This is a genomic window from Dyadobacter soli (genome assembly GCF_900101885.1).
Lineage (GTDB): Bacteria > Bacteroidota > Bacteroidia > Cytophagales > Spirosomataceae > Dyadobacter > Dyadobacter soli.
In genome coordinates, this window is sequence record NZ_FNAN01000001.1 from 403,700 (window position 1) to 519,042 (window position 115,343).

A 115,343-nucleotide genomic window follows, 5' to 3' on the forward strand; every position below is an offset into this window, starting at 1 on the left:
CTTTCCGGGGATCAAACCGGAAAGCACCGTTGCTGTAACCGAAAACGATTTCGCCGTTTGCTAATCGGGCAGAAGCTCCCGGCGCAATCTCATTGCCGGGCAGGCCGTCTGCCAGCGTATGGTATTGCAGTGTTCGCTGCCCGGGGTGATACCGGGCAAGGCCCTTATCCAGGCTTATCCAGAGATAGCCCTGCTTATCGCCGACAATATTCCCGACATGCGCGCTGGAAATCCCGTGTGGCAGGGGACGGTCCATCAACGCGTTTTTTTGGGCATCATACCTTTTCAGGCCACGGTCGGAGGTTCCCACCCAGATATTCCCGGAAATGTCCTCGCAAATGGTCGTCGGTGTGCCTTCCCATGTCGTGAGCGAATCGATCTGCGTTGCCGGAAGCCATTCCGCAGCCGTTCTGCCGGGTTTGATAATCAATATTCCATTCCGCACACCCGCCCAGATATTACCGGACTTGTCCTTATATAAACACGAGAAGGCCCTGCTGGAAGCCGAACGGTGATTAACAGGTGGCGTAAAGCGTGTAAACCTGCCCTCCGCGGCGTCGAGCAGAAAGAGCCCGTCCTGCGAAGTCCCTATCCAGAATTCACCATTCCCGTCTTCAAGGATGGCGGTAATATGATGCAGGTATCCTTCCTGGGGAACGTCTCCCGGAATTTGGTAAGCTTTCGTATGCCCCGTTGCCGGATCGAAACAAACGACCTGATTGTAATTTTTGCCGATCCAGAGGCGGTTACCGCGATCGAGATAGAGGATCCGGCATTCTTCATTCTGCTCCTTATCGAATGTAATTTGCTTTGTGAATTTTCCCTGCCTGTCCATACGTACGACCTTGTTGCGGTAGAGGCTTAGCCAAAGGTGGTGGTCGTGATCTTCCAGCACTGCATTTACCACTCCCTTTTCTCTCAGCGGAAGTATTGTAAAGGGATGATTGTCCGGGTAAATGAAATTGGCCCCGCCGTAATGTGCACCAAACCACAGGAGTCCCTGGCGGTCCTCGTAAATGGAATAAATGCAATTGTCGCTCAACGAGCCGGACTGCATATCGTCGTGCCGGAAAACTTCGGCCGCATCCCGGCCCGCATTGATGCGATAAAGTCCGTTCGCGGCGCCGACCCACAAACGCCCGGACTGATCGCAGAAAATTTTGAGTATCGTATCGAACTTCTGGTTGCCGGGCAGGCCGGTCCAGACTTGCAGGGAATTGTCGGACGGGTTCAGCTTTAAGAGCGTGCCCCGGATGGTGCCAATCCAGATATTGCCGGTCTGGTCGCTGGAGACGGCCCTGACTTGCGTATCACCCGGTACGTTACGGATCATTTGGATGTTGTGGCTACCCTCCCGAATGCTGGCGAGCCCATCGGACGTGGCCGCCCAGAGCGTCCCGGAGCGGTCGACATGAAGATCATGGACAATCGTGCCCACAGGAAGTCCGCTGGCCGGCGATTCAAGAAATCGGTTGAAGCGGAAGCCGCCCTTTGCCTTCACCAGCTGATTGACCCCATTGGCTGTCCCGATCCAGAGTGTCCCTGCACGGTCTTCTGAAAATGACCGGATCGAATTGTTGCTTATCGATCCCGGGTCGCCGGGTACATTCACGAACCGGGTGAACGAATCGCTGGCCGGATCGTAGCGGTTCAGGCCGCTTTGGGTACCGACCCACAGGTTACCCCGGGAGTCGCAGTAAACTGACCGGATATTGTCCGATGAAATGCTTCGCGGGTTATCCGACGCGTGCTTGTAAATTTTGATTTCGCGGGAGTCATATCTGGCAAGCCCGTTGGGGGTAGCGAACCATAAAAATCCCGTGTGGTCCTGTGCAATTTGACGAACCGTGTTTCGCGCCAGACCGTCGAATGGAACAACATGGTGGAAAATCGGCGGCTGTGCCCATAGTGTGCAGGAAAGAAAAATTGTACACAATAGTACAATTGCAATGCGTGTCATGATAGGTGGGGTTTAGAATAAGTTCTACTTAACGTAAAACTGTTTCATATACAGAGGCTCTTGACCCGTGTAAGTAATAATGCCGTAAATCTATTAATAAACGACATTATTGATATGTAACCGATTGGAGAAAAATCAAAATTCTACCTTTTTAAAATCAATTGTCGCCCTTCGGATACCTTTAAAAAGCGAATATTTGCGAACGAGTGAGTATTAATTCTACATAACCAGCTGGCTTCTTTATTGGAGCGTCCGGCATAAGCTCATGCACGTGTAGCGTCAATCCCATCCATCCCTTCGTCGGGTCTCACAATGCTTAATTAGTTTCCACTTAAATAAATCAGCATGAAAACTTTCTATGGACGAAAGCCGGGCGTGCGGGGAGCAAAGCGCTGGATTGCGTTTGCTTCGCTCTTCGCCCTGGCTGGCTCTGCCTATTCCCTAACCCGACCGATCAACTGGCGGCCTCTGGTAACAGAGCTTAGCCGCACGCTTCCGGAACCTTTGCAGCAATTGCTGCCCCAGCAGAAAAAGACCATTGAACCGCAGGCAGCCCCTGATCCGACAAGGACCATGGCGCCGCAGGGCGCATTCCCGCTGCAACGCGGAATGGCGCTGGTAAGCCGGTTGTCCAATCCCAATGCCGGGGCACCTGGCCAGGGGTCTGACCGGAAAGGTTTTGTTCTCGGGGTTTACGATGCGCGTAATCCGGGTGGCAACAGCGCGCCTGCCGCATTAGGCAACTGGAATGATGTATCCAACACCATCTTCCGCCATCCCGACTGGACCAATGCTAAAATGGGGGAAGTATTCGGTATAGAGATCGATAACTCCGTGCCGGCAACGCCCCAGGTATTTGTGGGGAGTACCGGGACATTCGTAGGATATATCAACGGCTCCGCGGAATATGCCGGCCGTACCATTCCCGCCGCAGGTTCCGAAGGCGGTGATGTCTTCCGCGTCGATGGCAATACCGGGAATGTTTCCACGATCACGAATGCGATCCCGAGCACAGGTTACCATACTTCCGGGGGGCGCGGGGCTTCGGCCATGACCGTCCCGTTGAATACAACCGCGGGCCGGGTAAAAACGGTGGCGATCGTGAACGGAGGTACGGGCTACGCATTATTCGATCCGCTGGTGTTCACTGGCGGTACCGGAACGGGCGCTGCCGGTTATGTAACGGTGACAGCCGGCGTCATAACCGGTATTGTCGTCACCAACCAGGGTACCGGCTACGGTCCCGGGCCGCTGACGGTGAGCGTCACTTCTGCTGGCGGAGGCACGGGGTTCACCGGAACGGTTACGATGGGCTATCCCCTGCAAACAGGCATCATCGTTCCTACTTCCGGAGGGGCTGGATATCCATTTTTAGGGGCCACGATCATGGGTGACGGGGTCGGCGGCGGCGTATCGACTGCATTCACCACTGGTTCGCTTACCCAGTACAACATCACCGTGGCGGGTCTCGATTACACCTACGCACCGACCGTCACTATCAACAACCGTTACACCGGTGTGGGAAATATTGGTTATAACTATGCCAAAAAAGTAGTTTACACTGCATCGCTGGATAATGGTAATATCTACGCGATCGACGCGACTACCGGTACTTTCCTGGGCGTACCTTTCAATCATCAGCCTGGAATTGCCGATCCTTCACTTGCCGTTACGGACCTGCGCCGTCTCGCGGTGGGTATGGCGTGGAACCCGAGAGACAACCGCCTGTATTTTTCACGGCCTGACGCCGTCGGGTATACGACTTCGGGTACCAGCTACAATTACACCCACAATGAAGTGGTTTCTATCGGTTTGAATGCGGATGGTTCAATCAATACCTCGGATGTGATCAGGCAGGATGTCCGGCTGCCGGTTACGGCATTGCAGCTCGATCAACGTTCGCTGATTACCGACATCGAGTTCACCTCGGACGGTAACATTGCATTGCTGGGCGAAATGTCGACCGGAAACTCCGCTTTCCGCTTCACTACCTCGGAAAGCCGGTTTACCAAAGGTTCCCACAATGCGATTGCACGGGAATACCGGTTTGACGGCAGCGCCTGGTCTCTGAATGAGGAGTACCACGTCGGCAACACTTACAGCGGCTACAACAATACCGGGGGAGCGGATTTCGGTTATGGTAATTCCGAAAACCCCGAGGCCTATTATGATGCGGCAGTGCTGACGGGAGACTATATCGAAGGCTCCGGATTTGTGTACGGTATACAGGTGAGCCCGCTCTCGCAGGGAAATTATCCTACCAACACGCCCTATAACCACTACATAATCGATGATAACACGACGGTACTCGGATTATTTGTAGAGAAAACCGGTATCGGCGACGTCGACGTATTCAGCGGGGTGGATTATCCTGCGCAGGACATCGTACTCGCATTGGGCGTCATTACCCAGCCCACAGATTGCACCACGCCCGACGGGATCATCACCATCACCGGCGAAGGACTGCTGCCGAACACGCCTTATCCTGTTACTTATGTGAAGGATGGCGGCGCGCCGGTTTCTGCAAGCATTGTCAGCAACGCTTCGGGTATCATTGAAATCACGGGTCTACCGCCCGGGGCCTATACGGGTATCCAGATCAACGACCCGCCGACCTACACGAGTAACATCCTTTCGACGACGTTGACATGTTCCGTTTCATTAAGCGGCACGGTATTCAACGACGTCAATGGCTTGAACCCGACACCGACCAATACGGTAGACGGCACGCCTATCCAGTCGCCTTCGGGCACCGCGCTACACGCGAACCTGTTCACGGACGCAGGCGCATTCGTAGCGACTACGCCGATCGATGGTTCAGGTAATTACGTATTCAATAATGTAACGCCTTCGAGTACTTACATTGTCACGATCAGCACGACACCGGCAGCGGCCGGCTCTACGCCTGCGGGTTCGGTAGGGCTTCCTCCTACCTGGTTCAATACCGGGGAGAATGTAGGTTTGACTGCGGGAAGTGATGGAACTGTGGATGGTATTTTGCAAGCGGTAGTTGCTACTGTCGATCTGCCGAATGTGAATTTCGGCATCGAGCAGGGCCCTGAGACGGCTGTTAACCTGCAAGCGAGCCAGCCTAATCCGGGCGGCACGACCAGCGTAACGGTTCCAGCCAATGCATTTGTGACCAGCAATGTGGGCACTAACCCGAATACCGGCGATACGGCCCCGGGAGCGGTAACCGGCGTTATTATCACGGGTTTCCCGAGCAATGCTACCAGCATTACCATCGACGGAAATGTGTATACCGAACTGACCGGCATTACCGACGATTACCCGCAGGGAATCCCGACCGACGCGACAGGACAGCCGACGGTTACCATCCAGGTTGATCCGGCTGACGGGGCAGTGAGCGTTGTGATCCCGATCGCGGCAATCGACGCGGCAGGCGTTCAGGATGCCACACCGGGCAGCATTACATTACCTTTCACCGTAGTTGCGCCGATCTCATTAAGCGGAACAGTCTTTAACGACGTCAACGGTTTGAACCCGACGCCAACCAATACGGTAGACGGCGTGCCTATCCAGTCGCCATCGGGCACGGCGCTACACGCGAACCTGTTCACGGACGCAGGCGCGTTCGTAGCAACGACGCCGATCGACGGTTCGGGCAATTATGTTTTCAATAATGTAGCGCCTTCAAGCACTTACATTGTCACGATCAGCATCACACCGGCAGCGGCCGGCTCTACGCCTGCGGGTTCGGTAGGGCTTCCTGCAACCTGGTTCAATACCGGGGAGAATGTAGGTTTGACTGCGGGAAGCGATGGAACTGTGGATGGTATTTTGCAAGCGGTAGTTGCTACTGTTGATTTGCCGAATGTGAATTTCGGCATCGAGCAAGGCCCTGAGACGGCTGTCAACCTGCAAGCGAGCCAGCCTAATCCGGGCGGTGCCACCAGCGTGACGGTTCCAGCCAATGCATTCGTGACCAGCAATGTTGGAACTAACCCGAATACCGGCGATCCGGCCCCGGGCGCAGTAACCGGCATTATCATCACGGGTTTCCCAAGCAATGCAACCAGCATAACCATCGACGGAAATGTGTATACCGAACTGACCGGCATTACAGACGATTACCCGCAAGGAATCCCAACCGACGCAAGCGGACAGCCGACCGTTACGATCCAGGTTGATCCGGCCGATGGGGCTGTGAGTGTTGTGATCCCGATCACAGCGATCGACGCGGCAGGCGTTCAGGATGCCACACCGGGCAGCATTACTTTGCCTTTCACTGTCATTGCACCGATCTCACTAAGCGGAACGATCTTCAACGATGTCAACGGCTTGAACCCGACGCCAACCAATACGGTAGACGGCGTACCTATCCAGTCGCCTTCGGGCACGCCGCTACACGCGAACCTGTTCACGGAAGCAGGCGCATTCGTAGCGACGATACCGATCGACGGTTCGGGCAATTATGTATTCAATAATGTAACACCTTCGAGCACTTACATTGTCACGATCAGCACGACACCGGCAGCGGCCGGCTCTACGCCTGCGGGTTCGGTGGGGCTTCCTGCCAACTGGGTAAATACTGGTGAGAATGTAGGTCTGACCGCGGGAAGCGATGGCACTGTAAATGGTATTTTGCAGGCTGTGGTTGCCACTGTCGATCTGCCGAATGTCAATTTCGGTATCCAGCAACTTCCGGAATCGGAGGATCATTCCGCTGCATTGCCTGATCAGCCTGCGGCCGACGCAATGATCCCGCTGGACGGTGTACTGGCTCCTGCGCTCTCAGGCAGCGATCCTGAGGACCATAGCGGTGGAGGCTCGCTCGAAAACCGTACGATCCTGATTACCTCGCTGCCGACAAATGGTGAGCTATGGTACAATGGAACGCAGATCACGGTAGGTGACGATGGCGTGAATCCCGTTTCTGTGATCAATCCATTCACTATCACCAACCTGGTACTGTCTGATCTGGAAATCAAATTGACCGGTAGCGGCTATACGAGCACGTCGTTCACCTATGCACACGTGGACGGAGCCGGTTTCCCTGACCCGACACCTGCGACGTACACCCTGACGTGGGAAGATCCCCTGCCTGTAAAACTGGTGTCTTTTACCGCCAGCAAAGAAGGCGATGTCGTTCAGTTGGTATGGACTACTTCGGAGGAAAGCAACAGCGAATACTTCGAGATACAACGCAGCGCGGATGGTAAGGACTGGAAGCCGCTGAGCCGCGTCAACAGCGCCGGTGAGAGCAGTCAGATCCGCCATTATGATTACACCGACGCCAATCCGCAGCCGGGACAGAATTTGTACCGCCTGAAAATGGTCGATAAAGATGCGGACGGCCGCCCCAATAGTTTTGCATTCAGCGGCATCCGTTCGGTTAGTTTCGAGCAGGTATTCAGTGCGGTACTTTCTCCGAACCCGACTTCCGATGTCTTGAAAATCACCACAGCCAACTGGCAACTGGTGAAGGCGGTTAAAATCTACGACGCTGCCGGCAAGTTGGTTTACAACTCAGGAAACAAGCCTGAAAAACAGATCAATGTGCGTGGTTTAGTGAGTGGAATGCACGTGGTGATGATCGAGCAAATCGATGGCGCATCGCATGCACAGCGCATCGTTATTATTAAATAATTCTACAAACCTCCTGGATAAATTTCCAGGAGGTTTCAAATTAACTATACACACCCTATTTTTACCCCAACTCTATACAACTAGTTACTTGCAATGCCCGTTGATTACCGCAAAAGCGTCCTTTTATTGATCCTGTTGATCGGATCGGTAGCCGCGCTATACGGTTGGACTTCGGATGCGGAACACACACAAACAACTCAAAAGGAGCTGGATAGCCTTCGTTACATGCTCGGCGAATCACTCTTTTTTGACAAAAGACTTTCGGTGACGGGCACAAAGAGCTGCGCCACTTGCCATAATCCCGAACTGGCCTTTACCGACGGCTACCGGAAATCTCCGGGCGCATTGGCCGATCTGCATTTCCGCAATACGCCTACGCTCCTGAACGTTTCCCGGCAGAATTACCTGAATTGGGCCAATCCGGACGTAGTTTCCCTGACCGACCAGATGGACGGCCCGCTCTTTGGCACACAACCTATTGAAATGGGACTGGCCAAAAAGGATACGGCCATTCTCACCAAACTTTCATCCAATCCTTCCTACGCCAGCGCCTTGCAGGCTTTGTTTCCGCAACCGGGTGGTCACCGGTTGAACTGGGAAGAAGTGAAGGCTTTACTGGCTGTTTATGTACGCACACTCAATTCTTTTGCTTCGCCTTATGACCTGTACAAAACAGGGGATAGGAATGCGATTTCTTCATCGGCCAGGGCTGGTGAGCAATTGTTCTTTTCCGCCGCTTATGGTTGCTCGAACTGTCACCGGCCACCCACATTCGGAGCCGATTCGACCATGCCGATGCAGGAGCAGTTCGCCAATGTGGGGCTCTATAATCATGGTGATGGTAATTATCCTGCCGAAGATCAGGGTTTGTACCAGGTCACGAGGCGAGTTGAGGATAAGGGTAAATTCAAAATACCCACTTTGAGAAACCTGCAATACACGGTGCCCTATTTTCACGACGGCAGTGCGGCCGACCTTGGCGAGGCATTAGCCGTTTTCGAGCAGGGCGGGAGGAATGTTACTTACGGCCCCTGGCAGGGAGACGGCAGAAAAAACTCGTTCAAGCATGCATTGATCCGCCCTGTTAAAATGAATACGCAGGAAAAACAGGCGCTGCTTGATTTTTTACAAAGTCTCAACGATACCATTACATATTCCCCTAAACGCTTAGCTATACCTCATGAGGAGATTTCAGGCATGTTTTAATAGGTTAACCATTGGCATTACCCTTCTGATAGTAATCGCGCTTCTCAGTTGTTCCGACGGTAAAAAGCGGCTCGCTGCTACGGCAACGGACGAATACGAAAAGACCTCCGAACTGATCGAAAATGCCGATTCCTCAGCGATGGGAATCATTGAATTGGTTAAATATAAGAACCTGATCGATAGTGCATTGAAAGCCAGGACGCCGATTGTTCCATTACAGCGCGCATTGAGCGGAGAGGAGCAGTCGGCTCAGGATATCAGCATGGGCGATGCTACATTTTTGCAGTTTGTGAGGGATAGCACGGGGAGAGCTTACCGGAACGAGATCTTCGGAATTTACCCCGCACGCGAAAGTGACCTCACCACCGCCCACAAATCCATTTTGCAGCAAGGCCCGTGCTACCGGGTGGAGATGTATAATTTTGCCAAAAACATTACTTCCATCGCGCTCGTGTCGGTGAGGCAGGCGAGGGTGTTCCAGGCGGCGCATTATGTGGCCATGCAGCCCGAACTTCCCGCGCATTTGAGAAACCTGGCCGTCAAGCTGGCTGTCGCAAACGGCAATGTACAAAAGGCGCTCGGCGTCCGGCCGGATGAAAAAGATGCATTGATGGCCGACACCAAAACGGCATTGAACCAGAGCCGTTGCGAGCGTAGCAAGCACCTCTGCGTGGCGCCGACATTCGCGCGCGACAAAAAAGCATTATGGACGATTGTGGACCTCACCGATCTGCGGGTCGCCGGGCTAAGGTGGACCAACCTCGGTGATACGCCGGTAGTGACGACCACTTTCGCATCCGAGCGCCGTGTGCAGAACGAGGCGATTACGAATTGTTTTTGCAAAACCGAGGTTGGCCTTGAACGCAACAACTGGTCGCTGAACTACATGATCACCAGCAACGACGGCCTGCGGATTTCGGATGTGGTTTTTAAAGGAAAAAAAGTGCTGGATAATGCCAAACTGGTCGACTGGCACGTCAGTTACAGCAATACCGACGGTTTTGGTTACAGCGACGCGGTAGGCTGTCCCTATTTCAGCTCCGCTACCGTGGTGGCCGTCGAGGCACCGAAAATCGCCGACCTGATCCGGCAAGGCAAGCGCGTCGGATTTGTGATTGAACAATATTACCGGAGCGAAGGATGGCCGTCGCCCTGCAACTATGAATATTTCCAGCGGTACGAATTCTATGACGACGGGCGGTTCCGGGTCGCTGCGGCAAATATCGGCCGGGGATGCGGCAACGACGGGACTTACCGGCCGGTGTTCCGAATAGCGCTGGCTGGCAAAACCAATCCTGTTGCCGAATGGGACGGCGAGGCGTACCGTACCGTGGCGCAAGAAGGGTGGCGCCTGCAAGGACCGGCCACCCGCTATGCCGACGGTGCGATGTTCCGCATCGGGGGCGACAACTCGTCGTTCCGGCTGGTACCGGGCAACGGGCAGTTTGCCGACGGCGGCCGGGGAGACCATGCCTATATTTACTTTACCGTCAACAAACCCGGTGTCGACGAAGGCGCCAGCGACCTGCCTACGATCGGCCCGTGCTGCAACATCGATTACCGGCAAGGGCCGGAAAAGTTTATCGAGCCTGGCCCGGAAGCGCTTGCCAATCAGCGGGTGGTGATCTGGTACGTCCCGCAAATGAAAAATGACGATACAAAAGGGAAGGAATACTGCTGGGCGGAGGCGCGTCTGGTGAACGGCGTTTATCAAACTGAGGCCTATCCGTGCATTGCCGGCCCTATGTTCATCCCTGAATAGATTTTTATATAAAATGAAAGGATTTTTACTGGTAACTGCCTCGCTGCTCGTGCTGGCAGGCGCGGGATGCCGCAAAAATGAGACGGCGGTTAACGAGACCGGCATTACCGTCATCGCCGAATGCAAAGGAGCACCCGGGTACCTGACCCAGGCCGGTTTCATCCCGGGCAAGCCATTTGGATTCAGCGTGGCCGAGAAAGGCACCACGGGTTTATCGCTGGTTCAGTTCCCGGGGCCGGGCGTTCCTTACAAGCAGTTTCGGTTGCCCGGCTGGGACATTGCCGGCCACCTCGGCGCGGTGGTAACAGATAAAAGCGGCAACAGCTACCTCATTCCCCGGCCGTTTATCAATACATTAAAAAACGACCCGGTGAAACAAAATACGATCTACAAGGTCGACAGCGAAACCGGTAAAATGACTGCCTACATCGAGCTTCCTTCCGAAAAACAGCCGCATGCGGGAAACCCTTACGGCCTGCTGGGGTTGATGTTCGATTGTGAAAATGACCTGCTATATGCTTCCTCGGTGGCAGGTAGCGGCCTCGATGCGGAAACCGGGAGCATCTACGCCATCCGTACCTACGGGGAACCGAAGGTACTGGCGACGCTCGCCGGTGTGGAGGCGATGGGCATCGGACTCTGCTACCTGGACGGCAAGAAAGTGCTGTTCTTCGGAAAAGCGCGCGGCAGCGAAGTGTACGGCATTGCATTGAACGCAGACGGAAGTTTCGAAGGCGAACCGCTCAAAGTATTGTCTCTGGAAAAATTGGGCGACCGCGGCGATGACAAGCCCCGGAAGATACGCTTCGATGCCCGGGGTAATATGCATGTAAGCGGCATCGTCTTTAATTTTAACCTGGCCAATTCCGCCGACAAGCAGGAGAATATCTACACATTTCAATATGACCCGGCAAGCAAACAATGGCGGCTTTTGAATGTCAGGAAAGGGATTCTTTGAAAGTACGTTCGATTTTACAAGTTTATTTCCACCGAAATCACAGCGGTCCTTCCATCTGATGGCCAGATGCCGGGGAATATTGCCTCGGAGCGCAGGCCTGGCCAGGTGAAAATCTAAAATCAGACAGGAAAAGGGTCCACCTCGGGGTAAAATTGGCATTCAAAATGTCGGCTCGTCGGGGTTTAGATTTTTAATGTATTCTTTCCGGTAGTTGCCCGGACTCCGGCCCATGTGGGCCCTGAATGTCTTGTAAAAGAACGCCATATCGGTAAAACCCGAATCGAAGCAAATTTCGGCTACCGTTTTATTGGTGGACAGCAGCTGTTGCCTTGCGTATTTGAGCCGGTAGGCCATCACAGCCTCGGTAGCCGTTCTGCCGGTGGTTTTCTTGTAATATTTACAAAATGCGTTGGTCGACATCCGTGCCAGACCGGCGATTTCCTGTAAGGTTACCTTGGTGCGAAAATTATCGATGATGAATCCTTGCACCGCGTTTAGCCGGTGATAATGGTGCAATGCAGCGCTGGAAACCACCAATTCGTCGTTTAACAGCGTTCGGTTTTGTGACGCCGCGAGAATATCAAGCACTTCCAATAGCAGGATAAGCTTTTTATAGGGTGTGCCCGCCGACGCCATATCGAGCATATGGTCGATAACCTGCTGGTTTTCCGGGCCACTGAAATGGATGCCTTGCTGGCTCGTAAGCAGAAGGTGTACAATATGCCAGGCCTGATGCTTTTCAAAGAAACCGTCCCCGAAAAGGCTTTTGTCAAATTGCACGACGACGGACCGCGCATTGATGGTTTCGCCGCGGCTGGTGTTTTTCCAGCAATGGGGGAGGTTGGGACCAATGAGTACAAGGTCATTGGTCCCGTAGGCCGACATATTATTACCAACAAACCTGTTTCCTTCCCCTTTCAGGATCGCGGTAAGTTCGATTTCCGGGTGAAAATGGTACGGCGAGTGGAATTCATCCTGCTCAAATATCCTGACAAGCAGGGTGTTTTCACTTTGGCATGAGAGTGGTTCTAATGTCGGCTTTACCATTACCGGTTGCGTGTTTTCAAGTAAACGATTCAATGAGCATGCGTGTGCTCTTTTGTATAGGATTCTGTTTTTGATTGCTTAATCAGTTTTGTCAGCAGACTGATCTCATCGCTATCATAGGCTTTGAAGTCACCGTGATAAAGGTCGTGCTGCCATACCTTTTGCTCGGGATCGCCCGGCCGGTGGCCCCAGGGAAGTTCCGTCTGGGTTTTGCCGTTCACCAGTCCCCATAATGTGCACCCGATCTTGTTTTCGTAAAACACGTCGAGCACATCCGGTATGGTTGATTTGAACGGCCTGTTCATCCACTCGGTATTGATCAGCGGCCGTTTAAATTTTTTGTATTTATCAATCGTTTTCAGCAAAGTTTCGCGGTTGCCGTATTCGTGAAAAGTGATCACATCCGAATGCGCGGTAATAATATCATTTAATCTCTGGTTATTGTCAAACGCTCCGATCGACAGCGGCTGCGAAGGATTGATCTCACGTGCCCAGGAAATTACTTTTTTAAGTAGTGGCAGGGTAGTGGTACCCAGTCCGCCATTGGTAGGTTCGTTGTACAAATCCCACAATATTACGCGTTTATCATCCTTAAACCGACTGATGACGGCCTTTACATACTTTTCAAGCTTTGGATAGGTGGTCGTGTCCGTCACCATGCTGTGGCCCGGACTCGGCGACCATGCCCAGGCGTACCACCCCTTCAAAGGCTCTGGCTGCTTGCCCACTTTGGGATCGGGCGTGATACCGAAAGAGCAATCGTCAAACAATGCGGGCATAAACTTAATGTGATGCTTTTCGCAAATCTTCATAAAGCCATCCAGTGTCTTGAGAAAATATTGTGGATCGTCCTCATAAACGGCATATTGTAAAACCACGCGCAACGTGTTCATGCCGCTCTGCTCCGCCAGCGCAAGCTCCCGGTCGATAGCCGCCGGATCGTAAGTCGTTTTGTCCCACATCGCCGTGTAGTTAATCGCGTAGGCAGGAATGTAGTTAAATCCGCAAAGCCAGGGCTGCTTATTGTACCATTCCCAGATGCGCTCTTCCGTCCATTTATTGGCTGTATTTTGGCTGTAACCGAAAACAGAAGCCATTAGCAGCAGGGCAAGCAAAGCAAGTCGTATTCTTATCATGTCAGATTGAAATAATGTTTTTGTTTGATTCCTTATAATACCAGTGGGTTCAGGCGCGACGCGGCGATGCTGCCTGGTTCCAAACCATCCAGCCAGCGCTGGCGGTCATTGTGCTGATGCTTGTTTCTCGGCTCGGTTACACGGGCGCCGTCCGCAAAGAAAATCACGGTCATAACTTCACGGGTGACGGCGGAATTATTGCCGGGAGCCGCGTGCAATGTCCAGCCGTAATGCCAGGTTGCGTCCCCGGCTTTCATCGCGCTGGCCCGGGTTACGGGATACCCTTTTTCCCGGATGTACTTTTGCAAGGCAGTTTCTGATTCGTCGGAAATGGGAATGTCCCCGGCAAAACCGTCGTGGTGCGATCCGGATGCGAACGTCAGCATACCCATATCTTCGGTGATATCGATGAGCGGCATCCACATGGTAATGGTGTTATTGGTGTCCAGCGGCCAGTAGTACTGGTCCTGGTGCCAGGGGGTGAAGCCTCCGCCGGGCTCTTTAAACAAGGCCTGATCGTGGTAAATGCGTACATTATCGACGCCAAGCAGTTCGGCGGCGATACGGCCGAAACGTTCTGCCAGCGTAAAACACCGAACCTCCTCATCGTTTTCCCAAAGGTTCATGACTTGAAGAAAGGCTTTACCATAGGTATCACGGTCTTCGAGCTTGCGTTGCTCCGTATTGTAGCGGTAAGCAGCGTCGTTGATCACCTTCCGGAAGTGTTCGATTTCAATGGGGGACAGGACTCCTTCAATAAGCGTGTGCCCAAGATTTCTGAAACTGCTTGACTGTTCCAGGCTGACGCGCGGTGCGCTGTCGGGTTGCAGGATGTTTGATACAGACATAAACACGGGATTTGACAGATTTTTACTGGGTCAAAACAAGTCAATAAAAATGCGCCGTGTTTAGGGTTGCATTGGCTAAAACATAGTGTATTTTATCCATTTGAGGTAAACATCCATACTATTTCGCTCAATCGCGGGCATTTCAAGCTAAATTAGATCGAACGACAGGTATTTTTGTCAACGCCCGATGGCAGCGGGATACGCCTGCCATCAGGCGTTTGACGAAAAATGAAGTACAATTTGCTTAACTTGGTGTGTTCGTGAAGTATAATACTTGATTCGACCTTGAAATTTATGAAAGTCCAAAGTACGATCTATGCGATGATCATCACATTGATGTACGCGATCGGGCCGGCTTTTTCACAACCCTTTGGGACGACCGCCAAACATATTGATTTTCAAGTATTAAAATTCAAGCCAGCTATCGGGGACACTGTCGCATACGAGTATGGGTTTTTAAAGGTTCCGGAAAATCGCAATGCTCCTGAGACGCGTAGCATCGAGCTCGCTGTATTAAGGTTAAAGGCCAAAAGTCCAACCAGCCGCTCCCCAATCCTGTTCTTGTCTGGTGGACCGGGCCAGTCTGGGATCAGTTATATTCAGGAAGAATATTTTCAATCACTTATTTTCAACCTTCAGCAGGATCATGACATTATTCTGTTGGATCAGCGCGGCGCAGGCAGATCTACCCCCAGTTTGGAATTCCCGTTGCCGGCGGCTGATAACAAGCTTATTTTCCTGAATGAAAAACGGGCGATCAAGCTTCACAATGAGGCTGCTGCGGTCGGATTCGCTGATTTCAAAAAAAGGGGAATCGATATCAAAGGTTACAACACCGTTCAAAATGCCGAAGACCTGAATGACTTGCGGGTTGCATTGAAAATCGAGAAAGTAAACTTGCTTGCTTACAGTTACGGCACACATCTTGGACTTGCCCTTGCACGATTACACGCTTCCTCGATTGACCAGATGGTCCTCATCGGAACGTCGGGGCCTAATCATATGCATCACCTGCCGTTCAGTTACGATAAACAATTGATGCGTATTTCCGCTTTGGCGGCTCAGGATTCTGTAATCAAAGATCAAGTGCCCGATATGATCTTACTTTTGAAAAGTCAGTTGAAAAAACTTGCGGCAAATCCTGTTGTCCTTCCAGTTAAAGACCAGAGATTCAAAAGAGTTGTGCATGTTCCAATAGGGAAATTTGGGCTTCAGTTGATCCTTAGGTTAGACACTGGCGACAGCAATGACTTTGTTTATTTCCCGGCCATGTTGTATGGAATGGAGCACGGGGACTACCGGATACTGCAACGGTACGTCGAGAGGCGTTACAATCAGTTTAACGGAGGATACGGTTCAGGAATATCTGCAATGCGCCAGGCATCGGGAGCGACAGCCGACAGGTACGCCGAAATCATTGATCAGGGGAAGACTGCGATCCTGGGAAACAGCATTAATACTCCGGACATCTATGGCGGCTGGCAAAATATTGATCTTGGAGACCCTTTTCGAACATTATTCAAATGCAATCTGCCAACCTTGTTCATCAGCGGCACACTTGATAGCAATACTCCTGTTTCCAATGTTGAAGAGTTGCTCCCGTGGTTCTCACAGGCGCGTCAGCTAAGCGTGGAAAATGCGGGCCATGAAGACATGCTGTCCAATGCTGAGGTTCAAAATGAGATCATGCGATTTTTTAGAAAAATGGAGCCATTGAAAAGGTCTATCGCGCTTCCCAAGCCCCGTTTCGTTTCGTTCTTTTAATAGTTGACGAAGTTCGAGTAGAAAGGATTTCAACTAAGTCTTATTGAATAGCAGCATTTGGTAACCTGGAATAAGTATGGTGAAATATCTATCGAAAATCAGATTATTGACATTCTTATCGGTCATTTTGCTTTTGACAGCCAAGTGCAAAAAAGACGCGCCGATTCAAGAGATGGATGTGGTATGTGAAGTACAAGATCCAATCTGGAATTTAAAATGGCTTAATGCAGAATTTAAGCAGTTTATAGGTGGGCCGGAAGTTAATGGAATTGTTTTGTACGAATACAATGGTGACCAGGTGATTGAAGTCCAGAATAGCCTTTTCAGTTCCACAAACATGCACCAACATCTGTGTAACGGCGTAAAACTCGATTTGCAATCTCCTCAGGCAATTAGCGACTACTATGCCAAACGAAAGGAGGTCAAAATCCTGTACGGAACCAAGTTGTGGCAGTAAGAAATAAGTAAAGATGACCCGGAGGATAATTTTGAAGCGTTTTGGGAATTATTTCGTATAACTATCTGCGTAGCCAACCTTTTATATAACCGAATGGAAGCTCGAAGACTACGTTAAATTTCTCCCAGCACCGATTTGTCAATGCCTGAAATACAGCCAAATCCAGAGCACGCCGCTCAGAAACGCAAGCCCGCCGGTAAGCAATTTGTTTTTAGCTGGCCTGGGGATCTCCTGTACCGACCTGTTTTGACTATACGCTATCCAGCGCTGAGCCATAAAAGGCCACAAATGTGCCAGTAAAAGACAACAATAGACAATTATTATCAGTCCGTACATCGCTTTATCACTTAACATAAGCAAGGGTTTTTGATCTTCGTGAATATCTTAATAATTAGCAATATTATAAATATTTTTAGGACTAAAATTCAATTTAACTTTATGTAAACAAAAAAGCTCATGAACAAATTTACTCCTCTCCGCTCCACCCTTTTTCTGGTCGTAATGTTATTTGCTTTTGCATGCACAGACCATAGTATGCCAAGTCCCCCAACGCTGGAAACGCTTACTACCACGATGAATTGTCATGATCTCTTTACATACAGACTTAATGTTGTCGAAAGCGGGACTATGCCTGTTGTCGAATATGGGATTGTTTATAGCGCAAGTAATCCGCTCAATCCAACCCCGACGGTTGAAAGCAATACAAAAGTGATTTTCACCGATACCTTCACCGACGGCCAAAAAACCAAAGTAGGAAACCCAGATTGCGCTTCCCAAACCTATTACAGGGCCTACGCGATTTTGGACGGCGGGACTGTTGTGTACGGCAACATTATCCATTTCAGCAATGACTGATTGTCAACTCGCACGAGCCGCCGGTTATCGCAGTGACATTGTTACCTGATGCAGGCTCGTCACACACCTGCACACACTATTTTCTATAATTTGCATTTATGTCAAGCTAGGCCGGGTAAATCACTAAGCCTGTCAGTTTTATAAGACAATATCAAATGCATTTGCAACCCTGGCAAATGCCGGTTTTGATAGTGGATAATAAATTTGCCAGGAATATAGACTTTATCATCTTCAACCATGAATACAGCTGACCGCCGGACTAATTATCCTCATCTAACTCACGCCCAGGGAAAATGAGGGACAGAAAATCCAGGAAAATTCATGGTTGTATACTCATCGGCTTCGTCGTTTTATACCTGCTACCATACCTGAAATGTAGCGCGCAGGACGAGCCCGTCCTGTTGACAGATACCATCGCGTTGAAATCCGTGTGGCTTAACAAATCTCCCTGGAAGTTCCATTCCGGGGATAGCTTGCAATGGGCACAACCGGGGTTCAGTGATTCAAGTTGGGTTACACTGAGCGAAACCGGCTTCGGAAGGGATCGGTATAGCAGAGCCCAGGTGCCGCAGGGATGGCAGGGTTTCGGCTGGTTCAGGCTGTGGGTTAAAAAACAAGATGCTTCTTCGACGGGGACCTGGGGGTTGTATCTTAATCATGATGCCGCCTCGGAAGTGTATTTTGATGGAAAGAAAATAGCTTCGCTGGGAAAGGTAGGACATTCAAAACTGGAAATGACGGCAGTCAGGGAACCTTACCAATGCATTCCCCTTGCCATTACCGATACGCTCCCTCATTTGCTGGCGATACGGTACAGCAATTTCCGGGAGTACTACCCCAATTTCGTCGGTTTTGAAAGTAGTATTCAAGATCTGGACACGATGAACCGCTCCCAGAAAGCGGAACGGGAAATCATGGGGACCATGCTGATGAGCGTATCGGTGTCCGCGATCCTGGTGATATTACATCTGCTGATCTATATTTTTTATCCCCGTCAAAAAATCCACTTGTACTATGTGCTGTTTGTGTCGATAGTCGGCCTGGGTTTGTATGCGCGGTATCAGACGTTCGTCGCCACGGACCCGGCCGATCAGGTGCTGGCTACGCGTGTCTTCCTGGCTTTTGTGACATTGCATCTCAGCCTGGGCCTGTTAATGCTCTACCAGGCATGTTATAACCGGCTGCCTCGTCGGAAGACCCTCGTTATGCTCCTGTGCAGCTGGCCGGTGCCCATTATAGCATTTACGGACTGGTATGAATTCTGGAACAACCCCCTCATTGAGAAGCTGCACAACTGGTACCAGGTCATTTTCGTCCTGATTTTTTATACAGATGCATTTGTCGCGATGGTCCGCGCGATTCAAAAAGGTAATAAAAAGCTATGGGTGATCGCGGTTGGCATGGTACTTCTGGTGACGGTCGGCACGGTTGTGGGCAGCAATATGTTCGGCTGGTTCACCACGATCCAGGTGATGATCGCCTTCGCCTGGGGTAACTTGCTCATGCCGGTCATGTTTTCGATCTATCTGGCGATAGACGTGGCCGCCGCCAACCGTAACCTAGCCGTTCAGCTGGATTTAAATGAAAAACTGGCTTCCGAGAACCTTGCCAAAGAACAGGAAAAGAGCAGGCTGATCGCCGGGCAAGCGGACCGGTTGGAAAAAACGGTGCTGGAAAGAACCGCGCAGGTGCGCCAGCAGGCTGAAAAGCTGCGCGAAATGGACGCTGTCAAATCGCGGTTTTTCGTTAACCTGACCCATGAATTCAAAACACCGCTCAACCTGATCATCAATCCGGCTAAGGAATTGTTGCGCCAGAGCAAAGAGGCCGTCCCGCAACGATACGCCCAATTTATCCTGCAAAACAGCGAAAGGCTACTCCAACTCATCAATCAGTTGCTGGATTTGAGCAAGCTCGAAAGCGGGCAGCTCCGCGCGGACGTGCAGTCGGTGGAGCTGGTTCAGTGGCTGTCGGCCTACGTACAACAGCACAATTCCCTCGCCGAGCACAGAAATATAAGGCTGCATTTTTCTTGCGATCACGCCCGTATGTGGGTGCAGACCGATTTGGACAAAATCAAAAAGATGGTCCAAAACCTGTTGTCCAATGCGATCAAATTTTCTAATGACGACAGTGAAATAGTCATCGTTCTTGACAAGACAGGGACAAAGGAGTTCACGATTTCAGTCACAGATCACGGGATAGGTATCCCGGCAGGAAAGTTACCCTTCATTTTCGACCGGTTTTACCAGGTGGATGGATCGGACAGCCGTAGTCGCGAAGGCGCCGGGATCGGACTTGCACTCACCAAAGAATTGGCCGTACTGCTTAACGGGACAATTACAGTGAATTCCGTTAGCGGAGAGGGAAGTACCTTCATTTTGACGCTGCCCTACATTGAATCAACCGGGAAGATTGAAATACATAACAATGATATGGAGCAGATCGGCCCCGGGCGCGCCGATCAGGAAAGCGACACCCGTGGCCTTCTTCAACCGGAAGCAGCGGAAGACGACCTGCCCCTCATATTGTTGGTGGAAGACAATGCCGATCTGCGGGAGTTTATTACCTTATCCTTTTCCGAAGATTACCGGGTCATTACCGCATCGGACGGTGAAGAAGGCATACGCATGGCACTTGAAAAGATCCCGTCGCTGGTAATCACCGACCTGATGATGCCTAAAAAGGATGGCTACCAGGTGTGCGAAGCATTGAAGAGCGATGAAAGGACGAGCCATATTCCCATTGTAATGCTGACCGCCAAAACAGACACGGATAGCCGCATACAAGGTATCGTTACCGGCGCGGATGCCTATCTGGCCAAACCATTTGATAAACGTGAGCTTGTGGCTGTCATAGAAAACCTGGTGAAGGTCCGCAAGCAGCTCAGAGAGAAGTACGGGCAGCAAGAGGTGTGGCTTACCGGCTTCGAACAGCTTCCGTCGATAGAACAAAAGTTTCTGGACAAGGTCCGCAATGCCATTGCCGACAACATCGAAGACAGCTCGTTTGGCACGGATCAACTGGCCAGTGAAATGGCGCTCAGCCGTACCCAGCTGCACCGCAAATTGAAGCAGCTCATCAATCAAAGTCCCGGTGAAATGATCCGTGTTTTTCGAATGCTGCGGGCGAATGAACTCTTGCAGCAATCCGCGGGTACCGTTGCGGAAGTGGGCTACATGGTGGGCTACGGCAATCCCGCTAACTTCTCAACCAGTTTCACAAAGCATTTCGGCTACCCGCCCAGCGAAGCAGCGAAACGGTTTTAGCAGCCCACAAAGCCACTTCCAGGATCGCACGACGAATTCAAAGTTATTTGCAACACACCCAAATGTCATTGCATGTTGTAAAAGGTAGTTTTGATAAACTTAAAACTGCTCAAAACATGAAATTGACCATTAGACTTTTGGTGCTGCTAGTTGCTTCGTTCGCTTGCCGCAAGAATTCAGGGGAAACCAACCCATCCATTACCGGCGAATGGGATTTGCACTCCACCTACAACGGAAAACCATGGCTATTTACAGCCCGTTTCAAACCGGACGGCGTAATTGACGGCATTGGAAACGGCAAACTCGTTATCAGTATGAAGTACAAGGTGTCCGGTGATACCATTTATTTCTCCGGTGATCCTTCCTGCGTGCAGAATTCGGTAGGAATCTACAAGTTGCACTTTTTTCAGGATTCTGTCAGGTTCGATATCATCGATGACACATGCAGTGTGAGAATTGCCAACACCGATAAATTTCGGCTGGGGCGGGTGGCCTCGGATAGCCGGGCTGGTGAAAGCAGGTAGTAGTAAGGCAATGAAAACTAAACGATTGCTTCCACTTGCCCTATTGATTTTCATCCTTGCCGCGCAAGACGCCTGCCAGGATTCGCGTTCTCTGCCAGCCGATGAAATTGCATTGGGCAAGCAACTTTTTTTCGATCCCATACTATCGTCCACTCGTCAAATCAGCTGTTCAAGTTGCCACCGTCCGGAAAATGCCTTTGCGGACACAACTGCTGTAAGCCTTGGAGTGTTTAAAAGAAAAGGGAAACGCAATACTCCCTCGGTGATGAACCTGGGCGACGCCGCCTTCCTTTTCTGGGATGGGAGGGTAGAAACAATGCAGCAGCAGGCCCTTATTCCTATTGCCAACCGAGATGAAATGGCTTTGCCTGTCGACAGCGCGGTGGGCAGGCTCCGGGCAAATGCATTCTATCAGAGCGCATTTGTTCGGATATACAAGCAGCAGCCTTCCTCGCTATTACTCGCCAGGGCTTTGGCCGCATTTGAATTGTCTTTGGAAACGGGTGACACCCCCTTTGATGACTGGAAGACAAACGACGATTCATCGGCTGTCAGCGAATCCGTAAAGCGGGGCTTTTCGTTGTTTAATGGAAAGGCGAATTGCGTACGATGCCACTTCGGTCGCGACTTTGCCAACACCGAGTTTCGAAACATCGGACTCTTCAATGGCAAAAACCTGAGCGATAGCGGTAGGGCAGCCATCACCAGGAGAAGCGCCGACCTGGGCAAATTCAAGATCGGTCCACTGCGCAATGTGGCCCTGACGGCCCCGTATATGCATAACGGCATGTTTAAAACCCTCCGGGAAGTAATAGACTACTATGACAACCCGGACAAGTTTATACCAGACGCCATCAATCGCGATACCCTGTTGGCAAGACCGATTGGGCTTACCAATCAGGACAAGCAGGACCTGGAAAATTTTCTAAGGTCGCTGACAAGCCAAAGACTTGCTCTGGGAGGCTCACAAAGCAATCAGAAGTAACGGTGACTAACAAACAGGAAGAAAGCAGCAGGGGCGGCAAAAAGCACTTTTCGCCGCCCGCTACTTCAATTCTTCAATGTAATTATCAATTTCTCATAAAACGCTTCCGTAACACTTCCCACATAGTTATAGGGAACCGTGGTTCTGGGGAATTGCAATGTGGTAACGTCATTGTCCACAAAGAAAGATGTCGACGAGAAAACAGTGATAGGCACAACCCCAGACCCGGTGCTGGTGAGCTGGTAGGGAAATACCATTTCGAAATCGACATCCATACTTTCACCGATGGGCATGTTCAAGGCAAGCGGAGAGCCGATTTGGTCTCTTTCACCATACGTGCCGCCGCCGACACTTGTGTGCAGGATGCGTTTGCCGGAAGTATTGTGGGTAAGCCCGATCAGATACCCTTCATTGACTGGGAACGACGGTGACGCGATCCTTTTCAAGGTCATTTTAACACCAAACGTAGCCACACCTATTTGCCCTGCCACATTTCCTGTGTAGGTATCACCCTTAGCCGATGACCGCGGCAGTGAAAGCACCTGCTCCGATCCGGTGACTGTACCTGCGGGCACCCCGCCAGCGCCCAGAAAGGTTATTTTTTCAATGGAAAACTCGCAGGGATACATCCGGTCTGTGCCATCTACTGTCTTGCATTTGGATTCGGGCAGGTTGCCGGATGTCACTTCGTGGTCTGTACACGACAAAGCGAACATCAGGACGCCATAAACGATTGTCAGCGAGACGGAGGTTAAATTGAGTTTGAGCATAGTTGTGATCGAAAAAGTGAAACAGTATGAAAGGGATGTACTTATTGGCAAGGCCGTCAGACAATACCGAGCCTGACAGCAACTTTGGTCAGACCTACCGAATTTTTCACGCCCAATTTTTGGAACAAATTTCTCCGGTGTGTCTCCACAGTTTTTTCACTGATAAATAGCTGATCTGCGATGCGATTGGTGGAATATTCGCTGGCGACAAGCTGCATTACTTCGAGTTCTCTTTTGCTGAGGAAATTTTTTACGGCAGGCGGCGTCTCCTTCGGCGGTTGATCTGCAAATGGTTCGGCGAGTTGCTGCATTACCTGCTGCCCGTAATAGGTTTTCCCTTCCGAAAGCGATTTGATGGCCCATTCCCATTCATCGACCTCCGCGACCGGATCGATGTAGCCATGTACGCCCGAATGCACGGCTCCACGCACCGCATCCAGGCATGATGTGGGTGCTGCGAGCAGGAATTTGAGCCGGGGATGAATTTTTCTGGCAGCAAAGATTTCGCCGGCGATTTCGGCGGCGCAGTAGTGAAAGACAATGACCATTTCAACCGTCCCCGGTTGCATGTATTGCGCGAACCGGTCCAGACTACCGCTTGTGCCGGTCAATCGAACATAAGTACTTTTTAATAACCACTCAGCAACCGCGGCGCATTCCAGCGGGTGCGGGTGGACAAGATAAGTACGGATTACTGGACGGTCCATATCAGATTGGCTGCAAAAGTTAGCATAAGTGTCGGTATTGAAATGCGGACAAAACTATCGCCGGCAGCTCAGACCGGCATTTGCCATTGCTGCAAATGCTTTTGATTTTGTTTCTGCACGCCGATGAACGAAAGTACAATTCGCCTGGTCGCGCGTGTTGAAGGATCGATGAAAGAGCAGTACTAATCGCTGAATGGAATATTATTCGCCTCGTGACGATTTACTTATATCTCCGCGGGCTTGAAATTTGCAACTCTGGCCCGGCACCTACGACGGGCATGTTACGGGGGGGCAACATCAAGAACATTTACGTCAGAGGACGTTCGATTATAATAAAAGCCGGCAAGGTTATGTACGTACACACCTTGCCGGCTTCGCATTCAGCATCATAGCAAGCGATAGGGCCGCGTCTATTTAGCGAGCAGGCTTTCAATTGTGCCCTCAAAATGCGATTTATATTTCAAATGGTATTCCGGCGCACCCGGCCCGTAAAATCCGGAGGTGATATCGCGGACTTTATGGCTCCGGTCAAGCAAAATAGTAGTCGGAAATGCCTTTAATGGGGTTAGCGAAGGCAGGGTTTTGGCCGTGCGCTCGGGGTCACTGGCCGTCACCCCGGTGTAGAGCATAGGATAAGCTACCTGGAAACGCTGCTGAAACTTACGCATGCTGGCAACAGAGCGGCTTTCATTAGTGCTAAGCTCGTAAGCGAGTGCGATGATTTCGACATCTTTGCCATTGTTTTTCTGGTAAAAATCGGCCAGATACCGCGTCTCGTCCATGCAATTGGGGCACCACGAACCCATAATTTGCAGCACCACCACTTTATTCCTAAAACGTTCATCATCAAGCGACACCGTTCTACCGTCCAGATCTTTGAAGGCAAAATGCATTGTGCTGTCTTCGCCGCTCTTCACGGCAGCTTCCATTGCCGTAAGCTCAGGGCGCTCGCTTCTAACCGCGGTCCAGGTTTCCCTGGCTGTGAAACCTGCATAGAAATCTCCGGTGAGCTGGCCATCCTTCAAGTACGCGGTAAGCATCAGCGCATGTGAACCGTCAAAAGTCGACAGGCGCAGGGAATCCCCGGACATCGTGCCCGTCAGGTACCGGTAGTCGCCCGAAGGCGTAAGCACCGAACCGGTGACCTTGCCTCCCTGCTGCTCAAATTGTGCGATCGCCTTTCGTTTGGTTTGGTTGGGCCTGGTGAACTCGACCGCCCATTTACCCGAAACCGTGGAGACATTGCCGGATGCGGTTGCCGGGAACCTGGCTTTGCCGGCGATGGCGGTCATCGGTATGCGCACATCACCGTTTTCGCTACCGCTCACCCAAAAGCCGTCGAGTCTGGCATTACCATGGGCTTTCAGCTTAAACCAGGATTCAAAAACCGGCATTTTCCAGACAATCGAGTCTCCGCCGGCTACGCCTTTTTCCAGCAGAATACGCTCTGTCCCGTTGACGACGTAAACCTTCGGGTTTTCTGTCGTATCTGCCACTTCCAGGTCGAAGGGGATCTCTATACCGTCTTTTCGGATAATAGCCGCGCGCCAGTTTCCCTCACGCAAAGATGTCTGAGCGAAACCAGCCGTTGAGAGCAGTGTCCCGCAAATGAATAATGCTTTTGAAATGGCCATGATGGGTTTATTTATTGATATTGGGCCAACCCTGATTTGAGGTAGTCGGCATAGTTTTGAGCATTGTAGTCGGCACCCTGTGGCGTAACCATCGGCTGCTGGGTATCCGGATCGAGCAGGACGTAAAAGGGCTGCGAATTGGTATTGAACCGGCTGGCCTGGATATCGCTGTTCAACCCGCCAATAGTTTTGATCTTCCGGTCACTGAATGCGCTTACGTACTGTTCCGCAGCCGGCAGTTCCGTTTTATCGTCCACATAAAGCTGGATAAGCACATAGCTATCCCGGATCAGCGGGTAAACCTGGGGCTCGGGCCAAACGGCCGCCTCCATCTTCCGGCAGTTTACACAGGCATGTCCCGTGAAATCGATCAGCACCGGCTTATGCACTTTTCTGGCATAGGCCAGGCCTTCTTCATAGTCGAAGAACGGGTCGAGCTTTAATGGTTTATCAAACAAGTCGCCGTACTTATGCTTGCTTTCAGTCGCTACCGCCTCCGACTTTCCGGCAGAAGGTACCAGAGCGGACGTGTACAGATCGAAATCCTGACTGGTCTGCGGTGGAAGGAATGCCGAAATGGATTTTAACGGAGCTCCCCACAAGCCGGGTATCATGTAGGCCGTGAATGCGAAAACAATAACGGACATCACTAAACGCGGAAACGAGATATGGGCGAGCGGGCTGTCGTGAACGAATTTCAATTTACCCAACAGGTAGAACCCGGCCAGGGCGAAAATGGTGATCCAAAGCACGAGAAATACTTCCCGGTCGAGCAAATGCCAATGATAGGTCAGGTCGACATTACTGAGGAATTTCAATGCGAGGGCCAGTTCAAGAAACCCGAGACAAACCTTTACGCTGTTAAGCCAGCCGCCGGATTTGGGAAGGTTACCGAGCCACGAAGGAAAAATCGCGAAAAGTACAAATGGTAAGGCCAGCGCCAGAGAGAAGCCGAACATCCCCGTTGCAGGTCCCAGGCGTTCGCCGGAGGTAGCGGCCTGCACCAGCAAGGTGCCGATCACCGGTCCTGTACAGCTAAACGACACCAGCGCCAATACCGCAGCCATGAAAAATATTCCCGAAAAACCGCCTCTGGCCGTATTCTCTTCCGCCTTGTTAACCCATTTGCCGGGCAGTACGATTTCAAATGCGCCAAAAAACGAGGCAGCAAAAACAATCAGCAGTAAAAAGAACACAAAATTAAAGATACCGTTGGTGGACAGGGCGTTCAGGGCATCAGAGCCAAACAGCACCGTAATCAGCATCCCCAACCCGACATAGATCGCAATGATCGAGAATCCGTAGATCGCCGCGTCGCGGATCCCTTTGGCCCGGCTGCTGTGCCTCTTTGTAAAAAATCCGACAGTGAGCGGAAGCATTGGAAAAATGCAGGGTAATAAGAGGGCGGTAAGTCCGCCTGCAAATCCGGTGAGAAATATGCCGGACAATTGATCGATGAGTGTTTTCATGGCTGTTAATGGATGGGTATTTCAAATTCGGCGGTATCGGGAGGAAGGCATTGAAGGTTATTGCAAACCATATATTCGATGCTGCCCCGGATGGCTTTTGATTTGGGTGTTATCCGGAATTTTTGCTGGAAAGTCACCGATTTCTCGTAGTAGCTCACGGTTGTGTTGAAGGTCTCCTCGAAGTGGTTCAGCGGCTTGGGCGCTATGATTTTACCAACCGGAAAAGAAGCTTTATCGAAATCGAATGTGACTGTCGTTTTAACGGGGCCGTCATTGGGAACTGTCAGCCCGTAGATGTGCCAACCTTTATCAATGTTTGCGCTGATGGAAACGACAGCTTCCGTAGCGGACACTTTTTGGACGGTATATTTCCACTTAACAGGTTTCAGTATCTGGGCATTGGCGGCTGCGCCAAGCACGAGCGCGGCCAGGGCGATGATGAAAGTTTTCATAAATATTTGAAGGTGAAGGTGAAGGTGAAGTCCCGCAGGGGTATGCCCGCGGGCACGGGGTTATTTTCTGGCTTCGGCCAAGGCTTGCTCGTTGAGCCGGATATACTCGTCAAACTTTCGCTCCGTAGCTAATTTGATGCCTGCTTGTGCTGCTGCGATCGCGCCGGGCTTATCACCCTTGCGTAACAGCAAACGGGATTTGAACAGATCATAGGCAGGGTTCGTTGGCACGTCGGCTTTCGCCTTTACTACCCAGCCCAGCGCCTTGTCGGCATCCTTATTATGGTTGATAAAGTATTGAATGCAATTGAAATAGACGAGATTTTCGTTATGGTCAGCCTGCATGAGCTGCTCGATATTGGCGGTAATCCTGGCGTCGTCGTCCGCCAGCAGGTGCACCGATACCGTGGTGTGTTCCCAGGTAAGCTGCAAATCCGTCGATTCAGCCCCGGCATTGGCAAATGAAATGGTGAAAGTTTCTACCGGTGTTGCGATTTGGGCGGCTTTCACCTTAAAACGGACCAGGTCTTTTTGAGCATCGTAACTATACGCACCCCATTCCTTGCTGGCTTTATTAATAATGATGGTCCACTCCTCCTTGCCGGGAATAGTGAACAAGGAATAGTCTCCCGCCGGTACTTTCTGTCCTTCGAAGCTAACGTCCTGTGGAAGGCTTAATATTGTGGCTGTATTGGCACCCGTCCGCCAGACCTCATTGTACGGTACCAGGGCGCCAAAGACCTTTCTACCCTTTACATTCGGCCTGGAGTAGGTTACTTTCACCTGTCCCAGGCCCACGTCCTGAACGATCGTCTGGGCGCTGCTCGCATTGGGCAGGCCCGGCACCTGTGCCATTGCGGCGGAATTAATCAACAGAAAAAGGAAAAGGCCTACCAGAAGATCACGATTTGATTTCATAATTTGTTTCGTTTTGATTTCTGGTTCAAAAGTAGGCCGGGCCATCGGACGCGCATGGTGAAAACCCCCTCAAACGGACACAATCGCCGCCGGGTTAGACAATGGCTACCGGCAACCGGACTTGACAATGGACATGTTCCAGACGCCGCCGTGCTTCTACGAGAACTTACACCGACTTTGCAAATGTGTCCAGGAAGTGAAGATATTCATCGACACTGCTATCAATCCATTCTTTGGAGGAGTCGAGTTCGATGCCATAATACCCGAAGAATGGCCGGTAATCTGCTTTTACGTATTCGAAGCTGAGCTCAAAAGGGCGGGTTAGTTCTTCAACGGTGTACTTGTACCTTGCCGAGTGGTTGTACTCATGCTGGTCAATACCAAGGGAAATTGCCAGGGCCACTTTTTTACCGGCCATCTTGTACCCGCTCCGGCTTCCGTATGCCCAGCCGTACGTCATCACTTCATCCAGCCACTTTTTCAACAGTGGCGGGCAGTTGAACCAGTAAAAGGGGAATTGAAAGATGATGCGGTCGTGTTGCTCTATTAACCGCTGTTCCGCGGGAACGTCCAGTTTTTCGTCGGGATAGGCTTCGTGCAATGAATGAATAGTGAACTTTTCGGGAAACCTGTTTAATGCTTCGAGCCACTGCTTGTTTACTATTGAACTGTTGATGTCGGGATGGATGACGATTACCAATGTCTTCATTACTGCCTGTTTTGATTTTTTTTCAAAATTATGGCGGTAACCCTTAACATTGTAACTTGACTACCTAATGTAGGGTACTATAAAAAATGTAAGTAATGTCAAAAGTGAAGGTTAGTTCTACCAACTTCGCTAACAAGGCAGCGTTAAGCGATGAATGCTCCGAAGTTTATGCGGCCAATATCATTGGCGGTCAATGGTCGCTAGCCATTATAGCCTGGCTGATGAATGGCAAATTAAGATTCGGGCAATTGAAAAAGCTGCTGCCGGGCATCACTGAGCGCATGTTAACACTTCAATTGAGAAAGCTTGAAGACAACAAAATAGTCACCCGTGTTGTTCATGCGGAGGTCCCGCCAAGGGTCGATTACGAGCTCACAACAATCGGATACGAGCTTAAACCCATTATTGATCAACTTTCAATTTGGGGCGATAAGCACAAGGGGTTGTAAAATCGGCACCGGCAAAGTTTCAGCTGCCGAAGGTCTGTTTCAAATAAAGTCAATTTACATATCCTTCCGTTTACGTGCCAGCAATCGATTGATTAGCGGCTTTGCGATTGAATATGGATCTGCCAGTCCAACCGCATAACCTGTCCAGGCCTTTACAACTTTACCGTTTTGATCTACAATATATGTGGTTGGAAAGCCATCAAAATAGAATTTATCAGCCACGTCCCCAGAGTTGGATACTATGTTGAATAAAAACTTCGATGAGTTCAGGTAATCCGCTTTCAGCGCATGTTCAGCATCCGTTGAAAATCCAATAAACACGACATCCCTTCCTTTAAACTCGTTTCGCAATTTATTGAGTGCCGGCATTTCAGCCACACAAGGGGCGCAAGATTTAAACCAGAAGTTAATCACTAATACTTTGCCTCTTAAATTCGAGTCGTTGAACTTTTTGCAATCGATTGTGGTGAAGCTGAGGTTGGGAATCGATTTGTTTCGGACGCAATCAGACCAGTCATTTTCGAGTTTTCGCAAGCTGAGCAGTGAAGCACTAGTTAACGACTTCAAGCCTGACTTTCGGGCTACATCATTATCATAAACATTTTTTTTAGCCTTGTAAAGTGCCGTGCCGCAAGATTCCAGCGTAGTTTCTTGCCCATGAGCTATTTGGTTAAGTGTAATGATAACTAAGGCTAAGAGAAGTCTTCCCATTTGAATCATTATCGTTTTCAACGTCTAAAAGCTTTGACGGATAGCCACGATCTGTTTGTGCAGGCTTGCGGGGTTTTTTGTGCTACCAGAGATGCTACTGAGGTTTAACGTATCGCCATGGATTTTAAACTTGAATTTGCCCATGATGTCGTTCGTAAAAGACCAACTTTGGCCGTTTGCACTTCCTTGATCCTCACAAGCCTTATCACTGCTGGTAAAGAGGGTCGTCCCTTGAATTTCGTCAACGGAAATCGCACCTGCGCAGCCGCATTCTGGCCGGTTAAATTTGGCGCCGTCAATTTCAAAGTTTACAGCGTGCGTTTCGATCGGGTAGTCAGGGTTAACGTTGCCGTCATCATCAAGTGATACGTAAGTGATTTCGCCGCTGTAAACTCCGGAGAGGGGATTGTAAACGGGATCAAGTTCGGTGTTTTTCTTCTGGCATCCTGAAATTAATGCCACTGATACTCCAAGCAAAATAAAATGAATTTTCATGGCGGCTTGACGTTTTAAATGAACTTGGTTGATACTTATCACTCAAAAGGGTAAACGTGTTTGGAAAAGCTGCGGGTTCGCTACTTTAAGACGCAAAATTTTATTGTTTTGTTGCAAGGTTTTGGTCCATTGAGTATGATCAGTAAAATCATGAAGCCTGGCTCGCTGCGCGGGCATTATTCCCGGCACGCGAAACAGGCGCATGATCCTTATGGTGATGAATGGTTATTCAGGCTCGGCCTTACATCGTTACTTGGTCAGCCACTTTTCAACGGCTCGCGAGAAATCGGCGACGTCGATCGGGTGACGGCTGGTGATCAGGTTGCCGTCCGTCACCACCGGTTGTTCGAGAACGGTTCCACCGGCATTCTTCAAATCGACCTGGATGTTCCAGTAGCCGGTCAGCTTGCGGCCGTTGAGAATGTCGGCCGACGCCAATACCACCGGCGCATGGCATATCGCAGCGATCAGCTTTCCAGATGCATTGAAATCGCGGATGAATTTGATCACGTCCTTGTCCTGGCGGAGGTTATCCGGGTTCCAGGCACCGCCAGGGATGAATACCGCGTCATAATCAGCCACTTTGATCTGGTCGGCGGTCCGGTCGAACTTAATCCAGCCGACGGGCTGCAAGTATTGAATGGCCATGATATGGGTTTTGGCCATTTCGGGGAACATGAGTCCGTAGCGCTCAGGTGCAGGGACAAATTTCGGCGCGACAATGTCCACCTGTGCGCCCAGCTCGCGGAAATACCACACCGGCCCGAGCAACTCTATTTCTTCGAACCCATCCGCGGCCAGCACGGCAATGCGTTTGCCTTTCAGTAATGCTTTGTTTTGAACAGGTGTAAAGAAGAATGCGCGTAAAGCTTCATTTCCCGGTGCATTCAGCAGCTGCGACACCGGCATGTTGACAACCGCCGCCGGTGATCCGAGTTTGTTCAGAACCGACAGTTCGTAGTCGGCTGCTGCATTTGATTTGTCCTGGGCTTGCGCATTCGCTACCGCTGAGAGGCCCACAAGACTTGCTACTGTCAATTGTTTGATCGTTTTCATTGTTGGAATTGATTTAAAAGAGTTTTGATGTTAATTTTTTGAACTATGAATTCTAATCCGGCCACCCGTTGCCGGCAATGCTATGAGCCTGTGAAGCCCTTTCTGGAAAGGCTGTTCCAGAATGCTGGTATTGAGATAATCGATTACCGGCTGTATCGGCGGGAAATTCAGGTGGTACTGAAAACCATCTTCACTCCTGAATTTTTCGTAGGTGACAAAACGGGTGCTGTCACCGGCAAACTGCGAGAGCTTAACTTTTCAATGCTTGCTGAAACGCTTTCCGGTGGCTTTCTTTTACATCATACCTCGTCATTACACCGAATGAAAGCCATCGATAGGGTGAGAAATTCATTTTTGCTTTCATGGCCGTGCTACTGCGCGATTTTAATGAGCAGGTCCGAGATGGTGCGCGGCTGCGACAGGAAGGGCGAATGGCTGGTATTCACCGGGTATACCGCTTTGATACTAGCCGTGGCAATCATTTTGTCCTGCAAGCCCGGGCTGATCACCACATCCTGCGTCGTTTTGATATAGGCCTTTTCCACCGAGCCGAAGTTGGCATCGGTCAGAGTCACTTTATCGCCGAATGGGATCGACGGTTCTGCGCGGTAGTGGGCCAGTACCTGGTCCTTCGCGGCTTGTGAGCCATCGCCGATAAACAATGCGGTCAGCGCTTCACGCTTCACGTCGAGCGTAAGATGATCTGCGGAGAGGACAAGCTGCGCGCCGAGTTTGGAGTCCGGGTCACTCTGCGAGAGCTCGCCCAGGTTTTGTCCCGAAGCAGGAACAAATGCGCCGATGTACACCAGTTTGCTGATTTTCGCAGGAATCTTTTCCGCTGCGTTGGTCACCACCATACCGCCCATGCTATGGCCTGCCAGGATTACTTTACCATCGGTTTTTGAGATTGCTTCAACTACCTTATTAGTATATACGTCAAGGCTGAGCGTATGCGTCGGGGTATGGTCACTTCCGTGGCCGGGAAGCTCCACTACGATCACTTTGTTGCCCTTACTTTCCAGATCCGCCCTTACGGCGTCCCAGACGTAGGGAGCTTGCCATGCCCCGTGCACCAGCACGTAGGTATTGGCTTTTGAAATGGTGGGCTCATCGCTTTTTGCACAGGATGAGCACGCGAAAACTGCAAGCACTGCGGATAGCAGTGACGAAATCGTCTTTTTCATTTGACTAAAAATTTGATTGTTAAAAAATGAGTTTGCCTACTTTGTGTGACGGTGTTCGGCGGATTCCGTGTTTTCTTGAATTACTTGTACCGGCGCAGGAATATCGAACCCATTTAATATGGTGGCTATCAGGCAATATCCGCCTACGAGGAAGAAGAGCTCTGCTACGCCATCCTGACCAAACAGTTTTACGGCGAGCCTGTAAGTAGCGTCGGGAACAATGTGGCCGCTTACGAGTGTGCGGGCAATGTCGTGCGCAACGCTTTCCTGATCGCCCATCGCGAACGGGCTGCCGCCTGACGCCAGCGTGGAGATCACCGATTGAGGAACACCGAACGCTTCGGCCATAATTTCGTGGGCGTAGAGTTCAAAGCGGGCGCCGAGCTTGCCGCCGACGGTAAGGATGGCCACTTCCCGAACCCGTTTCGGCAGCGTAGCGTGATTGTCCAGCGAGCGCAGGAATGTCAATGCAGGTATTCCGAATTGCGGATAATGCAGCATCGGCGGAAATGGCCCCACCAGCGCGCCGTCGGCGTCCATCATATTTACCTGACCCTGGCTATGGCCGATCAGTTTGGCAATTTCGTCGTGCACGAAACGGACTTCCCCTTGAAGCGCTTCCGGTGCTAATGGTTTGATACGCATGATTTTAAGTTTTTGGAAATGAGAGGATCAATCAATGAACCGGCCGTCGATCAGCACAAAGGCAATGCGGCAAACTTTATCGGAACGGTTGGCCCATGCATGGTTGGTACCGGTCTGGATCACAATGTCTCCGGCTTTGATCAGCGTTTCCGCGCGGTCGAGGACGAGGGTAATTTCGCCTTCCAGCACAATGCCGTAATCGATCGTTTCGGTCTTATGCATGAGTGGGTGCGGCGCGCCTTCGTGCGAGGTCGAAGCTTTTTCATCGCCCATTGCTTTGAACTTCGCGGCGGCATCGGCGCCGGTCAGGTTTCGGATCGCATCGCCTTCCGGCGGGAAATCGATCACCCGGATGCGGGTACCATTTGCGGGAGGCGGCAATATCAGTCTGTCTTCGTCTACTTCGTCGGGCTGCGCGTGGATCAATGCCGGCGTTTCCACCGTATGCCAAACTTCGTAGAATGTAGGCCCCCCGGGGCCGCCTACGAGCTGGGTATGCACGGGCGCCGCGTCGGAAATAATGATGGCTTTGCCGTCTGCATCGTGGCCGGTGACAATGCGTCTGAATGTGTTTGGCTGCGTGTTCATGATTTGGATGTTTTGAAAGGTTGTGAATGGTTTAGTGTCTTTTTGCTTTTTTGAATACAAATACCCCCAGGTAATGGAAGATGATACCGATCGCCCAGGCGCCTGTTTGCCACAATGGCCAGATGTAGGTTTGGTTGGTAAGGGACCAGATGAGCCAGATGGCCGGTACGGTAAGCAAGAACACCAGCAGGTGAATGTTGAAACCCTTTTTGTGATCGACGGTTAAGATGTGCTTTTCCATTGCATTATCATGTTTAAATTGACAATACAAAGTTGCCACCCGTAAGGCAGGCGTACCTGACACAAATGCGTCAAAATTAATGATGTGGTAATTTGTGGTGGAGGTGCGTGAGCGTCTGAGGTTCAGTGCTTTGAAGTCTCAGTCAGCGCCTTCTCGATCTTGGAGGCCACACCCTGGCTAGGTCGGTCAGCAAAATTTTCGATAATGTTTCCATCAGCTCCGATCAGAACATAATGTGGGTACACGCTTACCATATAATTTTTAGCCAGCGTGGTTGCCCAGGAGCGGTTGGCGAATAAATCTATTGTTTTCAGGCCGAATCTTTCGGAGGTAGCCCTCCATTTGGCAATCTGCTGATCATCTGCCGCACCCGGCGTGCCGGTACATATACTGATTATCTTGACCGGCTTACCCTTGAAATGCTCCACAAGCTTATTTTCATAAGGGATTTCTTGGATGCAAGGTCCGCACGTTGTGAACCAGAAGCTGAGATATACTACCTGTCCCCGGTACTGGTTAAGGGTTACCAAGGAATCATTCAAATCTACCAAAGCGAAATTCGGAGCTTTGTTGCCAGCCTTTAGAAGTCGTTTAGTTGCTTTTGCGCGGTGCTTTATAAAGTCAACCAGGTATTGATAATTGGCGGGAAAGTGCTTGCTGAATTCTGTTTCGACCGAGTTTGGATTGTCAACAGAACCGCTCAACTCCCAAATCTCGAAGAAAGAACCCATGTTTTCACCTAACTCTTCCTTTGCGTAATCTGCGGGATTCTTCAACCCCAGTGAACGATCGGATTGGCGCATCTGCCAGAACAGTTGCTCGCGGAGAAAACGAAGGTATTCATACTGGTACATAATGGTTTCGTTCTTCACCTTGACCCTGTTTTTAAATGCATAATAGGATTCAGGGATTACCTGATTTTTCTTTTGGTACATGGTTTGATACCAAACCATGTATATCCTAAGCCAGGCATCGGTATAGTTCAATGCGTTTGTTTCATAGGTAATAAACCAATCGGGAAGCTTATGTGCATTTTGGAACTCTTTCCAAAGCTCATATTGGGCTGCATAGCTTTCATCCATTTTTGCCTGAAACGGAACCAGGTCCACAGCACTCATTCCTGCATTCATACATTCTTGTATGGGATCTCCAAACCGTCTTGTTTTCAACTGGTAGTATTGCTGGATTTCTTTATTTTCTCCTTCAAAGGACACAAGAGACTGACTGGTCGCTTTACTTACATCAGCCAAAATCGACACATCAATTGTATCTCCGGGCGCTCCCACAACCCTGTAAGTTGAGTCCGCTATATGCAGGAAAGAAAGCCCCAAATTTCGGCAGGGACTTGTTAGGTAAATTTCATCATGAGCACGGGTCAAAGTGTCGGGAACGAGACTTACGTCATTCCTGGGAAAGCTGTGGTATGTCCCCAACTTTACGAGAACATTCTCCGACTGAGTCACATACTTGATGTGTACGGTAATAGTGCCCTCCAAAACTAGCTTGTCGGTTGTTTTATCAGTATTTTGAGCACAAACGATGCTGACAGTGAACATCAAGAGAAAACTCACGAATACTTTCATACCTACCTATATATATAAGAATATATTATATTCAAAGATATGGAATTGTCGGACACGACAAGTTAACTAACCCAAAAATGCTTTCAAAAGTAAGCTCCCCGAAACAAGCTCCTCCATGAACGTCGCTACACCATACGAAGTTAAAATGTGGTTATAACAGTTTTAAACATTAAATTTGTCATGCTATCGCTTTATATTACGGGTTACAAAAATGCTTTGATGTGACTGATACTTTTTAATATACAGGGCACCTAATGACTTTATACAGCAAAACTTCCTATCCGGCTCCTTTTATTGATGAAAAGGAATTGCTGCAAAGAATCGGATATGGTGATGAAAGGGCATTCAGGGTGCTGTTCGATCAATACCATCACAAGCTGGGGATCTATATTTTCAGGCTCGTGAAATCGGATGAACTTGCGCAGGAAGTGGTGCAGGATGTGTTCCTGAAAATCTGGACAAACCGGTTTTCATTGGCTGAAATCAATAATTTCCAGGCATATCTGTCCGTAATTGCCAAAAACCACGCGCTTAACTGTCTCAAAAAACTGGCTGCTGAACAGGCACTGATTGCGCCGCTGGATGCGTGGGAATACGACCTGCAATCCGACGAGGCCGGTGATGAAACGGACCGGTACCGCTTGATGGACCAGGCGATTGACCGGCTTCCGAAACAACAAAAAATAGTGTATTTACTAAGCCGTCACGAGCGACTACAATACGCTGAAATCGCCAGGCGCCTGAGTATTTCTCAGAAAACTGTAAAAAAATATTTGCAGATTTCAACAGAATCCATCACTTGTTACATTCGTAAGAGTTTGAATATCAGTATGCTATTTATTATGTTCAATTTTTTTAGAACATAATCATATTTCACTACCTCCGTTTCGACAGGCTTTTTGTCTTCTATATAAACGAAATGTTTGTATAGCCTGCAATACTGTTACCTATGAATGATTATTCCGCCAGATTGTTTTTTTTACTTGATCTGTACAATTCCGGAGAAGCTACCAGCGAGCAGACGGCCGAGCTGATGGACATCATCCGGGAAGGAAAACACGACCGCCAGCTCGACGAGTTGTTGGGAAAGTTATGGAAAGAGCAAAATGACGGAGATACGTTCTTCACAAAGCAGGAAAGCGACCAAATCCTGAATTTCATCCTTACCAATACGCACGAAGAAGATAGCGGAGAGGCAGAATACGCAACAACTTCCTATCGGTGGTCGGGCTGGTGGCGATGGGCTGCCGCGGCGGTGATCCTGGTGATTGGATTTGGAGCCTATCAACGTTTTAATCAGGAAAAGAGAAAAGAAAAAGTGGCCGTCAGTAAGCCGCAGATCAAGGACTTACCACCGGGAGGCAACCGTGCATTGCTGACACTGGCCGACGGTTCCACGATTATCCTGGATAGCGCCGCCAATGGTTTGCTGGCCACCCAGGGCGATACCAAAATCAGTAAAAAAGAGAACGGCCAGCTGGTTTACAATGCTGAAAATGCCGGAAGCGACCAACCTGTAAACCGCACCAATATGCTTGCAACGCCGAAAGGCGGGCAGTACCAATTGCTTTTACCGGACGGAAGTAAGGTTTGGCTCAATGCATTGTCGTCTATCAAATACCCCGCCACCTTCCCGAAAAGCGAACGGAAAGTAGAGGTTACCGGGGAGGTTTTCTTTGAAGTGCAAAAAGACAGAAGCAGGCCGTTCAAAGTGGTCTTCGGTGGAACGGAGGTGGAAGCATTGGGTACCAGCTTCAATGTAATGGCCTACAAGGGGGAGCCCGAAACGAGGACCACGCTGGTCGAAGGGGCTGTGTTGGTCACGAATAACGGCAAAAACCAGCGGCTGAAACCAGGACAGCAGGCCGCCGTCGGCACATCCGGCAACATCACCACTTCCCCGGTTGATGTGGAAGCGGCTATTGCCTGGAAAAAAGGGCTTTTCTATTTCCGCGACGCCGGTATCCAGCAAGTCATGAAAAGCGTAGCCAGATGGTACGATGTGGAAATCAGGTATGAAGGCGCGGTGCCGGTGAGGCAGTTTACCGGCAAAATCCCTATGGACGTCAACATCTCGGAGCTGCTGCAAATGCTGAATTACGCCGGAGTGGGGTGCGCTATGGAAGACGGGCAGGTAGTTGTCTCGGCAAAAAACCGTTAACGTATAATAATTAGCGTTCGAAAATTAAAATCAATAAACCTTCAAAAAAATGAGACAATCCAGAGAGCCGCCGACGAGATGCTTTTGGTCTTGAAACAGGGAAAATGCTACGAACATTTCCCCTGTAAAACCCAGGCCGATCCATTAAAATGCCCGTTCAAAAGCGATTAACGTTTAAACCTAAATTCTACCCAAATATATGATATTAAAATCTTTACTAAGGCGTGGACTATCTTACCGGATAGCCATACCAGCCAAACTATGCCTGACTATGAAACTGGTGACGCTATTACTGATGGCAACCTTCACGCAGGTAACTGCTGTGGGGTACAGTCAGAAAATCTCGATGGAGAAAAAGAACATTTCCATTGAAGCAGCTTTCGCAGCCATCGAAAGCCAGACGGAATACCTTTTCCTGTACGACAAGCTCGATTTGCCGTCGACGCAGTTGGTTTCGATTAACCTTAAAAATGCGACCATAGACCAGGCCCTGAACCAGCTTTTTGCCGATCTGCCGCTTTCCTACAAGGTTTTTAAAAAGAACATTGTCATTAAAAAGAAAGAAATGACAAAGGCGCAAACGCATGCAAAACCGGAACAGAATCCTGCGATTCTGCAATCGATAAGCGGCAAAGTGAGTGATGAAAAAGGCGAGGCCTTGCCGGGTGTCAATATCGTGGTGAAGGGCACGTCCAAAGGTGCTACCACCAATATAGCAGGCGAGTACCAGATAGATCTTACCGAAACGGGGAGCATACTGGTATTTTCCTACGTGGGTTATCTGACGCAGGAAATTGAAGCGGGCAGCAGGACTACACTGGATGTGACCTTGAAAACGGACGACAAGGCTTTGGAAGAAGTGGTGGTTGTCGGCTACGGAACGCAGAAAAAGAGCGATTTAACCGGTTCTATCTCCTCCATTAAAGCGGAAGACCTGAAAAGGCTGCCGACGACTTCTTTCGATCAGGCTATTCAGGGACGTGCGGCCGGGGTGCAGGTAACGCAAGGTTCGTCGGCCCCTGGCGGCCGCGTTTCGATCAGGATCAGGGGCGGTAACTCGCTAAGCAGCGGTAATGAGCCGTTGTATGTGATTGACGGATACCCGATTACAGCCGGGGGGACGGCGGGTGGTAACGGCGCCGGCCAAAACCCGCTCGCTTCTATCAACCCGAGTGACATTGCGTCCATGGAAATTTTGAAGGACGCTTCGGCTACCGCCATTTACGGTTCGCGCGGCGCGAACGGGGTGGTGCTGATCACTACGAAACGCGGGAAAGCCGGAAAAACTTCTGTGACTTACGATGGCTACTACGGCGTGCAGAAAGTGATCAAAAAGCTGGATATGATGAATGCGCGGGAATTTGCCACATTGGTGAACGAGGCGCGCGCCAATGACGGCGTGGCCACACCGGCCTACCCGAACTCCGCAGATCTTTACAACTTCCCGGACCCATCGACACTCGGCGAAGGCGTGGATTATCAGGATGAAATTTTCAGGACTGCGGCCATCCAAAACCATACCCTGAGCATTTCGGGCGGTAACGAGAACACTAAAATTGCGGTATCGGGGAGCTATTTTGACCAGAAAGGGGTGTTGAAAAACTCCGATTTCAAACGCGCGTCCATCAGGGCGAATATCGATACCAAACTGAGCAAGAATATCATGTTCAGTACCAACCTGACTGCCAGCAAAGTGTGGGGGAACAACGGACGGTCGGAAGGGGATGGCGGTGGAAATGCCAATACCGTGAATGCGGCGCTCATTATGCCCGCTACTGTGCCCATATTCCAGCAAGACGGTACGTACACCCGCCTGAACCCGACGCCGGGCGGCTCAACCGTGCATAACCCTGTGCCCATTGTTTTGTTCCAAAAAGATTTCCAGAATATCGACCGCATCCTGGGAACGATGGCATTTACCTGGAACATCATCACGGACCTGTCGCTGAAAGTGTCCCTGGGAACGGACATGTCCACGGCAAGCCGCGAGACGTACGAGCCACGGCAAACTGTCAATGGTTTCAATGCAAACGGGCGCGCCAGCCAGTCGAGCCGCCGCTCGGTATCTTACCTGAACGAGAATATCCTGAGCTACAACAAAAGTTTCGACAAGCACCAGTTCAATGCAGTGGCTGGATACACGCTGCAAATGGATAGGGACCAGCAGTTCAGCGCATTTTCCAGCAACTTCCTGACCGACTTGTATGGTCCGGATAACCTGGATGCAGGTGCTGCATTTACCGCACCCGATTCATACAAAAACCAAAGTCAGCTGGTTTCCTTTCTCGGACGGGTTAATTATACATTTAATAACAAATACCTGATCTCCCTGACAGGCCGTTCGGATGGCAGCTCGAAGTTTGGTGCCAACAACAAATGGGCGTTTTTTCCTTCGGTAGCAGTGGGTTATAAGTTGTCCGAAGAATCGTTTATCCAATCCATCGAAGCGATCAGTAACCTGAAAGTACGTGCGAGCTATGGTAAAACGGGTAACCAGAATATCTCTAATTACCAATCACTTGCCAGGCTGGGTGTTTACAATTACGACCTGAGCGGCGCGCTGGTTTCTGGTTTGGCGCCCGCCAACATCGCCAACCCGGATCTGCGCTGGGAAACAACTGCCACGACCGACTTCGGTATCGATCTCGACCTGTTTGGCAACCGCCTGAATTTTGTGGCTGATTATTATTACAAAAAGACGACCGATCTGCTCTGGAACATCAGCATCCCGCAAACTTCCGGTTTTGCTTCGATTTTCAGGAACATTGGCAGCCTGCAAAACAAAGGACTGGAACTGAGCCTGGGCGGTGAGATTTTTACCGGTGATTTCAAATGGAATTCGCAGGCCAACTGGTCGATGAACCGGAACAAGGTATTGGCAATCCCGGGCTACACACCCACGACGCAGGGTGAGCTTTCCGGGCATCTGAAAGTAACCGGAAGCTGGCTGGCACCGGGCTTGCCGGTGGGGGTTTGGAACCTGCTGAAATACGATGGCGTGTTCCAGGACCAGGCCCAGTTTGACGCCGGCCCGAGATCAGCCAGCAATGATAAGCTCGGCGATGCCCGTTTCATCGACCGCAGCGGAAACGGCTCCATTAACCTGGCTGAGGACCGCATGATCGTGGGCGACCCGAACCCTGATTTTATATTCGGATGGTCCAACAACTTCTCCTACAAGGGATTTGACCTGTCGGTTTATATGCAGGGAACTTACGGAAACGATATCCTGAACATCCAGCGTGCGGAAAGCAATGTTTCAGGACCCTGGGGAAACCAGAGAAAACAGATGTTGGACCGCTGGACGCCCACCAACACGAATACGGATGTGCCGCGTGCGCGGGTAACTGTAAATCCGCTGCTCGTACAATCGTCGTGGCTGATCGAGGACGGATCTTTCCTTCGTGTGAAAACTGCTTCATTGGGATACACCTTCAAACCTTCGAAAGGCATTAGTTCCTGCCGCGTGTACGTGTCGGGCCAGAACCTGCTCACTTTTACCAAGTACACAGGATTTGATCCGGAGGTGAATTCACCCGGAAACAGCAACCTGCAACTCGGGGTAGATTACAACGCATATCCTGCCGCCAGGACGTTCCTGGTTGGGGTGAATGTGGGCTTTTAACTGATCAGTTTTAATTTTTTAACCGATATGAAATCAAAACTCAAAATATGGATCTCTTCCGCACTTTTCGCGACCAGCCTGCTGGGTTGCCATGAAAGCTTCCTGGAAGAAAAAGTGTACGATGCACTGACCCCGCAAAACTTTTATCAAACCGAAGCCGATATGCAGGCCGGTGTGATTGCGGTTTATAATGCCATGCACGCATTTGATTGCTGGGGCCGGCAGGTGTGGCTCGCGGCCGAGTATCCGGGCGAATCATCCTGGCCCAACAACTCCGGCGAAGCGTGGCGTACCGAGCTCGATCAATATACCTGGACGCCGAGCTCCACGGGTTTCAAGCAAATGTGGAGCGGGTTGTATAAAATGGTCAACCGGGCCAATACCGTGCTCCAATATGCCGACCAGGTTACTTATGCGAATCCGGCAAACAAAGATCAGATCCTGGCGGAAACAAGGTTCCTTCGTGGTTTGGCATACCTGACACTCGTACGCTTTTTTGATCACGTGCCTTACGTAACAGTTGAAAATTCGACGGATCTTTATCCTTCCAATGAAAATACGGATGAGCAGGTTTGGACACTGATTATTGACGATTTCAAATTTGCATCCTCCGTGCTACCCGCAACGCACACCGGCAGGAACATTGGAAAAGCCACTGCGGGCGCCGCGCAGACGATGCTGACGAAAGCATATCTGACAAGGGCAGGAAAGCCCTGGAACAAGCAGGAATATTGGGCACTGGCCGCGGCGGAAGCGGACAAGATCATTAAAAATGCCGCTTACGGTTACGGTCTGCACGCTAACTATAACGACGTGTTCACGCTTGCCAACGAGCATGGCAAAGAGTACATTTTCAGTCTGGAACTGGAAAGTGGGATTGGTCTGGGCAAAGATTTTCCAACTTTTACGGGAATCCGCAGCGGAAACCAGTTGAGACTGGACGGCTGGTCTTCATTATGTGCCGAAGAAAAATTCTTCAATTCAATGGACCCGAAAGATAAGCGACGCAACAGGACGTTCGTGATTTCCTACCCTGACATCCGTGGTAATGGCACAATTTACGAGTATCCCAAAACCATTACATTGCCCCATTTCAATAAGCTGATCAACCAGGACGATAACAAAGCAACCGGCACCGGCGACTATGCCACAAACCTGCCGATTACCCGTTATTCAGACCTGCTATTGATGCATTCAGAAGCTGAAAATGAAGCAAAAGGGCCAAGTGCGGCGGCGGTAAGCGGCATTAATATGGTGAGAGAAAGAGCAGGACTGGCTCCGCTGGTACCAGGTTCGATGTCCAAAGAAACGCTGAGGAACGCGATCATTCAGGAACGCGCCTGGGAGCTTTGCCTGGAAGGCCACGCATATTTTGATTTGAAACGTCAGAATGCGATCGTCAGCAGGATCACCAATTTCAAACCGGCTGAAAAGCATTACGCTTTCCCGGTTCCGCAAGACGAGCTGGATGTAAACAAGAACCTGCGCCAGCATCCTGCTTACCAGTAAACGTATATTTTAGCATTACAGAAGTTTCGTAAAAATGCCCCCGGGAGCCTTTTCGCTTTCCGGGGGCATTTTTGGATATATTCGGGTGTTTCTCCTGCCACTCTTCATCGTACATGGTCTGAACCACCTACTCCATATGATTATGTTCCCGCTCCCGCGTACCGGCCTGGTAATACAGCTCGGCGAGCGATTTATGGTATCCCGCCACCAGCTCGGCCCGCTTGATGCGCATATCGATCAGCTTCGTTTCGCGGCTGTTGATAAGGAACAATGTACTTTCACCCAGATCGAACTTCTGCAACTCGCCCCGGAGCAATATTTCCTGGTTGGCAATGCTGCGCGTCTGCACGGCCAGCTGCGCCTGGTAGGCTTTCAGGTCGTTGAAGGAGCTAACGATGTTGGTGCGGATCAGTCTGTTCTCATTCTGAACGTCGAAATGCAGGTCCATTTGTTTTACTTTCAATTCGTTGAGCTTCCCCCGTTCGGCGCGCAGGAAGAGCGGGAACGAGAAATCCACGCCCACTTTGTAATTGCCCCAGGCGAGGTCGTAATACTCCGGCACGTAAGAGCTGAAATCGCGGCGGGTGGTAAGCAACGAGCCGCTTACATTCAGCTTGGGTTTGAGCTTTTCGCGCAGGTAGCTTCGTTCGATAGTGAGCTGCGCACCCTTGTAGCCGAGCATTTGCAGCTTGGGATGCTGGCCGGCGGCGTGGGTAAGCAGGCCGTCGAGATGCGCGTCGTTCGGTACAGCCGTGCTGCTATCGGTGTGCATGGGTATGGCGGTTTCGGGCAGTTCCACGGGATTTCCGCCGGCGTCCCAGAGGTGGTTGGACACGAGCAGCTTCTTGTTCCGGAAGTCGATGCGCACTTTTTCGAGCTGAATGGTGCGCTCCTGCACGGTAATGTAGGCCTCTACCGAATCGATACCCGGCTTGTCGCCGAGGAGCGTCTGGTTGCGCGTGGCTTCGTAGCGGGTGGTAGCGAGGTCGAGGCCGCGCTGCACGAACACATATTGCTGGTAGGCCACAAACCAGTTCCAGTAATCCTTCACCGCCTGAAACCATACCTTGTTGATCTCCGCCACCCGTTCGGCTTCGGCGTAGCCGACCATCACGCGGGCTTGTTTCAGCGTATTCCTGCGTTCGTCTATGAGGAAGCCCTGCCCGAGCGGTACGCTGATGCCCACGCCGGTGAGCCCCGAGAGCGGCGTGCGCATTTCGGGATTGGTATACCTGCCTACGTTACGGTCGTGACCGATTTTCAGGTCCGCCCCGGCTACCCATAGCGGCACTTTCAGCTCGCTCGTCCAGCGGTTGTAATAATTCACATCCCCGAAGACCTTCCGGTCGAGCGAGGCTTTCAGGGACGGGTCGAAGCTTCCGAGCGCCTGCATGACCCGCGCGCGCGCGCCGTCGCTGAGGAGATCGGCCTGTTTCACCACCGGGTGGTTTACAAACACCAGCTCTTCCAGGTCGCGTACCGAAAATATGCGCGAAGTATCCGTGGCGGCGATGTCCTGGGCACGCAGCGGAGCGGATAAGGTCCACGCCATGAGCCAGATGCACCAGGTTCGTCTATATTTAAGTAGTTGAATCATTTCAAAAATCACTTCGCATTTACATTACTTCGAAGACGCCGCAGTTTTATCCGGCTCTTTTTCCAGGCTCGGCGGGAAGCCGTTCAGCATTCGCCATATCTCGTACCACAGCGGCACCGAGCGCAGGATCACGCGCCCGTACACCCCCGAGCCCTGGCGCAGCTGCACCGGCCAGTCTTCGTCGTTGCCGGGTACCGGGTAGGTCGGCGTCACCAGGAGGCGGTACTTGCCGTTGGTGCTGCTCACCATGTCGATGACCGACACTTTTCCCGCGAATGTGCCCACCGCCACCGACGGCCAGCCCGCAAACTGCACCGACGGCCAGCCTTCGAATTGCAGGCGCACGTCGCTGCTGTCGAGAATGAGCGGCACATCCATTGCATTCACATATATTTCCGCCGCTACCATCGGCTGGAAAGGCTGCAAGGTGGCAATGGATTCGCCTTCCTTGATGTTTTCGCCGATACCGGCCTTCAACGTTTTCACCACGAAACCGTCCTGCGGCGCACGTACCACGTAAAGCCCGCGGCGGATATCGATGTTGGAAATTTCGTTACGCAGCTTCGCAATGTCGCCCTGTGCGCTCACACGGCTGGATAGCGCCGAGCTCATATCCGAGCGTGCCTTCGCGACCGACTCCTGGTATTTGGCTTCGATATTGTCGAGATCGATGCGCGCATTCAGCAGCGATTGCTTCGCATTGCTCAGCTTGTTGCTCTGGCTCACCACCTTCGCATTGTCCTCCTGCAATTTCAGGCGGCGGGTTTCGATGTCGGTCAGCGAGAAAAGGCCGTTTTTATAACCCGTCTCATAGCGTTCGAGCCGGGCTTTGCTGATTTCGTAGAACTTGCGGACCGCCACGAGGTCGGCGCTGTCGATCTGCACGTAGTTTTCAGCCTGCTCCACTTTGTTGCGGGCAGCCGCCAGCTGCACTTCCAGTCCCTGCGTCATCGCTTTGATCTGCGCGGCGGTTGCCTCCATTTTCTGCGCGGCGGCATTTTCGGAACCTTCTTTCGCTTGCAGCTGCTCTTGCAGCCGGGTAGGGAGGTTAGGGTCGAAATACGACTGGCTGGTTTCGGAAATGACGAGGATCGTGTCGCCTTTTTTCACCTGTTGCCCTTCGCGCACGGCCCAATGCTCGATCCGTCCGCCGATCTGGTTCTGTACCGTTTGCGGCCGGTCTTCCGGGCGGAGGGCTGTGACGGTGCCGCGGCCCGGGATCGTCTGCCGCCACGGCAGGAACAGCACAATGAGGAATATAAAGAGCAATACCAGCATAATCCTGCCCAGCAAGCGCGGGCCCTGGGTTTTCAGGAGCTGCTTTTCCGATTCAATGCCCAGGTCTTCCCAGTCCCGGCGCTTGGTAAGGTCGCGTGAATGCTTAACCATGGCTCACCTCACTTTCTTCCAGTTCCAGGTCGGTCACCGTGGCAAGTTTTTCGCTGCCCGTCACCATATCGAAAATGGTGTTCAGGCTGGTCATGAATTTTTCGATCGCGTAGCTGATCTGTACGATAATCACCTCCGCCGCCACAAACTGCCCGAGCGTCATCTCGCGCTGCACCACATAATAGGAGCCGAGAAAGAGCAATCCGCCCATGAGTAATGTCCTGACTATCACCGCGCTGGCAAAAAACCGGCGCAATATCCGGAAATGGTCGTTCCGGGCATGGAGGTATTCGGAGGTGATCCTGTCGGTTTCCACCATCACCTTTTTCAGCTTGTCGGGCCGGCCCCGGTAGTTGTCGAGGTCCGATGCCACGTCTTCCAGGTAAGCTACCACTTCATATTTGTGGTGCGATTCCTCTATACTCGTCTGCACGCCGCGTTTGTAATACAGAAACAACACCAGCAGCGTAGAAACGATCGTCAGCAGTCCGAAAGTCATGAAAACCGGGTGGTAGAACGACACCAGGATCGCGGAAAAGATGATTTGCACGCCCGCCGCGACGATTTCCACGAGCAGTTTCGTGAGCCCTTTCTGGATCGTGATCACATCGAAGAACCGGTTGACCAGCTCCGGCGGGTTTTCACCATCGAGTTCCATGCGTTTGATCCGCGGAAAGCGGTAGGCGAATTCCAGCGTCGCTTTGGCGAAAATTTTCTGCTCGATCTGCTCCACGAGCGTGAGTTGGCCGATGAGCAATATCCCGCCCACAACGACCCCGAGCAGTACCATCGCAATCAGCAGGTAGGTAGAGCTATATAATGCACCGTTGGATAGCAGATTAAAGACCGCCGTGGTCCCGAGCGGCAGGGTAAGGCCGATCAGACCGATCAGGCCGGCGTAAATAAAAATGTAGTTGATCGTCGACCGTTCGACGTACAAGATCCCAATAAGCCGTTGCCAGGGGGTGGGAGCATCGGCCTGATATTTTTTTTTCATTGACGAATTCAGTGGCGGAAGAAGGGCAAAGGCAGGCTGCGGGTTTTGCCCCGCCGTCTTTCCAATTAAAGTTTATTTCACGTATTCTGGAACGACAAGAATAGGGCCAAAGGTGCCCCGTTTCCAAGAAAAGTGATAAATTCTAATCTTTCACAGATTCGTTTTAATCATTATTAACGCCATTTTATTTCATGCGTATTTCGGCAAGTAACTACTTGTTTATCAACTACTTTATTTTTTCATTTGATTGATATAAGCTATTGATAAAAAGGCAGTTATGCGAAATGTAAAAGTGCTTTAATTATATTGTTAAAAATCAGGTTTCGTTTTCATTACATCGCACTTCCAGACCTTTAAATGCATTTAAAACGGAAGAATAAATTAATATTTGTTCTAATCATATTCTAATCAGTTTCTAATCAAATCGGGTATGGTTGCCGGATTCGGGCTATTCCGTTGACAACACGGCGAATGCCGTAGTTAGCGCGTGAAGCCCGGGATGAATTCGAGGCGTGTATCCGCCGGAACTTTTGATTATACACCATTTGAATAACAGACTTTTTTTAAAAAATGGAAGCTGAAATAACAATGCAAATCATCCTTATCAAACCCACCCAAAACGTGGTTTTTGGGCTTCAAAAGGGCGCTGGTAACAATTACGAAACTGTTCAAAAGCAAATTTCCACGTCCGATGATTTAACTTTTACGTTTTCAATTAAAGTAAAAGGCGACAGATCAAAAGATGAACTTCCCAAATTGTCGGGCACTTTTGTTCAGGGTCCCGCAGATAGTAAGTTCGTTTATATCGACATTGGCACATATGCTGGCCAAACTGATACGCATTGGTCTAGACGGCTTAAAATCCCGTTAACAGGAATTACCTGGAAGGAAATCGATTCATTGCATGGTGACTCATTATTGCAGACTATTGTTCCCGGGACTGGTCGGGATGGGGGGCCAAACTGTGCAACTGTCAAACCTTTTGCTGGTTGGTATACTAAATAATGAACCTGGTTGGTGAAGCGACCTCGTAGGCTGCCAGCATGTGCGCTGTGGGTGGTATGATAATTGCACCACGTATATACATCACAACCCCACATTTCATGGTTACGGACTTTAACAACCGCATTCGTCAGATAGCTTTCTTGCTGATTGTCACCGCATTGGCAGTAGTTGTTTTCAGGCAACTTTACATATTCTTCCCCGGTTTTCTGGGTGCGCTCACGCTTTACATCCTTTGTCGGCGGTACTACTTTCACCTCACTGAACAACGAAAGTGGAAGAAGGGCCTCACTGCGATCCTCTTCATGGTGCTATTTATGGCCTGCATTGTAGCGCCGGTCTATTTTGCGATTCAAATGATCGTCCAGAAAATCGATATGATCGTAGAAAACCCCGAACAGGTCAATCACGCGATGGACGCGATCACGGCACAGCTCAAAGAATGGACGGGGCAGGACCTGCTTACCAAAGAAGCAACAGCCGATATCCGCAAAAAGGCGGCGAGTTTTATACCGGGGATACTCAACAGCTCCGCTATGATGCTGGGCAACCTGCTGATGATCCTTTTCCTGGCCTATTTTATGTTTAAAAACGGGCGGTTGATGGAAGAAACGCTGGAACATTACATTCCGCTCAAACACAAAAACATACAATCGCTCGCCGACGAGATCTGCGGAATGGTGCGCGCGAATGCATTGGGCATTCCGCTCGTGTCGCTGATCCAGGGGCTGGTAGCATTGCTGGGTTACTGGATCGTGGGAATTGAGGATTTTGTGCTGCTGGGCCTCATTACCGGCCTGTGCGCATTCTTCCCCGTGATCGGTACGGCGATGATCTGGCTGCCGCTTGTGATCTTCCTTTTTTCCAAAGGTGAAACCGGAAGAGCGATCGGCCTGGCTGCGTACAGCGTAACCATCATTGGTAACATCGATTACGTAGCCCGCGTTACCCTTTTACAAAAAGTAGGGAATGTGCACCCCGTCATCACCATCCTCGGTCTGATCGCCGGCTTGCGGCTGTTCGGCTTCTGGGGCTTTATCTTCGGCCCGCTGCTGATCAGCCTGGTGATGTTGCTGATACGCATCTACCGGAACGAGTTTGCGGGGGAGGCGATGGTAAAACGACCGCCGACCACCGACCGCTGACAGCGAAATGACCGCCGACGACCGACGACCGACCGCCGATCGCTTGATGGGGATTGATTGTCGGCCATCGTCCATGTTCGACCGCAGGTCATTACAAGCGATCGGCAGTCGGCGGTCGGTCGTCGGCCGTCAAATCTCCGCATCCCCCTTCGACCGGATCTCGTAATTATGATACCCGTCCGGCGAGTCGGACCATTTGTACACTACCTTTTTAAACCGCAGGTCGTTCACAATTCCGTAGATGTTCTTCATAAAATCCTCCTGCACCTGCTCGGGTTTGAACATCTGGCCTTCGAAGGTCAGTACCTCCTGGTGCGCGCCGGACAGCCCGATGGTCACATGCTGCTCGTCGAGTGCCTCCTTTTTGGAGTCGACGTAGGCGGTGCGCAGTTCGGGGAAATCACGTTGCTGCACCTGCACCATTTTCGTTTTTAGGACTTCGCGCTGCTGTACGATCTTTTTGTCGGAATTGCTCTTGGCCTCATTGTAGAGCGCGTTGTTCGATTTGTGCCATGAAAGCCGCGTCGCCAGATCGGTATTGCTATCGCCATTTTTGAGCTTGGTATCAATATCGGTGATCGTGTTTTGTAGAAACAAGGAAATATTAGCATTCGCGGCCTTGTTCACAGGCTTGGGCGCATAGAAGTAAATGCTGATGCCGATCGCAATGGCGGCAAGGATGGCATACACGATATATCTGGCACGGCTAGCCCCTCCGTGGGTGGCGTGAGTATCCTCTTCGCCATTCGTGGCACCTCCTGTTTGGGTTTGTTGGTGATGATGGATTTCCATGTCTGTTGGGTTTTTTCCTTAACTAAATGGGAAAACAGGGATCAAAAAATATGCCAAACGCCGGTGGAACGGATTTTTCTCGCGAGGCGGGTATTTCAGTCAATGCACTCAAATCATGAAAATTCAGCAGTTTTATAACAAGGCTTACGCGTGGATCTTGGAAACCGGGCCTTCTGTTCTCCTGGGAATAGGCGTATTGGTAGTGGGCTTCTGGCTCATCCGCCTGCTCTCGCGCTACCTCAATGCACACATGTACAAGCGCGACATCGATCCGTCGCTGACTCCCTTCCTGCTAAGCCTCGCCGTCACGACGTTGCGGATACTGCTTATCGTGTCGGTAATGCAGATCATAGGCATCCAAATGACGGTTTTTGCCGCATTAATCGGTGCAATCGGCGTTGCGGCCGGTCTGGCATTGTCGGGTACTCTGCAGAACTTTACGAGCGGTGTTTTGATCCTGATCCTCAAACCTTTTCACGTTGGCGACAATATCGTAGCGCAAGGGCAGGAGGGTACCGTCGAGGGGATCAAGATTTTTTATACTGTGGTTAAAACTTATGATAACCGCTCGGTGATCATCCCGAATAGCAAGCTATCGAATGAGGTGATCGTCAACATCAGCAGGTCGGGGAACAGGCGGCTGGATGTGGAGATGAAATTCAGCAATGCCATCGATTTCTCAGAGGTTAAAAACATCATCAACAATGTCCTCGATCATGCCCAAAGTGCCCTTAAAGTCCCCGCAAGACGCATCGGAATATCGTCTATCGAGTCTGACGGCTACAAGGTAATGGTGAATGTGTGGCTCGATGCCCACGGTTTTGTGGATACCAAAATGGAGATCCAGGAGAAGTTAATGGAAGCCTTGAAAGGCTCCGGCCTCAAATTGCCGGGAATGGGTTGAGATTTTTTTTCTGCTCCGTGCAGCGGTTTTTTAAGAATGCGTGTCTCCCTGCATGCTCCGCCAGACGGCGAGATGCAGGGAGACTTTTTGTACCAGCCTATTAGCCATGAAAAGATAGTCGGACAATGGTTGGACCGGATTTCAATGTAGCCCTTCCGGAAGGGCAGGAAAATCGAATTCAGGAATGATCACGAAGTATGGAAAAGCCGGTCGCGACCGGTTGATCGGGATATGCCTGGTGAGCAGCCTTCTTTTGGGGATGCTTACACTGCCGTCGTGCGACAGGAGTACCGAAGTAGGGCCGAAATCGGGGCAGGAACTTACAAAAGCGGAGTTTCTGGGTAGGATGGTCGTCCAGGAAAGGTACTGGCGCATCGAGGAAATATCCCGGCAGGATGAAGACCAGATTGCCACAGTGAATGTAAGGGAAAAGCCGACATTGCTCAGCAGCCATTACCTGAACGAAGTCGTTCCGTTCGTAGCGATACAGTTCGGCCGCGGCTATTTTGGAAAAGGCGTCGTCAGCGAATCCAGCATGACGGGCGTCTACGGCAAAGTGCCTTTCGGGGAGTTCAAATGTGAAGTGCTGGTCAAAACGACGAAGGAAAGCGGGGAATGGATTTGGGACAACGGGCGAAAAATGATGAAACTTCCATTGCCCGGAAGTATACAATCACTCGCCGGCGCATTGTCGGGCACCGACTGGCGCCCCGATAGCGGATATGTCGCCGCCGAGCCTGCTCCCTTGTACAGAGGGGTAGAAGAAGCCCGAAGAGCGGCTAGCTCGGAGCGCATCCGGATCATAGCGGAAGAGCAAACGCCCGGGGGAAAGATCACTTATGCATTTATCATGCGGGCAGCCTGGATGACGGACGTCGAATACCGGGATGCGGAGCACAAATCTGGAATGTCCTTATATTAAATACATAACTGGCACCCCGGCGATCAACTTAATTGATGCTATGAATGAAAGAAAATTTACCCGTAAATTATTTCTTTTAATTGTTTTCCTTTTCGTCCTGAACGGATGCAGCAATTACAAAGATCAGCAGGCAATCCCGCCGGAAACATTACCGGAAGCGATTATTAAAGTGATGTCGAATGCATATCCGGACGCCACGGACGCGACTTTTCTGGCCATTGAAAAAGATAAGCTTTATGAAGTTTATTATAATTTGAAAGGGAATTCTTTTTACGCAGCTTTAAATACCAAAAAAATATTGAGCGTATACCGGATGCATGGCGCTTTGCCGGACTCCATGCGGCAGTCGCTGCCTGCGCGGAGTGTGAGCGGCGGTGTGGCTGATACCTATAAAGAGCCTGATCCACAGATCAATGACGAGAAAATATTCGATTCAAAATATAACTGGGGCAGCCGCAATTACCTGCTTACGTGGGTACAGAACAAGGCCAGCAAGCCCGCTAAATACCAGGTCCGGTTAGAACCTTACTTTAAGTTTTCGTACATTATCGGCAAGGATGATCTGAATGCTTTGCCCACGCCCGCGGGAAGTTTTTTGGAAAGAGAAAAATTAAGATTTGCAACGGCAAGGATTTCGGTGAATGAAAAGAATGAAAAGGAATATGAAATAAATGCCTACACCGCATCGAGTACCAATTACGACTTTACTTTCGATGCTTCCGGCAAACTGATCAATACCAGTTACAGGGCCGAGGCATTCTATTACAATATTGATGAATACCCTGAAAAAATACAGAACTTTGTAAAAGGCTCAACCGCATTTGCTACCATGAAAATTCTGGAAGGTTACAAGTTTTCCGACCCTACCGGAACAGGTTACGGAATGAGTTTGCAGGGGACAGGTGAAGATGCCAGGCTCATTTTCGATCAGGATGGAAATTTTGTAAAAATGATTTACCAGACCACGATCGATCGATGAGCGAAGCGTAATTGGTTCAACGATACACTTCATAACCCCTCTGAATGGCATTTTTCCGCAGCAAGAAATACAGTTCGCTGGCCGATCTGGTTCGGGCTTGTCAAGCCGGCGATACCAGGGCGCAGACTGCATTCTATGAACGCTACAAATCCAGGTTGCTCGGGCTTTGCCTGCGCTACGCAAAGACCAGGGCGGAGGCGGAAGATATTTTCCAGGACGGGTTTATCAAGGTTTTCAGGAATATCAACGAATTGAGGAACGTGGAGGTGATCGATGCGTGGGTGAAATCGGTGGTGATCAGGACGGCGATCAATTACTATCACCGCACCACCAAGGAACAGCAGCTGCATTCCAACCTGGAAGATTACCAGCGGGAGATCGAATCGGGGGATTATGGCAAGATCATCACCCAGATAGACATGAATGTGCTGCTGAATGTAATCAGCACATTGCCGGACGGGTACCGGATGATCATCAACCTGCACTTAATAGACGGTTACACACATAGCGAGATCGGCGAAATGCTGCGTATTTCGGACAGCACGTCGCGGTCGCAATTTTTAAGAGGAAGGAATTTGTTAATGAGGAAGTTACAGGAAAAAGGAATTACGCAATATGAAATCTTCTGACGAGCGTATCGACGAGGAGTTGCGTAAAGCGCTCCGGGAACGATTCGACAATTTTGAAAGACTGCCTGACCCGAACCTGAGGGAGAAAATCTTCAAGGCTTTGGGCGGAGGGACGAGCATGGTGCAAACGGGCATTGTGGCCTCGCTGCTGCTGCTCATCACACTCACGGCCGCCGTGTATATTGTATCGTATTCGTTGGAGCGGAAAAAAGATATGGTAGCGGGCGTGCGGCAGGTTGCGAAAGTACTTTCGGTTGCGCCGGAAGCCGAAAAGGGTTCTAATGCAAAAGAAGAAAGCCCGGAGCATGGGAGGCCATCGGGCAATACAGGCAATGCGGACCTTGTTACCCCTGCATCGGAATCGAGATTGGAAACCAATCCCGTTCAGAACAATACGGGCCTCGTACGTACAAGTGCAGCACGTACGTCACGCGCCATCCGCGTGGGTGCCAGGGTGCGCAGGTACACGCGTGGGGATGTGGTGAAGCTGATCGAATTGGTGAAATCGAACCCGTCGTCATTTGGTTCGCTGTGGATCAGGGATGAATCCATTTCGCCTGCCGATAAGGCGTTCCTCGAATCGGAATTGGAGAAAATACTGGCGGCAAGCTCGCAGCCGGACAGCGCTACTGCCGGCGAAAACGATACCAAAGACCTGGAAGGGCCGCTCTTGGCCGATCAAGACATCGGGGTGCTGGATCACAGGCCATTGGCCCTTCCTGAATATCACTGGCAGCCCGACAGCCTCGTTACGCCCGGCGAGCCGCAGAAGCGTTACGAATATCTTTTCAAAACGCATTGGGCATTTGTGGCAGGCATTACACCGCTCCGCACTTTCCAGATCCTGACCGTGAGGTCGGGAAATGGTGTCGTTTACCAGAACTTCGTTTTGCCCGGCAAAATCTCCGCGGAAACTGTCGGGTACAAGTTTTCGGCCGGGGTAGAGCGCAAGGGGTTCCAGCTGCTGCTCAATTACGGGCAGTTCAGGCAATCGTACCGGTATGAGATTGCCACCAGCGAGTTTGTCGTAGGGCCGGGTCTTTCGGGCAATTACGAAGTCATTCGAAAAGGCATTCCGCAGCACGAGAGCAGCACGGTACGGCTGGTAGGATTAGCTGTTAAAAAACACACGGTGCGCCGCTCGCATTTCCTGCGTAACTATTACGGCGACTTCGGTGCGGAGTTCACCCGCGATCTTACTTCTAAGAGGAACCTGGCCTGGGTGAATGCGGGCTTTGGGAAGGAGCTTTTTGCGGGTAATCATGTGGTCATGACCGTCGGTCCCTATTTCGAGTACAGCCTTTCGAAACTGCGCAATCCCGACAACCCGTTTAAAATCCAGCCCTACCAGATCGGGCTGTCGGTGGGTTTGCGGTATATCAAAAAATAAACTTTTAAACTTCCGATTTCAGAATATCGGCCAGTTCCCGGCGGAATTCTTCGCCGTAGATATTGCTGTACTCCCGTGTGAAGCTTTCAAAAGTACTTTTCGCGAGGGAATGCTTGCCTAGCAATGCAAACGACTTGCATTTCAGGATCATCGCTTCTTCATTGGCCGGGTCGAAATACGAAATGTTGTTGGCGAGGCGGATCATAAACTCCGGGTCGTCAGATACCGGAATGCTTCCCGCGAAGTTCAGATAAGTATTGACGACAATATTTGAAATCTCTGATTTGAAAGGGTCCAGCCATTCGAACTCCATATTGGAAAGAAAGCTCCCTTTGTTGGTAATGCCTATCAGCGCTTCGAGCATCGGGCGGTCGATCGTTTTGGAAGAGGTGATATTCATAAAATCGAGGTAATCGACAGGTACTTCGTTTTCATCGAAATCCAGTTTCCAATGTCCCGCATTCATCACGATCTGGCAATGCGGCATTTTAGCGAGGATCGCTTTCAGCTTCGTCAGATTCACCGAGCGGTTGTTCCGGGCGCTCTCCGCCGACTTGTCCGACCACAGCAGTTCCCGCAGCTTATCGGAATTAATACCCCTTTTCCACCGAATGGTATACAGCAGGATAACCAGGAAAAGCTCTTTGATAAGCGGTGTAAATGCCTGCGTAATATCGTTGCCATTGCTGTCCGTGAGCTGCAAATCCCCAAAAAGCGAAATGCTGTTTTTCGCATAAGTCACTACGGGGGCCGCATTCTTGCGCAATACAGCTGGTGCAGGCGCAACATTCTCAGCCACATTGATTTCCACTTTTGGAATAACTGGCGAAGCCTTTCGCCTGCACAAATACAACCAGGTCCCGCCCAATAGCAATCCCGCGCCCGCCACTGCGAACGGCCAGATCGGTAAAGCCTCATTGGCCGCGGTGGCAACCTCCGCGTACGCCTCACGTACGGGCGTGAGCAGCGTGTACACGTGCATGACAGTCTGCTTGTCGTCCTCGCTCCGCGTTATGGTAAATGCAACGAGCTGCTTGCTTTCCGGGCAGTAAAAAAGATCGGCAAAGGAATGGGTATCGTGGAAAGCATAGGGGATAGCGGTGGCCATCGGCTTGAACTCCGGCTTGTCGAGCGATCCGCGAATGAGTTGCAGTTCGGAATTATACCGGTTTTTCGGGAAACTCAATGCGTACAAATGCCCGTCCGGGAATACGAGCGAATTGGCGAAATTCAGTTGAGGCAGGTCTGCGCCGGTATCGTATACTTTTTTCCACTGCCCGCTCCGTGGGTCGAAAAGCAGCAAATCGTTCCAGTTTCTGGGGTTGAGGATCTGCTGGCCCGTGAGGCTGCCATAACCGCCGAGGATGTACATGCCTTTTGGACCGAAACCACCCGCAGCAAGATAGCGCGGCGTAAAAATGCCGGTATCAGCCGCGACGGTACGCCATTGGCTGGTCGACAAATGATAGCGGTGTACTTTGTTTTTGTAGGTCAAATGACCGTACCCGCCGAAAATGTACAGCGAGGAATCAGCTGCTGAATAAAACTTGTTGGAATGCCAGTATTCGGTGGAGCTTTCGGGAATGGGGAAAATAAAGTTGTTGTCCCATTTCCGCGTCGTAAAATCAAAGCGTGCAATGCGTTGCTGGTCGGCGTTGTAGGTATAAAGATTCCCCGTGACAGTGTCCACAAATGCCTGGTTCCCCTTCGCCAGATGCAACCTGCCCGATTGATAGGGGTAAGAAACCGTCACCTGGCTCGCTACCGAATAGGTATGCAGACTATCCTCGCCGATCAGGTACACGATCTCGCGTCTTTGATCCAGTGCAGAACAGGCAAATCCGCTGGTAACCATTCGTTTGCGCGGCTGCCAGGTTTCGTGCAGCTTTTCGATCCAGACCGGGTTTTTGGCCAGCCCGGCAGCTTTGCCTTTCGCATTATGAGCCGTTTCGCCGGAATGTTCGTCGAGCGGCCAGAAACCGGCCTGTTTGCCATCGCCGGAAACGCCGATATTGGCCAGATTCATCGGCGGCACGTCGGTCGTCTGGAACGACTTGTGCTGATTAGCCCCGAAAAGCACCTGGTAACAACCGCCGGGCGCGGCTTCCAGCACATGGGAATAGGTTTTGCCGCCGGTACTAATGCTCAGTTTACGGGCAGCCGCGTCGAGTTTGACGACGAACTTGTTCCATCCGCCCAAAAGCGCCTGATCGGGAATATTGAATGCGATCGCGGACAATTGATCGCCCGTAATAACGCGGAAACGGCCATTTGCGGCGGCGATACCATTGTCGTAAATCAGGTCGATGTTGTGTTTATCATCCCCGATCAGCCGGAAAATGTAGCCGAAATAGGTTTTTTGTTTAGGTATGAAAGAGAGATCGAATGCCAGTTCGAGGTTTTCCGAAAAGCAAATGGGCTTGGCCGGCGTAAGGTCGAGCGTGGTCCGGTGGTCCTGTAAAACTTCGTAACTGGCAAAGCGCAGGCCGTGCGACTGGGCATTTGCCGTGGCCGTGAGGGAAATAACGAAAAGGAATGCAAGGAGGAAAGCGGGCAATTTCATCGGGTGGTTCAGGGGCGATACCGGGCGCGCGCTGTTCACAGCGATTTCAGGAGGCATAAAATGGCTCATAGTAAGTCGGCCCGGTTCAGGTAATACGCAGTCAGTGGTAATAATTTACAAAAGTTAAAAAAAACTTGAAATAATATAAGCCGGGAATGCCGGTTACATAAAAATATGCGCCCCGGCCGTTTCCGACCGGGGCGCTGTTACCTGTGATTTCAGTGATTGAATCTAAGGTTTAACAATCTTCCGCTCCACACCGTCGATCTTCAAAATGTAAGTACCCGAGGGCCAGTTGGCGATATTAAGTTCAAAATGCGGCTTGCCGGGGGCGGATGAATGCATTTTCCGTCCGGCGGCATTCACGATGTCCAACTGCAAAATCCGCGCATCCGATTGTACCGATACCACATTTGCGGCCGGGTTCGGGAACACATTCACGGTGATAGATTGCTCGATCTGCGCCGTCACAATGCTGCTGTACGCGAAGGAATTGTCCAGATCGACCATTTTCAAACGGTAGTAAAAGCGGCCGGCTGGCAGGTTGGCATCCGTATACCGGTAGTCGTTGTCCGCATTGGAATTTTGGTGTGAATTGAGTTTTCCAATGGTGATAAATGATTTTGCATCGGTACTACGCTGTATTTCAAAATGCGAGCTGTTGGTTTCCTGCGAGGTCTGCCAGGCGAGCAATGCATTGTTCTGCTCGGTTTGTGCCGCAAAACTGACCAGCGTCACAGGCAGCGGCTGACCGGCCGTGGTACTCAGCGCATTCGGGTACAGCGGCACCGAAAGGCTGTTCGTCGCCTTTCCTGCGAGCACTTTTTTGGTATAACCGGCAATGCCCATGTACCAGTCGGGCGTAAGGTCGTAGCCGTCCGCGTCGAGGGAGAGGAACCAGGTATTGCCGCCTTTCGGGGTATGGTCGGCGAATTTCTCCATTTTAAAAAATGATGTCGATTCGTCCACTTCATCGAACATCGCCAGGTAAATCATACTCGCGCCCTCATTGATCACATTCTGCGACTGCTGCCACAGGAAGCTGCCGCCATTGCGCGGAATGGAGTTCTTAATGGCCGCCGAAGGGTTATTACGCACGGTTTGCAGGTTGAACCAAGAAAAACCCGGGAAGATAACCGGCATATAATCAATGTTTTTCGGCTGCAAATAAGCCATGTCCGGTCTTACGGTGCTGATCGCGAATGCATTGGCGCCGCTTTCGTTGCTATACCGCCCCACCGACCACGGGCTGATCACATCGAGCTGGTCGTACACCGCGAGCCATTCGGTGGTGTGGCTGCGCCAGTTGTTGTTCAGGCCGCCCATCACGGCCGCGCGGTATTTAGGATCGTCCGTTGGATCAGTAGGATCGCCGTCGCGGAACCATTTGACGAGCTTGTCGGAACGCGCTGCGGTAGCGTCGGGGCTCGATGCAAGGCCGAGGCCCCACAATGCCACCAGCGGCCTGCCCTTGTGCCAGAGGTAGTTGCTTTCGGAAGTAACGCCCATTTCGTCCACAAGGCGCTTCCAGTCGGCGATAACGGCTTCCGTGGAAGTCGCGTCCGCACCCGAGAGATCGTACATGATCGCATACACGCGACCGTATTTCAGGCTGGCCGTCTGTACGTTTTCGATTACTTTTTCAAAATGCCGCGGTACGCGCGAGTCGCCCGTGCGGAAGTTTTGCAGGAAGCGCTGCTGGAAAACGCCATCGACCTCATGTTCGCGCATCCATTTGAAATGCTGGTCAACGGTATTGTAGTTGTAGCTCGAAAATAGCTTCGCCGGGGATCCGTTGCTGTACACCATATTAGTTGCCACGAGTTCACTGGAAGGGTAGTCGCCCAGGTACGGCCACATATCCACCGTCGCGTTGGCATGGTCGGGTGCGCCGCCGAACCAATGCAGCCACCAGTTGTGCGTCGGGCTACCGTCGGTTGGCAGCCCGAACCAGCCCTGGTAGCCGAACATAACCTTCCCGTTCAATGTGTTTGCAGACGGAACAGGCGTGGTAGCCGCCACAGGTTCATAAAACTCGATCTCGTCGATCCGCGCGGTAATGGCGGCCGACAGCGGCTGGCCGACCTGGAAAAAATTAATGGCCGACAGGTTTGGCGTACCGGTTTTCGCAGCATCGGGCAAATGCAGGATCACGTGGTTCCACCCGTTCTGAATCTTCTGGTTGGCAAGGTTCCAGCGGTATTCGTCCGTCCCGGCCTGGCCCGATGACGAGAATACAATGCTGCCATTGCCATTCATTTTTTCCGTATCCGAAACAAACAGCCAGAACTTCACCACTCCGCCAGCTTCCGTCACCGTGGTATTGAATGGGGCAGGGTTGTAGGTAAACCAGTTGGTACCCGATCCGGTTTTGACGATCGACGCGCTTCCCAGGATTTTGTTACCCGTGTCGGCACTGAGCGCATCCGCACCCGACCAGTTCGTAACGGCATCGGCTGCATTGAAAATATGCGCGCCGCTGAGCACACTGCCCTCATAGCCTTTGGTGAAACGCATATTATCGATCTTGACGATCACCGATTCCCCGTCATTCATGAATTTGTAATACCTGAAAAAATTGATGGCCGACAGGTCGGGATTCCCCTGCTTGCCCGCCGCGCTCAGGCGGAGAACCACATTGTTCCAGCCGTTCCGGAGGTTCACGCTCCCGGTATTCCAGTTGTACTCGTCGGTGTCCGGGTTGCCCGAGCTGGTAATCTCGAACTGCCCCTGCGACGCGCTGAACTTGGTAACGTCCGACACGTAAAGCGAAAATTGAAGGTAGGCGATATTCAATTCCGTGGATGCGATGCCGGTGTTGACCGGCGTGGTGAATGTCCGGCGGAAGCGCTCGGTACTGCCGCCTTCCGATTTGATGGAATAGGTGCCTTGCACGGGCACGTCGCTGTCGAGGCTCAGGGCATTGCCGCCACCACCCCAGCCGGTAAGCGATTCGCAGTCATCGAAGGGCGTCACCTGCGCATACGAGGGAAGCGCTGCCGCCAGTAACAGGAGCAATAGTAAACAGTTGGTCTTCATCTAGGTTTGGATTAAGGTGAAAGATTTGAGTAAAAGCCCGGGCTGCCGGAAGCGGCTTGCGGACTGGTCCAAAACTAGACGGGCACCTATAATTTTAGATTAACTATGACTTAATAAAGAATAAATGGGAAAAAATATCGCCTTAAAATCGCCAGTTAAGTCCAAATTAAGTCTGCATTAACACCCTGTACTTTAATTAGCAGCCGGATTCACAATTACCTCCGTGTAACTTTTTCTTTCCAAAAAACAATTATGAACAAAACTCTATCCATCCCCTTATGGGCGATGAGCGTGGCATTGCTATGTCATGCCAACCCACCTGCGTATGCGTTCGGGACTGGCGGCAGGCCCGCCGGCAACCCTCCGAATGCAGCCCGCCCGACAGTCGCTACCGATGTTTCGGGAACTGTAAAAGATGAAAAAGGCGAGGGCATTCCGGGCGTGAATGTGCTCGTGAAAGGTACCGCCACCGGTACGACCACCGATGTGAACGGCAAGTTTTCCATTCAGGTAAATTCCGGCGCCGATGTGCTCGTGTTCTCATTTGTAGGATATGCCAAACAGGAAATCGCGGTTGGGAGCCAGACCAGCATTGCTATTACCCTCGCCGAAGACAACAAGCACCTCGACGAGGTGGTGGTGGTAGGGTATGGAACCCAAAAGAAAGTGACACTCACCGGCGCGGTGGTATCGGTGAACAGCCAGGAGATCGTTACCACTAAAAACCAAAACGTGCAGAATATGCTCACGGGCAAGCTGCCGGGGCTGCGCGTGGTGCAGAAATCGTCCGAACCGGGGGATTTCAATTCCAACCAGTTCGATATCCGCGGCTTCGGTAACCCGCTGATCGTCATCGACGGCGTGCCGCGCGACAATATTTCGCGCATCGATCCCAATGAAATCGAAAGTATTTCCATCCTGAAAGACGCCGCAGCGGCCATTTACGGTGTGCGGGCGGCGAACGGCGTCGTGCTTGTGACCACGAAACGCGGTGCGAGCGGGCGCGCGAAGATCGAGTATTCGATGTACTACGGCAGCCAGACCGCCCTGGGTTTGCCCAAACCCGTGGGCGCCATCGAGCGGTACACGCTCATGAACGAGAAGAGCATGCACAACGTGAACAGTCCGACGATCCGCTATTCCGAATCGGATTTCGCGCCTTACCGCGAAGGAAAGCTGCAAAGCACCGATTGGTACGACCTCGTCATGCAGAAACGCGCCCCCCAGCAGCAGCATAACCTCAGCGCCAGCGGCGGTACTTCGGACGGTAAGGTTGATTATTTTATCAATATGGGCTATATGTACCAGGAAGGTTTCTGGAAAAGCAAGGATCTCAATTATGATAAATATAACCTTCGGTCGAATGTCAATGCGCAGATTACGAAGCAATTGCGGGCCTCGTTGAAGCTCAGCGGGATTATTGATACCAAAAATAACCAGCAGGCCGGCGGTATGCACGAGATCTACGGGCCGCTCTGGCGCGCACAGCCCAACGAGACCAATTATGCCAACAACAATCCGGATTACCTTTTCAAAATGGCCGCCGGGCACCCGGTTGCATTGACGACGGCGGATATTTCGGGTTATCAAAAGGACAATAACAAATGGATTCAAAGCCAGTTCCAGCTCGAATACACCGTGCCGCAGGTGGAGGGGCTAATGGCAAAAGGGATGTTCAGCTACGATACGCGGATCAACTCCAACACCAATTATAAAAAGTCTTATAATTTGTACGATTACAATGCGTCCAACGATACTTACGCGCCGTTTGCGAACAACCTGCCTGATCAGTTGACCCGCACGTACAATACGCTGCCGTCGACTTTGATGCAGGTTTCATTGAACTATAACCGCTCTTTCAAGGAGAAACACAATGTAGGCGCATTGGTACTTTACGAAGAAAGCACCCGCAGCAGCGACAACTTCTTCGCCAGCCGCGAGCTGGGCATCCCGATGGAGTACCTGTTTGCCGGAAAGGCTCAGAACCAGGTCGGTAACAGCAACATCAATGCGATCTGGAAGAATGCGAACAAGGGTTTGGTGGGGCGTTTGAACTACGATTTCAAAGGCAAATACATTGCCGATTTCAGTTTCCGCTACGACGGCTCGTCCAAATTCCCTCCGGGTAAGCAATGGGGTTTTTTCCCGGCGGTTTCGGCGGGCTGGCGGTTGTCGGAAGAGGGTTTTATCAAGAACCATGCAGCCTTCCGTTTCGTGGATAACCTGAAAATCAGGGGTTCTTACGGAACAATGGGGGATGATGGCGCTTCTTCGTACCAGTTTGTTTCGGGCTATGATTATCCGTTCAACGGCAATAGCCAGGCATTATCCGGTGGCTATATGTTCGGCGGGTCGTTTGTGAACTCGCTGGGTTTCCGCAACTCGCCTAACCCGAATATTACCTGGTATACCGTAAAAACGGCCAATGCGGGTTTGGATGCGGGTTTCTGGAATGGATTGGTGGAAGTTACCTTCGATATTTTTCGACGTAACCGTACTGGTTTGCTTGCCAACCGCCTCATGTCGCTTCCCGGTACATTCGGGGCGACGATGCCGCAGGAAAACCTGAACAGCGATCAGACCAGCGGTTTCGAAATCTCGGTTTCCCACCGGAAGCGCATTAATGAGATCCGTTACAATGTGTCGGGTAACCTTTCGCTCACGCGGACGCGCAACATTTACATTGAAAGAGGCCGCTCCGGCAACTCCTACGACAACTGGCGCAACAACCGCAGCGACCGTTTCAACGACGTATGGTTTGGCTGGGGGTATGCGGGCCAGTTCCAGAGCTACGAGCAGATCGCCTCGCATGACGCATTCGTAGGCCGCGCCACATTGCCGGGCGATTACATTTACGAAGACTGGAACGGCGACGGTACCATCGACGATATGGACCGCCACCCGATAGCCACCACCATTAACCCCGCCAGCACTACCACCGTCGGCGGTGACGCTAAGAAGAACCACCCGCTCATGAACTTCGGTTTCTCCGGTTCTATCGATTACAAGGGTTTTGACCTCAATATCCTCTTCCAGGGCGCCGCACTTTCGTATGTGGCTTACGGTGAGCAGCTGCGCGAGCCGCTGGCATGGGACGGCAATGCATTGGAGTTTTTCATGGACCGCTGGCACCCCAACGACCCGACGGCCGATCCGTATAATCCTTCCACCCAATGGACGAGAGGGTATTATGCTTACACCGGCACCACGGCCGATGAAAACTCTGACCGCAACATTCAGAATGGCGCATACCTGCGTCTGAAAAGCGCGGAAATCGGCTATTCGCTGCCAAAAGACCTGCTCAAAAGGGTAGGTGTGCAGGGCCTGCGCGTGTATGTGAATGGTTATAACCTGCACACATTCACGAAGGTGAAAGGCCTAGACCCGGAGCACCCTTCGGAATTGTATGGCTATATGTACCCGATCAACCGGACGATCAACCTCGGTGCCAGTATCAGTTTTTAAATCGAATTCAGATGGTATTTCAAATCAAAAATATAAAATATGCCCTCGCGCTCATGCTGCTGGGTGGTACTTATGCGTGTAACGAGCTCGACATCCCGCCGATCAACGTGGTGCAGGACAAAGACGCGTTCACCGATGCCGGTATGCAGGCCTACATGGCCGCATTGTACAGCCGGATGCCAATAGAGGATTTCAAATACAGCGCCCAGGAAGGTACCGAAGGTTTCGATACCTGGAACAACATCGCAACGCCCGCATTGAATACCGGCGAGAATGCCAACCGCAACAACGGCGGCTTCGTGAACCCGGCGCGCGGCTATTGGAAAAGCGGTTACCAGGTGATTCGCAATGCCAATTACCTCATCCGCGAATTGCCGAAATACGCACCGTCGCTCACCCAGCCGAAAGTGGACAAATGGATCGCGGAGGCGCGTTTTGTGCGTGCATTCACCTATTTCGCGCTGGCGAAGCGGTACGGCGGCGTGCCCATTACCGAAGACGTACAATCCCTGGACGGTACCACGCTCGAATCGCTGCAAATCCCGCGCAGCAGCGAGCAGCAGATCTACGATTTCATACTCGCCGACCTCGATTTCGTGATGGCGACGATGCCGGAAGCCAGCGAGCAGTCGGGCAGGGTGAACAAAAACATCGCGGCCGCATTCAAATCACGGGTGGCATTGACGGCCGGCTCCATTGCCCGTTATGCCAATCCGTTCGTGAAGGACGGGATAATGCTTTGTGGCATTCCAAAAGAAAAGGCGAACGACTATTTCAAAGCGGCATTCCAGGCAGCGAAGTCGATCGAGGGCAAATATTCGTTGTATATGAAAAAATGGTCGGCAAGCGACAAGATTTCCACCGCCGATAATTATGCCGATCTTTTCCTCGACAATGCCAGCCCCGAAACCATTTTCGCCAAAGGCTATTCCTATCCCGAAGCCGTACACAGTTTCGACGCCGTGTATGCGCCCCCGCACATGACGTCGACTTACGGCGACCGTTTCAACCCGACGCTCGATTACGTGGAGCTCTTCGATGGATTGCCGAAGAATGCCAAAGGTCAGCTGAAAACGACCGATGAAAAAGGCAACTACATTGTATACGATTACGTGGAGCAGCTTTTCGAGAATTGCGAGCCGCGTTTGCGGGGTACAGTATTGCTGCCAGGACAGCCAATCAAAGGCGTCCGCACCGATCTGCGTCGCGGTACATTGGTGGAAACCGTAGATCCGTCGGTACCGATCCCGAAATTCATTCCCGAGGACATGACGAGCGGGTATAATTCGAATGCATTTTACAATTCCAATGTGAAACAATCCGGTACCTGGAACAACCAGACGCCGATCGTGCTCTCGAATGGCCAGTCGATCAACCCGAGCGGGCTGGACGGCCCGACATCGGCCAATAATGCGACCATTACCGGCTTCCACGGTCGCAAATGGCTCATGCCCAACCTCGCCCCGGCGGCTACCGCATTGCACCGCTCGAACCAGTCGTGGATTGAAATGCGATATGCCGAAGTGCTGCTCAACCGCGCAGAGGCTGCATTGGAGCTGCACCAGAACGGCGTTACCGAAGTGGATGGCGTGGCATTGCTGAACGATGCATTCGAAAACATCAACCAGATCCGTAACCGAGGGGGCGCGGTGCTGCTCAAAACCGCCGCCGAGCTCTCGTCTGCTCCTGCGCTGGCACCGGGTACAGGGGTAGGCGGGTACGTACTCGCGCCTACACGCGGATTGCAGCTCGTGCGCATCGAACGCAGGAAGGAACTCGCATTCGAGAACAAACTATGGTGGGATATGCTCCGCTGGCGCACGGCCGATGCCGAGGTGAATGCCCGCATCTGGCGCAAATGCAACCCGTTCCTGTTCGCGAAGGGTGCGGTCGCCGAGAGCAGTGATTATGTAAAGGGCAAGTACATTTTCGACTGCCGGTTCGAGGAGAGAAGTTCGCGTTTTACCATCGCTACCAAAAATTATTACGAAGCCATTCCGGGCGGCGAGCTGATCGCAAACCCGAAACTGGTTCAGAATGAGCAATATTGATCACTGAAAATGAATTTAACAATGAAAAGTCTACTTTATATTCTATTCATCCCCCTCGTCCTATGCGCCTGCAAGATCGACGACGTAGCCGCGCCGGATTCGACATTCGAGGGCCGGCTCGTGGATGCCGGCGGCACGGGAATCCAGCTGGAACAGGGTGCTTCGAGCGCGCGCCTTAAAATGGAGGAGCTCAGTTGGAGCAATACGCCGCTGCCGCTTTTCCTGAACCTGAAACAGGATGGCTCTTTTATTAATAACAAACTTTTCCCGGGCAACTACAAAGTGACGCCGGTGGAAGGGCCGTTCTATCCCGTGGTTGAAAAGGTGGTGGATATCAATGGTGCTACGAAACAGGATTTTACTGTGATACCTTACCTGAATGTCGATTGGACGGGTGAGCCTGCGATCAACGCGGATAAAAAGCTATCGGCCAGTTTCAAATTCACCAGCAATGCCGCGCCGGAAGGTCTCACAAAGCCTAACCCGCTCGATTACCAGCTATTTATTTCCACCAATCAATATGTAGGAAATAATAATTGGGACAATACGGCAGTAGGAGCGGTGGTGCCGGTAACAGTCGATAAGGAAGGCCAGGAGATCACCATTTCGTCGTCTGTACCTATGAAATACAGTACCACCTATTACGTGCGCATCGGCGTGCGGGTGAATGACACTTATAAAAAATACAACTACACGACTATTAAAACCGTAACGGTTCCTTAATTTATACGCAGAGGTAGTGTGAGCCCCCGGGACCGTTGGTCTTTTGGGGGCTTGTTTTAGAGGCTGCGAAGCAAGTGACCTGCTGCGACTTTAACAACGACTGACAAATGCCGTCAGGCATGTAATATTGGTAGCAAAACCGGGATCACATATTCACTGAAAATGCCCCTGGGCATGCAACAACCACACATAGCAACCTGGCATTGCAATCCACAATGTACTAATCCTGCTGTTGCATCCCTGACGGGATTTCCGGACTGGACCTCGGATTTGTGTTGCTACCAATATTACATCGCTACGCGATTTGAATGCCGGATTTCCCGGACGTTTTGAATGCGGAAATGTGCGAAACTTTATACGCAGAGGTAGTGTGAGCCCCCGGGACCATTGGTCCTTTGGGGGCTTGTTTCTTACAGGGTGTTGTCGTCGCGGATGTAAAGATAACGCGGTTCTTTTTGGCGCTTCACTCTTTATAAAAATGCCGTCAGGCATGTAATATTGGTAGCAAGACAGAGTCACACATTCGCTGATAATGCCCCTGGGCATGTGACAACCCGGCATCGCGACATGCCAGGTGCTATTTATGTTGTTGCATCCCTGACGGGATTTCCGGACTGAGCCTCGGATTTGTGTTGCTACCAATGTTGCATCGCTACGCGATTTGGATGCCGGATTTCCCAGACGTTTTAAATGCGGAAATGTGTGAAACTTTATACGCAGAGGTAGTGTGAGCCCCCGGGACCATTTGGTCTTTGGGGGCTGTTTCTTTCAGGCTGTCGTCATCGCGGATGTAAAGATAACGCGGTTCTTTTTGGCGCTACGCTCTTTATAAAAATGCCGTCAGGCATGTAATATTGGTAGCAATACGAGAACCGCGCATTTGTAAAAATGCCCCTGGGCATGTAACAACCCGGCATTGCGACACGCCAGGCGCTATTTCTGTTGTTGCATCCCTGACGGGATTCCCGGACTGGGCCCCGGATTTTGTGTTGCTACCAATGTTGCATCGCTACGCGATTGGGCCGTGTTACAGGGTGTTGTCGTCGCGGATGTAGAGCAGGTAACGTGGCTCTACGACGGCGCTTCGCTTTTTTTCGTCCAGAAAGCCGTATTTCAGTTTCGTGACATGGAAATGCTGGGGCGACGCCTGGACTTCCGCGTCGAGGCCGGATCGGATGAGGCTGTCGGCGATGGCGGCAGTGGTGTATAGATAACAGGGCGCGGTGTCAATGAAATCGTCAAGGTATTGGCCGCTTTTGAGCAGTTTTACCTCTCCCGGGGAATAGAATTCGAAGCTGTACGAGAATGAGCCATAGGCCGCGACGGGCAAATCGCGGTTTTTTTCAGGAATAACCCTCGCAGCCTGCATACCCGATTGGTATTGTAGTAAAAAAGGGTAAAAGAACTGAAACAGAAAGATGTACAACATCGCAGCCATCGCGTAGCCTTTGAAAAGCAGTTGCTGCATGGCATTGCGGTAATTGATAATGTTCGTTGCGAAAACAATCCCGAGGGCGACTGCGGCTGCCACGATGCCGTTTTCGATGCGGGTAATGTAGAGCAGGCCGGAAATGAATACCAACGCGACCACCAGCAGTACGGTTTGCACGGTCACGAAATGGTTCAGTTTGGAACGCGCGGCCAACTCCGTGAAGAAATAAGCCGTAATGATCGAGAAATAGGGGAATTCGATGACGAGGTAATGCGGAAGCTGGAATTTGGACAATGAGAACAATAGAAAAGTTACCAGCGTGCTGCCATAAATTACCCAGCGGATGGCATCGCGGTTTTTCTCGAAACGCAGCAAGTAGACGATCCCGCCTACCAGCCCCAGCGACCATGGCAGAAATGCCCATAGTGTCGTATGCAGGAAGAATGTAACATTACCGCTTCCTTTAATAGGCCCGGTGTTGAAGAACCGGCCGAACTGGCTGTCCCAAAAGAAGAAACGCAGCCCGGAGACATTGGTACGCCCGAACACGACTTTTTCGGGATGCAGATCAAACTGCACGTAAAGGCTGTAAAGTTCGGGGAGGATAAATACGAAGCATAATGCCAGCACCAGCCACCAGCGGTAGTTGCCAAACTCGCGGAACTGCTTCGTAATGAGCCAGTAAATGACCCATCCGCCAGCCAGGGTAATGAGTACGAAAACGCCCTTTGTCATGATCGCGCAGGCGGCGAACAATGCGGCCCACACCATGTGCGACCAATGCGCTTTCGCATGTACGCAGAGCATATGCCAGGCCGCGCCGACAATGCAGGCCGTGAGGTAAGGCTCGGCCCGGACGTCGAAGTTGGCCAATGTGCTGTGCAGGGCCACGGTGTAAATCAGTACCGCGATTTTGGCTACATCTTCATCATATAAATCCCTCGCAATGAGATAGGTGTACCGCAGGCTGAGCAACCAGAAAAGGAATGCGGGCAACTTGTAGGCAAACCCGGTGATACCGAACACTTTATAGCTTATCGCCGCCATCCAGAACGGGAAATGCGGCTTGTCGAGCCAGTCGTGGCCGTCGCCGTAGAGGTTTACCCAGTCGTTGTGCAGCACAATATGCTTGGCAATGGTAGCATACAGCGCGCCGTCGGGTTCGATGATATCGAGCCAGAGGCCCGGAATGTTGAGCAAAATACCCGCCAGCAGCAGCCAGGGGAAATAACGGTGCAAAAACGGGTCACGGTTTTTCATAACGTCGCGTAAATCGGGGATGCAGCAACACAGTCAAAATTGTGCCTGCCAATGCCGATGTACGCACGAAGGTTTGAACTTGTGACGAGTATCGTTCGAAAAAGCGTGTTATTTAATTGTTAATACGGGACAACGCACCTTTCGCTTTTCGGAATCCGGGCGGTTTTCGGCGCCCCAGTCGGTCAGGATGTTGATGACCGGTTCCAGGCTTTTGCCGAGATCGGTCAGCTGATATTCCACGCGCGGCGGGACTTCCGGGTACACTTTGCGGCTGATGAGCCCGTCGCTTTCCATTTCGCGGAGTTGGAGGATCAGGATTCGCTCCGATACCGCCGGAAGGCTGCGGCGGAGATCGCTGTACCGCATGGCGCCGTAGGCCAGCCGCCAGAGGATCGAGGGTTTCCAGCGGCCGCCGATCAGGTCCAGGGTGTAGGCCATATCACAATTTCCGTTGATCAATAATTCGTTTTCAAGGTTCGTGGAGCTCTGTTTTCGCATAACTTACATTTATGTTAGTACTTGATATTTATGTTAGTACCTGTAAAATTACGAGTTAGCAGGATAGTTTTGCAATGAAATCAAAACCAATTTATCATCATGCAAAACTTAAAAGATAAAGTCGCATTTGTAACAGGCGGAAGCCGGGGTATCGGGGCAGCCATTGTGAAACGCCTCGCTGCCGAGGGAGCGAAAGTGACTTTTACTTACGTCAACAGCAAAGATCAGGCGGAGGCGCTCGTGAGCGAGCTCGCCCAGGAAGGACTGAATGCCGTAGCCATTCAATCCGACAATAGTAAAGAAGGTGCCGTGTCGCAGGCCATCGACCAGACCATCGCGCATTATGGCAAGCTGGATATACTCGTAAACAGCGCGGGCGTATTCGTCGGAGGCAAGGCCTTTGAGGAACATACGGTTTCCGAATACGATTACGTGATGAATGTGAATGTGAAATCCGTTTTCGAGGCATGCCTCACGGCTTCGCGCAAAATGGAGAACGGCGGACGTATCATCACCATTGGCAGCTGTATGGCCGATCGCTCCGCGGTGCCGATGGCGACTTTGTATTCGGCGAGCAAATCCGCCTTGTCGGGCTTCACGCGTGGTCTTTCACGTGACCTGGGGCCGAAGGAAATAACGGTGAACCTGATCCAGCCAGGCCCGGTGGATACCGATATGAACCCGGCGGATTCGCAGTTTTCGGATTTTCAGCGTGGTATGATGTCGATCCCGAAATATGGCCGTCCGGAGCACATCGCAGACGCCGTCGCATTCCTCGCCAGCCCGACCAATAGTTACACCACCGGCTCGGTGATCACCATCGACGGCGGAACGCTCAGCTAGATCTTTGGACCGCATAGGTTGGACCGCACAGGTTGGACCGCATAGGTTGGAGCGCATAGGTTGGATCGCACAGATTAGTTTCCAATATTTGCTGCCGACACCAGGCCGCCAAACCCATTGGAAAAAGACCCCGCATTGCAAAAGATGATCATCGACCATGTTCTGCGCCGTATCGAGCTCACGGCGGCCGAACAGGATCATTTCGTTTCCCTTTTGAAAGTCCGCAAACTGCTTCCCCGGCAATACCTCGTCCAGCAGGGCGATGTCTGCCAGCACGAAAGCTATGTCTGCCAGGGTTTTCTCCGTTCGTTTTATATGGACGAGAAGGGGAATGACCATACGCTGCATTTCGCGATGGAAGACTGGTGGATTTCCGATTCCACCAGTTTCCATTTACAGGTCCCGGCCACCCGCAACATCGTGGCGCTGGAAGCTTCCGTTTTATTACAAATAGAAAAAAACGACCTGGAACAGCTCTATAAGGACGTTCCCGCATTCGAACGCTTCTGGCGCATGCTCGAACAAAAGGGCGGCATCTCGCAAGACCAGCGCATCCTGAACGCCATTTCCATGACCGGCGCCGAGCGGTACGAAGCGCTCATCACCAAATATCCCACCCTCGAACAGCGCATGCCCCAGCGGTATATCGCGTCCTACCTCGGCATTACGCCCGTGTTCCTGAGCCAGATACGGAAGCAGCTGGCGCGGCCGTGATAATAGCAGGCAGATTTGAGTTGATATAGGCTATGCGGGGGAAGCAGTCCAGAAGTGTTGAATGGTATAATTCCGCTCCCGTTGCTCGGCTTGGCGTAAATCGAAGTTCTGCTGCATGTTGAGCCACAGTTGCGGCGTTGTATTGAATGCCTCCGAAAGACGTAAGGCCATATCGGGAGACACGGCCTGATGCCCGTTAATCAGTTGCGAAAGTGTTTTACGTGTTACGCCGAGGCCTTTTGCCGCGTCCGTTACCGACAATTCCAGCGGTTCCAGATACAGACTTTTCAAAACCTGTCCGGGATGCGGAGGGTTTTTCATTGGTGATTTTACCTTGTTATCTTCCATAGAGTTCGTCTCCCATTTAGTGATAGTCCAGATAATCGACGTCGTATGCATGTCCATCCTCAAAGCGGAATATAATGCGGTAATTGGCGTTGACTTTTACAGACCAAAAATCCTTGTACTCTCCTGATAGCTTATGCATACCCGAACCAGGGAAATCCATGTCCTCGGGTCGCGCTGCTCCATCCAGCAAACCTAATATCAAACCTATCTTTCCCAATTGAGAGGCGGGTAATTTTGACCCATCGCCCTTTTGGTAAAAAAGTCTTAACGGCTTGCTGTTGATTGTTTTTATCATCCTAACAAATATAACGTGTTACGTAACGGGTGTCAAGTGCTTTTTGATTTTAGCGATATAAACATTAAACAACTTTAACCACTTTAATTAAATTAGTTATACGCCCCGCCGCTGGTCGCGCCGGTACTTTTGTAATCAAAAAACGAAGTATGGAAACGATGAGTAAGACGATATTTGACGCTGCGGAAATACGGGGGCGGAAACTGGCAAACCGCCTCGTGGTAGCGCCCATGACGCGTGTGAGCGCAATGGCCGCAGGCGTGCCTACGCAGGAGATGGCGGACTATTATGAAGCATTTGCGGCGGGAGGCTTCGGGATGATCATTACCGAAGGCACTTATACGGATGAACTTTTCAGCAAGGCCAATCGCAACCAGCCCGGTGTCGCCAATGAGGCGCAAATGAGCGGCTGGAAGGGTGTTGTGACGGCGGTTCGTCGCCACAATGCACTTATTATTAACCAGCTGATGCACGGCGGTGCATTGTCCGAAACCGGAGAGGAGACGATCGCGCCTTCCGCGGTACAGCCTGTCGGACTGCGTTCAACGGACCATTCGGTGCCGCCCAGCCCATTTCCGATGCCGCGAGAAATGCAGGCGGAGGATTTTGAGCATGTCAAAAACGGCTACGTCAATGCGGCATTGCTGGCATATGCGGCAGGCTTCGATGGGGTGGAGCTGCATGCGGCCAACGGTTACCTGTTCGATCAGTTCATTACGCCGCATACTAACCTCCGCACCGATGAATACGGCGGCGACGAGCGAAACCGGCTGCGGTTTTTAATGGAGGTATATCGCGCTGTGAAAGCGGCATTGCCGGCGAGCTTTATCGTCGGGATACGGGTTTCTGAAAGCAAGGTGAATGACCTCACATACCGCTGGCCGGGCGGCGCGGAAACGGCGCGACGGATTTTTACGGTACTGGCCGAAATCGATCCGGATTATGTGCATATCGCAGCCGAAGGCGGCCGCTGGGAGCGTGAATGCCTTTATCCCGACGGAACTTCTTCTAATAGCATTGCAAAAAGCATTCTCAAATCGCCGGTGATAGCCAACGGCGGAATGCACGATGTGGCGTTGGCCGAAACCCTGCTGAATAGCAACGCGGCCGACCTGGTATCGATCGGCCGCGCGGCTATTGCTTCTCCCAACTGGCCGGAACTGGTTGCTGCCGGGCAGCCGGTAGTACCTTTCTTCAAAGAGCTGATCAAGCCCAGCCTCACGCTCTCGCATACACGACGCGTACGAGAACAATGCAACGAGTCGGCGTTCTGCTGATCAGCAGAAAGTGCTATTTGGCAGCGAAATCCGGCCGTTCGAAAACTTCATTGACCGGCCGGGTTTCGATCCACCAGATCTCGTTTACCGACGAATCATAGTATTTTGCCAGCCGGCCTTTGAGCAGCATTACCCTTTTTATCTCCTGTTTTTCGGGGATCAGGTTGCTGCTGGCGCCGTACACCTGCCGGAAACCGTCGAGCAGATAGGGTTCGTTTTTCAACCTGGCCGGGTCGAAGGATTTGGCATCTTTTACTTGCACATTGCCTTTCACCAATGCAGCCGGCGGGGCGTCTCGGTAAAGCGGGAAGGTAAGATAGGTGATTTCCGTACTCAAGTTGTTTTGCCCCCAATTCCGCTTTTCCTGATGTTCATTCAGCATGTACGGATAGTTTTTGAATGCATCATTAACTTCCCGTGGTGTCGCTTTTTTGCCGTCCAGAAAAATCTTCATCTCGCCCTCGTAGCCCACAAGCTGCTTTTTGCGGTCGAAATAGGCGCCTTTGTACAGCGTAATCACATTATTCGACCAGCGGTGCGTTTTGACAAAATCCACTCTCAGGGCCATTTCTTCCCGGTATGGTTTTACGTTATCAAGCAGGTAAGCTTTGAGCTCCGTGCGGGTATTCGAGGGATTGTATTTGTCGTAAAAGGGTTTGGAAAGGACTGAATAATAATGGTTTCGTAAGTCCGCCATCGAGCGCTTACGTATAAAGTAATAGTCGAAGCGTTCTCCGAAATTAAATCCGCCATGATAAGTTTCCTCGGAACCGAAGCTGAGGTAATGCTCAGGATCATCATAAATAATCTTATAGGTGTGACTTACGCCTTCCTCAGGCTTGACCGGCAATTCGGCGAAGTAAAAGCCGTCCTTGTCGGTTTTGATGGTTTTAATGTAAATGTCGTCGTGTTTGACCTCCAATGGTAAACCCGCGATCGGCGTTCCGGTTTCATCGAGCAGTAATCCGGCCATGTGCAGAAGATTCCGCGGTTTCCTTTCGCTGACTTCCACATTCGTTTTCCAGAAATTCCGCACTTTCTTCCCGCCGGGCTGGTCGGGCCGGAATGCGGCGAGCATTACCGCGAGCAGAGGCAGAATGAACAGAAAGCAGGCCGTCAATGCCCGTGGGCTCGCGTTCTTGTTCATCATCACAAAGCGCTGTTTCAATGAATGGTAGCCGAACTGGTTCACCAGCGAGAACTCGGGACCTACGGCCGCTTTCAGAAGCAGGTACTGGTAAGCTTTCGTATCCGGGTGGTTTTCAAGTACTTTCTGGTCGGCAATGTATTCGAGGTTCTGGCGGATGGCGCTGCGGATCAGCCACGCGAATGGGTTGAACCAGTTGATAATGCACAGGATTTCGGACCATAGCACATCGAGTGAATGCCATTGCTGCACATGAATGTATTCGTGCAGGATCATATCCTGCAACTCGTCGGTTTTGTGCAAGTGCGGGTTGTAAAAAATGGCCCTTCCGAATGAGAACGGGCTCATTTCGAGATCGAAATGGAAAATTTTGACGCCGTCGTCCGAAATGAGCCGGGACTGCGACCTGATACGGAGATAGGAGCGGATGTGTGCCAGCAAGCGCAAAGTCATCACCGCCACGCCGGCAAGCCAGATGTAAAAAATCCAGTCGGCGGTACTCCATGTCCAGGTTTCGGCGACTGTCGAGGGTGCAGCCGGGAAGCCCGGTGGAAAGCCTGGCGGGAAGGTCGCGGCCTCGGGTGCGGCTACGCGGGTGATGGAAGGCACGCTCTGCACGAATACACGTGCGGATGTGCGTTCAGGCGCTATGAAATGGTTGATATTGAAAGCGGGGAAGCAGAAGCAGAGAAAAGAGTATAGCCACAGATAGCGCCGGTTATCGTTGTAAAAAGTGAGTTTGCGCAGTATCAGGTGGTAAAAAAGGGCGATCAGGGCTAAGCCGACCGATAGTTTGAGCAGGTAATCCGGGAATGACGACATGGCTGATAGCGTTTGGATGAACTACTTCTTTCCTTCGATCAGGCCGATGATCTCTCTTAGTTCGTCGGCCGAAATCTTGTTCTTCTGTGCAAAAAAGCTCACGAGTTCCTTGTAAGAGTTCTCGAAATAATCTTTCACCACATTTCCCATAAACTTTTGTTTGTAAGCCTCTTCGGTGATTGCCGGCGCGTACAAATAGGCGTTGCCGATCATCCGGCTCGTGAGGTAACCCTTCTTTTCGAGGTTTTTAATGGTCGATGCGACCGTCGTATAGGGTGGGACGGGAGGGGCCATGGCGTCCATAAAGGTTTTCACATTCCCTTCGCCGATTTTCCAGACGGCCAGCATGGCGTCCTGTTCCTGGATCGTTAATTTTTCCATAACTACGATTTTTTCGTAATTCTACGAATGTTTCGTAGTTGTGGCAAATATTTCAACTAAAAAATTAATTGGTTAAATGTAAATGCTTAAATGCCAGGATTCTGGCTTTTGTAAAACTGGACTTTCTTGAACATTTCGATCAGTGTCGAAACTTTCAGTTTTTCGAAAATACGCGCTTTGTAGGTACTCACCGAGCTTTCGGTAAGGTTGAGCTTGATCGCGATTTCTTTGGTCCAGTAACCTTCGATGAGCATATCCATCACTTCCAGCTCGCGTTGCGAAAGGTGTTCGAGCGGGTTCTCTCCGTTGGGTTTATTTTCGAGGGTATTGCGGAGAAGTTGCTGCTGCACAGCCGTGCTGATATAGTTGCCGACTTCGAGCATGGACAATATCGCTTTTTTGATCTCTTCCTGGGAAGCATTTTTGGACAGGAAGCCATTGGCGCCTGCCTTAATATAATGTAATGCGTAAATCTCTTCTTCGAGGCTCGAAAAGATCATGATCAATACTTTAGGCTGTATTTCCCGGATTTTTGGGATCATGTTGAAGCCTTCGCCGTCAGGGATGTTGATATCGAGCATCACCAGGTCGACCTGGTTACTGGTCAGCTGCGCGAGCGTCTCACTGAAAGAGCCAGCTTCATGGACAAGCACCGGGTTCAGCAAATCGAGGATCAAGAACCGGGTAGCGAGCCTGACAATCGCATGGTCTTCAACCAGTAAGATTTTTTTCATTTTTTTAAGGAGGACTTATTTCAGTTTGCGACCGTTTCGTAACCTTTTGTGATTCAAGGTTTATCAAATAAATGCAGTAAATATTGAGTAAAACTCCTATTATTTAATGTAAAACTTATTCAGCGGTCTGTACAAGTTTACAGTTAAATAGCCGCTTCGGCAAAAAAAGTTTTACTTATCTCTACAAAAAATCCTTGCCAGCAAGCGCCGGAATGGCGTTTCAGTTGCATTTGTAGCCTGGTTTGCGGAATTGAAGCAGTTGAGGCTTCACACCATGGGAAGATTTAAATAGAGTTTGTTTGAGTTGTGTTAGAGAAATTTCTACATTTACGTGTAGCCACGAAAGTGTAAAATTTATTCTTAATTTTACATCTTTTAATTGCGAACTACTTCCACGTTTGGAAGAAGCAAATTATGACAGTAGCATTTACGGGCCAGTTGCCCGGCTTCTGTTCGCCAACCAGCCATTTTATGAATATACTCATTATCGAGGACGAACCCCTGACCGTGCTGGGATTAAAGCAAAAGATCGGTGAGATCAATCCCACAACGACGGTTGACAGCGCTTCGTCGGTCGACACAGCTTATGACCTTGCGAGCCGGAATATTTACGAACTGATCATCCTCGATGTGGATATCAAAGGCAAGGCCGGGGCGGGCGTGGTGGAGCGGATGAAGGTGTTGTATCCCGGGACGGCCATTCTGGTGATTACCGATCTCGAAGAATCCATTTACGGGTTGCCGTATATGAAGGCAGGTGCGGACGGGTTTTTGTCAAAACTGGCATCGTCGGCCAAGTTCGACGAGGCGATCAGGGCCATGATGGTGATGGGAAAATACGCGAGTACGGCCTTGCAGCATCAGATTATACAGGAAAGCCAGGTGAACCGCTCTGTGCGTTACGTGAACCCGCTCATGAGTATCTCGGAAAGGGAGCGGCAGGTGATGAATCACCTCATCGCCGGCAAGTCGACAGGGGAGATCGCGGCCATCCTGAATATCAACAAAACCACCGTCGGAACGCATAAAATGCGGATTCTCAAAAAGATGCAGGTGAATAGCCTGATCAAGCTGATCGAAAAAGTGACCATGCTGAGCTGACGGGAAAGCGCGATGCTGTCGAAGAATAATCGATATATTTCTACAAAACAGTGGGCGTCGGTTATCTGATAATATTCCTAATATTGTACGAAATAATATCAAACCCTGTCTGTATCGGTCAGCACTTCTATGAAATTTCTATGTATTGAGGACCACCCGCTCATTTTGCTGGGTCTGAAAATGGTATTTGCCGAATTTTATCCGCGGGCAACGGTGAGTCATGCCGAATCGTTCCAGGGCGCATTGTCGGTACTGGAACAGGAACGCTTCGATCTGGCCGTGCTGGACATCGACATTCCCGGTGGCGAGAATGTGCGGATGATGAAAATGATGCGTGAAAGGCAAGCCGGCCTCCCGATCCTGATCCATTCGGCTTTCGACGAGCGAGTTTACGCATTGCCGTATCTTCAAGCCGGTGCCGATGGCTTTATTTCCAAACAGGCGCCGCAGGAAGAATTCATGACAGCCGTTCACGCCATTCTCGACCACGGCCGCTACGTGAGCTACGATGTCCAGCAGATTTTCCTTTCGAGTTTTACCGACGTTACCGGCCGGACCACAGGCGGCAACCCGATCATCACCCTCTCGCCCCGCGAACGCCGCGTGATGCAACTCATGACGGAAGGAAAATGGACAAAAGAAATCGCCGCGATCATGAACCTGAAAGAGAACACGATCAGCACCTACAAACGGCGCATTTACGACAAGATGGAGGTAAAGGACCCGATTGAGTTGTCGAAGAAGATAGCGTTGTTTCGGTGACGGTTGACCGCCGACCGCCGACCGCCGACCGCCGACCGCCGATCGCCGACGGATGACAGACCATAGACCACGCCAACAACAAGTGATCGGCCGTCGGCGGTCGGTCGTCGGCGGTCAAAAAAAAACCACGGTCGATGCTCGATCGTCCATGGTCTCTTCGCGTACCTTCACCAAACAACCCCCTCGGCGGTCAGCGGTCGGTCGCCGCGGTCAAACCCGCTACTTCGTCGGCTTCTTGAATATCGCCGGGTCAACCGGGGTGTTTATAGTGATCTTGTTGGTAATGAAAGACATCGTGCCCATTTGCGGGTTGCTGATTTCCATGGTGTTAGCGAATTTCACGCCGTCTACTTCTTTGTAGTCCGACATGTCGATCTCACCTTCGTTGCCGTTCATCGATACTTTCACTTTGGTTACCAGGTAGGTATTTGCATCGAGGAACTCGTCGATCACCTGACCGTCGGCGGTGGTGAGTTTGAGGTGGAAAACATCTTTTTTATCGACGCTTTCTTTGCCTACTAGCTCTACTTTATTGCCTTTTTCCTTGTAATTCACCAGTCCGCCGAATGGATCGAGGGAGCTCAGCTGCTGTTTCAACTGATCCGCGGGCATTTCTTCCGGCTCGCCGGTACCGCCCATCATCGTCGGGCGGATCATCCAGCCTTTTCCTTCGTCGACTACCTGCACCATGGTATTACCCATTACCGTCGACTCGTTGCGAACGGATTTGCCTACCACGAGTGTCGTTTTGTTCGGTATTTCCATGCCTTGAACCGCGAGTGAACGATCGGTGATCACGGTATTTACGGCCTTGATCTTGTCGAGTCCGCCGAGGGCGGCCACGTGTTTGTCTACGATCTCGTCCACCGACTGCGCGTAAGAGGCAGCGGAAACGAGCGCCACCGCCATTGTCCAAATTAGTTTGTTTGTTTTCATACCGAAGTTTGTATTTGAGTTTAAACAGGCTTGTGTAAGTTGCTTGAAATGTGATCGTGCGCTTAGCGCGGTGCGTTTCCGCCGCCTCCCTGGCCTCCGCCGCCTCCCTGCTGTCCGCCACCGTCACTCTTCACGTCGTCGTTGTTGACGGACTTCGCCTTTCTCTTTGGCTGCTCCATCGTCATTTTACCGATTTTGTAGGTAAATGTCAGACGGAACCCGCGGTTGTAAAGATATACGTCGTTTACCTGGTTGAACTGCAAGGAAGTCAATTCGGTATGCATTTTAAATCTTTTGCTCAGGAAGTTTTCAGCAGCGAGGCCGAGGCTGGCTTTTTTGTTGGCAAATTCCTTTTTCACACCAATCGTGTAGAAACCAAAACCACCCTGCTTACCCTGCAACTGGATCTGCTGGCCCTGCATAAACCCGAATGCCTGCGCGCCCCAGCCGTGCCCGAATGTCGCCTGCGAGAAAATACCGCCGCTCACGTTCACACCGTCATTGTTGATCTCTTGCGAAAGTCCGTTTTGTCCGATCGTCTGGCCGGTTAGTTTGGTATAGAACACGTTGGCGAAAACACCGAAGTTGATTTTGGAAGTAGCCGCGATATTGGCAAAGATGTTGACGCCATACGCGTGCTGCTTACCGATGTTCTCATACGTGGTCACGATCGCGCCTTCGAGCGTATCCGAGGGCTGGCGTACCTGCGAGATCGCATTGTTGGTAAAACGGCCGAAGAAAGTCGCATTCACATAGGTTTTCTTGATATTCTTGCTCAGGCCCAGCTCGTAGTTATTGGTCAGCTCGGGACGGAGCTCGGGGTTACCGATCGTGATATTCTGCGGGTTGGCCGAGTTGAAGTTCGGGTTCAGCTGCTGCAAGCCCGGACGTTGAATGCGGCGGTTGTAGCCCAGTTTCACAGTCGTACCTTTGAATGTCTTCGAAGCATTCACGCTCGGCACCAATACCCCATAGTTACCCACACCTACCATACCTTCGTTAGTACTCGCATCGATGAACGTATGTTCGTAGCGCAAACCACCTTTGATCGTGTAGCGTTTTTTGGTAGTATAAGTATAGGATGAGTACGCTGCCGCAATGTTCTGGTGGTAGGTCAGGTCACCGGCTGGCTGGTCGGTTTCGGGACGGTAATCACCGGTCGGTTCGGCAATGAGGAAGCTGTATTTGCTTTTCACTTCCCGGAAAATGCCTTTTCCACCGAATTCCAGCATCTGGTTTTTCTTGATAGGTGTCTGGTAATCCGATTGAAACGTGAACTCCTGGTTAATGCTCTTGTTGAGGTTACGCTGACGGGCAGTCAGTGATTTTTCTTCGAAAATGTCGGCGTCGAAATCGTTGGTCAGGTCGTTGCGGGAGTACAGGGTCGAAACGCTCCATTCCTGCTGCGGCTTGAAAGTATGCAGGTAATCAATATTCACATCCACGGTTCCCGAAAGGTTATCCGCAGCTACATTCCGCGCGGAAGTCACATCGTTCGTACCGGTTTTCATCAGTCGCGTGGCAAGGTCCTGCTGGTTGGAGAAATTACGCACGCCGTATTTCACACCGGCCGTCAGGCTCTGGTTCTTGGCAATGTCGTAATCGAAGCCAAGGTTATAGTTTCCGAACAAACCATGGCTCGAACCGTCGCCGGTCTGCTGCGTGGTAGTGGTAATGCCTGCTACGGTGCTGGTTTGTTCCAATGTCGTTTTGGTAACCGTATTATACATGCCGCGTCCGAAGCCACCGATCGTAAAACCGGCTTTGCCTTTGCGGTAACCGCCATTCAAAGCGAGCATCGAGCCGCGGTTTCCGACACCGGCGTCGATATTCAGGTTGAGGCCTTGCAGCGAGTTCTTTTTGGTAATGATATTGATAATACCACCCGAGCCTTCCGCATCGTACTTCGCCGAAGGGCTGGTAATCACCTCCACCGATTTGATCTGGTCGGCAGGAATTTGTTTCAATGCGTCGGCCACGCTGTTTGCAATGATGGTACTGGGCTTGTTGTTCACCAAAACGCGGATGTTCTGGCTGCCGCGGAGCGATACGTTGCCGTCCAGGTCCACGGTAAGCAGCGGCACCTTACGCAGAATGTCGGTAGCGTCGCCACCTTTGGCGGTAATGTCCTTTTCAGCATTGTAAACAAGCCTGTCCACTTTCTCCTCGATCAATGCGGCCTGGCCGGTAACGGTTACTTCGTTCAGGGTTTTGGTATTGGAGCCGAGGCTGATCGTCCCGAGGTCTACCTCCTGGCCTTTGGCGAGCTTGATGTTGTCGACGGTTTTATTGGCATAACCAATGAAGGAAATGAGTACCTTATATTCGCCGGCTGCAAGCTTGCTGAGCGCGAACTTACCTTTTTCATCGGCCACAGTTCCGTCCACGGCCTTGTTGTTGGCCTTGTCGTACAATGCAATGCTAACGAATTCAATGGCTTTCGAAGATGCTGAATCTACAATGGAACCGGTTATTTTGGCTGATCCCTTCGGGCTTTGGTCGCCGGCGGTTCCCGGCAGGGCTTTGGGCTGGCTTCCTCCTGCGGCAGGGAATTGCGCAAATGCCGGTGACAGGAGTGAGCTGGCGAGGATGGAAACAATGAGGAGAATTCTTAGCATTTTCATGGTTTTAGTAAATGACCCGACAAAAATGGGAGCGCACGCCCGCGCCTGAAAGGAAAATATGACAAAGGCCGGATTAATGGGGATGGATGAATGGATCGGCGCGATGGGCGAAAAGTTGAACGACTGCCCGAATCCTTCCGCTGACTAAGAAAAGCGGCATCTTACTGAACGGTTTTTCCATTCGTGTTTTAAATTGTAAAACTTGCGTCCGTCGAAATAACCTTTGTCCCGTCCGAATCAGGTGGCTTTTGTGAAACGTTTCTGTGTGGGTATGTTAATGCTGCTGGCGCCATGCGGGTGCTATGCGCAGCTGCCGGATTTTAATGTCCAGCTGCTAGGCGACAAAAACGGCATCCAGACAGCCAATGCTTCCAGGATCATCCGCGACCATTACGGTTTTCTCTGGATTCTTTCGCCGAGGCATATCCAGCGTTTCGACGGCCAGGATGTGCGGCGGATCGAAACGGACGGCGAAAACCTGCTCGATATCGCATCCGACAGCTCGGGCACCATCTGGACCACTTCCGACAGTGGTATCCGCAGGTACCGGATCGGCTACCGGTCGCTCCGGAAGGTAGCCACCGCCGGCCCGGCCATCGCGCCCCTCAACAAGCTGCACAAATTGCAGGTAACACCCGACAACCGCATCTGGGCCAATGCAGGGCGCGGATTGTACCGCTACGACCCGCGTACCGATTCCTTCCGTTTTCAGGCATTGCCCGGTTTGCCTGATCACTTCTATTACCGCCGCATTTTCAGCCGGAGAGGTTACCAGCTGTTCCTCGCCGACGTAAAAACAGTGTATTGTTTTGATACAAAAAGCCTCCGCGTGCGACAGGTACCCTTCACGGATGTGCGTGCTGTGGTGCCTGTGAGCGACGACGTGGCCTGGGCGAGTAACAATCTATTACAGACGTTTGAAATCAATTTTGCAACCGGCAGCGTCACGCGCATTCCGACCGCGAGCGTGCAAAACCCCGCAGGCATTCCGCTGGCGGAGCTCATCAGCATTACTCCGCTCGGTAGCGACAGGAAGCTCGTGAACACCACCAAAGGCTGCTATATCTACCACAACCGCACATTCACCCGCGCCGTCCTTTTCGATTCCGGAAAAGCATTGCCTAATGACGAAAACTACGCCGATTTTCACGATCAGGATGGTACGCAATGGATTCTGGGCCAGGATGGCGTGCTGTTTTTCAGGCCGCTGGCGCATACGATCGGTTGGGTGAATGGATTTCCGGGCGCAGATCCCAATTTGAGTAACAATATTAAGTCCATTGCCGAAGACGGCGAAGGGAATGTGTGGCTCGGTACGCAGCGGGGCGTTGCCGTGCTCGATATCCGAAGCGGAAAAGTTAGGCCGGTGCGCCCGTCCGCACGCGAGGGCGGGCATTCGCATGAGGTGCGCGGGCTGGCTTTTGATGGAAAAAACCTGCTGGTGGTACCCAGTGGCGCTTTGCCGCAAATACTCGATCCGGTGCGCCGGACATTTGCCAATCTGCAATATCCGGCCGGTGAAGCAGGGGAGGCATTACGGGCAAAACTGATGGCCGAGACGATTGGTACGCTCATTACGATGCCGGGCGGTGATTTCCTGATCGCGGGGGAGCTGGGCTGTTACAAAGTGGAAGCAGGGACGTACCGCATTGCCGAAAATCCCGTCGAAGGATTTGAAAAACTGATCCAGGTTGCCGTGCGCGATACACGCGGAAACTATTGGATGGGTACCTATGAAGGACTGCTTGTGACGGACGCCAGCTTCCGGAACGCGATCACCGACGGCTATTTTGCACCGGGAAAACTGGTAAGTGCAGTATTAATGCGCAATGACTCGACCGCCTGGTGCGGCTCGGTGGGGCTTTTTGAGGTTACAAAAAGTGGTAATGTGCTGAGAAAGCGCAAAATCTTCCCGGAACTTACCAATCAACGCATTTCGATGATCCACCGCGATAAAGCCGGGCGGATCTGGATCGGGGCGGACGATGGCTTGTACCTGCTCAACCGGAATGCCGGCAAGTTGCAATGGTTCGATTTCAGGGATAACATTCAGAATAAGCCCATTAATATGAACGGCGTATTGGAAGCCTCGGACGGCCGCATGTACGTGGGCGGGCTCAACGGGCTGAATTATTTTAACCCGGAACTTTTGAAACACCGCGAAGAAAAGCTGAATGTGCTCATTGCATCGGTGCGCGTGAACCAGGACGATTCGCTACTGACCCAAAACCAGGGACCGCTTACGCTGGACTGGATGCAGAATTCAGTTGAAATACAATATTTAACACCCTATTTCCGCAACCCGGAGAAGCTGATGTACCGCTACCGGCTCACGGGGCTGGACGATAACTGGGTCGATAATGCGCGCAACAGCCGGGTAAGGTTCTCTTCGCTGCGGCCCGGACAGTACACGTTTTCGGTAGCGGCGAGCCTGGACGGCATTACCTGGTCGGAAACGGCGGTGCCGCTGTCGTTTGTGATCCTGCGGCCATGGTGGCAGACCTGGTGGTTTACAGGCGCAATGGTCGTGTTGGCTGGTGCGCTTACATACTGGCTTTTCAGGCGGCGTGTGAAAGTGATCCGGCGGCAAACAGCATTGCGCGAGCACATGGCAGATCTGGAAATGCGTGCGCTGCGTGCGCAGATGAACCCGCATTTTATTTTCAATTGCCTCAATTCCATCAACCGCTACATCGTCAAAAGCGACAATGCGACCGCTTCACTTTACCTGACGCGTTTCGCCAAGCTGATCCGCCTGATCCTCGATAATTCGAATAGCAAGAAAGTGCTGCTATCGAACGAGTTGGAGGCATTGAAGCTGTACATTGAAATGGAGCGCATCCGGTTCGACAGCAAGTTCGACTACCGCATTATCATTGACGAGGATGTCCATACCGACTCGATCGGCGTGCCTTCGCTGATCATTCAGCCGTACGTCGAGAATGCGATCTGGCATGGGTTGCTGCATAAGGAAAACAACGGCAGCCTGTGGGTGAAGATCAGGATGCTGGACGAGAATACGCTCGAATGCATTATCGAGGACAATGGGGTAGGGCGGGAGAAGGCGGCCGAATTCCGGAGCAAATCGGCTACCGGTAAAAAATCGCTGGGTATGAAGCTTACCGAAGACCGGATCGCGGTGCTGAACCAGTATGCGCAAACCAATGCGAGCGTCGAGATCGTCGATTTGCAGGACGACAACCGGGTGGCGGCCGGTACGAGGGTGGTCGTGATCATCCCGGTGTGATGGTATTGAACGAACGAAAAATCTGACAAAGCGAAAGATATGATCAAATGTGTAATCATCGATGACGAGAACAATTGCCTCGAAATGCTCGAATGGCTGCTGAAAACTTATGCGCCGTCGGTGTCGGTGGCGGCTATGTGCAGCTCGGCGGAAAAGGGGATAGAGGCGATCCGCGAGCACCGGCCGGAACTGGTTTTCCTGGACATTGAAATGCCCCGCATGAACGGCTTTGATATGCTGGAAAAGTTCGATAAGCTGCATTTTGACGTGGTTTTTACGACCGCCTACGACAAGTTTGCGATCAAGGCATTCAAATACAGTGCATTGAACTACCTGCTGAAACCGATCGATCCCGACGACCTGATGGAGACGATCCGGCGGGTGGACGAGAAGCGCAATATCCCTTCCCGTGAGCAGATCGACTTGCTTTTCCAGGGCATGCGCCAGGTAAAAAACACCCCGCAGCGCATTGCCCTCACCACCGGCGACGGGATGATTTTCGTGCCTACACAAGACATTCTCTATTGCGAAGCCGAGAGCAACTACACGAGCGTGATGCTGGCCAACGGCAAAAAAGTGGTGGTGTCGAAAGTGTTGAAGGACATCGACGAGGCGCTCAGCGGTCCCGATTTTTTCCGGGTACATAACTCTTACCTTATTAACCTGAACCGGATCAAGAAATTTGTACGGGGCGAAGGTGGCTACATTGTCATGGACAACGATGTGGCCATTAGTATTTCGCGTTCGAGGCGGCAGGAGTTCATGGAAATGTTCGCACGTTTTTGACCGCTTACTCAAATGGATTTTAGTTAACGGTTTTGATTATTCGATTAGTAATCAATGAGTTGTAGATGTGATTTTGGGTGAAATGCCTTGCTTTTTGCAGGGCATTTTTCGTTTTGGTCGATTGGCTCAATAAAAATGCAAGCTACTCAACATCGCGGTGAAGCGGCGGCTTTCAAATATAATTTTGTCGTGTTGATCAGCAAAAGCAGCTATCGACGACCAGCCAAATCAGTAACAACCATTTATCATTATTAGTCATGAAAAATCTTTTGAACAACGCTCGTTTAGGCAGCTACGTTTTTGCAATGCTTTTGCTTTTCGTCTTCTCCTGTAAAGACGACAAAGAGCCGGTACCACAGGGGAACCTCATTTTTTATACCAACTACACACCTGAAAAATACGACCGTATCGATGTCATCGTCGACGGCAAGGTGATGGGTTCGATCTCCGAAACGGCTGCTGTAAGGCCCGAATGCAATGCGGCGGGTAGCGCAGGGGTAGTGAGCCTGATGCTCCCGGTAGGCACCTACGCGGTGTCGGGGAAACGCTACAAAGGCGGAGAGCAGGTGGGGAATTGGAAAGCCAGCACGGCGAGCGTCACAGTGGAGGAATGCAAACGCATCCGACTTGTAGAATAGATTAGTGGAAAGGAAGGGTATAAAACCCGGCAATTGAATGCAAAACAGTTCCGCAGCGCTGCTGCGGGACTGTTTATTTCTTTACGGTAACCCTGTGTTTTAGACAGGAGTTATTCAACGTTTTCATCGGATTTGTAGAAATTGTGTTAAAATATTTTACTTTTTGTACCAATAGTTACTACAAAAAGCGATTTCTTTGTATAACAGTACACGGCACCCTTTACAATACTAAACTTCATGGAATAACCCCAAAACTAACCCGGTGGTGAGTTATGATCTTGCAATGGATCTGTGTCATGATTTTGACGGTGGCGTCGCTGCTGGCTATTTTTCTTTGGGTGCGGGACCGGTATTTCCGTCTCGACCTTGCTAAAAAAGCATTAGAACAATTAGAACAACAGGTAGAGGACCTGTCGCGCAGGCTTGAATACAGCAATGGGCTCAAACAAAAGATTACAATGATGATCGCCCACGATCTTCAATCGCCCCTGCATTTCCTGAATGTGCTTTCCGATCACGTGTCGCGTTTCGCGGCTAATAACCAGCTGCCCGAAGTGAAGGCGGGCACGGAAGAGATCAAAAAGGCGACGGGCAATATCCATGCATTTGTGAAGGAAGTGAACCTGTGGGCGCGCTCGCAGCATGAAAATTTCCAGCCGGCACAGCATTCGTTTTCATTCAACGAGCTGGCAGGGGAGTTGCAGCAGTTTTTTGAAGATATGGTCATGCTCAACCACAATGTATTTGTGGTGGAATGCGACGAAGATGTTTTCATTTACACCAATCGCGATATCCTGAAAGCGATCCTGCGCAACCTGATCGATAACTCCAACAAACATACGCGCGGCGGGGAAGTACGGCTGATTTTCAGCAACGGCGAAAATGGCCCGATACTCACTGTCACGGACAATGGCGGCGGCATACTGCCCGGCGAGCTGCAAAAGATCCGGCGGCGGCTGGCCAATCCGGTCGTCAATGCGCCGGTGGAGCCGAATAGTCGGCTGGGTTACCAGTTGATCGCCGATTTTGCACACACGCTGGGCTTCACGATGTCCCTCAAAAGCAGTAAGGGCGCGGGCACGTCGGTAAGCATTGGCAGGTTGGTTTGTCACAGCCCGTTCACGCCCACATTGCACTCAGCCGAGGTTATAAGCATCTGCCAGCCTGACTAGCGCACTCTTATTCTCCACATTCAGCTTCTTGAAAATCCTGCGCTTGAACGTATTGACCGAGGTGTACTGTACTTGCATTATTTCGCTGATCTGCGTCACGGAATAGTCTTTGGCAAGGTAAATGGCCACCTGAAACTCCCGCGCCGTAAGTTGGTCGAACGGATTGCCCGATTTCCCTTTCAGCGTGTCGTTAATGAGGATATTAGCCAGGTTGGGACTCGCGTACCGCTTCCCGTTCATGATGGTCGTCACCGCCTTGGCAAGTTCTTCGGGCGACGAATCCTTTTCCAGATAGCCGTGTGCACCCTGTTGCAGCGACCGCTTTCCGAAAATGCTTTCGTCGTTCATCGAAACCACGAGTACCTTGGTGTTTTCGTGATACTCCCTGATCCATTGCAGCAACACGGTTGAGTCCGTTTCGGGCATATTAAGGTCGAGCAGCAGCAGGTCGTAGGCGTGCATGGCAAATTGCGCCCTCACCGACGCTCCATCCCAGCTTTCGTCAATCTGGCTGTCTTTGAAATAGTTGTGAAGTGCTAATCGAAGCCCGTAACGTACCAGTGAGTGGTCGTCGGCTATTAAAATTTTCATAATTACAGAACGTCGAGAATCAAAAGAATGGCAATATCGCAACATTTAGCGCGGTTCTGCAAATAAACCTGAACGCGAAATCGGAGACATATCGCCCTTAGAATGTTATTTTACAACTAGTTCTACGCGTCCATTGCCCGGCTGCATTGTCCGCCGACTTCCGATAAATGTCCGCAAATGAACAGCTGAATTTTAAGAAATACCTATTTAAAGTTTTGACGTTGAACTCATTAACTTGATTGAAAGATTTTGGCTCGACATTTGTACGATAAAATATAAACAAATAGACCCACCTTCCAGAAACAAATAATGCCCGATACCCCTGAATTGGGAAAGCCTATGAAAAATACTCCTGTTCCGCCACGCTGGGCGCAGCGCCTGTTCCGCTGGCTGCATCCGGAGGAGACCCGAGAGGAAGTCGGCGGTGACCTCGATGAACTGTACGATTACTGGTATACCCGTAGCGGGCGTATGCAGGCGACGCTGCGCTATGTACTCAATGTTTTTTCGGTGTTGCCGCCGTTTGTGCGCCGCCGCCGCAGAACTGAACAATATTCAGGAACTTCCAATTTCAGCATGATCATGGTCAGCAACTACTTCAAAGTCGCCCGGCGGAACCTCGCCAAAAACAAGTTGTACTCGTTCATCAACATCACAGGCCTGGCCAGCGGCATGGCCGTGGCGATGCTGATCGGCCTGTGGCTTTATGACGAGCTTTCTTTCAACCGATCGTTTCAAAACCACGCACGTATTGCGCAGGTGATGCAAACGCAAAACCTGGGCGGCAACATTCTGACCGATAAGTCGCTCCCCGCACCGACGGGGAAGGAGCTGCGGCTGTCGTACAATGGGAATTTCAAATATATTGTGAGCAGTACCAGTGAGGAAAGTCATATTCTATCGTTTAAAAAACTGAATTTCAATAAGCCGGGCCGGTTTATGGAGCCGGGCATTACGGAAATGCTCTCACTCGACATGGTGAGTGGCAGCAGGGCCGGGCTGTCGGACCCCGCGTCGGTATTACTTTCCGAATCCGCGGCTGCGACGTTGTTTGGCGGGGGGAATGCATTGAATGAGGTGATAAAGATCGATAACGAGCTGGCAGTGAAGGTGACCGGCGTGTACCGCGACCTGCCGCATAACTCCACCTTCGCGAATACCGCGTTCATCGCACCCTGGGAGCTGTTTATTACGCGGGTACCTTACGGGAAAAAGAACCAGGACCAATGGAACAACAACTTTACCGAGGTATTTGTACAGCTCGGCGACCGGGCAGATATCACGACGGTTTCGTCGGTAATCGCCCCGGTGCGGGCTAATAAGCTCAAAGGGACCGATGCGGCCGTCAAACCGGCGGTGTTCCTGCATCCGATGGATCAATGGCATTTGTATTCCAATTGGAAAGACGGCTTCAATACCGGCGGGCGCATTCAATACGTCTGGCTGTTCGGGATTGTGGGCGCATTCGTGCTGATGCTGGCCTGCATTAATTTTATGAACCTCAGCACCGCGCGTTCGGAGAAGCGTGCACGCGAGGTGGGTGTGCGGAAGGCGGTGGGCTCGTTGCGCGGGCAGCTGGTCGGGCAGTTTTTCAGCGAGTCGTTCCTGGTGGTTTTTATCGCATTCGTGATCGCCATTGCGCTGGCACAACTGGTGATGCCGTATTTCAATAATATGGCCGATAAAAAGATCGCTATTCTCTGGGCGAACCCGGTTTTCTGGGCTTTGGCGCTCGGGTTTTGCCTTTTTACAGGGCTCCTGGCGGGAAGTTACCCGGCATTTTACCTTTCGTCCTTCAAGGCTGTGAATGTACTGAAAGGTACTTTCCGCGCGGGACGGTTAGCCTACATTCCCCGGCAGGTGCTGGTGGTGGTGCAATTCACAGTTTCAGTGACGCTGATCATCGGGACGGTGATGGTTTTCAGGCAAATACATTATACCAAAGACCGCCCCATCGGCTACGACCGTACGGGCCTGGTGATGATCGATATGCCTACGCTCGACATTAACAACCATTTCGAGCCATTCCGCAACGAGCTCCTGGAAACCGGTGCGATCGTAGATGTGACCAAAACCACCACGCCGCTCACCGAGAAACGAAACAATGAAACGGGTTTCACCTGGCGGGGCAAGGACGTGAACCGCGACCAGCCGTTTGTGACGTTTGGCGTGACGGAAGAATTTGGCAAAACCGTCGGCTGGAAAGTGAAGCAGGGCAGGGACTTCTCGCGGCAGTACTCCACCGATAAGCTTTCGGTTATTCTCAATGAAGAAGCGGTACGTTTTATGGGCCTCGAAAACCCCATTGGTGAAACTGTGAAATGGGGCGATCAGCCTTTGCTGGTGGTGGGAGTGGTGGAAGGAATGGTGATGGAATCGCCCTACGAGCCGGTGCAGCACGCCATTTACTACATTGCGCCCTGGCCTGCGCGGGTGGTCACGATGCGCCTGCGCCCGGGTATGAGCGCGCCCGATGCGCTCGGAAAGGTGGAAAAAGTATTCCGCAAATACGCCCCGGCCGTACCGTTCGATTACCGTTTTCTAGATCAGGAATACGACGCCAAATTCCGCGCGGAAGAGCGCATCGGCAAGCTGGCCGGGTTCTTTACGGTGCTGGCGGTATTCATTTCCTGCCTCGGTTTATTCGGGTTGGCGTCGTTTGTGGCCGCACAGCGCACGCGGGAAATTGGTGTCAGAAAAGTGCTTGGCGCTTCGGTATGGAGCGTGTGGACGTTGCTTTCAAGAGATTTTGCGTTGCTGGTGGTGGTAGCGATGATCATCGCGTCGCCGGTGGCATATTACATCCTCACATCCTGGTTACAAAAATACGAATACCACACCGGGTTGCCCTGGTCGGTATTCGTATGGACTGGCGTAGGCGCATTGTTGATCACACTGCTGACGGTGAGTTTTCAAAGCCTCAAAGCCGCCCTGATGGACCCGGTAAAGAGCCTTAGAACCGATTGACCTAATGCTAAAACAATGTACCTGAATAGCTTGCGAGCTTTTCGGGTACATCGCTCTCGCCCAGCATTTCTTTGAGGTCTATCTCGATATTACGAATAATCGTGCTCACCGGCGTGTCGTTCAGCAGGCCTTCAAACGGGTTTTCGCTGATATCGCCCACATATTCCATAAACATGAATACCCAGGACACGATCATATTAAACGGAATGAGCAGGAACATGTATTTTTCACCCAGATCCACAAACTGAGGCAGCAGGCCGAACGGCAGCAAGCTCATGAAAATGAATATAAAAAGCGTCGAAGTGGTGGCGTACTGGCGCGGGAAAGGGGTATTTTTGATCCTTTCCGCTTTGCCCTGTTCGTCGTAGAGCTTCGAAATAAGGTCCTGCAATGCCACGTGCTGGTAGGGATCGAGCGATCCGGCGCGGCGCAGGTCGCGGATATGCTGCGATTGCAGGTCGAGGATCTGCGTCGCCTGGTTCTTTTTGTCCTTGATCAATGCGAGGTCGGCCTCGGGCAGGTGTTTCGCGATTTCGACATCGCACGGTACCTGTGAGCGCCTGAATGCCTTGCGCTGGCGTTCGCTCGCGCGATCCTTATGCTCCCAGTTGGTGCGCTGCACCATTGTATTTTTTAGTGCGTACAGCCACGCGATGTGCCGGTGGATAATGATGCGGTTCTCCTGGGCGGCGTAAATGTTGTCCGAATCAGGCGAGCAGGTCGTAAACGAACGTACCGCTGCGCTGAACGAGCGGCTGTGGTTGACGATCGAGCCCCACACCTTGCGCGCCTCCCAGCTGCGGTCGTAGGATTGGTTGTTTTTAAAACCTACAAAAAATGCCGTAGCCGTACCGACGAGCGAAACCGGCAGCCAGGGTATCGCTACCCATTTCCAGTCGAGGTAGTCGTACACAAAAATGGCGATGGAGCCCGTAGCGATCGAAAAAAGGACCATCCGCCAGGAATAGTAGTAGACGATAATGGGCGAAAGGTAGCGGTTAATGTACATAAGGAGCTATTGAGTGATTGGAGTGAGAAATTTTCGGCTCCTAAAATGCAAACAAATCGCTTCTCTGGCAATGGTTATTGGGATTCGGGTGCTTTTTTAACTTTTCCAGACCAATAACGCTCGTTTTGCGACAGGCCATGATGTTTCCGGAACCACGCGGGGGAGTAGCCGGTGAATTTTTTGAATTCCTTGGATAGGTGGTTCTGATCGTAAAAAGCATTGTTCAAAGCAATTTCAAGCAAATCCTTTTCAGGTTGATTCAAAATGTCAAAATAGGTGTGGAGGAATCGCTGCTGCCGGGCAAATTCTTTGGGCGAAACGCCAGTTAATTGCAGGAAATTACGCTCCAACCATTTGTAGCTCACGTTCAGGGATATTGCCAGCTGTTCGATTTGAACATTGCCTTTATTGATCTTGATTAGTTGAATTGCTTCTTGCAGCAAATGATTCGCAGCGTGGTGGCGTGCATTGCGTGTCAGCAGATGGCTTAACACGTCCAGCTTTCCCGGAACATCGCATTGCCTGGCAATATCAGTTAGCATTATTCCGCTATTTCCGCCAAGAATATCCTGCAAGCTCCAAACCAGCCCGTTGCGCAACAGGCGCGCCGGTATGTTGGAAATATCATTGAAATACAATGGATTGAACCTGATCGCCAAGAGCTCGTCGCCCGGGTCGTCAAGCTGAATTCGCACATTTTCAAGGTATTGCGCGCTCAGCCAGGCGTGTACCACTACTTGCTCGCGCCCGCCGGAGCGGAACGTCGCCATGCCATTCGGGTTCCCCAAAATTACCGCCGTAGGGATGGCGTCGCTGAATGCCAGGCCCGACATCGGGAATGCTGCCGCCTGCACGGTGAAACATTCCACCAGCATATCACCTGGTACTTCCGGAATGTCCGCTCGCTTGCCCGGCGGCATTGCGTCGGCCCGCATTACAATATGTTCAAAAAAGCTGATCGGCATAGGGTTACAAAGTTATGCATTACCCAATTCGTTGCGGTCGGGGACGGATGTCTAATTTTTACTAAGAGAGCGGCATTATGTTCATGAATTTTGTGCAAAAAAGAGATATGCTACTACCCATTGCCAAATTCGGTGCGCCAATCCTGCGCCACCGTGGCATTCCGGTCGATCTTGAAGATCCCGGACTGCAAAATCTGATAGAAAATATGTGGGAAACCATGTATCACGTCAACGGTTGCGGACTGGCCGCGCCGCAGGTTAATAAATCCATTCGCCTCTTCGTGGTCGACAGCATGCCTACTTATATGCAAATGGAAGATGCCGAACGAAATATTGTTTTTGACGGCGACCAGGGCATAAAGGAAGTATTTATTAACCCGGTAATTACCAGTAGATCGGAACGAATTTGGTGGGATGAAGAAGGCTGTTTGAGCATTCCCGGTATTACATTACGCATTTCCAGGTCCTGGTCTGTTTCCATCCGTTATTTCGACGATCAATTGCACGAGCGCACACGCACATTCTTAGGTATAACCGCGCGCATGATCCAGCATGAATATGACCATATCGAAGGGAAGTTATTTCTGGATTATTTAGATGCGGGGAGGAGACTTTTATTGAAAAATAGATTTGACCGAATTAATAGAGATGACGCTAGTGGCAGTTAACAAACTGTACCATTTCGTTATATAAATCCCACGAGATTCCATGAGATAGCACGTCCCCTGAGAGTTGTTGATCGTGCATCGCCGATTGAATAGTAACATTATGCCATGTCAGCGGCAACAGAGTTAAGTCGTATTTGTTGAATCTAAAATGAAAATCGTGTGATATCGCATTCCTTAATATCCTTGCAAATTGGTACCAAGGGCAACATTTTAGACCACTCGACGAGTTGCTATATTCTGCGTATGCCTTTACCACTTCAAAAGATTCTTTTATGAGCGATCGCCTAATTGCCTTGTAGAATTCTTCCAAGGACTCGGTAAATCTCGTTTTTTCGTGAAGGTACTCGTTGATGACTTGATTTAAGTCAATCCCATACTTATAGACACAAAAATCTTTCGGTAGAGGGTTGAAAACTACCTCATCTTCTTTAATTAAAATAATTTTGTCGGCTAGCTGTATTACCGCATCACTATTAAGTAGCTGCATTGACGAGAGCATTAGTATGGCAGAATTGCGATTGTGTCTTAGACAGTTTTGTACCCATTGCTTATCACACATGTCGTAGAAAATTAGAGTTTGTATAGATAAAAATTGCTAAATGATTGGCCTGCCGAAATACAGCAAGTACCCACCCGCATCTTTCACCTCGAATCCCCGCAACCCGTCATCATTATCGGCAATCATCTTCGGTCGGGCCCTGATAGGTGATTTCAAAACCCAGAAAATCGCGGTAAGATACCAGTGCTGCCGGGACATTCCTGACGATGAAGAACGGGGCGATGCCGGCGATTGCGGGATCGGATATTGGATTTGGGGTTTTGGATCAATTTATGCAATTTATAGGTTAACTGGATTCAATGTGTAGCCTTCATTTCTCAGCAATTGAATGAGCCCCGTTCGAAACATTAAATGTCCTAGACCGACGGAAATAAAGCAACTTCCCATTTGCATTTGATGTTCGATTTTTGGAATCCAGTTTGCATTTCTTTCTACCGTTCCGTGTGCGAAATTTTCAGAAGGATTTTCGTTTAGTTTCAGCGGATTTCGTAACGTTTTTGAATAGGAAATCAAATCAATATCCAGTTCTGAATTTACCTCATTCAGCAGTGTATTTTTGCTAATTAAATAAACGAGAAACTTGGCCAGGCGCTGATAGCCCAATGAATCCATGACGTTTTTCACGTCTTTCGGGGTGTCCAAATGAAATACCGGTTTTTTTAGCTCTTGCACTCCCGCGAAAATTAGGTCGTCGAAGCGATCATATTGTGTCTTGTTTTCTATCATCGTCAGTGCTACCTGAACCATTGTCAGAATGTCCGCATCATTGTTATGCGGGCGCATGCTACCGTGCGGAGACGCGGTGAAAAAACTGTCGACCTTCAAATATTCTTCCGGCGTAAAGAGCGAGTCCAGGGGAGGTTGATGAAGTTCTATCTGTTCGGGAATAATGCCGATGGGGGAGCCGCCGCTTTCAAAAATCGCGAAATCCGTGCTTTGCGAAATCTGCTTTAATTGCGGGAAACTATCGAACACTGCAATGGGGGCAATGTGCACTGTACCAAAGAGATAAGAAGGTTTTTTAAGCCCTTTTCCGCTAATTTCCCACAATGCCGACTGGCTTTCCTGCCCCAATGTCACGGATGAATTGAATAGCAGGATCATAGCAAACAGAAATAGTCTTTCCATACTAATGACCGGTTTTTAATCAAATGATGACAGTTAAACTACTATATTGGCGATGCGAAAACCTTCATTATGCCTGACCAACTTTTCAACCGCCGTGACCTCATCGCTTATTTCGTCGTTGCTGCGACTGGCGCGCTTACCAATCTGCTGGTGGCCACTTTATTACAGGAATGGTTTCACATTTCCTATAAGTCGGCATTGTTTTTGGGTTACTGGTTTTCTTTTGTGGTCGGGTATTTTTTAACGCGGCTTTTCGCATTCAATGCCAAAAACACCACACAATCGAGGCGGCAGATTGTCAAGTTTACATTGGTCTCCATTTGGTCGTGTGTAATCACGGTTTATGGTTCGGCTATTTTGTATGACATTTCTACGAAATGGCTTGGTACATTTACATTTCTGATTCCATTTTCGGTCAAAGAGGTTAATTTGAATAAACTGTTTTCACAGGTAACCGCGATGGGCGCCAGCTTTCTAAGCAACTATATATTACACAAACAGTTTACATTTCGCGACACCGGCTTTTATGATCGATTAAAAGTGTTGCTGGGTATTTGAGATGTTTGTCAGCAAAAATTGACAAGCTGCCGTTAGTTTAACCAATTTGTTATTTCGAAAGTTAACTGTCGGTGATTTGTTCAGAATTTTGTAAATAGCGTGCTCACACTAAACGCTATACATCATGCATATTTCTTCCATGTTTCGCCTCCTGGCACTTTCCTGCATTTTCTTTCTGGCAATGGCATTTTCTTGCCAGGACCACAACATTCCTGACCCTCCGGTAACCAATTGCAAGCGCGTCGACGGTACGCAGCGGGCGTTCGATTGCGAATTCGAATTTGTTAAGGCTGAATTTTATAACTTAGATGGTACAAAAAAGGACATTTATGCCACGGTGACGCCTTCTAATCCCAATTTCGATATTGTAGAGCCTGCTTATGCTTCGTTTGTCTACAATCAACGTGTTAATGTCTACTATGAAGAATTCCCCGCGACTGTAACAATCAGGCGTATCGCTCCTTCGCCAACGGGTTCTAATCAATATATCCTGCGCAAAAATATTTGGACGATGTCGCCCACTGATCCGACGGAAGGTTTTTCCGATTTCAGTTACGGCGCGCCGATCGTTGACCCTGCACCCGTTACGATAGATATCCCCGTAGGAGGAACCTATACGTACGAGGTGTCTTACGGAATTGGTGGCTATTATGAGGATAAACCTCGGTATCTGGACTATAAGTTGCCCGGGCCGGATTTGTATCTCTTTGTCGAGAGTGTAGAGACCGCTAAGAAGTTAAAGCAAGCTCCATACAATTACACGCTCTATCGTGACCTGGCCGAAGGAAAATTGTTGCTGCGGCCGACGATAATTCCTGCCCGCTGCACCGGACTCTGCTACCTGCCTCCAAAGCTGCTTTCCGGGCACGTCTGACGGTAAATGCCCTTTCATTTTGCCTTCTAAGGCCGACGATTAATGTGGCGCCCGGTGAATTCCTTGCAGGAATGGCCGGGCAACGCCTATATTTATCCCTTCGAACGAAACCTTTGAATGGAAAAAGAGAACGAACTGTTCGGCGTGAAGGAGATTGCCCGGCGCGCCAACGTCTCCACGGCTACGGTCGATCGCGTGCTGCATAACCGGACGGGCGTTTCGGAGAAGACCAAGGCGAAGATCAACGCGATCATCAAGGAAATGGACTACCAGCCCAATATCCTTGCGAGCCGGCTGGCGTCGAGGAAGATCATCAGCCTCGCGGCACTGCTGCCTGATGTGTCGGAAGAAACGGATTTCTGGGCGGCGCCCCTGAATGGCATCCGCCGCGCCGAGGCCGAAATGCGGCAGTATGGCGTGCAAGTGCAGGTTTTTCTGTTCGATCTCAATGATAAAGATTCGTTTGCCGAACAGCTCAAACACATATTGGACGGCGGTTTTCATGGCATTCTCGTTTCGCCATCCTTTATTGAGGAGACCCGCAAGTTTGCGACGGAATGTGCCCGCCGCAAAATTCCCTACGTATTTATCGATTCCGATATCCCTGACCTGCACAGTCTCTCGTACATAGGCCCGCACCTGCGCAAGAGCGGGTACGTGGGCGCGAAGCTGCTCACTTACCGCCTCGAAGCGGAGAAAAAAGTGCTGATTATCAATATTTCGAAAGAAATTGATAACTACAATTACCTCGAAATCGAGGACGGTTTCAGGGCTTATTTTAATGATAATAACCAGCAGAACGAGATCGTGCGGATCGATATCCGCGAGACGGATTACCAATCGGTGGCGCGGCACCTTACCTATGTATTCCATTTGAATAAGGACATCGGCGCGGCATTCGTGACCAATTCGCGTGTGCACACCGTCGCGTCTTTCCTGAAAAACAGCCACCGCACGCACGTTTCACTGATCGGTTACGATTTTGTGAAGGAGAACGTCGGTTACCTGGAAAGCAATGTGATCGATTTCCTGATCTGCCACCGCCCCGACGACCAGGGCTACCGGGGCATGATGGCACTTTACCAAACGCTCGTCGTCAATGCGCCGGTGACGAAACAGAACTACATGCCGATCGACATCGTGACGAAAGAGAATTACGAGTTTTATCAGAATTAATTTTCATAAAAATAGATTTTACAAATTCTTTTCTACCTTTACGGGCACGTGCCCGTAATCCATCAATTACGCATAGTTCACTCAAAGCCAAACCCTTTTACCCTTGGAAAACTTTAAAGAGAAATTTCTCAGATGGCTCAGGTCGCTCGGGCCCGGTATGATCACCGCCGCGCTCGTGTTCGGGCCCAGTAAGCTCACGATTACCTCCAAACTTGGGGCGGTTTACGGGTATTCCTTGCTATGGATCGTGGTCGTGGCAATCTTCTTTATGGGCGTTTTCACCGCCATGTCCACACGGATCGGCGTGGCTACCAACCAGTCGTTGCTGGCCTCGGTGAAGCAGAAATGGGGCAAACCGGCATCGGTTGTGATGGGCATCGGGGTATTTCTCGTGACCACATCCTTTCAGGCAGGCAATTCCGTCGGCGTGGGGATAGCGGTGGGGGAGCTGTTCCAGACTTCGCCCGTTCCGTGGATAATCGGGCTTAATGCATTCGGTATCAGTCTGTTGTTTTTCAGGAGTTTTTATAAAGTGCTGGAAAGCATTATGGTATTGCTGATTTTCGTGAAGCTGTTTTCCTTTGCAACGACGTTCTTCTGGGCCAATCCCGACCCCGTTAAAATCGTGAAAGGCTTCACGATGCCGGCGATCCCGGAAGGCTCGACGGGGCTTATCATTGCATTCATCGCCTCCTGCTTTTCGATTGTGGGCGCCTCGTACCAATCGTACCTCGTTCAGGAACGCATTCGCATTAAACCCGAACTGCGCGGCGCCAGAAACGACAGCATTACCGGCATTATCCTGCTCGGCGGCATGTGCAGTATTGTGATCATCTGCGCGGCGGCGGTTCTGAACCCCAAGGGCATTGCCGTAAATTCAGCCACGGATATGGCCAGGGCGCTGGAACCGATTTTTGGCAGCAATGCATCCACATTGTTCCTGATCGGCTTGTTCGGGGCGGCGTTTTCGTCGCTGATCGGCAACGCGTCGGTAGGCGGCACACTGCTCGGCGATGCATTGGGTTTGGGTAGTAATTTTAGTTCAAAATCAGTGCGTTACCTGGTAGCGCTGGTGATGGTGATCGGCGCAACCATTGCGATACGTTTTGGCAAACTGCCGCTCGAACTCATCGTGTTCGCACAAAGTGTGACCATTTTCGTGGTGCCTTTCATCGGGACTGCATTGTATATGGTGGGCAACGACCGCAAGATCATGGGCGATAAAGTGAATAGTCCGCTAGTAAAAGTGGTGGCGGGCCTTGGGCTGATCATCGTTTTCAGTCTGGCGGTCATCAACAGTAAAGAATTATTTTTCAACAATCCGCTTTTTAAATAAAATGAACGGTTTCAAATCTCTTGAAGAACAATGGCTTAGCCCTTCCGAGGCGCTGATCGAAGATATGAAGCGCATCGAGGGCGACATTATGATCGTGGGGGCGGGCGGTAAAATCGGCCCGAGCATTGCAAGGCTTACCATGCAGGCCATCGAGCGGGCCGGGCTCGACAAGCGCGTGATCGCGGTGTCGCGTTTCAGCGAAGAGGGGCTGGTGGAAGAACTGAATGCAGAGGGGATCGAGACGATTATTGCTAATGTATTGGATGATACCCAGTTGCAGGACTTGCCGGAAGTTGAAAACGTGCTGTACCTCGCGGGCCAGAAGTTCGGTACGTCGAACAACGAGCCTTATACCTGGGCGATGAACACTTATCTGCCCGGTCGCGTAGCCGAGAAATTCCGTAAATCGCGCATTGTGGTGTATTCGACGGGTAATGTGTACCCGTTCACAGCTGTGGGCTCGGGCGGGGCTACGGAGGAAATGCGCGCCGATCCGGTAGGGGAGTACGGGCAATCGTGCCTCGGCCGCGAGCGGATGTTCCAGTACTTTTCGTCGGTTTACGGCACGCCGATCCTGCTGTACCGGCTGAATTACGCCATCGATTTCAAGTATGGCGTGCTGCTGGAAGTAGCGAAATCGGTGCTGAACGGCAAGCCGCTGGACGTGACGATGGGCCATGTGAATGTGATCTGGCAGGGCGACGCCAACGAAATGGCGATCCGTTCGCTGCTGCATTGCGAGTCGCCTTCCAAAATCCTGAACATTACGGGCCCGGAGACGGTATCGCTGCGCTGGCTAGCGAATGAGTTTGGACGTATATTCAACACCGAACCGCAGTTTATCGGCGAGGAACAGCCTACGGCGCTGCTGAGTAATGCGGCCGAGTCGTTCCGCCTTTTTGGCTACCCGCGCACGACTTTGAAACAAATGATCGGCATAACGGCCCAATGGCTGCTCGAAGGCGGGAAGACGATTAACAAGCCGACGCATTTTCAGGAGCGGAAGGGGGAGTTTTAAGGGGAGGAATGGAGGAAGGGAAGAAGGGAGGAAAGGAAGGAAGGGAGGAAAGGGAGGAAAGGGAGGAAAGGGAGGAAAGGGGAAAGGGACTAGAAAGTCAGGAATGGTCAGGATAAGATTGACTACTTGAATAACAACCACTGACCTAATGACAACCACTGACAACAAATGACAACACCCGACCCGTGTTTTGATTTTTAGGCAATTAACTTGATTATGTTGAAAGAAAGTATAAAAAAGCTACTCTTCGAAGGGACGGTGATTCCGGCGCATCCGCTCGCGTTAACCCGGGAGCTGCGGCTGGACGAGCAGAAGCAGCGCGGGCTGACGCGCTACTACATGGCCAGCGGGGCCGGTGGGGTGGCAGTCGGCGTACATACGACGCAGTTCGAGATCCGCGATCCGGAGGTTAATCTGTTTGAAAAGGTGCTTGCACTGGCGGCAGAGGAGGTGAACCGTGCGGCTTTGAACCGGCCTTTTATCAAGATTGCCGGTATTTGCGGGCTGACGGAACAGGCTGTGAATGAGGCTGAAATTACCGTGAAGTACGGTTACGACCTCGGACTGGTGAGTATGGCGGCATTTAAAACGCAGCCGGAGGCGGAAATCATCGCACATGTGCGGAAAGTCGCGGAAATTATTCCGGTATTCGGATTTTACCTGCAAGCGGCCATCGGCGGACGGGTTTATAGCTACGATTTCTGGCAGCAATTCGCGGAAATCCCAAATGTGTACGCCATTAAAGTTGCGGCATTCAACCGTTACCAGACGCTTGACGTTGCGCGTGCCGTAGCGCATTCAAGCCGCCGCGATGAAATCGCCCTTTACACGGGCAACGACGACAACATCGTGGCCGATCTGCTGACGCCTTACCGCTTTGAAATCAACGGAGAAATAGTAGAAAAGCGCTTTGTAGGCGGTTTGCTGGGGCATTGGGCCGTTTGGACGGCTAAGGCTGTCGAGCTATTGGCATCCGTAAAGCACACCCTCGCAACCGGCCACACCGATGCGGCATCGATGCTCAGTACCAACATCGCCGTTACCGACATGAACGCCGCCATCTTTGACCCCGCCCACGCATTCCACGGCTGCATTACCGGCGTGCACGAAGTCCTCCGCCGCCAGGGCCTCCTCGAAGGCATCTGGACCCTCAACCCGAACGAGACATTATCGCCCGGGCAATATGAAGAAATTACACGCGTGATCGAGGCCTATCCGCATTTGGTGGATGATGCATTTGTGGCTCAGTTTTTGGAAAATGAGATTGAATTTGATTTAGGTAAGTGCAGGCTTTTTAATTCGATTTGAAGGGCGTAAATTAAAGATAATCAGTATTATAACTACGGTTATATTTTCAGTTACCCCTTTACTTTCTCGGAAAAGTTTGATTTGTTTGTGGTGAGAACACTATACCACAACACTATGATCAACCCTCAGTCCATACGTGCCATCGCCAGGCAGCGGTTAAAGGAGGCAGCCGTCCTCTATAACGAGAAGATGTTCGATGGCGCATTTTACCTGGCCGGTTATAGCGCCGAATTGACCCTGAAAGCGAAGATATCCGAGCGATTTGGAATCCCCAACCTGTTCGATGAAACTGCGGTGCATTCGTTGCAAGGAATTCGAGACATTCGGAGCGCCGTAAAAACGCATAACCTGATCAATCTGCTTATTTTCAGTGGATTGAAAGCCAAATTCGAGGAGGAAAAAGCGCTGCATCCCCAACTCGCGAAGGCCAATGGGTTACTTTTTGACGCATGGAACGAGAAAGCGAGGTATATGCCTTGCGGGCAGGTTGAGGAAGAGGATATGAGGAATTTGCTGAATTTATTGTCAAACCATAACGGAATACTAGCATGGATAGAGCAGAATTGATGAAAGCTTTGAAGCCATTCAACGCGCGTTGTGCGGAATTGGGAAGGCCTTTGGACAGTATCAGACTCGAAGAAGCCTATCCTGGGGATTCTTCCACGTCGTACATCGTACAAGTGGAGGCGGCTTGGGCGAATGGGCGGTCGCTTTGGTATGCGATCGATTTCCTGTTTGATGTTTTGTTTGAAACGGTACCTTATAAAATGAGGACGAAGGTATTTACGATCCAGGTTATCCGGCAGCTGATCACGTGTCCAGATCCGCAAATTGAGCCGATTGATACTTTGATGGCAATGTGCGCCGCGGAGTAATAGTTCCTTCGGTTATTTCCGCAATGCCTTCCCTGCAAACCTTTGCGGAATGCATTGCGGAAATTTTTTAACTTATTTGTTTGCAGTGGGTTAAATATTGCTTCATATTCAGTTTTCAAACTTCTAAACCTGAATATGACACGACGATACCTTTGCGGGCTGTTTGCCGGCCTTTTGATTTCCCTTTTGCATTTCCCCGCTTTTACACAAAATACTTCTAAGCCGATTCCGGCGCTGGTTTCTAAAAATGGCCGTCATACGCTGCTGGTCGATGGGAAACCGTACCTGGTGTTGGGCGCGCAGATGTGGAATTCGAGCGGGTGGCCGGATATTCTGGATAAGACGTGGCCGCAGTTGAAGGAGCTGGGTTGCAATACGCTGGAAGTGCCGATTTATTGGGAAAATATCGAAAAGGAGCAGGGGAAGTATGATTTCGCGGACCTGGACAAGCTGATCCTCGATGCGCGGCGGGAGAATATCCGGTTGGTATTGCTCTGGTTTGCATCATTCAAAAACGGCAGCTCGCAGTACATTCCGGTGTGGATGAAGGAAAACACGAAAGAATATCCTCGTATGCTCAATGCGGGCGGTCAGCCGATCCAGGTGCAGGCCACGGTTTCCGAAAAGAACCGGAATGCCGATGCGAAAGCGTTTTCGGCGGTAATGGCACACATCCGGCAGATAGATGAGGCTCACCGGACGGTCATTATGATGCAGGTTGAAAACGAACCCGGATCATTGGGGACGGACAGGGATTACTCGCCCGAGGCTACGAAGCTGTTCAACGGGCCGGTACCCGCAAAGTTGGTTGCTGCATTGAAAAAGAAAGCCGGTACCTGGCAACAAGTGTTTGGTTTCGATGCGCCGGAGACGTTTTCGGCTTATTATATGGCGCAATACATCAATTATATCACCGCCGAGGGCAAAAAGCAGTATCCGCTTCCTATGTACGTGAATGCGTGGCTGCGCGAGAACCGCTTTGAGCGTGCGGGCGAACACCCGAGCGGCGGGCCTACGTCTAATATGATCGATGTTTACAAGGCTGCCGGGCCGGATATCGATTTGCTGGCGGTCGATATTTACAATCGCAATTATGTGCAATTCCGGGATTTGTGTGAGAAATATGCGCGGCCGGATAATGCACTGTTCGTGCCCGAAACCGGGAAGGGAATGCTGTTTGCCCGGTTTCATTTCTACGCGATAGGAGATTACGGGGCAATCGGCGTCGCGCCGTATGGCATGGACCCGTTCCATGGCGACCCGCATGACCAGCGCGACAAGACGAAACTGGACGGGAAGTTTACCGACATTGCAGCCAATTACCGGTTGCTCACACCGGCGATCCCATTGATTACTTCGCTGCAAGGCACGGATAAATTGAAAGCGGCGGTAGAAGAGGACGGGCTAGGCGAGAAGCTGCTTCATTTTTCCAACTACGATCTGCTGCTCACGTTCGGTTTTCCTTCCTACAAGGCCACCAAGGAACCGACAGGCCGTGTGTTGGCCGCTGAGGTGGGTTCCGATGAATTTTACCTGATCGGTTTCGACACGAAATTCCAGTTCCGGCCACGACTGGGCTCCGGGTTTTCGGCCTCGGAGCTGATTTACGTCGAGGAAGGCACATTCGAAGAGGGTGCCTGGAAGCGAAGGCGGATCTGGAATGGCGACGAGGTATACCATTCCACGTTGACGCCGGATGGTGTGATCCTGAAAGTCAAGTTGCGGGGGCTGCAATCGGATCAGTACAATACCAAACCGAATTTCGAACAATAAGCTGAATGCCAGGTTTTGACAGCCTGGCATTTTTGTTTTCCGGAATTCGATTCCCGGAAAGCGTTTTGCGGAATTCGTTTCCCCGAAATCGTTTCCTGGAATTCGATTCGCTGAAATCGTTTCCCGAAAAATATCTTCTAAGAAATATTTAAAAAATTATATAATCTGACGGTTCTCCACAGAGGTTTCCAGTAGCGTGCTCTACCCGAATTTAGCGCATTCCTGTCGCAAGTGGATTTCTGCAAAGGATTGCGGAAAGGTTTGCGGAAATTTTTTAACTGTTTTAGCAACAGATAGTTAAATATTCTTTCATCTTACCATCAAAGTGTTTGATTGACACAATTAGACGGCCGGTACTTATCCCGGCAGAGTCCAATCAGACGCCGCCTATTCCTTATCATTTTCAAACCGGGTTTTCCAGCCGAATGGAAGATCGAAACCTTCTTTTTAGTTATGAAATTTAAAAACTACTCACCAGGAAAACGGGCGCTCTGCGTGGCATTGGCGGCTTTTTTGAGCGGCCAGACGGTAATGGCCGTGGCTTTGCCGCCCACGGAACGGGCAGTCGTGCATGCCGATGCGCAAGTGAAAGGCAAAGTGACGTCCGACAAGAACGAGCCGCTCGTAGGCGTGAACGTGATCGTGAAGGGAACGTCCGTCGGGACAACCACCGATCCGGAAGGGAATTTCAGCCTTGCCGTGCCTGAAAATGGCACTTTGACATTTTCGTTTATCGGTTATTTATCGCAGGAAGTAGCCATTGGTAACCGTTCGGAAATCAATGTGCAGCTGGTAGCAGATACCAAGATCCTCAGCGAAGTGGTGGTGACTGCCTATGCCACGCAGAAAAAAAAGGATATCACGGGTTCGGTGTCGGTGGTGGATGTGAAGAATATTACCAAACAGCCTAACGGGCTTGTTTCCGGCCTGTTGCAGGGGCAGGCTTCCGGTGTGACGGTGATCTCATCCGGGCAGCCGGGCGCGGAGCCGCAGGTACGTATACGCGGGATCAATACATTTGGCAACAACACGCCGTTGTACGTGGTCGATGGCGTGCCGACGCAGAATAGTACCAACCTGAACCCGAACGATATCGCGTCTATCCAGGTGCTGAAAGATGCCGGCGCGGCGTCGATTTACGGTTCGCGGGCCTCGAATGGGGTGATTATCGTTACTACCAAAAAAGGTACAGGCAAGGTGGCTGTGCAATATGATGCCTATTATGGCGTGCAGGTGCCGAAATCTGGGAATGTATGGGATTTGCTGAGCCCAACCGAGGAGGCGAAGCTACGCTGGATCGCGAATAAAAACTCGAATCTGCCGATCAACGACCCGATTTACGGCTCGGGGCCGGAGCCGGTGATCCCCGATTATATTTACCCGCTCGGCAAAATGGAGGGTGATCCGGCCGTCGATCCGGCCAAATATTACATCAACCCGATCTACAAAACCGACGACGATTACAACAAGTTTTACCGCATTATCCGCGCCAACAAGGCGGGCACCGATTGGTACCATGAAGTTTTCAAACCGGCCGTCAATACGAGCCACAACCTCTCCGTCAGCGGGGGTACGGAGAAAGGCAACTACATGATATCGCTCAACTACCTCAACCAGCAGGGTACCATGCTTTCGACTTACCTGAAACGCTACAACCTCCGGGCAAATACGGTTTTTAATGTTAATAAACGCATTCGCATCGGAGAAAACCTGACTTACACCATTACGAGTAACCCCCAACAGACGGAACTATCCGACCTCAACATCGTACAAACGGCCTCCCAAATGTCGCCGATCTTTCCGGTACGCGATATCATGGGTAACTACGCGGGTATTTTCGGGACGGGTTACAATGGTAACAACCCGGTGGGGACGTTGGAACGTTTGAAGGACAACCGCACGCTCGGGAACCGGCTGTTCGGTAACATGTTTGCGGAGGTGGATGTGCTTAACGGGTTGACATTCAGGACGAATTTTGGCGGTGAAATGTATTCGGGTACTTCCCGGTCGTTTGTGTACCCAACCTATGAAAACAACGAGAATACCAAGTACAATGCATTTTCACAGGGTTCTTCGAACGGGTACGCATGGACCTGGACCAACACATTGACTTACAAAAGAATCATAGGCCAGCAACACGACATTACCATCGTGCTCGGCAATGAGGCTTACAAATCCTACTTCGAGAACCTGGGCGGTACCACGCGCGATTTCTACACTTTTGACCCAAATTATACCACATTATCAACCGGTTCGGGCATTCAGAGCAATTACAGCGGACGGAGTTTCGAATCGCTGAATTCGCAATTCGGGCGGCTGGATTATGCATTCAAGGGCAAATACTTGTTAAGCGGGACATTGCGGCGTGATGGTTCTTCGTAGTTCGTCAAATACCAGTACGGCTGGTTCCCGTCGGTGAGCGCCGGCTGGCGGCTTTCGGAAGAGCGTTTCATGCAAAGGATCAAATGGCTGGCCGACCTGAAAGTGCGGGGAAGCTGGGGTGTGATGGGTAACCAGTTGAATGTCAATGCGAATAATGGTTACTACACATTCATTATGGACAAGGCCGCTTCCTATTACGATATCGGGCGCACCAACAACTCCAACCAACCCGGTTTCCAGGTAGGGCAGATCGGTAATCCGGATGCGAAATGGGAGCGGAATATCAATGCGAATATCGGGATCGACGCCACTTTCCTGAGCGGAATGATCGACGTCTCGATTGATTATTTCCGGAAGGATATCAAGGATTTGCTTTACAACCCGGCGGTTCCGGGAACGCAGGGACCTGGTACTGTGCCGTTTGTGAATATTGCGGGTACTACGAACCGCGGTATCGATCTGTCGGCTAATTTCCATAAAAACCTCGGTCCCGACCTGCGCCTGGATCTCGGCGCTACATTTACTTCCTATAAAAACAAGGTTACCCGCGTGACCGACAACACCAACTATTTCTTCTCGACCGGCCGCGCATTGAATGGTATCAATTATGTGCGCAATGAGGTAGGTCATCCGATCGGGTCTTTTTACGGTTATAAAATTGCCGGTTTCTGGAATACCAATGAGGAGCTGGAACAAGCCAACGAGCAGGCTAGGCAAGTCACCGGGGACCCTGCCAAGGTGTACCAGGCCGAGCAGGCACTGGGCCGTTTCCGTTTTCAGGACACCAATGGCGACGGCATTATCACGGCGGACGACCGCACTTTCCTCGGTAACCCGAACCCCGATTTCAACTACGGTCTGAACATCGGCCTGACCTATAAGCAGTTCGATATCAGCGCATTCTTCTACGGCGTGCAGGGCGCGGATATCTGGAACCAGCTGCGTTACAGCACCGATTTTTACGCCACATTTGTGCAGGCCAAGAGCAAGCGCGCATTGTACGATTCGTGGACTCCGGAAAACAAAAATGCCATCCTGCCGATCCAGGAGACCAAAATGACCTCGGCTACCAACGGCTCACCGACTTCCTACTACGTGGAGGATGGGTCCTATCTGCGGCTCAAAAATATCCAGCTCGGTTACAACGTGCCGGCGTCGCTGCTTTCGAAAATCAACGTGTCGAACCTACGCATTTATGTACAGGCGGCTAATGTGTTCACGATTACCAAATACATTGGCCTTGACCCCGAGATCGGCGGCTCGGCGACGAGTTTTGGAGTCGACAAAGGGCTCTATCCCAATGATCGTCAGTTCCTTGGCGGTGTTCAGCTCAGTTTCTAAACCCTTAATTCTAATATTATGAAAAGTTATAAAAAATGGCTGCTGGCATGCGCTGTCGCTGTATTTACGATGACATCCTGCAAAGAAGAATTTCTCGATTACACGCCGCAGGGCGCGTTAGGGGAAGATTTGCTGGCTACGAAAGATGGCGTCAATTCATTGCTGATCGGCGCTTATGCGGCGCTCGACGGGCAGGGGAATTATGGATTGAATATCAATGGCGGCACCGCCTGGGCAGTTGGGCCCGACAATGCGATTTACGGCAGCGGGTACGGCGGCGAGTCGCACGCGATGCCGCTTTCGACAAGCGTCGAGCCTATTAACGAGTTTTTGAACGAGCGCTGGAAAGCCAGCTATGCGGGCGTGAGCCGGTGTAATGCGGTACTGCGTGTGGCTGCGAAAACGACGGAGCTAAGCGAGGCGGAGTTGAAAAACATCATCGGCCAGGCGAGGTTTCTCCGCGGGCATTACTATTTCGAATTGAAGAGAATGTACAATATGGTGCCGTGGATCGACGAGAACACGACGGATTTCAAGCAACCGAACGACAAGGATATCTGGCCGCTCATCGAGGATGATTTTAAATATGCAGTTGAGAACGTGACCGCGACGCAGCCGGACGCTGGAAGGGTCAACAAAACGACGGCACAGGCTTATCTGGGTAAAGTTTATTTGTACCAAAAGAAATACCCGGAAGCCAAAACGAATTTCGATTTCGTGATCAATGGCGGCATTACCAGCCGGGGTAAAAAGGTGGATCTGAATCCTGAATTCGAGGATAACCACCGTCCGGAAAAGGAACTGGACAGTCCCGAAGCATTGTTTTCGATCGATATGGCGGCGAATGTCGGCAATGGAACGATCGCGACTGCCAACCAGGGTAGTATGCTCAATTTCCCGATCAACAGTCCTTTCGGCTGCTGCGGCAACTTTCTGCCCTCGATTGATCTGGTCAATTCTTTCCGTACCAATCCGAATACCGGCCTGCCTTACCTCGACGATTACAACAAACATGAGGTGAAGGCCGATATCGGTATCTTGTCGAGCCAGCCATTCACGCCCGACGCCGGTACGCTCGACCCGCGCCTCGACTGGACGGCGGGCAGGAGGGGTATTCCATTCAAAGATTGGGGACTAATGCCGGGCAACAACTGGATACGTAATTCCGTGGCAACCGGGCCGTATGTGAACCTCAAAAACATTTACTGGAATGCGACCAAAAACCTCTATTACGACGGTACCGCCTGGGCACCCGGCTCGGCGATCAATTATAACGTGATCAGTTTCGCCGACGTGTTACTCCTCGCGGCAGAAGCAGAAGCGCAGCTGGGTAACCTCGACATCGCGCAAGCGTATGTCAACCGCATCCGCACACGCGCGGCCAATCCGAAAGGCTTTTTGTACAAATACAAGGACGATGCCAAGCCGGAACTCGGCTTTTCGGCGACACCGGCAGCCAATTATCTCATTAAGCTCTACCCGGAAGGTAACTTCAAAGCAGGCGGAAAGGATTATGCGTTGAAAGCGATCTATTTCGAGCGGAAAATCGAGCTGGCCATGCAGGGGCACCGTTTTTTCGACCTCGTGCGCTGGGGACTGGCCGATAGTTTCCTGAATGCCTATTATGCCTACGAAATCAACAAAGTGACGGAAGTGACGGGCCTGAAATTCACGCCCAACAAGAACGAATATTACCCGATCCCGCAAACGCAGATTGACATCAGCACCGTTGACGGCAAGGCGACATTGAAGCAAAATCCGGGTTACCAATGATCCACCGGTAGTTTTTAGTTTAGATTCTCATAGTGTAATGTACCTCAGCCGGCCTCCGCAGAAGCCGGCTGATTTTGTTTGATTGGTATTTTGATTTACTAAAACTGGATAAAATTCAGATATTGGGTCAGGGTAGCGGCCTGTTATAAAGTCTGACATTTTGAAACACATTCCTAAATCATGATTTCCGGAAAACCTGAACATTTTTCCCGACGCGAATTCGCCCGCCGGGCGGGTATGCTGGCAGCTGCCGGTATATTTGCGCCTGAAAATCCATTCCTTAACCCATTTTCGCCAGCTGTGAAGAAAATCACCATCAAGAACGTAAGCTCCAACTTCGAGCGCGAGCCGCTGAACCCGTACCGTTTTAAAGGCAGCGCCATTACCGACAGCTGGCAGGCCATTGCCATGCTCGAATCCGACTCGGGCATTCGCAAAGTGGGCCTCGGAACGCAGGGCGTTTTGTGGTCGGACTCGAAGGTTTTCGCGGCGCATTCCGAAAGTGCGGGTAATGCATTGATGTATGCAATGAGCGAACGGGCGTTGCAAATGATCAAAGGGACCTCTTTCAACGATCCCGTGCAATTGCTAGACGATCTGCTCCCGGAAGTACTCGCTTATGGAAAGAAAATTACCGGTAACCCGGATCTGAGGAAAACATTTGCATTGAATGCCCTCGTATGTGTAGACAACGCGGCCTGGCTGCTCTATGCGCAGGAAAACGGGATGAAGCAGTTCGATGAAATGGTGCCCGCCGCATACCGGCCCGGGCTTTCCTACCGGCACGAAAAAGTGGCCAGCATTCCGTCGTTCGCCGTAGGTACTTCGCCGGAACGCATCAAACAGGCGGCCGATGAGGGGTATTTTATATTAAAACTCAAAACAGGCGCCGCCGGAACGCAGCAGGAAATGATCGAGAAAGACATTGCCTTCCTGACGGCCGTACACAAGGCGATCGGACATTACGAAACGCCTTATACCCAAAACGGGAAGATTCCCTATTATTTCGACGCGAACGGCCGGTACGAGAAGAAGGAGACATTGCTTCGTTTCCTGGATCATGCCAAAAAGATTGGTGCATTCGAGCAGATTGCCGTCATCGAGGAGCCTTTCGAGGAAAGCAACGAAGCATTCGTAGGCGACCTGGGCGTGCGCGTAGCAGCGGACGAGAGCGCACACACCGTGGAGGACGCCGCGCACCGGATTGAGCTGGGATATTCGGCGATTGCCGTAAAAGCTATTGCCAAAACGCTGAGTATGACCATGAAAATCACGCAATTGGCTTACGAAAAGAAGGTCCCGTGCTTCTGCGCCGACCTCACCGTGAACCCGATACTGGTCGACTGGAACAAAAACGTGGCCGCCCGTTTACAGCCTTTTCCCGGAATGTCGGTAGGCTTGCAGGAAACGAACGGCCATCAATATTACAAGAATTGGGACAAGCTGGCGACCTTTCACCCGATGGCGAACGGCAGCTGGACGAAAACGCAAAAGGGCGTATACCTCACCGACAAATCGTTCTACGCAGAAAGCGGCGGCATTCTGGCGCCATCGGCGCATTACGACGCGATGTTTGCGGGGTGATGGGTGTTGTATAGTTCGGCCATAAAGTCTAGCAGTAATTTTTTGTGGGCGAAATAGGTTTGGTAGGTCAATAGATTACATTGATTTACTGTTTGGAACATTAACTCGATGGCGTCTTCATTGTAGGATTTGTCGGCGAAATAGGCGGTGCTATTTTGTATATATTTATCCAATATTTCACCAACTTCAACCGTGATTATTTCCGAGTATAACGGGTTGACCTTTAATTCGATAAGCTGTTGTTTGAGTTTCGCTTCTGTTTCGGAAAGGTCAGAGATATTAAACTCAATTTGATCGAATGTGATGGTTGTTGAAAAAAAATGGGTCTGCTCCCTCATCTCTTCGATAATACGATACAGTCCTGCATTCGTTTCTTCAACTTTTTCCATATTTGCTGTAAGTGTTTGCAGTTGCCGTTCTTTCTGTTGATATAGCGCCGTCTGCGTGAAGAATTGATAAATGTTCGCGTCATTTTTTGCTATACTCTCCCGTACGAAGTCGAGTTCGTTGCGTAAACCTGGTAAAAGGAATGCTGCTTCATCGGCGGTGTATTTGCTTCCTGCATAATCGAAGGATTTAACCTGGGAACGACCTTCATTGATTGCTATTATCGTTTGAATATCGGATTCAAGGGCTATTTCAAGATATATTCTGTCCACAGCTTCTTCGTTGAATAACTGAGTCTGATCAATAACCGTAGTTTTACCGTCTATCTCAGGAAACACGGGGTTTTTGTTGTCGTAATACCCATTGAATACTTCGCTGAAAGCACCTTCGCGATAGGTTTTTAATATTGTTTCCTGAAATTCCTGATCTGTTTGCAAGCCTTCTTCCAGTGAAGAGCCGGGCGCGAAAAACAATTCACTGGTAAACCTTTGCTGAATGTTTTCTATTTCGCGGAACAACTCATAAGCTCGCCGGGAATCTTCATTTCGCATTTGCTGATCCAATGCCATTAGCCTTTCTACGCGATCGTCGACGCTCGGGTGCGACGCCCATTGATCCGTGATAACCAATTTTGATTTATTGTAACGATTTTGGGTCGATACCACCACGGGTAATCCGTTTAGAAATGTTAAGCCATCTTTTTCACCCAGGAATGTCAAAACAAATGCATGTTGCGAGTAAAAATTCCGGGGCCCACGGGCATTTTGGTAGTAACGGCTTGATACAAAATAGTAAGCGTAGTCGGCCAGTTCGAAGCGTTTGAGCGCGGTTGCGAGCGGTTCGGAACCCGCTAAATGTGCAGCGACTTCGTCGGCGTGAAATTCCATTTCCCGCGACAACGCGAGGTAGTTAAGATTAACAATATTATAAGCTTTTCTCAATACCCATTGGATGCCCTTCACAACCCATCTTGCGAGGGAGGATGCTATGCTGATATAAGCATTAGAACTTCCCCACCGTTCCAGCATATTGTCAAACGATCCGTTGTCGTACAGCATGTTGTAAATGATGTAATTGACATTATAAACATAACTGCCGACTTTCATGCTGCGCTGCGAGAAATGTCCGAATTCATGCGCTATTACCGCTTTAAATTCGCTGACCGTTAAAGAATTAACGAGTCCCATTCCAATTTGGAGGTTTTTGCGAATTGGCAAAAACATACTCCAAAATCCCGAATCGTAAAAAACGGCCGCATTAACCTCGGGAGATAAGTAAACTTTTTTAGGAAAATCGGTCTGAGATTCTTTCACAATTTCATGCAGCATTGCAAATAGCTCGGGCTGATCTTTTTCGCTGATTTCAGTGAGACCGGAGCGATCTACGACGTGCCTTTTAAATATGAATTTGATTAGGAAGAACAATACAAAGAATCCGACGCAAAACAATCCGATAGCCAAACCGAATGTTATTCCTGTGAATTTCACATACACAAGCGCATAACCTCCGAGCGCGCATAAGCCGGTGAGAAGCACAGCCCCGCAAATTAACAGGATATAGATGACTACAAATTGCGCGATTGCGAACGATGCACGAAGCGTGTACTTTCGGAAATCTTCCGAAACTTTAACTTGATCAATCAGCATTTTAATTCGAATAGAGAGGATAAATAAAAAACCAATGCCGCCGGGATTTAGCCCTTTGACATTGGTTTACAACTTAAATAAAATGCGGGATATTATTGCCGTCAGATTTGCCTTAGTGCCTTAAAAATCTCTGCATGCGGCTGCTCGCCTTCGAATGTCCTCACCAGGTTTCCTTTTTTGTCATAAATGGCAATGTAAGGGAACGAGCGGATCTGGTAGTAGCGCTGAACGAGGTAGGACGTGCCTTCGGTGCCTACTTTGAAATTTGGATGAGTGCCGATACTGTACTGATTGACAAACGGTTTCAACATATCCATTGACTGGAACGTAACCATTACCACCTGCTTGTTGGCAACGACGCTGGAATTTTTCAGCAGGTCTTTGGTAAAGCTCTGGCAATGTTCGCAATCGGGTGAAAAGTAGATGAGTACTACCGGCCCGGCTGCGAGCTGAGACGAAGTGTATTGCTGGCCATTTACCAGCCGGATTTGAAAAGGGGCTATTTTCTTACTGCTGGCGGCCACCTGGGCAAATCCATCCGACATGCCAACCAGCAATAACAACAAGAACGATAACTTACGGAACATAGCATTTGGGTATTAAAATGAGTCCGCAAGTTATCAATCTTTGCACTATCAGCGGCCGGTGGGGGCGCTAACTTTTTCGGAAATGTTGCGCAGCTGGCGGGTATGCCGTATCGAATGGCAAAGGACAAATTGCAGCCATTCCCAGCGGGTAAGGTAGGCAACCTGTGGAAATTCGAAATCGTTGCAGGTAAGCGAGAGGTCCTCGTTGGCTGCGACCTCACGGATTGCCGCGCGTTCTGCCTTGAATGCTTCGAGCAGTTGCTGCTGGTCGTGCGGACCGTCCGACGGGATGATGAACTCGGGAGACTGGTATTTGGCTGTAAAATCGAGGAAAATCGATTCGATGACAGGCACGAACTGCGCCACGGGGCGATCGGTTTCGCCGGTCGAGCCGAGCAATGTCTCGGGAATACCCGACTCCGACATCAGGATGTGTTCGGCCACCTGGCCCGCCGTCCAGCTGCCTTCGAAGGGCACTGTATTGACTTGCGCCGGTTGTAACGCAGCGAGCACGGCGTAAAAATCCTGCTCAGTCTGGTCGAGGTCGTGCAATAGTTGTTTGCGGTCCATGGCTTCCGCGCTTTGAGTTTCGGATGATGATGAATTGGCTGACATAGTTGTATCTGGATTTAGTTGTTGATGAATCGATATAATGCGTTATTATTTTTCCAAAACACCTTTCAGCGTTTGCAGGCTTTCTTCGAGATCGGGGCCGAGCATGCCGTCGATAAACGCGTTGGTGATGTTCATCGGGTACTTGCTCTGGCCGCTCATGCCCCACGACACTTTCGTTTGGCTCGGCGATAAGGCTTCGGTGGTCATTTCAGTCTCGGCAAGCCCTTCGAATGGCCTGATGAACCGCACTTCAAGATTCACCTGCTTACCCTCGTCGAGTAATTTGATCTTTTCTTCCCCCTTGCCGACATTGTCGTCCTGGCTGTCCCAGG

General features: G+C 50.9%; 90 protein-coding genes and 1 pseudogene (2 of these 91 running past the window's edge). 49 read left to right on the forward strand and 42 right to left on the reverse strand.

Annotated features, from left to right (window positions below):
- Window positions 1-1,960 carry the start of a hybrid sensor histidine kinase/response regulator transcription factor gene (locus BLQ88_RS01435; protein ID WP_090145984.1) on the reverse strand. It extends 2,099 nt beyond the left edge of the window, so only the first 1,960 of its 4,059 coding nucleotides appear in the window; it begins with the start codon at window positions 1,958-1,960; the stop codon falls past the left edge of the window.
- A gap of 345 nt (window positions 1,961-2,305) precedes the next feature.
- On the opposite strand from BLQ88_RS01435, the gene BLQ88_RS01440 reads away from it, so the two are divergent.
- The 4 genes from BLQ88_RS01440 to BLQ88_RS01455 all read left to right on the forward strand — a co-directional run bounded on the left by BLQ88_RS01440 (window position 2,306) and on the right by BLQ88_RS01455 (window position 11,496).
- Window positions 2,306-7,570 carry a T9SS type A sorting domain-containing protein gene (locus BLQ88_RS01440; protein WP_090145986.1) on the forward strand — a complete coding sequence of 1,755 codons (5,265 nt, stop codon included), beginning with the start codon at window positions 2,306-2,308 and terminating at the stop codon, window positions 7,568-7,570.
- Between the two features lie 93 nt (window positions 7,571-7,663).
- A complete protein-coding gene (locus tag BLQ88_RS01445) occupies window positions 7,664-8,776 on the forward strand; it encodes a cytochrome-c peroxidase (RefSeq protein WP_090145988.1) in 1,113 nt (370 codons plus the stop codon).
- Complete coding sequence (locus tag BLQ88_RS01450) at window positions 8,751-10,538, forward strand: hypothetical protein (RefSeq protein ID WP_090145990.1); 1,788 nt, start codon at window positions 8,751-8,753, stop codon at window positions 10,536-10,538. The genes BLQ88_RS01445 and BLQ88_RS01450 overlap by 26 nt, the downstream gene beginning before the upstream one ends.
- Before the next feature lie 13 nt (window positions 10,539-10,551).
- Entirely contained in the window at window positions 10,552-11,496 is a 945-nt protein-coding gene (locus BLQ88_RS01455) for an NHL repeat-containing protein (RefSeq protein WP_090145992.1), read from the forward strand.
- A gap of 159 nt (window positions 11,497-11,655) precedes the next feature.
- Here BLQ88_RS01455 and BLQ88_RS01460 read toward each other — a convergent pair whose 3' ends face one another.
- Genes BLQ88_RS01460 through BLQ88_RS01470 form a run of 3 tightly spaced genes read right to left on the reverse strand, consistent with a single transcriptional unit; the run spans window position 11,656 to window position 14,527 of the window.
- Entirely contained in the window at window positions 11,656-12,576 is a 921-nt protein-coding gene (locus BLQ88_RS01460) for an AraC family transcriptional regulator (protein WP_143016776.1), read from the reverse strand.
- The gene (locus tag BLQ88_RS01465; RefSeq protein WP_090145996.1) at window positions 12,573-13,679 is read right to left on the reverse strand and encodes a cellulase family glycosylhydrolase; all 1,107 of its coding nucleotides are present in this window, start codon (window positions 13,677-13,679) and stop codon (window positions 12,573-12,575) included. Before BLQ88_RS01465 ends, BLQ88_RS01460 begins: the two co-directional genes overlap by 4 nt.
- Window positions 13,680-13,711: 32 nt before the next feature.
- Window positions 13,712-14,527 carry a phytanoyl-CoA dioxygenase family protein gene (locus BLQ88_RS01470; protein WP_090145998.1) on the reverse strand — a complete coding sequence of 272 codons (816 nt, stop codon included), beginning with the start codon at window positions 14,525-14,527 and terminating at the stop codon, window positions 13,712-13,714.
- A 294-nt stretch (window positions 14,528-14,821) separates the two neighbouring features.
- Between BLQ88_RS01470 and BLQ88_RS01475 the strand changes: the two genes are divergently transcribed.
- The 6 genes from BLQ88_RS01475 (at window position 14,822) to BLQ88_RS01505 (ending at window position 22,381) form a co-directional block, all read left to right on the forward strand.
- On the forward strand, window positions 14,822-16,291 hold the full coding sequence (locus BLQ88_RS01475; RefSeq protein WP_090146000.1) for an alpha/beta fold hydrolase: 1,470 nt from the start codon (window positions 14,822-14,824) through the stop codon (window positions 16,289-16,291).
- A gap of 76 nt (window positions 16,292-16,367) precedes the next feature.
- Window positions 16,368-16,748 (forward strand): hypothetical protein, encoded by a 381-nt coding sequence (locus BLQ88_RS01480; protein ID WP_090146002.1) that lies wholly within the window; start codon window positions 16,368-16,370, stop codon window positions 16,746-16,748.
- Window positions 16,749-17,204: 456 nt separating this feature from the next.
- Window positions 17,205-17,603 (forward strand): hypothetical protein, encoded by a 399-nt coding sequence (locus BLQ88_RS36340; protein ID WP_143016777.1) that lies wholly within the window; start codon window positions 17,205-17,207, stop codon window positions 17,601-17,603.
- A gap of 293 nt (window positions 17,604-17,896) precedes the next feature.
- Complete coding sequence (locus tag BLQ88_RS01495) at window positions 17,897-20,872, forward strand: hybrid sensor histidine kinase/response regulator transcription factor (protein WP_090146008.1); 2,976 nt, start codon at window positions 17,897-17,899, stop codon at window positions 20,870-20,872.
- Window positions 20,873-20,988: 116 nt separating this feature from the next.
- Complete coding sequence (locus BLQ88_RS01500; protein ID WP_143016778.1) at window positions 20,989-21,396, forward strand: hypothetical protein; 408 nt, start codon at window positions 20,989-20,991, stop codon at window positions 21,394-21,396.
- Window positions 21,397-21,406: 10 nt separating this feature from the next.
- Complete coding sequence (locus BLQ88_RS01505) at window positions 21,407-22,381, forward strand: cytochrome-c peroxidase (RefSeq protein ID WP_143016779.1); 975 nt, start codon at window positions 21,407-21,409, stop codon at window positions 22,379-22,381.
- A 65-nt stretch (window positions 22,382-22,446) separates the two neighbouring features.
- On the opposite strand, the gene BLQ88_RS01510 is transcribed toward BLQ88_RS01505, so the two are convergent.
- The 7 genes from BLQ88_RS01510 to BLQ88_RS01540 all read right to left on the reverse strand — a co-directional run bounded on the left by BLQ88_RS01510 (window position 22,447) and on the right by BLQ88_RS01540 (window position 29,040).
- Entirely contained in the window at window positions 22,447-23,151 is a 705-nt protein-coding gene (locus tag BLQ88_RS01510; RefSeq protein WP_090146014.1) for a hypothetical protein, read from the reverse strand.
- A gap of 56 nt (window positions 23,152-23,207) precedes the next feature.
- Complete coding sequence (locus tag BLQ88_RS37445) at window positions 23,208-23,858, reverse strand: response regulator transcription factor (protein WP_090146016.1); 651 nt, start codon at window positions 23,856-23,858, stop codon at window positions 23,208-23,210.
- A 410-nt stretch (window positions 23,859-24,268) separates the two neighbouring features.
- Entirely contained in the window at window positions 24,269-25,492 is a 1,224-nt protein-coding gene (locus tag BLQ88_RS01520) for a peroxiredoxin family protein (protein ID WP_090146018.1), read from the reverse strand.
- 11 nt (window positions 25,493-25,503) lie between these two features.
- Window positions 25,504-26,961 carry a protein-disulfide reductase DsbD family protein gene (locus tag BLQ88_RS01525; RefSeq protein WP_090146020.1) on the reverse strand — a complete coding sequence of 486 codons (1,458 nt, stop codon included), beginning with the start codon at window positions 26,959-26,961 and terminating at the stop codon, window positions 25,504-25,506.
- A gap of 5 nt (window positions 26,962-26,966) precedes the next feature.
- The gene (locus BLQ88_RS01530; RefSeq protein WP_090146022.1) at window positions 26,967-27,413 is read right to left on the reverse strand and encodes a protein-disulfide reductase DsbD domain-containing protein; all 447 of its coding nucleotides are present in this window, start codon (window positions 27,411-27,413) and stop codon (window positions 26,967-26,969) included.
- Window positions 27,414-27,473: 60 nt separating this feature from the next.
- On the reverse strand, window positions 27,474-28,331 hold the full coding sequence (locus BLQ88_RS01535) for a DUF2911 domain-containing protein (protein WP_090146304.1): 858 nt from the start codon (window positions 28,329-28,331) through the stop codon (window positions 27,474-27,476).
- 166 nt (window positions 28,332-28,497) lie between these two features.
- Window positions 28,498-29,040 (reverse strand): NAD(P)H-dependent oxidoreductase, encoded by a 543-nt coding sequence (locus tag BLQ88_RS01540; RefSeq protein ID WP_090146023.1) that lies wholly within the window; start codon window positions 29,038-29,040, stop codon window positions 28,498-28,500.
- Between the two features lie 95 nt (window positions 29,041-29,135).
- Here BLQ88_RS01540 and BLQ88_RS01545 point away from each other — a divergent pair, with 95 nt between their 5' ends.
- Window positions 29,136-29,489: a winged helix-turn-helix transcriptional regulator gene (locus BLQ88_RS01545; protein ID WP_090146025.1), complete on the forward strand. Its 354-nt coding sequence runs from the start codon at window positions 29,136-29,138 to the stop codon at window positions 29,487-29,489.
- 54 nt (window positions 29,490-29,543) lie between these two features.
- Here the strand turns inward: BLQ88_RS01545 and BLQ88_RS01550 are convergent, their stop codons facing one another.
- The 8 genes from BLQ88_RS01550 to BLQ88_RS01585 all read right to left on the reverse strand — a co-directional run bounded on the left by BLQ88_RS01550 (window position 29,544) and on the right by BLQ88_RS01585 (window position 35,992).
- Window positions 29,544-30,200 carry a TlpA family protein disulfide reductase gene (locus BLQ88_RS01550; protein ID WP_176884863.1) on the reverse strand — a complete coding sequence of 219 codons (657 nt, stop codon included), beginning with the start codon at window positions 30,198-30,200 and terminating at the stop codon, window positions 29,544-29,546.
- 24 nt (window positions 30,201-30,224) lie between these two features.
- A complete protein-coding gene (locus BLQ88_RS01555) occupies window positions 30,225-30,695 on the reverse strand; it encodes a hypothetical protein (RefSeq protein ID WP_090146029.1) in 471 nt (156 codons plus the stop codon).
- A gap of 249 nt (window positions 30,696-30,944) precedes the next feature.
- Window positions 30,945-31,751 (reverse strand): DJ-1/PfpI/YhbO family deglycase/protease, encoded by an 807-nt coding sequence (locus BLQ88_RS01560; protein WP_090146031.1) that lies wholly within the window; start codon window positions 31,749-31,751, stop codon window positions 30,945-30,947.
- A 371-nt stretch (window positions 31,752-32,122) separates the two neighbouring features.
- On the reverse strand, window positions 32,123-32,935 hold the full coding sequence (locus tag BLQ88_RS01565; RefSeq protein ID WP_090146033.1) for an alpha/beta fold hydrolase: 813 nt from the start codon (window positions 32,933-32,935) through the stop codon (window positions 32,123-32,125).
- Between the two features lie 36 nt (window positions 32,936-32,971).
- Window positions 32,972-33,580, reverse strand: coding sequence for a carboxymuconolactone decarboxylase family protein (locus BLQ88_RS01570; protein ID WP_090146035.1), 609 nt, complete (start codon window positions 33,578-33,580; stop codon window positions 32,972-32,974).
- A 27-nt stretch (window positions 33,581-33,607) separates the two neighbouring features.
- Window positions 33,608-34,168, reverse strand: coding sequence for a cupin domain-containing protein (locus BLQ88_RS01575; protein WP_090146037.1), 561 nt, complete (start codon window positions 34,166-34,168; stop codon window positions 33,608-33,610).
- Between the two features lie 31 nt (window positions 34,169-34,199).
- Window positions 34,200-34,409 (reverse strand): 2TM domain-containing protein, encoded by a 210-nt coding sequence (locus BLQ88_RS01580; RefSeq protein ID WP_090146038.1) that lies wholly within the window; start codon window positions 34,407-34,409, stop codon window positions 34,200-34,202.
- Between the two features lie 122 nt (window positions 34,410-34,531).
- Window positions 34,532-35,992, reverse strand: coding sequence for a TlpA family protein disulfide reductase (locus tag BLQ88_RS01585; protein ID WP_090146040.1), 1,461 nt, complete (start codon window positions 35,990-35,992; stop codon window positions 34,532-34,534).
- 254 nt (window positions 35,993-36,246) lie between these two features.
- On the opposite strand from BLQ88_RS01585, the gene BLQ88_RS01590 reads away from it, so the two are divergent.
- From BLQ88_RS01590 to BLQ88_RS01605, 4 genes are all read left to right on the forward strand, one after another.
- Complete coding sequence (locus BLQ88_RS01590; RefSeq protein WP_090146042.1) at window positions 36,247-36,858, forward strand: RNA polymerase sigma factor; 612 nt, start codon at window positions 36,247-36,249, stop codon at window positions 36,856-36,858.
- A gap of 83 nt (window positions 36,859-36,941) precedes the next feature.
- Window positions 36,942-38,153: a FecR family protein gene (locus BLQ88_RS01595; RefSeq protein WP_090146044.1), complete on the forward strand. Its 1,212-nt coding sequence runs from the start codon at window positions 36,942-36,944 to the stop codon at window positions 38,151-38,153.
- Between the two features lie 271 nt (window positions 38,154-38,424).
- Window positions 38,425-41,778: a TonB-dependent receptor gene (locus BLQ88_RS01600; protein WP_176884864.1), complete on the forward strand. Its 3,354-nt coding sequence runs from the start codon at window positions 38,425-38,427 to the stop codon at window positions 41,776-41,778.
- Between the two features lie 27 nt (window positions 41,779-41,805).
- Window positions 41,806-43,287 carry a RagB/SusD family nutrient uptake outer membrane protein gene (locus BLQ88_RS01605; RefSeq protein WP_090146048.1) on the forward strand — a complete coding sequence of 494 codons (1,482 nt, stop codon included), beginning with the start codon at window positions 41,806-41,808 and terminating at the stop codon, window positions 43,285-43,287.
- Between the two features lie 127 nt (window positions 43,288-43,414).
- On the opposite strand, the gene BLQ88_RS01610 is transcribed toward BLQ88_RS01605, so the two are convergent.
- The 3 genes from BLQ88_RS01610 to BLQ88_RS01620 form a co-directional block, all read right to left on the reverse strand.
- The gene (locus tag BLQ88_RS01610) at window positions 43,415-44,839 is read right to left on the reverse strand and encodes a TolC family protein (protein WP_229212521.1); all 1,425 of its coding nucleotides are present in this window, start codon (window positions 44,837-44,839) and stop codon (window positions 43,415-43,417) included.
- 69 nt (window positions 44,840-44,908) lie between these two features.
- Window positions 44,909-46,273 (reverse strand): HlyD family secretion protein, encoded by a 1,365-nt coding sequence (locus BLQ88_RS01615; RefSeq protein WP_090146050.1) that lies wholly within the window; start codon window positions 46,271-46,273, stop codon window positions 44,909-44,911.
- The gene (locus BLQ88_RS01620; RefSeq protein ID WP_090146052.1) at window positions 46,266-47,270 is read right to left on the reverse strand and encodes an ATP-binding cassette domain-containing protein; all 1,005 of its coding nucleotides are present in this window, start codon (window positions 47,268-47,270) and stop codon (window positions 46,266-46,268) included. The genes BLQ88_RS01615 and BLQ88_RS01620 overlap by 8 nt, the downstream gene beginning before the upstream one ends.
- 570 nt (window positions 47,271-47,840) lie before the next feature.
- On the opposite strand from BLQ88_RS01620, the gene BLQ88_RS01625 reads away from it, so the two are divergent.
- Entirely contained in the window at window positions 47,841-48,275 is a 435-nt protein-coding gene (locus tag BLQ88_RS01625) for a DUF5990 family protein (RefSeq protein ID WP_090146053.1), read from the forward strand.
- A 98-nt stretch (window positions 48,276-48,373) separates the two neighbouring features.
- Window positions 48,374-49,417, forward strand: a complete 1,044-nt coding sequence (locus tag BLQ88_RS01630) for an AI-2E family transporter (RefSeq protein WP_090146055.1) — start codon at window positions 48,374-48,376, stop codon at window positions 49,415-49,417.
- Between the two features lie 129 nt (window positions 49,418-49,546).
- Here BLQ88_RS01630 and BLQ88_RS01635 read toward each other — a convergent pair whose 3' ends face one another.
- A complete protein-coding gene (locus BLQ88_RS01635; RefSeq protein ID WP_229212522.1) occupies window positions 49,547-50,209 on the reverse strand; it encodes a hypothetical protein in 663 nt (220 codons plus the stop codon).
- 115 nt (window positions 50,210-50,324) lie between these two features.
- Between BLQ88_RS01635 and BLQ88_RS01640 the strand changes: the two genes are divergently transcribed.
- The 5 genes from BLQ88_RS01640 to BLQ88_RS01660 all read left to right on the forward strand — a co-directional run bounded on the left by BLQ88_RS01640 (window position 50,325) and on the right by BLQ88_RS01660 (window position 55,033).
- Entirely contained in the window at window positions 50,325-51,113 is a 789-nt protein-coding gene (locus BLQ88_RS01640) for a mechanosensitive ion channel family protein (RefSeq protein ID WP_090146057.1), read from the forward strand.
- 184 nt (window positions 51,114-51,297) lie between these two features.
- Window positions 51,298-52,035, forward strand: a complete 738-nt coding sequence (locus BLQ88_RS01645; protein ID WP_090146059.1) for a hypothetical protein — start codon at window positions 51,298-51,300, stop codon at window positions 52,033-52,035.
- A gap of 40 nt (window positions 52,036-52,075) precedes the next feature.
- Complete coding sequence (locus BLQ88_RS01650) at window positions 52,076-53,014, forward strand: PepSY-like domain-containing protein (RefSeq protein WP_090146060.1); 939 nt, start codon at window positions 52,076-52,078, stop codon at window positions 53,012-53,014.
- Window positions 53,015-53,058: 44 nt separating this feature from the next.
- Window positions 53,059-53,643, forward strand: a complete 585-nt coding sequence (locus tag BLQ88_RS01655) for an RNA polymerase sigma factor (protein ID WP_090146062.1) — start codon at window positions 53,059-53,061, stop codon at window positions 53,641-53,643.
- On the forward strand, window positions 53,630-55,033 hold the full coding sequence (locus tag BLQ88_RS01660) for a hypothetical protein (RefSeq protein ID WP_090146064.1): 1,404 nt from the start codon (window positions 53,630-53,632) through the stop codon (window positions 55,031-55,033). The genes BLQ88_RS01655 and BLQ88_RS01660 overlap by 14 nt, the downstream gene beginning before the upstream one ends.
- A gap of 4 nt (window positions 55,034-55,037) precedes the next feature.
- Here the strand turns inward: BLQ88_RS01660 and BLQ88_RS01665 are convergent, their stop codons facing one another.
- Window positions 55,038-57,665 (reverse strand): Kelch repeat-containing protein, encoded by a 2,628-nt coding sequence (locus BLQ88_RS01665; protein WP_090146066.1) that lies wholly within the window; start codon window positions 57,663-57,665, stop codon window positions 55,038-55,040.
- 162 nt (window positions 57,666-57,827) lie between these two features.
- A complete protein-coding gene (locus BLQ88_RS01670; RefSeq protein WP_090146068.1) occupies window positions 57,828-60,635 on the reverse strand; it encodes a T9SS type A sorting domain-containing protein in 2,808 nt (935 codons plus the stop codon).
- A gap of 252 nt (window positions 60,636-60,887) precedes the next feature.
- Here BLQ88_RS01670 and BLQ88_RS01675 point away from each other — a divergent pair, with 252 nt between their 5' ends.
- From BLQ88_RS01675 to BLQ88_RS01685, 3 genes are read left to right on the forward strand one after another with little or no spacing between them, the layout of a single operon-like run.
- Window positions 60,888-64,100, forward strand: a complete 3,213-nt coding sequence (locus BLQ88_RS01675; RefSeq protein ID WP_090146069.1) for a SusC/RagA family TonB-linked outer membrane protein — start codon at window positions 60,888-60,890, stop codon at window positions 64,098-64,100.
- 11 nt (window positions 64,101-64,111) lie between these two features.
- The gene (locus tag BLQ88_RS01680; protein ID WP_218132875.1) at window positions 64,112-66,151 is read left to right on the forward strand and encodes a RagB/SusD family nutrient uptake outer membrane protein; all 2,040 of its coding nucleotides are present in this window, start codon (window positions 64,112-64,114) and stop codon (window positions 66,149-66,151) included.
- A 21-nt stretch (window positions 66,152-66,172) separates the two neighbouring features.
- Window positions 66,173-66,874, forward strand: coding sequence for a DUF3823 domain-containing protein (locus BLQ88_RS01685; protein WP_176884866.1), 702 nt, complete (start codon window positions 66,173-66,175; stop codon window positions 66,872-66,874).
- A gap of 1,027 nt (window positions 66,875-67,901) precedes the next feature.
- On the opposite strand, the gene BLQ88_RS01690 is transcribed toward BLQ88_RS01685, so the two are convergent.
- Window positions 67,902-69,566 carry an ArnT family glycosyltransferase gene (locus tag BLQ88_RS01690; protein ID WP_090146073.1) on the reverse strand — a complete coding sequence of 555 codons (1,665 nt, stop codon included), beginning with the start codon at window positions 69,564-69,566 and terminating at the stop codon, window positions 67,902-67,904.
- A gap of 108 nt (window positions 69,567-69,674) precedes the next feature.
- Window positions 69,675-70,064: a winged helix-turn-helix transcriptional regulator gene (locus BLQ88_RS01695; RefSeq protein WP_090146075.1), complete on the reverse strand. Its 390-nt coding sequence runs from the start codon at window positions 70,062-70,064 to the stop codon at window positions 69,675-69,677.
- A 99-nt stretch (window positions 70,065-70,163) separates the two neighbouring features.
- Between BLQ88_RS01695 and BLQ88_RS01700 the strand changes: the two genes are divergently transcribed.
- Together BLQ88_RS01700 and BLQ88_RS01705 are read left to right on the forward strand one after the other, a co-directional pair.
- Window positions 70,164-70,907 (forward strand): SDR family NAD(P)-dependent oxidoreductase, encoded by a 744-nt coding sequence (locus tag BLQ88_RS01700; RefSeq protein ID WP_090146077.1) that lies wholly within the window; start codon window positions 70,164-70,166, stop codon window positions 70,905-70,907.
- Window positions 70,908-71,024: 117 nt separating this feature from the next.
- Window positions 71,025-71,621, forward strand: a complete 597-nt coding sequence (locus BLQ88_RS01705; protein ID WP_229212523.1) for a Crp/Fnr family transcriptional regulator — start codon at window positions 71,025-71,027, stop codon at window positions 71,619-71,621.
- 30 nt (window positions 71,622-71,651) lie between these two features.
- On the opposite strand, the gene BLQ88_RS01710 is transcribed toward BLQ88_RS01705, so the two are convergent.
- On the reverse strand, window positions 71,652-71,942 hold the full coding sequence (locus BLQ88_RS01710) for a HigA family addiction module antitoxin (RefSeq protein WP_229212524.1): 291 nt from the start codon (window positions 71,940-71,942) through the stop codon (window positions 71,652-71,654).
- Between the two features lie 43 nt (window positions 71,943-71,985).
- Window positions 71,986-72,264, reverse strand: a complete 279-nt coding sequence (locus BLQ88_RS01715; RefSeq protein ID WP_090146080.1) for a type II toxin-antitoxin system RelE/ParE family toxin — start codon at window positions 72,262-72,264, stop codon at window positions 71,986-71,988.
- Between the two features lie 158 nt (window positions 72,265-72,422).
- Here BLQ88_RS01715 and BLQ88_RS01720 point away from each other — a divergent pair, with 158 nt between their 5' ends.
- The gene (locus BLQ88_RS01720; protein ID WP_229212525.1) at window positions 72,423-73,541 is read left to right on the forward strand and encodes an oxidoreductase; all 1,119 of its coding nucleotides are present in this window, start codon (window positions 72,423-72,425) and stop codon (window positions 73,539-73,541) included.
- A gap of 13 nt (window positions 73,542-73,554) precedes the next feature.
- Here the strand turns inward: BLQ88_RS01720 and BLQ88_RS01725 are convergent, their stop codons facing one another.
- From BLQ88_RS01725 to BLQ88_RS01735, 3 genes are all read right to left on the reverse strand, one after another.
- Complete coding sequence (locus tag BLQ88_RS01725; protein WP_090146084.1) at window positions 73,555-75,510, reverse strand: M56 family metallopeptidase; 1,956 nt, start codon at window positions 75,508-75,510, stop codon at window positions 73,555-73,557.
- 21 nt (window positions 75,511-75,531) lie between these two features.
- Window positions 75,532-75,891, reverse strand: a complete 360-nt coding sequence (locus BLQ88_RS01730; RefSeq protein ID WP_090146086.1) for a BlaI/MecI/CopY family transcriptional regulator — start codon at window positions 75,889-75,891, stop codon at window positions 75,532-75,534.
- Window positions 75,892-75,977: 86 nt separating this feature from the next.
- Window positions 75,978-76,625 (reverse strand): response regulator, encoded by a 648-nt coding sequence (locus tag BLQ88_RS01735; protein WP_090146088.1) that lies wholly within the window; start codon window positions 76,623-76,625, stop codon window positions 75,978-75,980.
- Between the two features lie 471 nt (window positions 76,626-77,096).
- Here BLQ88_RS01735 and BLQ88_RS01740 point away from each other — a divergent pair, with 471 nt between their 5' ends.
- A complete protein-coding gene (locus tag BLQ88_RS01740; RefSeq protein ID WP_090146312.1) occupies window positions 77,097-77,726 on the forward strand; it encodes a response regulator transcription factor in 630 nt (209 codons plus the stop codon).
- Window positions 77,727-77,855: 129 nt separating this feature from the next.
- Window positions 77,856-78,488: a response regulator transcription factor gene (locus tag BLQ88_RS01745; RefSeq protein WP_090146090.1), complete on the forward strand. Its 633-nt coding sequence runs from the start codon at window positions 77,856-77,858 to the stop codon at window positions 78,486-78,488.
- A gap of 219 nt (window positions 78,489-78,707) precedes the next feature.
- Here the strand turns inward: BLQ88_RS01745 and BLQ88_RS01750 are convergent, their stop codons facing one another.
- Window positions 78,708-79,424 (reverse strand): LolA-like protein, encoded by a 717-nt coding sequence (locus BLQ88_RS01750; RefSeq protein ID WP_090146092.1) that lies wholly within the window; start codon window positions 79,422-79,424, stop codon window positions 78,708-78,710.
- A 62-nt stretch (window positions 79,425-79,486) separates the two neighbouring features.
- Window positions 79,487-82,048 carry a TonB-dependent receptor gene (locus BLQ88_RS01755; RefSeq protein ID WP_090146094.1) on the reverse strand — a complete coding sequence of 854 codons (2,562 nt, stop codon included), beginning with the start codon at window positions 82,046-82,048 and terminating at the stop codon, window positions 79,487-79,489.
- 250 nt (window positions 82,049-82,298) lie between these two features.
- Between BLQ88_RS01755 and BLQ88_RS01760 the strand changes: the two genes are divergently transcribed.
- The 4 genes from BLQ88_RS01760 (at window position 82,299) to BLQ88_RS01775 (ending at window position 87,891) form a co-directional block, all read left to right on the forward strand.
- Entirely contained in the window at window positions 82,299-85,295 is a 2,997-nt protein-coding gene (locus BLQ88_RS01760) for a sensor histidine kinase (protein ID WP_229212526.1), read from the forward strand.
- A 39-nt stretch (window positions 85,296-85,334) separates the two neighbouring features.
- A complete protein-coding gene (locus tag BLQ88_RS01765; protein WP_090146098.1) occupies window positions 85,335-86,081 on the forward strand; it encodes a LytR/AlgR family response regulator transcription factor in 747 nt (248 codons plus the stop codon).
- A gap of 257 nt (window positions 86,082-86,338) precedes the next feature.
- Window positions 86,339-86,719: a hypothetical protein gene (locus BLQ88_RS01770; protein WP_090146100.1), complete on the forward strand. Its 381-nt coding sequence runs from the start codon at window positions 86,339-86,341 to the stop codon at window positions 86,717-86,719.
- A gap of 296 nt (window positions 86,720-87,015) precedes the next feature.
- Window positions 87,016-87,891, forward strand: a complete 876-nt coding sequence (locus BLQ88_RS01775) for a sensor histidine kinase (protein WP_176884868.1) — start codon at window positions 87,016-87,018, stop codon at window positions 87,889-87,891.
- Here BLQ88_RS01775 and BLQ88_RS01780 read toward each other — a convergent pair.
- A complete protein-coding gene (locus BLQ88_RS01780; RefSeq protein ID WP_229212527.1) occupies window positions 87,856-88,482 on the reverse strand; it encodes a response regulator in 627 nt (208 codons plus the stop codon). The genes BLQ88_RS01775 and BLQ88_RS01780 overlap by 36 nt on opposite strands.
- Before the next feature lie 339 nt (window positions 88,483-88,821).
- Between BLQ88_RS01780 and BLQ88_RS01785 the strand changes: the two genes are divergently transcribed.
- Entirely contained in the window at window positions 88,822-91,449 is a 2,628-nt protein-coding gene (locus BLQ88_RS01785) for an ABC transporter permease (protein WP_090146107.1), read from the forward strand.
- A 7-nt stretch (window positions 91,450-91,456) separates the two neighbouring features.
- On the opposite strand, the gene BLQ88_RS01790 is transcribed toward BLQ88_RS01785, so the two are convergent.
- A complete protein-coding gene (locus BLQ88_RS01790; protein ID WP_090146109.1) occupies window positions 91,457-92,458 on the reverse strand; it encodes a bestrophin family protein in 1,002 nt (333 codons plus the stop codon).
- 74 nt (window positions 92,459-92,532) lie between these two features.
- Window positions 92,533-93,423, reverse strand: a complete 891-nt coding sequence (locus BLQ88_RS01795) for a helix-turn-helix domain-containing protein (RefSeq protein ID WP_090146110.1) — start codon at window positions 93,421-93,423, stop codon at window positions 92,533-92,535.
- A 77-nt stretch (window positions 93,424-93,500) separates the two neighbouring features.
- Here BLQ88_RS01795 and def point away from each other — a divergent pair, with 77 nt between their 5' ends.
- Window positions 93,501-94,091, forward strand: coding sequence for a peptide deformylase (gene def, locus BLQ88_RS01800; RefSeq protein WP_218132876.1), 591 nt, complete (start codon window positions 93,501-93,503; stop codon window positions 94,089-94,091).
- An 838-nt stretch (window positions 94,092-94,929) separates the two neighbouring features.
- Here def and BLQ88_RS01810 read toward each other — a convergent pair.
- The gene (locus tag BLQ88_RS01810; RefSeq protein WP_090146112.1) at window positions 94,930-95,778 is read right to left on the reverse strand and encodes a TraB/GumN family protein; all 849 of its coding nucleotides are present in this window, start codon (window positions 95,776-95,778) and stop codon (window positions 94,930-94,932) included.
- Window positions 95,779-95,847: 69 nt separating this feature from the next.
- Here BLQ88_RS01810 and BLQ88_RS01815 point away from each other — a divergent pair, with 69 nt between their 5' ends.
- The 13 genes and pseudogenes from BLQ88_RS01815 to BLQ88_RS01875 all read left to right on the forward strand — a co-directional run bounded on the left by BLQ88_RS01815 (window position 95,848) and on the right by BLQ88_RS01875 (window position 111,776).
- On the forward strand, window positions 95,848-96,336 hold the full coding sequence (locus BLQ88_RS01815) for a GtrA family protein (protein WP_090146113.1): 489 nt from the start codon (window positions 95,848-95,850) through the stop codon (window positions 96,334-96,336).
- Window positions 96,337-96,460: 124 nt separating this feature from the next.
- Window positions 96,461-97,210 carry a hypothetical protein gene (locus BLQ88_RS01820; protein ID WP_229212528.1) on the forward strand — a complete coding sequence of 250 codons (750 nt, stop codon included), beginning with the start codon at window positions 96,461-96,463 and terminating at the stop codon, window positions 97,208-97,210.
- 117 nt (window positions 97,211-97,327) lie between these two features.
- A complete protein-coding gene (locus tag BLQ88_RS01825; RefSeq protein WP_090146116.1) occupies window positions 97,328-98,386 on the forward strand; it encodes a LacI family DNA-binding transcriptional regulator in 1,059 nt (352 codons plus the stop codon).
- A 103-nt stretch (window positions 98,387-98,489) separates the two neighbouring features.
- Complete coding sequence (locus BLQ88_RS01830; RefSeq protein WP_229212529.1) at window positions 98,490-99,722, forward strand: Nramp family divalent metal transporter; 1,233 nt, start codon at window positions 98,490-98,492, stop codon at window positions 99,720-99,722.
- 1 nt (window position 99,723) lies between these two features.
- Window positions 99,724-100,740, forward strand: a complete 1,017-nt coding sequence (locus BLQ88_RS01835) for an NAD-dependent epimerase/dehydratase family protein (protein WP_090146120.1) — start codon at window positions 99,724-99,726, stop codon at window positions 100,738-100,740.
- Between the two features lie 216 nt (window positions 100,741-100,956).
- The gene (locus BLQ88_RS01840) at window positions 100,957-102,048 is read left to right on the forward strand and encodes a dihydrodipicolinate synthase family protein (protein WP_090146129.1); all 1,092 of its coding nucleotides are present in this window, start codon (window positions 100,957-100,959) and stop codon (window positions 102,046-102,048) included.
- 114 nt (window positions 102,049-102,162) lie between these two features.
- Window positions 102,163-102,615: a HEPN domain-containing protein gene (locus BLQ88_RS01845; protein WP_090146130.1), complete on the forward strand. Its 453-nt coding sequence runs from the start codon at window positions 102,163-102,165 to the stop codon at window positions 102,613-102,615.
- Complete coding sequence (locus BLQ88_RS01850; RefSeq protein WP_090146132.1) at window positions 102,597-102,923, forward strand: hypothetical protein; 327 nt, start codon at window positions 102,597-102,599, stop codon at window positions 102,921-102,923. The genes BLQ88_RS01845 and BLQ88_RS01850 overlap by 19 nt, the downstream gene beginning before the upstream one ends.
- Before the next feature lie 135 nt (window positions 102,924-103,058).
- Entirely contained in the window at window positions 103,059-104,696 is a 1,638-nt protein-coding gene (locus tag BLQ88_RS01855) for a DUF5597 domain-containing protein (protein WP_090146134.1), read from the forward strand.
- A 453-nt stretch (window positions 104,697-105,149) separates the two neighbouring features.
- Window positions 105,150-107,078: a SusC/RagA family TonB-linked outer membrane protein gene (locus tag BLQ88_RS01860; RefSeq protein WP_090146136.1), complete on the forward strand. Its 1,929-nt coding sequence runs from the start codon at window positions 105,150-105,152 to the stop codon at window positions 107,076-107,078.
- Between the two features lie 27 nt (window positions 107,079-107,105).
- Window positions 107,106-108,419 (forward strand): annotated as a pseudogene (locus BLQ88_RS01865) (TonB-dependent receptor domain-containing protein); the annotation flags it as partial.
- An 18-nt stretch (window positions 108,420-108,437) separates the two neighbouring features.
- On the forward strand, window positions 108,438-110,192 hold the full coding sequence (locus tag BLQ88_RS01870) for a RagB/SusD family nutrient uptake outer membrane protein (RefSeq protein WP_090146140.1): 1,755 nt from the start codon (window positions 108,438-108,440) through the stop codon (window positions 110,190-110,192).
- A 180-nt stretch (window positions 110,193-110,372) separates the two neighbouring features.
- The gene (locus BLQ88_RS01875; protein WP_090146142.1) at window positions 110,373-111,776 is read left to right on the forward strand and encodes a mandelate racemase/muconate lactonizing enzyme family protein; all 1,404 of its coding nucleotides are present in this window, start codon (window positions 110,373-110,375) and stop codon (window positions 111,774-111,776) included.
- Here the strand turns inward: BLQ88_RS01875 and BLQ88_RS01880 are convergent.
- The 4 genes from BLQ88_RS01880 to BLQ88_RS01895 form a co-directional block, all read right to left on the reverse strand.
- Complete coding sequence (locus BLQ88_RS01880; RefSeq protein WP_176884870.1) at window positions 111,752-113,650, reverse strand: M48 family metallopeptidase; 1,899 nt, start codon at window positions 113,648-113,650, stop codon at window positions 111,752-111,754. The two genes, BLQ88_RS01875 and BLQ88_RS01880, sit on opposite strands and share 25 nt — an antisense overlap.
- Before the next feature lie 260 nt (window positions 113,651-113,910).
- A complete protein-coding gene (locus tag BLQ88_RS01885) occupies window positions 113,911-114,396 on the reverse strand; it encodes a TlpA family protein disulfide reductase (RefSeq protein ID WP_090146145.1) in 486 nt (161 codons plus the stop codon).
- Window positions 114,397-114,444: 48 nt separating this feature from the next.
- Window positions 114,445-115,011, reverse strand: coding sequence for a DinB family protein (locus tag BLQ88_RS01890; RefSeq protein ID WP_229212531.1), 567 nt, complete (start codon window positions 115,009-115,011; stop codon window positions 114,445-114,447).
- A gap of 45 nt (window positions 115,012-115,056) precedes the next feature.
- A protein-coding gene (locus BLQ88_RS01895; protein ID WP_090146147.1) for an SRPBCC family protein crosses the window boundary here: on the reverse strand, window positions 115,057-115,343 show its 3' portion. Its footprint extends 247 nt past the window's final position; only the last 287 of its 534 coding nucleotides appear in the window; its start codon lies off the right edge, out of view; it ends in the stop codon at window positions 115,057-115,059.

What these genes read in the sequence shown, in the direction of transcription:
- BLQ88_RS01440 (WP_090145986.1), top strand. Translation starts at nt 2,306, where the DNA reads ATGAAAACTTTCTATGGACGAAAGCCGGGCGTGCGGGGAGCAAAGCGC.
- BLQ88_RS01445 (WP_090145988.1), top strand. Translation starts at nt 7,664, where the DNA reads ATGCCCGTTGATTACCGCAAAAGCGTCCTTTTATTGATCCTGTTGATC.
- BLQ88_RS01450 (WP_090145990.1), top strand. Translation starts at nt 8,751, where the DNA reads ATGAGGAGATTTCAGGCATGTTTTAATAGGTTAACCATTGGCATTACC.
- BLQ88_RS01455 (WP_090145992.1), top strand. Translation starts at nt 10,552, where the DNA reads ATGAAAGGATTTTTACTGGTAACTGCCTCGCTGCTCGTGCTGGCAGGC.
- BLQ88_RS01465 (WP_090145996.1), bottom strand. Translation starts at nt 13,679, where the DNA reads ATGATAAGAATACGACTTGCTTTGCTTGCCCTGCTGCTAATGGCTTCT.
- BLQ88_RS01470 (WP_090145998.1), bottom strand. Translation starts at nt 14,527, where the DNA reads ATGTCTGTATCAAACATCCTGCAACCCGACAGCGCACCGCGCGTCAGC.
- BLQ88_RS01475 (WP_090146000.1), top strand. Translation starts at nt 14,822, where the DNA reads ATGAAAGTCCAAAGTACGATCTATGCGATGATCATCACATTGATGTAC.
- BLQ88_RS01480 (WP_090146002.1), top strand. Translation starts at nt 16,368, where the DNA reads ATGGTGAAATATCTATCGAAAATCAGATTATTGACATTCTTATCGGTC.
- BLQ88_RS36340 (WP_143016777.1), top strand. Translation starts at nt 17,205, where the DNA reads ATGAACAAATTTACTCCTCTCCGCTCCACCCTTTTTCTGGTCGTAATG.
- BLQ88_RS01495 (WP_090146008.1), top strand. Translation starts at nt 17,897, where the DNA reads ATGAGGGACAGAAAATCCAGGAAAATTCATGGTTGTATACTCATCGGC.
- BLQ88_RS01500 (WP_143016778.1), top strand. Translation starts at nt 20,989, where the DNA reads ATGAAATTGACCATTAGACTTTTGGTGCTGCTAGTTGCTTCGTTCGCT.
- BLQ88_RS01505 (WP_143016779.1), top strand. Translation starts at nt 21,407, where the DNA reads ATGAAAACTAAACGATTGCTTCCACTTGCCCTATTGATTTTCATCCTT.
- BLQ88_RS01510 (WP_090146014.1), bottom strand. Translation starts at nt 23,151, where the DNA reads ATGCTCAAACTCAATTTAACCTCCGTCTCGCTGACAATCGTTTATGGC.
- BLQ88_RS37445 (WP_090146016.1), bottom strand. Translation starts at nt 23,858, where the DNA reads ATGGACCGTCCAGTAATCCGTACTTATCTTGTCCACCCGCACCCGCTG.
- BLQ88_RS01520 (WP_090146018.1), bottom strand. Translation starts at nt 25,492, where the DNA reads ATGGCCATTTCAAAAGCATTATTCATTTGCGGGACACTGCTCTCAACG.
- BLQ88_RS01525 (WP_090146020.1), bottom strand. Translation starts at nt 26,961, where the DNA reads ATGAAAACACTCATCGATCAATTGTCCGGCATATTTCTCACCGGATTT.
- BLQ88_RS01530 (WP_090146022.1), bottom strand. Translation starts at nt 27,413, where the DNA reads ATGAAAACTTTCATCATCGCCCTGGCCGCGCTCGTGCTTGGCGCAGCC.
- BLQ88_RS01535 (WP_090146304.1), bottom strand. Translation starts at nt 28,331, where the DNA reads ATGAAATCAAATCGTGATCTTCTGGTAGGCCTTTTCCTTTTTCTGTTG.
- BLQ88_RS01540 (WP_090146023.1), bottom strand. Translation starts at nt 29,040, where the DNA reads ATGAAGACATTGGTAATCGTCATCCATCCCGACATCAACAGTTCAATA.
- BLQ88_RS01545 (WP_090146025.1), top strand. Translation starts at nt 29,136, where the DNA reads ATGTCAAAAGTGAAGGTTAGTTCTACCAACTTCGCTAACAAGGCAGCG.
- BLQ88_RS01550 (WP_176884863.1), bottom strand. Translation starts at nt 30,200, where the DNA reads ATGGGAAGACTTCTCTTAGCCTTAGTTATCATTACACTTAACCAAATA.
- BLQ88_RS01555 (WP_090146029.1), bottom strand. Translation starts at nt 30,695, where the DNA reads ATGAAAATTCATTTTATTTTGCTTGGAGTATCAGTGGCATTAATTTCA.
- BLQ88_RS01560 (WP_090146031.1), bottom strand. Translation starts at nt 31,751, where the DNA reads ATGAAAACGATCAAACAATTGACAGTAGCAAGTCTTGTGGGCCTCTCA.
- BLQ88_RS01565 (WP_090146033.1), bottom strand. Translation starts at nt 32,935, where the DNA reads ATGAAAAAGACGATTTCGTCACTGCTATCCGCAGTGCTTGCAGTTTTC.
- BLQ88_RS01570 (WP_090146035.1), bottom strand. Translation starts at nt 33,580, where the DNA reads ATGCGTATCAAACCATTAGCACCGGAAGCGCTTCAAGGGGAAGTCCGT.
- BLQ88_RS01575 (WP_090146037.1), bottom strand. Translation starts at nt 34,168, where the DNA reads ATGAACACGCAGCCAAACACATTCAGACGCATTGTCACCGGCCACGAT.
- BLQ88_RS01580 (WP_090146038.1), bottom strand. Translation starts at nt 34,409, where the DNA reads ATGGAAAAGCACATCTTAACCGTCGATCACAAAAAGGGTTTCAACATT.
- BLQ88_RS01585 (WP_090146040.1), bottom strand. Translation starts at nt 35,992, where the DNA reads ATGAAAGTATTCGTGAGTTTTCTCTTGATGTTCACTGTCAGCATCGTT.
- BLQ88_RS01590 (WP_090146042.1), top strand. Translation starts at nt 36,247, where the DNA reads ATGACTTTATACAGCAAAACTTCCTATCCGGCTCCTTTTATTGATGAA.
- BLQ88_RS01595 (WP_090146044.1), top strand. Translation starts at nt 36,942, where the DNA reads ATGAATGATTATTCCGCCAGATTGTTTTTTTTACTTGATCTGTACAAT.
- BLQ88_RS01600 (WP_176884864.1), top strand. Translation starts at nt 38,425, where the DNA reads ATGAAACTGGTGACGCTATTACTGATGGCAACCTTCACGCAGGTAACT.
- BLQ88_RS01605 (WP_090146048.1), top strand. Translation starts at nt 41,806, where the DNA reads ATGAAATCAAAACTCAAAATATGGATCTCTTCCGCACTTTTCGCGACC.
- BLQ88_RS01610 (WP_229212521.1), bottom strand. Translation starts at nt 44,839, where the DNA reads ATGGCGTGGACCTTATCCGCTCCGCTGCGTGCCCAGGACATCGCCGCC.
- BLQ88_RS01615 (WP_090146050.1), bottom strand. Translation starts at nt 46,273, where the DNA reads ATGGTTAAGCATTCACGCGACCTTACCAAGCGCCGGGACTGGGAAGAC.
- BLQ88_RS01620 (WP_090146052.1), bottom strand. Translation starts at nt 47,270, where the DNA reads ATGAAAAAAAAATATCAGGCCGATGCTCCCACCCCCTGGCAACGGCTT.
- BLQ88_RS01625 (WP_090146053.1), top strand. Translation starts at nt 47,841, where the DNA reads ATGGAAGCTGAAATAACAATGCAAATCATCCTTATCAAACCCACCCAA.
- BLQ88_RS01630 (WP_090146055.1), top strand. Translation starts at nt 48,374, where the DNA reads ATGGTTACGGACTTTAACAACCGCATTCGTCAGATAGCTTTCTTGCTG.
- BLQ88_RS01635 (WP_229212522.1), bottom strand. Translation starts at nt 50,209, where the DNA reads ATGGAAATCCATCATCACCAACAAACCCAAACAGGAGGTGCCACGAAT.
- BLQ88_RS01640 (WP_090146057.1), top strand. Translation starts at nt 50,325, where the DNA reads ATGAAAATTCAGCAGTTTTATAACAAGGCTTACGCGTGGATCTTGGAA.
- BLQ88_RS01645 (WP_090146059.1), top strand. Translation starts at nt 51,298, where the DNA reads ATGATCACGAAGTATGGAAAAGCCGGTCGCGACCGGTTGATCGGGATA.
- BLQ88_RS01650 (WP_090146060.1), top strand. Translation starts at nt 52,076, where the DNA reads ATGAATGAAAGAAAATTTACCCGTAAATTATTTCTTTTAATTGTTTTC.
- BLQ88_RS01655 (WP_090146062.1), top strand. Translation starts at nt 53,059, where the DNA reads ATGGCATTTTTCCGCAGCAAGAAATACAGTTCGCTGGCCGATCTGGTT.
- BLQ88_RS01660 (WP_090146064.1), top strand. Translation starts at nt 53,630, where the DNA reads ATGAAATCTTCTGACGAGCGTATCGACGAGGAGTTGCGTAAAGCGCTC.
- BLQ88_RS01665 (WP_090146066.1), bottom strand. Translation starts at nt 57,665, where the DNA reads ATGAGCCATTTTATGCCTCCTGAAATCGCTGTGAACAGCGCGCGCCCG.
- BLQ88_RS01670 (WP_090146068.1), bottom strand. Translation starts at nt 60,635, where the DNA reads ATGAAGACCAACTGTTTACTATTGCTCCTGTTACTGGCGGCAGCGCTT.
- BLQ88_RS01675 (WP_090146069.1), top strand. Translation starts at nt 60,888, where the DNA reads ATGAACAAAACTCTATCCATCCCCTTATGGGCGATGAGCGTGGCATTG.
- BLQ88_RS01680 (WP_218132875.1), top strand. Translation starts at nt 64,112, where the DNA reads ATGGTATTTCAAATCAAAAATATAAAATATGCCCTCGCGCTCATGCTG.
- BLQ88_RS01685 (WP_176884866.1), top strand. Translation starts at nt 66,173, where the DNA reads ATGAAAAGTCTACTTTATATTCTATTCATCCCCCTCGTCCTATGCGCC.
- BLQ88_RS01690 (WP_090146073.1), bottom strand. Translation starts at nt 69,566, where the DNA reads ATGAAAAACCGTGACCCGTTTTTGCACCGTTATTTCCCCTGGCTGCTG.
- BLQ88_RS01695 (WP_090146075.1), bottom strand. Translation starts at nt 70,064, where the DNA reads ATGCGAAAACAGAGCTCCACGAACCTTGAAAACGAATTATTGATCAAC.
- BLQ88_RS01700 (WP_090146077.1), top strand. Translation starts at nt 70,164, where the DNA reads ATGCAAAACTTAAAAGATAAAGTCGCATTTGTAACAGGCGGAAGCCGG.
- BLQ88_RS01710 (WP_229212524.1), bottom strand. Translation starts at nt 71,942, where the DNA reads ATGAAAAACCCTCCGCATCCCGGACAGGTTTTGAAAAGTCTGTATCTG.
- BLQ88_RS01715 (WP_090146080.1), bottom strand. Translation starts at nt 72,264, where the DNA reads ATGATAAAAACAATCAACAGCAAGCCGTTAAGACTTTTTTACCAAAAG.
- BLQ88_RS01720 (WP_229212525.1), top strand. Translation starts at nt 72,423, where the DNA reads ATGAGTAAGACGATATTTGACGCTGCGGAAATACGGGGGCGGAAACTG.
- BLQ88_RS01725 (WP_090146084.1), bottom strand. Translation starts at nt 75,510, where the DNA reads ATGTCGTCATTCCCGGATTACCTGCTCAAACTATCGGTCGGCTTAGCC.
- BLQ88_RS01730 (WP_090146086.1), bottom strand. Translation starts at nt 75,891, where the DNA reads ATGGAAAAATTAACGATCCAGGAACAGGACGCCATGCTGGCCGTCTGG.
- BLQ88_RS01735 (WP_090146088.1), bottom strand. Translation starts at nt 76,625, where the DNA reads ATGAAAAAAATCTTACTGGTTGAAGACCATGCGATTGTCAGGCTCGCT.
- BLQ88_RS01740 (WP_090146312.1), top strand. Translation starts at nt 77,097, where the DNA reads ATGAATATACTCATTATCGAGGACGAACCCCTGACCGTGCTGGGATTA.
- BLQ88_RS01745 (WP_090146090.1), top strand. Translation starts at nt 77,856, where the DNA reads ATGAAATTTCTATGTATTGAGGACCACCCGCTCATTTTGCTGGGTCTG.
- BLQ88_RS01750 (WP_090146092.1), bottom strand. Translation starts at nt 79,424, where the DNA reads ATGAAAACAAACAAACTAATTTGGACAATGGCGGTGGCGCTCGTTTCC.
- BLQ88_RS01755 (WP_090146094.1), bottom strand. Translation starts at nt 82,048, where the DNA reads ATGAAAATGCTAAGAATTCTCCTCATTGTTTCCATCCTCGCCAGCTCA.
- BLQ88_RS01765 (WP_090146098.1), top strand. Translation starts at nt 85,335, where the DNA reads ATGATCAAATGTGTAATCATCGATGACGAGAACAATTGCCTCGAAATG.
- BLQ88_RS01770 (WP_090146100.1), top strand. Translation starts at nt 86,339, where the DNA reads ATGAAAAATCTTTTGAACAACGCTCGTTTAGGCAGCTACGTTTTTGCA.
- BLQ88_RS01775 (WP_176884868.1), top strand. Translation starts at nt 87,016, where the DNA reads ATGATTTTGACGGTGGCGTCGCTGCTGGCTATTTTTCTTTGGGTGCGG.
- BLQ88_RS01780 (WP_229212527.1), bottom strand. Translation starts at nt 88,482, where the DNA reads ATGAAAATTTTAATAGCCGACGACCACTCACTGGTACGTTACGGGCTT.
- BLQ88_RS01785 (WP_090146107.1), top strand. Translation starts at nt 88,822, where the DNA reads ATGAAAAATACTCCTGTTCCGCCACGCTGGGCGCAGCGCCTGTTCCGC.
- BLQ88_RS01790 (WP_090146109.1), bottom strand. Translation starts at nt 92,458, where the DNA reads ATGTACATTAACCGCTACCTTTCGCCCATTATCGTCTACTACTATTCC.
- BLQ88_RS01795 (WP_090146110.1), bottom strand. Translation starts at nt 93,423, where the DNA reads ATGCCGATCAGCTTTTTTGAACATATTGTAATGCGGGCCGACGCAATG.
- def (WP_218132876.1), top strand. Translation starts at nt 93,501, where the DNA reads ATGTTCATGAATTTTGTGCAAAAAAGAGATATGCTACTACCCATTGCC.
- BLQ88_RS01810 (WP_090146112.1), bottom strand. Translation starts at nt 95,778, where the DNA reads ATGGAAAGACTATTTCTGTTTGCTATGATCCTGCTATTCAATTCATCC.
- BLQ88_RS01815 (WP_090146113.1), top strand. Translation starts at nt 95,848, where the DNA reads ATGCCTGACCAACTTTTCAACCGCCGTGACCTCATCGCTTATTTCGTC.
- BLQ88_RS01820 (WP_229212528.1), top strand. Translation starts at nt 96,461, where the DNA reads ATGCATATTTCTTCCATGTTTCGCCTCCTGGCACTTTCCTGCATTTTC.
- BLQ88_RS01825 (WP_090146116.1), top strand. Translation starts at nt 97,328, where the DNA reads ATGGAAAAAGAGAACGAACTGTTCGGCGTGAAGGAGATTGCCCGGCGC.
- BLQ88_RS01835 (WP_090146120.1), top strand. Translation starts at nt 99,724, where the DNA reads ATGAACGGTTTCAAATCTCTTGAAGAACAATGGCTTAGCCCTTCCGAG.
- BLQ88_RS01840 (WP_090146129.1), top strand. Translation starts at nt 100,957, where the DNA reads ATGTTGAAAGAAAGTATAAAAAAGCTACTCTTCGAAGGGACGGTGATT.
- BLQ88_RS01845 (WP_090146130.1), top strand. Translation starts at nt 102,163, where the DNA reads ATGATCAACCCTCAGTCCATACGTGCCATCGCCAGGCAGCGGTTAAAG.
- BLQ88_RS01850 (WP_090146132.1), top strand. Translation starts at nt 102,597, where the DNA reads ATGGATAGAGCAGAATTGATGAAAGCTTTGAAGCCATTCAACGCGCGT.
- BLQ88_RS01855 (WP_090146134.1), top strand. Translation starts at nt 103,059, where the DNA reads ATGACACGACGATACCTTTGCGGGCTGTTTGCCGGCCTTTTGATTTCC.
- BLQ88_RS01860 (WP_090146136.1), top strand. Translation starts at nt 105,150, where the DNA reads ATGAAATTTAAAAACTACTCACCAGGAAAACGGGCGCTCTGCGTGGCA.
- BLQ88_RS01870 (WP_090146140.1), top strand. Translation starts at nt 108,438, where the DNA reads ATGAAAAGTTATAAAAAATGGCTGCTGGCATGCGCTGTCGCTGTATTT.
- BLQ88_RS01875 (WP_090146142.1), top strand. Translation starts at nt 110,373, where the DNA reads ATGATTTCCGGAAAACCTGAACATTTTTCCCGACGCGAATTCGCCCGC.
- BLQ88_RS01885 (WP_090146145.1), bottom strand. Translation starts at nt 114,396, where the DNA reads ATGTTCCGTAAGTTATCGTTCTTGTTGTTATTGCTGGTTGGCATGTCG.
- BLQ88_RS01890 (WP_229212531.1), bottom strand. Translation starts at nt 115,011, where the DNA reads ATGTCAGCCAATTCATCATCATCCGAAACTCAAAGCGCGGAAGCCATG.